The 111,580-nt window shown below is 69.3% G+C and carries 112 protein-coding genes, 3 tRNA genes, 1 other RNA gene and 2 pseudogenes (2 of these 118 only partly in view); 65 read left to right on the plus strand and 53 right to left on the minus strand.

Annotated elements, in window-relative coordinates; all coding sequences use genetic code 11:
- Window positions 1-642, minus strand: the 5' portion of a protein-coding gene (locus RYH79_RS01510) for an MATE family efflux transporter (RefSeq protein ID WP_370895535.1). The gene continues 732 nt to the left of window position 1, outside the view; only the first 642 of its 1,374 coding nucleotides appear in the window; its start codon is at window positions 640-642; the stop codon falls past the left edge of the window.
- 154 nt (window positions 643-796) lie between these two features.
- Here RYH79_RS01510 and RYH79_RS01515 point away from each other — a divergent pair, with 154 nt between their 5' ends.
- Window positions 797-3,082, plus strand: a complete 2,286-nt coding sequence (locus RYH79_RS01515; RefSeq protein WP_370895537.1) for a thermonuclease family protein — start codon at window positions 797-799, stop codon at window positions 3,080-3,082.
- A 251-nt stretch (window positions 3,083-3,333) separates the two neighbouring features.
- On the opposite strand, the gene RYH79_RS01520 is transcribed toward RYH79_RS01515, so the two are convergent.
- Window positions 3,334-5,727: a GAF domain-containing protein gene (locus RYH79_RS01520; RefSeq protein WP_370895539.1), complete on the minus strand. Its 2,394-nt coding sequence runs from the start codon at window positions 5,725-5,727 to the stop codon at window positions 3,334-3,336.
- A 183-nt stretch (window positions 5,728-5,910) separates the two neighbouring features.
- Here RYH79_RS01520 and RYH79_RS01525 point away from each other — a divergent pair, with 183 nt between their 5' ends.
- Together RYH79_RS01525 and RYH79_RS01530 are read left to right on the plus strand one after the other, a co-directional pair.
- On the plus strand, window positions 5,911-7,635 hold the full coding sequence (locus RYH79_RS01525; RefSeq protein ID WP_370895541.1) for a PAS domain-containing sensor histidine kinase: 1,725 nt from the start codon (window positions 5,911-5,913) through the stop codon (window positions 7,633-7,635).
- A 74-nt stretch (window positions 7,636-7,709) separates the two neighbouring features.
- Window positions 7,710-7,783 (plus strand) — tRNA-Ile (locus RYH79_RS01530).
- A gap of 51 nt (window positions 7,784-7,834) precedes the next feature.
- Here the strand turns inward: RYH79_RS01530 and RYH79_RS01535 are convergent.
- Window positions 7,835-8,014: a hypothetical protein gene (locus RYH79_RS01535; protein ID WP_370895543.1), complete on the minus strand. Its 180-nt coding sequence runs from the start codon at window positions 8,012-8,014 to the stop codon at window positions 7,835-7,837.
- Between the two features lie 265 nt (window positions 8,015-8,279).
- Between RYH79_RS01535 and RYH79_RS01540 the strand changes: the two genes are divergently transcribed.
- The 6 genes from RYH79_RS01540 to RYH79_RS01565 all read left to right on the plus strand — a co-directional run bounded on the left by RYH79_RS01540 (window position 8,280) and on the right by RYH79_RS01565 (window position 15,688).
- Entirely contained in the window at window positions 8,280-10,433 is a 2,154-nt protein-coding gene (locus tag RYH79_RS01540; protein WP_370895545.1) for an ATP-binding protein, read from the plus strand.
- 25 nt (window positions 10,434-10,458) lie between these two features.
- Complete coding sequence (locus RYH79_RS01545) at window positions 10,459-10,719, plus strand: DUF7996 family protein (RefSeq protein WP_370895547.1); 261 nt, start codon at window positions 10,459-10,461, stop codon at window positions 10,717-10,719.
- 51 nt (window positions 10,720-10,770) lie between these two features.
- A complete protein-coding gene (locus RYH79_RS01550; RefSeq protein ID WP_370895549.1) occupies window positions 10,771-12,117 on the plus strand; it encodes an alkaline phosphatase family protein in 1,347 nt (448 codons plus the stop codon).
- Window positions 12,118-12,168: 51 nt separating this feature from the next.
- Window positions 12,169-12,420, plus strand: coding sequence for a DUF8006 family protein (locus RYH79_RS01555; protein ID WP_370895551.1), 252 nt, complete (start codon window positions 12,169-12,171; stop codon window positions 12,418-12,420).
- Between the two features lie 55 nt (window positions 12,421-12,475).
- Window positions 12,476-13,351 carry a homoserine kinase gene (locus tag RYH79_RS01560; RefSeq protein ID WP_370895553.1) on the plus strand — a complete coding sequence of 292 codons (876 nt, stop codon included), beginning with the start codon at window positions 12,476-12,478 and terminating at the stop codon, window positions 13,349-13,351.
- Between the two features lie 186 nt (window positions 13,352-13,537).
- Window positions 13,538-15,688, plus strand: coding sequence for a histidine kinase N-terminal 7TM domain-containing protein (locus tag RYH79_RS01565; protein ID WP_370895555.1), 2,151 nt, complete (start codon window positions 13,538-13,540; stop codon window positions 15,686-15,688).
- Here RYH79_RS01565 and RYH79_RS01570 read toward each other — a convergent pair whose 3' ends face one another.
- Window positions 15,689-16,042, minus strand: coding sequence for a DUF8048 family protein (locus RYH79_RS01570; RefSeq protein ID WP_370895557.1), 354 nt, complete (start codon window positions 16,040-16,042; stop codon window positions 15,689-15,691). It abuts the gene before it with no gap.
- Window positions 16,043-16,079: 37 nt separating this feature from the next.
- Window positions 16,080-17,414 (minus strand): glycoside hydrolase family 68 protein, encoded by a 1,335-nt coding sequence (locus RYH79_RS01575; protein WP_370895559.1) that lies wholly within the window; start codon window positions 17,412-17,414, stop codon window positions 16,080-16,082.
- Window positions 17,415-17,593: 179 nt separating this feature from the next.
- Between RYH79_RS01575 and RYH79_RS01580 the strand changes: the two genes are divergently transcribed.
- The 7 genes and pseudogenes from RYH79_RS01580 (at window position 17,594) to RYH79_RS01610 (ending at window position 23,286) form a co-directional block, all read left to right on the plus strand.
- On the plus strand, window positions 17,594-18,514 hold the full coding sequence (locus RYH79_RS01580) for an acyltransferase (RefSeq protein WP_370895561.1): 921 nt from the start codon (window positions 17,594-17,596) through the stop codon (window positions 18,512-18,514).
- A gap of 15 nt (window positions 18,515-18,529) precedes the next feature.
- The gene (gnd, locus tag RYH79_RS01585) at window positions 18,530-19,537 is read left to right on the plus strand and encodes a phosphogluconate dehydrogenase (NAD(+)-dependent, decarboxylating) (RefSeq protein ID WP_370900726.1); all 1,008 of its coding nucleotides are present in this window, start codon (window positions 18,530-18,532) and stop codon (window positions 19,535-19,537) included.
- Window positions 19,538-19,613: 76 nt separating this feature from the next.
- Window positions 19,614-20,198: a 2Fe-2S iron-sulfur cluster-binding protein gene (locus RYH79_RS01590; protein ID WP_370895563.1), complete on the plus strand. Its 585-nt coding sequence runs from the start codon at window positions 19,614-19,616 to the stop codon at window positions 20,196-20,198.
- 242 nt (window positions 20,199-20,440) lie between these two features.
- Complete coding sequence (locus RYH79_RS01595; RefSeq protein ID WP_370895565.1) at window positions 20,441-21,250, plus strand: spondin domain-containing protein; 810 nt, start codon at window positions 20,441-20,443, stop codon at window positions 21,248-21,250.
- A gap of 106 nt (window positions 21,251-21,356) precedes the next feature.
- Window positions 21,357-21,668, plus strand: coding sequence for an ArsR/SmtB family transcription factor (locus tag RYH79_RS01600; protein WP_370895567.1), 312 nt, complete (start codon window positions 21,357-21,359; stop codon window positions 21,666-21,668).
- A 12-nt stretch (window positions 21,669-21,680) separates the two neighbouring features.
- Window positions 21,681-21,971 (plus strand): DUF8036 family membrane protein, encoded by a 291-nt coding sequence (locus tag RYH79_RS01605; protein WP_370895569.1) that lies wholly within the window; start codon window positions 21,681-21,683, stop codon window positions 21,969-21,971.
- Between the two features lie 137 nt (window positions 21,972-22,108).
- Window positions 22,109-23,286: pseudogene (locus RYH79_RS01610) on the plus strand (MATE family efflux transporter).
- A gap of 12 nt (window positions 23,287-23,298) precedes the next feature.
- Here RYH79_RS01610 and RYH79_RS01615 read toward each other — a convergent pair.
- Window positions 23,299-23,796 carry a hypothetical protein gene (locus RYH79_RS01615; protein WP_370895571.1) on the minus strand — a complete coding sequence of 166 codons (498 nt, stop codon included), beginning with the start codon at window positions 23,794-23,796 and terminating at the stop codon, window positions 23,299-23,301.
- Window positions 23,797-23,808: 12 nt separating this feature from the next.
- Window positions 23,809-24,549, minus strand: coding sequence for a hypothetical protein (locus tag RYH79_RS01620; RefSeq protein ID WP_370895573.1), 741 nt, complete (start codon window positions 24,547-24,549; stop codon window positions 23,809-23,811).
- A gap of 180 nt (window positions 24,550-24,729) precedes the next feature.
- Here RYH79_RS01620 and RYH79_RS01625 point away from each other — a divergent pair.
- Together RYH79_RS01625 and RYH79_RS01630 are read left to right on the plus strand one after the other, a co-directional pair.
- A tRNA-Arg gene (locus tag RYH79_RS01625) sits at window positions 24,730-24,802 on the plus strand.
- Between the two features lie 445 nt (window positions 24,803-25,247).
- Window positions 25,248-27,128, plus strand: a complete 1,881-nt coding sequence (locus tag RYH79_RS01630) for a cation:proton antiporter domain-containing protein (RefSeq protein ID WP_370895575.1) — start codon at window positions 25,248-25,250, stop codon at window positions 27,126-27,128.
- Window positions 27,129-27,170: 42 nt separating this feature from the next.
- Here RYH79_RS01630 and ftsZ read toward each other — a convergent pair whose 3' ends face one another.
- The 5 genes and pseudogenes from ftsZ to RYH79_RS01655 form a co-directional block, all read right to left on the minus strand.
- Window positions 27,171-28,352, minus strand: coding sequence for a cell division protein FtsZ (ftsZ, locus tag RYH79_RS01635; RefSeq protein WP_370895577.1), 1,182 nt, complete (start codon window positions 28,350-28,352; stop codon window positions 27,171-27,173).
- Window positions 28,353-28,356: 4 nt separating this feature from the next.
- Window positions 28,357-28,545 carry a transcriptional regulator CdrS gene (cdrS, locus tag RYH79_RS01640; protein ID WP_370900728.1) on the minus strand — a complete coding sequence of 63 codons (189 nt, stop codon included), beginning with the start codon at window positions 28,543-28,545 and terminating at the stop codon, window positions 28,357-28,359.
- Window positions 28,546-28,723: 178 nt separating this feature from the next.
- Complete coding sequence (locus RYH79_RS01645; RefSeq protein ID WP_370895579.1) at window positions 28,724-29,404, minus strand: zinc-ribbon domain-containing protein; 681 nt, start codon at window positions 29,402-29,404, stop codon at window positions 28,724-28,726.
- A gap of 81 nt (window positions 29,405-29,485) precedes the next feature.
- Entirely contained in the window at window positions 29,486-29,710 is a 225-nt protein-coding gene (locus RYH79_RS01650; RefSeq protein ID WP_370895581.1) for a zinc ribbon domain-containing protein, read from the minus strand.
- A gap of 218 nt (window positions 29,711-29,928) precedes the next feature.
- Window positions 29,929-30,630: pseudogene (locus RYH79_RS01655) on the minus strand (DUF1028 domain-containing protein); the annotation flags it as partial.
- Between the two features lie 107 nt (window positions 30,631-30,737).
- Between RYH79_RS01655 and RYH79_RS01660 the strand changes: the two are divergent.
- A complete protein-coding gene (locus tag RYH79_RS01660; protein ID WP_370895583.1) occupies window positions 30,738-31,415 on the plus strand; it encodes a hypothetical protein in 678 nt (225 codons plus the stop codon).
- A 62-nt stretch (window positions 31,416-31,477) separates the two neighbouring features.
- Entirely contained in the window at window positions 31,478-31,771 is a 294-nt protein-coding gene (locus tag RYH79_RS01665) for a hypothetical protein (protein WP_370895585.1), read from the plus strand.
- On the opposite strand, the gene RYH79_RS01670 is transcribed toward RYH79_RS01665, so the two are convergent.
- A complete protein-coding gene (locus tag RYH79_RS01670) occupies window positions 31,768-33,654 on the minus strand; it encodes a PINc/VapC family ATPase (protein WP_370895587.1) in 1,887 nt (628 codons plus the stop codon). The two genes, RYH79_RS01665 and RYH79_RS01670, sit on opposite strands and share 4 nt — an antisense overlap.
- A gap of 88 nt (window positions 33,655-33,742) precedes the next feature.
- On the opposite strand from RYH79_RS01670, the gene RYH79_RS01675 reads away from it, so the two are divergent.
- From RYH79_RS01675 to hemL, 11 genes are all read left to right on the plus strand, one after another.
- Complete coding sequence (locus RYH79_RS01675; RefSeq protein ID WP_370895589.1) at window positions 33,743-34,387, plus strand: bifunctional 4-hydroxy-2-oxoglutarate aldolase/2-dehydro-3-deoxy-phosphogluconate aldolase; 645 nt, start codon at window positions 33,743-33,745, stop codon at window positions 34,385-34,387.
- A gap of 93 nt (window positions 34,388-34,480) precedes the next feature.
- Complete coding sequence (locus tag RYH79_RS01680) at window positions 34,481-35,098, plus strand: riboflavin synthase (RefSeq protein ID WP_370895591.1); 618 nt, start codon at window positions 34,481-34,483, stop codon at window positions 35,096-35,098.
- Window positions 35,099-35,531: 433 nt separating this feature from the next.
- Window positions 35,532-35,708 (plus strand): DUF7838 family putative zinc beta-ribbon protein, encoded by a 177-nt coding sequence (locus RYH79_RS01685; RefSeq protein WP_370895593.1) that lies wholly within the window; start codon window positions 35,532-35,534, stop codon window positions 35,706-35,708.
- Between the two features lie 46 nt (window positions 35,709-35,754).
- Complete coding sequence (locus RYH79_RS01690; RefSeq protein WP_370895595.1) at window positions 35,755-36,156, plus strand: prefoldin subunit beta; 402 nt, start codon at window positions 35,755-35,757, stop codon at window positions 36,154-36,156.
- A gap of 6 nt (window positions 36,157-36,162) precedes the next feature.
- Window positions 36,163-36,411: a DUF3194 domain-containing protein gene (locus RYH79_RS01695; protein ID WP_370895597.1), complete on the plus strand. Its 249-nt coding sequence runs from the start codon at window positions 36,163-36,165 to the stop codon at window positions 36,409-36,411.
- Between the two features lie 126 nt (window positions 36,412-36,537).
- The gene (locus RYH79_RS01700; protein ID WP_370895599.1) at window positions 36,538-37,587 is read left to right on the plus strand and encodes a PAS domain S-box protein; all 1,050 of its coding nucleotides are present in this window, start codon (window positions 36,538-36,540) and stop codon (window positions 37,585-37,587) included.
- Window positions 37,588-37,654: 67 nt separating this feature from the next.
- Complete coding sequence (hemC, locus tag RYH79_RS01705) at window positions 37,655-38,743, plus strand: hydroxymethylbilane synthase (protein WP_370895601.1); 1,089 nt, start codon at window positions 37,655-37,657, stop codon at window positions 38,741-38,743.
- Window positions 38,740-39,573 (plus strand): uroporphyrinogen-III C-methyltransferase, encoded by an 834-nt coding sequence (gene cobA, locus RYH79_RS01710; RefSeq protein WP_370895603.1) that lies wholly within the window; start codon window positions 38,740-38,742, stop codon window positions 39,571-39,573. The genes hemC and cobA overlap by 4 nt, the downstream gene beginning before the upstream one ends.
- Entirely contained in the window at window positions 39,570-40,319 is a 750-nt protein-coding gene (locus RYH79_RS01715) for a uroporphyrinogen-III synthase (protein WP_370895605.1), read from the plus strand. The genes cobA and RYH79_RS01715 overlap by 4 nt, the downstream gene beginning before the upstream one ends.
- A 48-nt stretch (window positions 40,320-40,367) precedes the next feature.
- Window positions 40,368-41,366 (plus strand): hypothetical protein, encoded by a 999-nt coding sequence (locus RYH79_RS01720; protein ID WP_370895607.1) that lies wholly within the window; start codon window positions 40,368-40,370, stop codon window positions 41,364-41,366.
- 53 nt (window positions 41,367-41,419) lie between these two features.
- Complete coding sequence (gene hemL / locus RYH79_RS01725; RefSeq protein ID WP_370895609.1) at window positions 41,420-42,757, plus strand: glutamate-1-semialdehyde 2,1-aminomutase; 1,338 nt, start codon at window positions 41,420-41,422, stop codon at window positions 42,755-42,757.
- Window positions 42,758-42,791: 34 nt separating this feature from the next.
- Here hemL and RYH79_RS01730 read toward each other — a convergent pair whose 3' ends face one another.
- Window positions 42,792-43,004 (minus strand): hypothetical protein, encoded by a 213-nt coding sequence (locus RYH79_RS01730; protein WP_370895611.1) that lies wholly within the window; start codon window positions 43,002-43,004, stop codon window positions 42,792-42,794.
- Window positions 43,005-43,158: 154 nt separating this feature from the next.
- On the opposite strand from RYH79_RS01730, the gene RYH79_RS01735 reads away from it, so the two are divergent.
- A complete protein-coding gene (locus tag RYH79_RS01735; RefSeq protein ID WP_370895613.1) occupies window positions 43,159-43,353 on the plus strand; it encodes a XapX domain-containing protein in 195 nt (64 codons plus the stop codon).
- A 36-nt stretch (window positions 43,354-43,389) separates the two neighbouring features.
- Window positions 43,390-44,349, plus strand: coding sequence for a succinylglutamate desuccinylase/aspartoacylase family protein (locus tag RYH79_RS01740; protein WP_370895615.1), 960 nt, complete (start codon window positions 43,390-43,392; stop codon window positions 44,347-44,349).
- Between the two features lie 37 nt (window positions 44,350-44,386).
- On the opposite strand, the gene RYH79_RS01745 is transcribed toward RYH79_RS01740, so the two are convergent.
- On the minus strand, window positions 44,387-44,917 hold the full coding sequence (locus tag RYH79_RS01745; protein ID WP_370895617.1) for a hypothetical protein: 531 nt from the start codon (window positions 44,915-44,917) through the stop codon (window positions 44,387-44,389).
- Window positions 44,918-45,017: 100 nt separating this feature from the next.
- The gene (locus RYH79_RS01750; RefSeq protein WP_370895619.1) at window positions 45,018-46,109 is read right to left on the minus strand and encodes an anthranilate phosphoribosyltransferase; all 1,092 of its coding nucleotides are present in this window, start codon (window positions 46,107-46,109) and stop codon (window positions 45,018-45,020) included.
- A 182-nt stretch (window positions 46,110-46,291) separates the two neighbouring features.
- Between RYH79_RS01750 and RYH79_RS01755 the strand changes: the two genes are divergently transcribed.
- Entirely contained in the window at window positions 46,292-47,104 is an 813-nt protein-coding gene (locus RYH79_RS01755; RefSeq protein WP_370895621.1) for a halocin C8-like domain-containing protein, read from the plus strand.
- A gap of 34 nt (window positions 47,105-47,138) precedes the next feature.
- The gene (locus RYH79_RS01760; RefSeq protein WP_370895623.1) at window positions 47,139-47,513 is read left to right on the plus strand and encodes a hypothetical protein; all 375 of its coding nucleotides are present in this window, start codon (window positions 47,139-47,141) and stop codon (window positions 47,511-47,513) included.
- A 12-nt stretch (window positions 47,514-47,525) separates the two neighbouring features.
- On the opposite strand, the gene RYH79_RS01765 is transcribed toward RYH79_RS01760, so the two are convergent.
- Complete coding sequence (locus RYH79_RS01765) at window positions 47,526-48,275, minus strand: helix-turn-helix transcriptional regulator (protein WP_370895625.1); 750 nt, start codon at window positions 48,273-48,275, stop codon at window positions 47,526-47,528.
- Window positions 48,276-48,371: 96 nt separating this feature from the next.
- On the opposite strand from RYH79_RS01765, the gene ahbB reads away from it, so the two are divergent.
- The 7 genes from ahbB (at window position 48,372) to RYH79_RS01800 (ending at window position 56,014) form a co-directional block, all read left to right on the plus strand.
- Window positions 48,372-49,409 carry a siroheme decarboxylase subunit beta gene (ahbB, locus tag RYH79_RS01770; protein ID WP_370895627.1) on the plus strand — a complete coding sequence of 346 codons (1,038 nt, stop codon included), beginning with the start codon at window positions 48,372-48,374 and terminating at the stop codon, window positions 49,407-49,409.
- A gap of 96 nt (window positions 49,410-49,505) precedes the next feature.
- Window positions 49,506-49,697: a hypothetical protein gene (locus tag RYH79_RS01775; RefSeq protein ID WP_370895629.1), complete on the plus strand. Its 192-nt coding sequence runs from the start codon at window positions 49,506-49,508 to the stop codon at window positions 49,695-49,697.
- Window positions 49,698-49,771: 74 nt separating this feature from the next.
- Window positions 49,772-50,260, plus strand: coding sequence for an Lrp/AsnC family transcriptional regulator (locus RYH79_RS01780; RefSeq protein WP_370895631.1), 489 nt, complete (start codon window positions 49,772-49,774; stop codon window positions 50,258-50,260).
- Entirely contained in the window at window positions 50,257-51,408 is a 1,152-nt protein-coding gene (locus RYH79_RS01785) for a pyridoxal phosphate-dependent aminotransferase (protein WP_370895633.1), read from the plus strand. Before RYH79_RS01780 ends, RYH79_RS01785 begins: the two co-directional genes overlap by 4 nt.
- A gap of 47 nt (window positions 51,409-51,455) precedes the next feature.
- A complete protein-coding gene (locus RYH79_RS01790; protein ID WP_370895635.1) occupies window positions 51,456-52,595 on the plus strand; it encodes an acyl-CoA dehydrogenase family protein in 1,140 nt (379 codons plus the stop codon).
- Between the two features lie 466 nt (window positions 52,596-53,061).
- The gene (locus tag RYH79_RS01795; protein ID WP_370895637.1) at window positions 53,062-54,795 is read left to right on the plus strand and encodes an excinuclease ABC subunit C; all 1,734 of its coding nucleotides are present in this window, start codon (window positions 53,062-53,064) and stop codon (window positions 54,793-54,795) included.
- Between the two features lie 49 nt (window positions 54,796-54,844).
- On the plus strand, window positions 54,845-56,014 hold the full coding sequence (locus tag RYH79_RS01800; protein WP_370895639.1) for a nicotinate phosphoribosyltransferase: 1,170 nt from the start codon (window positions 54,845-54,847) through the stop codon (window positions 56,012-56,014).
- Here RYH79_RS01800 and RYH79_RS01805 read toward each other — a convergent pair whose 3' ends face one another.
- Complete coding sequence (locus tag RYH79_RS01805; protein ID WP_370895641.1) at window positions 56,015-56,617, minus strand: TIGR00296 family protein; 603 nt, start codon at window positions 56,615-56,617, stop codon at window positions 56,015-56,017.
- 82 nt (window positions 56,618-56,699) lie between these two features.
- On the opposite strand from RYH79_RS01805, the gene rnpB reads away from it, so the two are divergent.
- From rnpB to RYH79_RS01820, 3 genes are all read left to right on the plus strand, one after another.
- Window positions 56,700-57,104: RNase P RNA component (gene rnpB, locus RYH79_RS01810), an RNA gene on the plus strand.
- Between the two features lie 78 nt (window positions 57,105-57,182).
- Window positions 57,183-57,926, plus strand: coding sequence for an AzlC family ABC transporter permease (locus tag RYH79_RS01815; protein WP_370895643.1), 744 nt, complete (start codon window positions 57,183-57,185; stop codon window positions 57,924-57,926).
- A complete protein-coding gene (locus RYH79_RS01820) occupies window positions 57,923-58,237 on the plus strand; it encodes an AzlD domain-containing protein (RefSeq protein ID WP_370895645.1) in 315 nt (104 codons plus the stop codon). Before RYH79_RS01815 ends, RYH79_RS01820 begins: the two co-directional genes overlap by 4 nt.
- A 7-nt stretch (window positions 58,238-58,244) precedes the next feature.
- On the opposite strand, the gene RYH79_RS01825 is transcribed toward RYH79_RS01820, so the two are convergent.
- A complete protein-coding gene (locus tag RYH79_RS01825) occupies window positions 58,245-59,558 on the minus strand; it encodes an NAD(P)/FAD-dependent oxidoreductase (protein ID WP_370895647.1) in 1,314 nt (437 codons plus the stop codon).
- A 49-nt stretch (window positions 59,559-59,607) separates the two neighbouring features.
- Window positions 59,608-59,982, minus strand: coding sequence for an ArsR/SmtB family transcription factor (locus RYH79_RS01830; protein WP_370895649.1), 375 nt, complete (start codon window positions 59,980-59,982; stop codon window positions 59,608-59,610).
- Between the two features lie 134 nt (window positions 59,983-60,116).
- On the opposite strand from RYH79_RS01830, the gene RYH79_RS01835 reads away from it, so the two are divergent.
- The gene (locus tag RYH79_RS01835) at window positions 60,117-61,331 is read left to right on the plus strand and encodes a pyridoxal-phosphate dependent enzyme (RefSeq protein ID WP_370895651.1); all 1,215 of its coding nucleotides are present in this window, start codon (window positions 60,117-60,119) and stop codon (window positions 61,329-61,331) included.
- 7 nt (window positions 61,332-61,338) lie between these two features.
- Here RYH79_RS01835 and RYH79_RS01840 read toward each other — a convergent pair whose 3' ends face one another.
- The 3 genes from RYH79_RS01840 to RYH79_RS01850 all read right to left on the minus strand — a co-directional run bounded on the left by RYH79_RS01840 (window position 61,339) and on the right by RYH79_RS01850 (window position 63,217).
- On the minus strand, window positions 61,339-62,121 hold the full coding sequence (locus RYH79_RS01840) for an SDR family oxidoreductase (protein WP_370895653.1): 783 nt from the start codon (window positions 62,119-62,121) through the stop codon (window positions 61,339-61,341).
- 49 nt (window positions 62,122-62,170) lie between these two features.
- Window positions 62,171-62,653, minus strand: a complete 483-nt coding sequence (locus RYH79_RS01845; protein ID WP_370895655.1) for a Tfx family DNA-binding protein — start codon at window positions 62,651-62,653, stop codon at window positions 62,171-62,173.
- Window positions 62,654-62,761: 108 nt separating this feature from the next.
- A complete protein-coding gene (locus RYH79_RS01850; RefSeq protein ID WP_370895657.1) occupies window positions 62,762-63,217 on the minus strand; it encodes a TRAM domain-containing protein in 456 nt (151 codons plus the stop codon).
- A gap of 180 nt (window positions 63,218-63,397) precedes the next feature.
- On the opposite strand from RYH79_RS01850, the gene RYH79_RS01855 reads away from it, so the two are divergent.
- The 3 genes from RYH79_RS01855 to RYH79_RS01865 are packed head-to-tail and all read left to right on the plus strand — an operon-like array spanning window position 63,398 to window position 65,175.
- Window positions 63,398-63,727: a hypothetical protein gene (locus RYH79_RS01855; protein WP_370895659.1), complete on the plus strand. Its 330-nt coding sequence runs from the start codon at window positions 63,398-63,400 to the stop codon at window positions 63,725-63,727.
- A gap of 60 nt (window positions 63,728-63,787) precedes the next feature.
- The gene (locus RYH79_RS01860; RefSeq protein ID WP_370895661.1) at window positions 63,788-63,949 is read left to right on the plus strand and encodes a DUF7859 family protein; all 162 of its coding nucleotides are present in this window, start codon (window positions 63,788-63,790) and stop codon (window positions 63,947-63,949) included.
- A 47-nt stretch (window positions 63,950-63,996) separates the two neighbouring features.
- Window positions 63,997-65,175 (plus strand): inorganic phosphate transporter, encoded by a 1,179-nt coding sequence (locus tag RYH79_RS01865; protein WP_370895663.1) that lies wholly within the window; start codon window positions 63,997-63,999, stop codon window positions 65,173-65,175.
- Here RYH79_RS01865 and RYH79_RS01870 read toward each other — a convergent pair.
- Window positions 65,172-66,551 carry a hemolysin family protein gene (locus RYH79_RS01870; protein WP_370895665.1) on the minus strand — a complete coding sequence of 460 codons (1,380 nt, stop codon included), beginning with the start codon at window positions 66,549-66,551 and terminating at the stop codon, window positions 65,172-65,174. The genes RYH79_RS01865 and RYH79_RS01870 overlap by 4 nt on opposite strands.
- Window positions 66,552-66,681: 130 nt before the next feature.
- Here RYH79_RS01870 and RYH79_RS01875 point away from each other — a divergent pair, with 130 nt between their 5' ends.
- From RYH79_RS01875 to RYH79_RS01895, 5 genes are all read left to right on the plus strand, one after another.
- Window positions 66,682-66,945, plus strand: a complete 264-nt coding sequence (locus RYH79_RS01875; protein WP_370895667.1) for a glutaredoxin family protein — start codon at window positions 66,682-66,684, stop codon at window positions 66,943-66,945.
- A gap of 2 nt (window positions 66,946-66,947) precedes the next feature.
- Window positions 66,948-67,454: a redoxin domain-containing protein gene (locus tag RYH79_RS01880; RefSeq protein WP_370895669.1), complete on the plus strand. Its 507-nt coding sequence runs from the start codon at window positions 66,948-66,950 to the stop codon at window positions 67,452-67,454.
- Window positions 67,455-67,529: 75 nt separating this feature from the next.
- On the plus strand, window positions 67,530-68,276 hold the full coding sequence (locus RYH79_RS01885; RefSeq protein ID WP_370895671.1) for a peptidoglycan DD-metalloendopeptidase family protein: 747 nt from the start codon (window positions 67,530-67,532) through the stop codon (window positions 68,274-68,276).
- A gap of 54 nt (window positions 68,277-68,330) precedes the next feature.
- Complete coding sequence (locus RYH79_RS01890) at window positions 68,331-68,915, plus strand: L-threonylcarbamoyladenylate synthase (RefSeq protein ID WP_370895673.1); 585 nt, start codon at window positions 68,331-68,333, stop codon at window positions 68,913-68,915.
- A 78-nt stretch (window positions 68,916-68,993) separates the two neighbouring features.
- Entirely contained in the window at window positions 68,994-70,796 is a 1,803-nt protein-coding gene (locus tag RYH79_RS01895; RefSeq protein WP_370895675.1) for a peroxidase family protein, read from the plus strand.
- A gap of 6 nt (window positions 70,797-70,802) precedes the next feature.
- Here the strand turns inward: RYH79_RS01895 and RYH79_RS01900 are convergent, their stop codons facing one another.
- Entirely contained in the window at window positions 70,803-71,564 is a 762-nt protein-coding gene (locus tag RYH79_RS01900; RefSeq protein ID WP_370895677.1) for a hypothetical protein, read from the minus strand.
- A 63-nt stretch (window positions 71,565-71,627) separates the two neighbouring features.
- Between RYH79_RS01900 and RYH79_RS01905 the strand changes: the two genes are divergently transcribed.
- A complete protein-coding gene (locus RYH79_RS01905) occupies window positions 71,628-73,526 on the plus strand; it encodes a DUF2070 family protein (protein ID WP_370895679.1) in 1,899 nt (632 codons plus the stop codon).
- A gap of 49 nt (window positions 73,527-73,575) precedes the next feature.
- Here RYH79_RS01905 and RYH79_RS01910 read toward each other — a convergent pair whose 3' ends face one another.
- Window positions 73,576-74,538 (minus strand): cation diffusion facilitator family transporter, encoded by a 963-nt coding sequence (locus RYH79_RS01910; RefSeq protein ID WP_370895681.1) that lies wholly within the window; start codon window positions 74,536-74,538, stop codon window positions 73,576-73,578.
- Window positions 74,539-74,629: 91 nt separating this feature from the next.
- Here RYH79_RS01910 and RYH79_RS01915 point away from each other — a divergent pair, with 91 nt between their 5' ends.
- Complete coding sequence (locus RYH79_RS01915; protein ID WP_370895683.1) at window positions 74,630-75,142, plus strand: metallophosphoesterase; 513 nt, start codon at window positions 74,630-74,632, stop codon at window positions 75,140-75,142.
- A gap of 106 nt (window positions 75,143-75,248) precedes the next feature.
- Here RYH79_RS01915 and RYH79_RS01920 read toward each other — a convergent pair whose 3' ends face one another.
- From RYH79_RS01920 to RYH79_RS01950, 7 genes are all read right to left on the minus strand, one after another.
- Window positions 75,249-75,890, minus strand: coding sequence for an ArsR/SmtB family transcription factor (locus RYH79_RS01920; RefSeq protein WP_370895685.1), 642 nt, complete (start codon window positions 75,888-75,890; stop codon window positions 75,249-75,251).
- Between the two features lie 57 nt (window positions 75,891-75,947).
- A complete protein-coding gene (locus tag RYH79_RS01925) occupies window positions 75,948-76,328 on the minus strand; it encodes a DUF5811 family protein (protein ID WP_370895687.1) in 381 nt (126 codons plus the stop codon).
- Window positions 76,329-76,387: 59 nt separating this feature from the next.
- Window positions 76,388-76,936, minus strand: a complete 549-nt coding sequence (locus tag RYH79_RS01930) for a pyruvoyl-dependent arginine decarboxylase (protein WP_370895689.1) — start codon at window positions 76,934-76,936, stop codon at window positions 76,388-76,390.
- Between the two features lie 54 nt (window positions 76,937-76,990).
- On the minus strand, window positions 76,991-78,220 hold the full coding sequence (gene pan2, locus RYH79_RS01935) for a proteasome-activating nucleotidase Pan2 (RefSeq protein ID WP_370895691.1): 1,230 nt from the start codon (window positions 78,218-78,220) through the stop codon (window positions 76,991-76,993).
- Between the two features lie 103 nt (window positions 78,221-78,323).
- A complete protein-coding gene (gene pepF, locus RYH79_RS01940) occupies window positions 78,324-80,129 on the minus strand; it encodes an oligoendopeptidase F (RefSeq protein WP_370895693.1) in 1,806 nt (601 codons plus the stop codon).
- 63 nt (window positions 80,130-80,192) lie between these two features.
- Window positions 80,193-80,408: an Lrp/AsnC family transcriptional regulator gene (locus RYH79_RS01945; protein WP_370900730.1), complete on the minus strand. Its 216-nt coding sequence runs from the start codon at window positions 80,406-80,408 to the stop codon at window positions 80,193-80,195.
- Window positions 80,409-80,425: 17 nt separating this feature from the next.
- Entirely contained in the window at window positions 80,426-81,127 is a 702-nt protein-coding gene (locus RYH79_RS01950; protein ID WP_370895695.1) for a potassium channel family protein, read from the minus strand.
- A 107-nt stretch (window positions 81,128-81,234) separates the two neighbouring features.
- Here RYH79_RS01950 and RYH79_RS01955 point away from each other — a divergent pair, with 107 nt between their 5' ends.
- A complete protein-coding gene (locus RYH79_RS01955) occupies window positions 81,235-81,465 on the plus strand; it encodes an Lrp/AsnC family transcriptional regulator (RefSeq protein WP_370895697.1) in 231 nt (76 codons plus the stop codon).
- A 425-nt stretch (window positions 81,466-81,890) separates the two neighbouring features.
- Here RYH79_RS01955 and RYH79_RS01960 read toward each other — a convergent pair whose 3' ends face one another.
- Genes RYH79_RS01960 through RYH79_RS01970 form a run of 3 tightly spaced genes read right to left on the minus strand, consistent with a single transcriptional unit; the run spans window position 81,891 to window position 86,386 of the window.
- Window positions 81,891-82,385, minus strand: a complete 495-nt coding sequence (locus RYH79_RS01960; protein ID WP_370895699.1) for a dihydrofolate reductase — start codon at window positions 82,383-82,385, stop codon at window positions 81,891-81,893.
- 36 nt (window positions 82,386-82,421) lie between these two features.
- Entirely contained in the window at window positions 82,422-83,840 is a 1,419-nt protein-coding gene (locus RYH79_RS01965) for a sulfatase (RefSeq protein WP_370895701.1), read from the minus strand.
- Window positions 83,841-83,866: 26 nt separating this feature from the next.
- Window positions 83,867-86,386: a glycoside hydrolase family 31 protein gene (locus tag RYH79_RS01970; protein WP_370895703.1), complete on the minus strand. Its 2,520-nt coding sequence runs from the start codon at window positions 86,384-86,386 to the stop codon at window positions 83,867-83,869.
- A gap of 450 nt (window positions 86,387-86,836) precedes the next feature.
- Between RYH79_RS01970 and RYH79_RS01975 the strand changes: the two genes are divergently transcribed.
- Both RYH79_RS01975 and RYH79_RS01980 read left to right on the plus strand, forming a co-directional pair.
- Window positions 86,837-87,790, plus strand: a complete 954-nt coding sequence (locus tag RYH79_RS01975; protein ID WP_370895705.1) for a hypothetical protein — start codon at window positions 86,837-86,839, stop codon at window positions 87,788-87,790.
- Window positions 87,791-87,899: 109 nt separating this feature from the next.
- Complete coding sequence (locus RYH79_RS01980; protein WP_370895707.1) at window positions 87,900-88,157, plus strand: hypothetical protein; 258 nt, start codon at window positions 87,900-87,902, stop codon at window positions 88,155-88,157.
- Here RYH79_RS01980 and RYH79_RS01985 read toward each other — a convergent pair.
- Window positions 88,154-88,579, minus strand: coding sequence for a DUF1648 domain-containing protein (locus tag RYH79_RS01985; protein WP_370895709.1), 426 nt, complete (start codon window positions 88,577-88,579; stop codon window positions 88,154-88,156). The two genes, RYH79_RS01980 and RYH79_RS01985, sit on opposite strands and share 4 nt — an antisense overlap.
- 96 nt (window positions 88,580-88,675) lie before the next feature.
- On the opposite strand from RYH79_RS01985, the gene RYH79_RS01990 reads away from it, so the two are divergent.
- On the plus strand, window positions 88,676-89,590 hold the full coding sequence (locus tag RYH79_RS01990) for an alpha/beta fold hydrolase (protein ID WP_370895711.1): 915 nt from the start codon (window positions 88,676-88,678) through the stop codon (window positions 89,588-89,590).
- A gap of 74 nt (window positions 89,591-89,664) precedes the next feature.
- A complete protein-coding gene (locus tag RYH79_RS01995; protein WP_370895713.1) occupies window positions 89,665-92,016 on the plus strand; it encodes a methyl-accepting chemotaxis protein in 2,352 nt (783 codons plus the stop codon).
- Between the two features lie 328 nt (window positions 92,017-92,344).
- On the opposite strand, the gene RYH79_RS02000 is transcribed toward RYH79_RS01995, so the two are convergent.
- The 3 genes from RYH79_RS02000 to RYH79_RS02010 all read right to left on the minus strand — a co-directional run bounded on the left by RYH79_RS02000 (window position 92,345) and on the right by RYH79_RS02010 (window position 95,298).
- A tRNA-Glu gene (locus RYH79_RS02000) sits at window positions 92,345-92,419 on the minus strand.
- Window positions 92,420-92,487: 68 nt separating this feature from the next.
- The gene (locus RYH79_RS02005) at window positions 92,488-94,470 is read right to left on the minus strand and encodes a 3-hydroxyacyl-CoA dehydrogenase/enoyl-CoA hydratase family protein (protein WP_370895715.1); all 1,983 of its coding nucleotides are present in this window, start codon (window positions 94,468-94,470) and stop codon (window positions 92,488-92,490) included.
- A 99-nt stretch (window positions 94,471-94,569) separates the two neighbouring features.
- Window positions 94,570-95,298: a molybdenum cofactor synthesis domain-containing protein gene (locus tag RYH79_RS02010; protein WP_370895717.1), complete on the minus strand. Its 729-nt coding sequence runs from the start codon at window positions 95,296-95,298 to the stop codon at window positions 94,570-94,572.
- 84 nt (window positions 95,299-95,382) lie between these two features.
- Between RYH79_RS02010 and RYH79_RS02015 the strand changes: the two genes are divergently transcribed.
- The gene (locus RYH79_RS02015) at window positions 95,383-96,135 is read left to right on the plus strand and encodes a LysE family transporter (protein WP_370895719.1); all 753 of its coding nucleotides are present in this window, start codon (window positions 95,383-95,385) and stop codon (window positions 96,133-96,135) included.
- A gap of 51 nt (window positions 96,136-96,186) precedes the next feature.
- On the opposite strand, the gene RYH79_RS02020 is transcribed toward RYH79_RS02015, so the two are convergent.
- The 4 genes from RYH79_RS02020 to pdhA form a co-directional block, all read right to left on the minus strand.
- The gene (locus RYH79_RS02020) at window positions 96,187-97,176 is read right to left on the minus strand and encodes an NAD-dependent epimerase/dehydratase family protein (RefSeq protein ID WP_370895721.1); all 990 of its coding nucleotides are present in this window, start codon (window positions 97,174-97,176) and stop codon (window positions 96,187-96,189) included.
- 189 nt (window positions 97,177-97,365) lie between these two features.
- Window positions 97,366-98,961 carry a dihydrolipoamide acetyltransferase family protein gene (locus RYH79_RS02025; protein ID WP_370895723.1) on the minus strand — a complete coding sequence of 532 codons (1,596 nt, stop codon included), beginning with the start codon at window positions 98,959-98,961 and terminating at the stop codon, window positions 97,366-97,368.
- A gap of 1 nt (window position 98,962) precedes the next feature.
- Complete coding sequence (locus RYH79_RS02030; protein ID WP_370895725.1) at window positions 98,963-99,967, minus strand: alpha-ketoacid dehydrogenase subunit beta; 1,005 nt, start codon at window positions 99,965-99,967, stop codon at window positions 98,963-98,965.
- A gap of 2 nt (window positions 99,968-99,969) precedes the next feature.
- Window positions 99,970-101,088 carry a pyruvate dehydrogenase (acetyl-transferring) E1 component subunit alpha gene (gene pdhA, locus RYH79_RS02035; RefSeq protein ID WP_370895727.1) on the minus strand — a complete coding sequence of 373 codons (1,119 nt, stop codon included), beginning with the start codon at window positions 101,086-101,088 and terminating at the stop codon, window positions 99,970-99,972.
- A 266-nt stretch (window positions 101,089-101,354) separates the two neighbouring features.
- On the opposite strand from pdhA, the gene RYH79_RS02040 reads away from it, so the two are divergent.
- Window positions 101,355-101,627, plus strand: coding sequence for a hypothetical protein (locus tag RYH79_RS02040; protein ID WP_370895729.1), 273 nt, complete (start codon window positions 101,355-101,357; stop codon window positions 101,625-101,627).
- 30 nt (window positions 101,628-101,657) lie between these two features.
- On the opposite strand, the gene RYH79_RS02045 is transcribed toward RYH79_RS02040, so the two are convergent.
- From RYH79_RS02045 to RYH79_RS02080, 8 genes are all read right to left on the minus strand, one after another.
- Entirely contained in the window at window positions 101,658-103,787 is a 2,130-nt protein-coding gene (locus RYH79_RS02045; protein ID WP_370895731.1) for a hypothetical protein, read from the minus strand.
- Between the two features lie 102 nt (window positions 103,788-103,889).
- On the minus strand, window positions 103,890-104,831 hold the full coding sequence (lipA, locus tag RYH79_RS02050; protein WP_370895733.1) for a lipoyl synthase: 942 nt from the start codon (window positions 104,829-104,831) through the stop codon (window positions 103,890-103,892).
- A gap of 57 nt (window positions 104,832-104,888) precedes the next feature.
- On the minus strand, window positions 104,889-105,431 hold the full coding sequence (locus tag RYH79_RS02055; RefSeq protein ID WP_370895735.1) for a GTP-dependent dephospho-CoA kinase family protein: 543 nt from the start codon (window positions 105,429-105,431) through the stop codon (window positions 104,889-104,891).
- On the minus strand, window positions 105,428-105,625 hold the full coding sequence (gene spt4 / locus RYH79_RS02060) for a transcription elongation factor subunit Spt4 (RefSeq protein ID WP_370895737.1): 198 nt from the start codon (window positions 105,623-105,625) through the stop codon (window positions 105,428-105,430). Before spt4 ends, RYH79_RS02055 begins: the two co-directional genes overlap by 4 nt.
- Window positions 105,625-106,206 carry a DNA-directed RNA polymerase gene (locus RYH79_RS02065; RefSeq protein WP_370895739.1) on the minus strand — a complete coding sequence of 194 codons (582 nt, stop codon included), beginning with the start codon at window positions 106,204-106,206 and terminating at the stop codon, window positions 105,625-105,627. The genes spt4 and RYH79_RS02065 overlap by 1 nt, the downstream gene beginning before the upstream one ends.
- 123 nt (window positions 106,207-106,329) lie before the next feature.
- The gene (locus tag RYH79_RS02070) at window positions 106,330-106,770 is read right to left on the minus strand and encodes a type II toxin-antitoxin system VapC family toxin (protein ID WP_370895741.1); all 441 of its coding nucleotides are present in this window, start codon (window positions 106,768-106,770) and stop codon (window positions 106,330-106,332) included.
- A gap of 4 nt (window positions 106,771-106,774) precedes the next feature.
- Window positions 106,775-108,001: a translation initiation factor IF-2 subunit gamma gene (locus RYH79_RS02075; protein ID WP_370895743.1), complete on the minus strand. Its 1,227-nt coding sequence runs from the start codon at window positions 107,999-108,001 to the stop codon at window positions 106,775-106,777.
- 203 nt (window positions 108,002-108,204) lie between these two features.
- Window positions 108,205-109,269, minus strand: a complete 1,065-nt coding sequence (locus RYH79_RS02080) for a saccharopine dehydrogenase family protein (RefSeq protein ID WP_370895745.1) — start codon at window positions 109,267-109,269, stop codon at window positions 108,205-108,207.
- Between the two features lie 104 nt (window positions 109,270-109,373).
- Between RYH79_RS02080 and RYH79_RS02085 the strand changes: the two genes are divergently transcribed.
- Both RYH79_RS02085 and RYH79_RS02090 read left to right on the plus strand, forming a co-directional pair.
- On the plus strand, window positions 109,374-110,336 hold the full coding sequence (locus RYH79_RS02085; protein WP_370895747.1) for an NOG1 family protein: 963 nt from the start codon (window positions 109,374-109,376) through the stop codon (window positions 110,334-110,336).
- Window positions 110,337-110,412: 76 nt separating this feature from the next.
- Entirely contained in the window at window positions 110,413-110,730 is a 318-nt protein-coding gene (locus RYH79_RS02090; protein WP_370895749.1) for a DUF8024 family protein, read from the plus strand.
- Between the two features lie 27 nt (window positions 110,731-110,757).
- On the opposite strand, the gene RYH79_RS02095 is transcribed toward RYH79_RS02090, so the two are convergent.
- On the minus strand, window positions 110,758-111,580 hold the 3' portion of the coding sequence (locus RYH79_RS02095) for a 5,10-methylenetetrahydromethanopterin reductase (protein ID WP_370895751.1). Its footprint extends 173 nt past the window's final position; 823 of the gene's 996 nt are visible here — the last part of the coding sequence; the start codon falls outside the window, past its right edge; its stop codon occupies window positions 110,758-110,760.

Consider the following 111,580-nt stretch of genomic DNA (forward strand, 5'->3'; position numbering starts at 1 on the left):
CCACATCGCCGCCAGCAGCGCGCCGGCGGTGAGGAGGTTGCCGGCGGCCGTCGCCAGTCCGACACCGAGAACCCCGAGCTCGGGTGCGCCGAACAGACCGAGTCCGAATACGACGGAGCCGACGATGTTGACGGCGTTCGAGGCGACGTTGACGTACATCGGGGTGCGGGTGTCGCCGGTGCCCTGGAGCGACCGAGCGCCGACGAGCGCGACGTGACGCGCCGGCGCGGTGGCGAAGATGATCGCCAGGTACGTCCCGCCGAGTGTGGCGGTTCGTTCGGCGGCGCCCAAGACGCCGATCAGCTCCCGGCCGAACAGGCCACCGACGAGCACGAACGGCAGACCGGCGACGATCCCCATCAGCAGCGCCTGGGTGACGGCCTCGTCGCGGTTGGCGACGGCGTCGGCACCGGTGTCCTGACTCGACAGGGCGATCGCGCCGCCTCCGAGCCCGAGCCCGATCCGGAGCGGGAACCGGGCGTACAGGTCCGCGAGGCCGATCGCGACGACCGCGGCCGGCGAGAACTGCGCGGTGACGATCACGTCGGTCGTCCGCATCGCCGTCCGGAACGTCTGCTCGGTCATGACGGGCCACGACAGCGACAACACCCGTCGCCAGACACCGAGCAGTCGACTAGCCATACACCCCACTGGAGTGCCCGCCTGTTCACGATGACGGAAGCGGAACGGACGTGTGTGGCGCGTGGCAGCCGACGGCCCGACCCCGACGCCCGCGACGATCGTCGCGTCGGTATCGACCGAACTATGTGTGAAGTCGCTCAGACGATGTTTGTCGATGCAACGCAGACAGTTCCTCTCTGGCGTCGTCGGAACGACGGCGGCCGCGGGGTTCGCGACTGCGACGAACGGTGAGGGGCACCGACCGGCCGAGCAGACGGCCACGATCTCACAACTGTACTTCGACTCGACGTGTAGCCTGCTGAACGCGGACGGAGAGCCGCTGGCGAGCGACGACAGCGTCGTCGTCCGTGCCGCGGAGACGGCAGAGGTGACCGACGAGGACGGCAACGGCGACGCCACTCCGTACGACGGCGTCTCGGCGGCGCCGGCGCTCGCGGCCGTCGCCGACGGGGTCGCCGGGCTCGGCGCGCCGTTCGTGACGGACAGCGCCGACTTCGCGTACGGTAACGACGAGTTCCTGTTGAACCTCTGGGACGAGCTGATCGGCGGGGGGACGGTCCTGTGGGACGAGGGCCACGAGCAGTACTACTACGCAGACCGGTTCGGCACGTTCCTCGACCACGCCGAAGACCAGGGGTACACCGTCGAGTCGACGACGGATATGACGGCGGACCTGGGTGGGGCGGACGCGCTGGTCGTCACGTCCCCGTCGCGGGCGTTCGACGACGCGGAGCTGTCGGCGATCCAGTCGTTCCGGGACGACGGCGGCGCGGTGATCCTCCACAGCCAGTCGGACTACCAGAACTTCGACGAGACGGACAACATGAACGCGCTGGCGGCGGCGCTGTCGCTCCCGTTCCGGTTCGACGACTGCCAGGTGGTGGACGACGAGACGAACGCGGGGAGCTTCTTCCAGCCGGCGACGACGAACTTCGTCGGGCCGGCCGCGTTGTTCGAGTCCCGGGAGGGGGTGCCCACCGGGCCCGAGTTCCAGTTCGACACGGAGTACACCGCCGAGATCACGGACGTGGCCGACGGCGACACGTTCACCGTGTCGTTCCCGGACGCCGAGGGCGGGCCGGAGGAGGTACGCGTCCTGGGCGTGGACACGCCGGAGGTGCCGGCCGCGGCCGACGCCGAGGACCCCCACGAGTGGGAGGGGCTGGGCGACGAGGCCGAAGGCGAGGAGGTCGACGGTGAATACCCGTACCTCTCCTCGTGGGGCGAGAAGGCGTCGTCGTTCGCCAAGTCGGAGCTCGCGGGCGAGACGGTGACACTCACCTTCGACGAGAACGAGGGGATCGAGGACCCGTTCGGCCGGCTGTTGGCGTACGCCCACTACGACCGCGACGGCTCCGGCTCGCGGGACACGCTGTGGTCGCGAGAGGTGTTGTCGGCCGGCTACGCCCGGGTGTACGACTCCGGACTGTCGCGTCACGACGAACTGCTGCAGACGGAGCTGGCGGCCCGCGCGGACGACCGCGGCGTCTGGGGCGAGAGCGATCCGGACGACACCCGGCCGCTGCGCGACGAGCCGGTGTCTCGGCTCGTGTTCCCGCAGGCGGTGTCCGTCGGCCGGTTCGGCGGCGACCTCGCGGACGAGCGCGTGCCCGTGCGGGCCGCGGAGACGGCCTCCCAGCCGGGGGCACCGTTGGTGGCCGTCGACCCGGACAGCCGGCTGGCGGCCGTCGGGGGGACGCTCGTCGGCGACGACTACGTCGAGGAGTTCGACGGCTTCGGGAACGAGCCGTTCGTGGCGAACCTCCTGACGGCGCTGTCGGATCTCGAGGGTGACGTGCTGTGGGACGGCGGCCACGGCCAGTTCTCCGCCGACGCCGGCACCGCTCTGGAGGGTGCGAGCGCGTTCCAACGGTACCTCGAGGGCGTCGACCTGGGAGTCGAGCAGGTCAACGACTACGACACCGGCCTGTTGGTGCGGGGACAGGCGTTGCTGGTGACGCCGCCGGCGAGGAAGTTCGGCTCGGCGGAGCTGTCGGCGATCCGGTCGTTCCGCGACGCCGGCGGCGCGGTGGTGTTGTTCGGCTCTGCCGCCTCGACGGACGCCACAGAGCGGCTGAACGCCGTCGCGGCGGCGCTGGGATCGGACCTCACCCTGGGCACGACCGGCGTGACGGACCCGGAGACGGCCGCCACAGACGAGGCGGACCCGACGACGACCGCGTTCGGCGACGGCAACCTGTTCGGCGCTCACGCCGACACGGAGCCGTCGCTGGCGACGGCGACACCCACCCCGACCACGACCCCGACACCGACGGGGACGACCGAGTCCGCGACTCCGGCAGAGACGACGACCCGAGCCACGACCGAGACGACGGCGCCGGGACTGGGCGTCGTCTCGACGGCCGTCGCCGCCGTCGGTGGTGGGCTGGCGGCGCTGGCCGGACGCCGTCGCGGCGACGACGGAGACGGCGACGACTGAGACGGCGACGACCGAGAGGCCGGCGTAGTAGGTCGGTGACCGCTGGTGACGCCCTGTGACTCGTCGGGCGAGAGGACGGACGGACCGTCGGGGCGGGCGTCGCCGTGGGCTGTTGTCGACGGCGGTAACGGCGTCGCTCCTGCGGGCTGTTGTCGACGGCGGTAACGGCGTCGCTCCTGCGGGCTGTTGTCGACGCCGACACCGTCGCTGCGGGCTGTTGTCGACGACGCCGACACCGTCGCTCCCGTGGCTCACGCCGTCGGGTCGGTGACGAACTCGAAGCGGGCGCCGCCCTCTCTGGACTCGCCGACGGAGATCGTCCAGCCGTGTGCGTCCGCGATCTCCCGGACGATCGACAGTCCGAACCCGGTACCGTCCTCGCTCGTCGTCGTCCCGGGGTCGAAGAGCTCCGTCGGCGACAGCGACGGCAGGCCCGCGCCGTCGTCGGCGACGGCGAACCCGTCGTCGGTGGCGGCCACCCGGACGACGACCGAGCCCTGGTTGTGTTCGAGCGCGTTCCGAAACAGATTCTCCAACAGCTGTCGGAGCCGGCTCTCGTCGGCCCGGACCCGACCGTCCGACTCACACTCCAACGTCCCGGTGGTCTCGGCGTCCGTCTCCGTCCGGGCGGCCGGCCAGGCGGCCTCGGCGACGCGGGCGAGCCCGACCGGAGTGACCTCCGTGACGTGTTCACCCTGACGAGCGAACGTCAGCATGTCCTCGATGAGTTCGTCGGCGCGATCCAGCGCCGTCAGTGCGTCGTCTAGCCGGTCCGGGTCGTCGTCGATCCGGGCCAGCTCCACGTTGCCGCGCACCACCTCCAACGGCGACCGGAGGTCGTGGCTGACGAGACTCGCGAACCGTTCGAGCCGTTCGTTCTGTCGCTCCAACTGCGCCTCGCGGCGACGCAGCGCCCGCTCGCCGACGAGTCTGTCGAGCACGGCCTCGGCGTTGGCGGCGAGCACCCGACCGAGGTGGCTGTCGCGGTCGTCGAACGCCGCCGGGTCCCCGTCGTACAGCGTCAGGACGCCGTGGTCGCCGAGCGGGTACGCCACTGCGGCGGCGACGCCGTCCGGCGTGGCTACCCGCGCCCGCCGGTCGCTGTCGACAGCCGCGTCCTCCGGAACCGCCCCGTCGTCCGTCTCGACAGTGACGTGGACCGGCTCCTGGCGGGCGAACGCGCGGCCGACAGCCCCCTCGCCGGGGTCGCGGGCGAGGACCGCGAGGTCGTCCGTCTGGCTGCGCTCCGAGAGGACACGGAGCCGACCGTCCTCCGGGTCGTGGCGGTGGACGGCACACCCCCCGGGCGACAACAGGTCGACAGCCACGTCGACGACGTACGTCGCGGCCGTCGAGACGGAGCCGGCCTCCATGAACTCCCGGGTGGCGTCGTGGAGATCGGCCAGACGGTGTTGGTACGTCCGAGTGGCCTGTTCGCGGGCCACCCGGTCCAGTGCGGCGGCCGCCCGAGCGCCCAGCGTGTACGCCAGGTCGCGGTCGAACTGCGAGAACCGTTCGGTGGTGTCGGCCACGAAGTGGAGCACCCCCCACCGCCCGACCGGGACGGACACGATCGACCGACCGCCGTCCGTGGCGGTGGCGTCCGGGTGTCGGCGGGCGTCGGCCACCCGGACCGCCTCCCGGTCGCGGTAGCTCCGCCCGGCGACCCCGGCGTCGGCCGGCCGGGGGTCGACCGCCGACAGCTCGGCGCCGGCGACCGCGACCGGCTCCAACACTCCGTCACGCCCGTGGTAGACGACACAACGGTCGAACGACAGCACCGTCTCGGCGGCCGAGACGGTCGCCTCGTGGACGGCCGCGGGCGTCCCGGCGGCCGCGAGCTCCAGCCCGGCGTCGTGGAGCGCGGTCACCCGGTCGCGGTCGGCGACGTGACCGGACACGTCCACGTACACCCCCCAGACGAACGGATCGGACCCCGTGGCCCGGTCGTCGCCGCCGGGGACGACGGCGAGGTGGAACGGGGCCGACTCCCCGTCGCCGGCCACCTCCACGTCGTGGGTCGTCGCCTCGCCGGCCGCGGCCGCCGTCCGGAGTCCCGGCCGAGAGACGGTGGCGGCGTCGACGGCGACGGACTCCGGGAACCCCGGCAGTCGGCCGCCCCGGAGCTGGTCGCGGTCCGTGTCGAACCGCTCGGCGAACGCCGGGTTGGCGTCCAACACCGTCAGCCCGCCGTCCGCGGGGAGCCAGCCGGCGACCACGGGGAACGGTGCGTTGTCCACCAACGCCGCCGAGCCGCCCGACCCCGCGTCCGCGACGGCCCGTCGGATGCGCTCGGCCAACTGCTCGAAGTGGTCGCGTCCCCGCCCCTTCCGGACGTAGTCCGTCGCCTCGAGCGCGGTCACGTCCGCCGCGACCGACTCGTCGCCCTCCCCGGTGTACAACACGAACGGCAGTTCCGGATGTTCGTCCCGCACGGCCTCCAACACGTCCAGCCCGGTCCACCCGGGCATCTCGTGGTCACAGAGAACGAGGTCGACGTCCGTCGCGTCGCCGACCCGTTCCGGCACCGCCGTCGGATCGGGCTCCGGCAGCGTCTCGATATCGGCCACGGTCGACAGCATCTCCGCGGTCAACTCCAGAAACTCCCGGTCGTCGTCGACGTGTAACACCCGTGGCCCCGACATCGGGCGACGGTTCGTGTTCCCCCCACAAACGTCTGACTCACACTGCGAGGCAGGTCACCCAATGTAATTACACGAAAAGAAAATCGAATTTACGCGAGCTGTGGGTGACACGGCGCGTTCGCCAGCAGATTCAAGACGGTGTGGCCACCCTCTCCGACCGTCCGCCGTCGGCGGGGTCAGACGATGCAACCCGATCCACTCGCTTTCTACGTGTTCGTCGTCGCTCCGCTGATCGCGCTGTCCGTCTCCGTCGTCGGCTCCGTCCCGGTCGTCCGCGCGGTCGGCCAGCGGTGGCTGTTGCTCCTCGTCGCGGTCCCGGTCGTGATGATCGGCGCACAGGCTCTCGAACTGCTGGCGGTCGTCGAGACCGGGACGATTCCGGGGACGGCCGGCGGCGAGTTCGTGGAGACGGCCGTCAACGTGCTCACCGCCGGGGCGGTGTACTACGGCCTGACCGTCACCCGCGACCGCGAGGCACTGTCGGACCGGCTCTCCGACCAACGGCAGCGGCACGAACGACTCGTCTCGGAGTCGTTGTCCCCGGTCGTGGTCGTCCGTGACGGCGCCGTCCGGGAGGCGAACCCGGCGGCGGAGGCGTACTTCGAGGCAGAGACACTCGCGGGCGTCGACGCGACGACGCTCGTCGCGGACGGTGAGGTGCGCCGCCTCCAACGTCGCCTCCGGACGGTCGTGGAGACGGGCGAGCCGACCCGGCTCGAGGAACTCGCGTGTCTCACCCGAGACGGGGACGAGCGGCTGGCGGCCGTCGCCGCCGGTCCGGCGGAGTTCGCGGGCGAGGGGGCGGTCCAGCTCGACTTCCACGACCTGACGGAACACCGGGCGATGTCGGCGGAACTAGACCGGGTGCGCGACCAGCTGGAGGAGGCGTTCCGCAACACGAACGACGGAATCCTGTTCTTGGACCGTTCCGGCCGGGAGACGGTGTTGGAGTGCAACCAGACGGCCGCGCGGCTGTTCGGCTACGACCGGGAGACGCTGCGCGGGCTGTCGCCGACGGCCGTCTACGACGAGACGGCGCTGGCGACGTTCGCCGAACGGGTCGTCGCCGAGGACGGCTACGTCGCAGACGAGCTGTCTGCGACTACCGCCGACGGGGAGACGGTGCCGACGGAGGTGTCCGGCTCCCCGACGACGCTGGGGGATCGAGAGGCGTTGCTCGCAATCGTCAGGGACGTGCGGGACCGTCGCCGCCGGGAACGACGCATCCGGGTCGTCAGCCGACTGTTGCGACACAACCTCCGCAACGACATGAACGTCGTGTTGGGGCACCTGGAACGACTGCGTGCGGCCGCGCCGCCGTCGGCCCACGACCACGCCGACCGGATTCGCGCGGTCGTCGACGACCTGTTGGAGCTGTCCGGCGAGGTGGAGATCGCCCAGGAGACGCTGGGTGAGTCGACGGAGACGGTGTTGGACGCTCGGACGCTGCTGACGGAGGCGGTTGCGACCGCCCGGGAGAACAACCCGGACCGGGAGCCGTCGGTGACCGTGACGGCGCCGGCGGAGCTGGCGATCCGGGCCGACCGGTTGTTGGAGGTGGCGCTGGCCCACCTCGTCGACAACGCAGTAGAGCACGCCGACTACGACGAGCCGAGCGTGCGGGTGACGGCGACTCGCGTCGGCGACACCGTCCGGTTCACCGTCGCCGACGACGGCCCGGGGCTCCCCCCGGTCGACCGCCGGGTCGTGACTGGGGGCACGGAGATCGACGACGCCGAACACGTCGACGGCTTCGGGCTGTGGGTGGTGGCGTGGGTGACGGACACGCTCGACGGGGAGGTGACGTTCCGTGACAACGACCCTCGCGGGACGGTCGTGGAGCTGACGGTGCCGGACGCGGTCGTCGACACGCCGGCCGACGCCGAGCCGGACGCGCCAGAGCGGTAACCGCACGACGGCGTCGTCCTGCCGAACGGAAACGCTTAAAGGGTGTCTCCCACTACGGACGGATGCGCTCACCTGGGCCAATAGCTCAGTCAGGTTGAGCGCTCGGCTGATAACCGGGAGGCCTCCGGTTCAAATCCGGATTGGCCCACTCCCATCCGGGAGCGCAGGGCTGCACTCCCCAGCCACCTACTCTGGTCGTTCACCCGCCCAGCGTGTTCTCCACCCCGAACAGCATCAGGACGACCGTCACGACCGCGACCACGATGCCGATCAGCGCCGACACCCCGGGCGGCAACACCGGACGTACGAGAAACGCGGCCAGGAGCAGGCCGAGCATACCGACGATCCCGTCGAGACGGACTCGGAGCGCGTCGTCCATACCCGATTCCACCGACGGCACCGACGAAACCGTTGTGGCTCGCGGCGAAAGCGTCAAGTCCCGACCGGTCGACTCTGCAGGTGTGAACGCGAGTCGTCTCGTGGAGTACGGTGGTCTCGTGGCGCTGTTGCTCGCGGCGCTGGCCGTCGCGATTGCCGCCGGCCTCCAGGTCGTCTGAGCCTCCCTCCGGGGGAAAGTTCATACACCACGCCCCGGTGTGTTCCGATAGACGAACTCGCGGAGTGGTGTCCGCGGACACACACCAATGAGAGACAGACGAACGGTGTTCACCCCTGACGAACCGCTCGATGTCCTCCACGTCGACGACGACGACGGGTTCGCCGAGACACTCGTGGCGTATCTGGAGGACGTGATCGGTGGCTTCGCCGTCACCCGCGTCTCCGACGGGGAGGCCGCCCTGGATCGGCTGTCGGCGACGACGTTCGACTGTGTCGTGAGCGACTACCGGATGCCGGGGATGGACGGACTGGAGCTGTCGGAGGCGGTCGGTGAACGAGAGCCTCGGCTCCCGTTCGTCCTGTTGACGGGCCGAGGGTCGGAGTCGGTCGCCCGCGAGGCGGTAGAGGCGTCCGTCACGAGCTACCTCCCGAAACGGGCCGACGAGGACGGGTTCCGTCGACTGGCCGACCGCGTCCGCGACGCCGTCGACCGGGCACACACGGCGGTGAGCTACCGCGAGGTGTTCGACAAGGCCGGCGTCGGGCTGACCGTCCGCGGGACGGACGCCGGCCGTCTGTTGGCCGTCAACGACGCCTACTGTGAGATGCTGGGGTACGACCGCGAGACGCTGCTGTCGGCGACGGATCCCGTGTTGCCGGCGGACGACCCGGAGACGAGCGACACAGGAACGGGCGACCCGGAGACGAGCGACACAGGAACGGACGACCCGGAGACGAGCGACACAGGAACGGACGACCCGGAGACGAGCGACACAGGAACGGACGACCCGGAGACGAGCGACACAGGAACGGGCGACCCAGAGACGGCGCCGGAGACGGACGGGGGAGCGTCGGCGACGGACGACCCGGGAGTCGTGACCCCGGTCGCGGGCGGCGACGACCGGGCGGCGGCGTTCCGGTCGGCGGTCGCGGACGGCGCCGGCGAGGCGACGTGGGCCGTGAGCGACGCGGACGGCGACCGGCTGTGGCTGGACGTGCACTACGAGATCGCGGCGATCGGCGGCCGCGACCGGGTGCTGGGGAGCGTCCACGACGTGACAGAGCGCCGCGAGCGCCGCCAGGAGTTGGCCGACCGGACGGAGCAGGTGGCGGCACTGCACGACGCCGCCGCCCGCATTCAACGGTGTGAGGCGGGCGACTCCGTCTACGAGGAGGTGGTGCGGGCCGCAGAGGAGATCCTGGAGTTCGACATCTCCGTCGCCGACGCCCGCGAGGGGGACACGCTCGTCCCCCGAGCGGTGTCGGCGGCGATCTCGGAAGACGAGTACTACGAGACGACGCCGGTGGACGCCGACGACAACCTCGCCGCGCTGGCCGTCCGGGAGGGCGAGCCGTCGGTCGTCGACGACGTGACCACGCGGGAGGCGACACCGGCGGACACGGAGTTCCGGTCGGTGTTGACGGTGCCGATCGGGGAGTACGGCGTGTTCCAGGCCGTCTCGCGGTCCGTCGCCGCGTTCGACGAGTCGGACCTGGAGCTGACGGACCTACTCGTCACCCACGCCAGAGACGCGCTCTCGCGGCTGGAGCGGGAACGGGAGCTCCGGGAGCGCACCCGGGAGTTGCGACGCGAGAAGGAACGGTCGGAGGTGTTCGGCAGCGCCGTCTCACACGACATGCGCAACCCGTTGAACGTCGCCTCCGGCCACCTCTCGTTGGCGCGTGAACGGTACGGCGACGACGACAACCTCGCGGCCGTCGCCTCGGCGTTAGACCGGATGGAGGCGATCACGGAGGACGTGCTCACCATCGCCCGCGAGGGAGCGACGGTGGAGGAGACCCAGCGAGTGCAGCTGACGGCGCTGGCGGAGAACTGCTGGAGCAACGTCGACACGGAGGAGGCGACCCTCCGGACGACAGACGAGTCGTTCGAGCTGGCGGCCGACCCGCGACGGCTGCGCCACGTCGTGGAGAACCTGTTCCGGAACGCCGTGGAGCACGCCGGACCGGCAGCGGAGATCGAGGTGGGTGGTCTCCCGGCAGACACGGACGAGACGGCGGGGTTCTACGTCGCCGACGACGGCCCGGGGATCGACCCGGACACCCGCGGCGACGTGTTCGATCCGGGTTACTCCACCGCCAGCGACGGCACCGGATTCGGGCTGGCGATCGTCCGGGAGATGGCAGTGGCCCACGGCTGGGACGTCTCCGTGACGGAGTCGGCGACGGGCGGCGCTCGCTTCGAGTTCGACGGTGTCGAGACGGAACCGAGAGGTTGACGAACACACGGCTCCAACGACACACGTGACCGACGAGAACGACGCCGCTGGCGGCGGAGTGTTCGGGTGGGAGGCGCTACGGCTGGTGGCGGTGTTGGTCGTCGGCGTCGCCGGTACCGGGATCGTCCGTCGACAGTTCGGCGTGTGGGGGTACGACGGGATCGGGCGACTCGTGTACGTCTTCGGCTACGGTGGGACGATTCTCCTCGTCTGGTACGTCTGGCTCCGGCCGTTGGACATCAGCGGCCCCAGCGGCGAGGTGACGTACGGCGACGACGAGGAGTGACACTGGCCGAGAACGGAAGCTACACCTTCGACCCCCCCCCGACCCCCTGGTGTGACGGACACGAGCTTCTTCGACGGCGGGGAGCGTGCGCTCCCGGGCGTGCGCCGGGACGGCTACGTCTGGCCGGCGTACGACGACTACTCCTTCGACCGCGTCCCGGGGACGGCCGCCCGGGCGCTCGGGGTGGACCTCGACCGCGCGCTGCCGCCGGCGACGGTGCCGGACGGCGACTACGAGCGGGTTGTCGTCCTGTTGGTCGACGGCTACGGCTGGGACCGGTTCCAGGCGGGCGAACGGCCGTCGTTGCTGTCGCGGGCGGCCACGGCCGGCGAGACGACGGCGATCACCTCCGTCTACCCCTCGGAGACGGCGGCCGCCATCACGTCGCTCAACACCGGACGGACGCCGGCGGAACACGGACTGTTGGGGTGGAACCTCCGCCTGCCGACGGTCGACCGGACGGTCCAGACGCTGCCGTTCGTCACGCGGCCGGCCGACGACAGGCGGGCGGCGGCTGCCGCCGCGGGCGAGGATCCGACCGTCCCGGAGCTGTCGCCGACGGACGACCCCCGAGACCTGACGGCGGCGACGGACGGCGCGGTCGACGGCGAGGACCTGTTCGACGGCCGGTCCGTGTACGAGCGGCTGGGCGAGGCCGGCGTCGAGAGTCACGCGATCCAACCGTCGCGGATCACGGGCGGGCCCTACGGAGCGCAGGCGTTGGCGGGCGCGACGGTCCACGGGGTCGACAGCGTCGCCGAGTTCGGGCTGTCGATCCGCCGGCGGCTGACCGCCGCGACCCAGCCCACGTACGTGTACGCCTACTGGCCGGCCGTCGACGGGGCGGCCCACGACGCCGGCACGCGGAGCGACGAGTACGCGGCGGAGCTGGCGGCCGTCTGTGGCGCGGTCGAGCGGGAACTGGACCGCCTCCCGGACGCGACGGCCGAGGAGACGCTCCTGCTCGTGACCGCAGACCACGGCCACAGACAGTCGGACCCGTCGGCCGCGGTCGATCTGACGACACTGCCGGACGTGTGGGGGAGTCTGGCGCGTCACGACGACGGGCGACCGGTGTTGCCGACTGGTGGACCGCGGAACCTCCACCTCCACCTCCAGCCCGGGACGGAAGAGACGGTACGGGCGGCGCTGTCGGACGCCGACTTCGAGGCCCGCGTCCTGTCGGGTGAGCGTGCCGTCGAGGCCGGGCTGTTCGGCGACGGCCCGGTGTCGCCGAAGCTCCGGGAACGGGTCGGCGACCTGGTGGTGGTGCCGAAGTCCGTCGGGGTGTGGATCGACGACGAGCGACGGAAACTCGAGTTCGTCGGCCAGCACGGCGGCCAACACCCCGAGGAGATGTCTGTGCCGTTCCTGGCGGCGCCAGTGGGGTCGTGGTGAGGAGAACGGAACGTTAATATCGGGCCGAAGGCGACTTCCGGAACAGAGAACATGCTCCCGTTACAGGTCATCGACTCCTTCCTGCTCGACTACAACGTCGGGCAGGCGCTCCTGCTCGGGTTCATCCTGTCCGTGGCGGGAACGCTCCCGTTGAAGTCTCGGAAGGTGTTGTCGCTGGTCGCGCTGTCGTTCGGCGTGATCTTCATGCTCACGCCGCAGAGCCTGGTCCCGATCCACTACCTGTTCCTCGGGATCGTGTTGGTCGTCGTCGCGCCGTTGTTGTACGTCACCGCCGGGCGCTGACGGAAGTACGGCCGCGTCGGACAGTCTTATCAGTAGTCCGGCGGGTAGCCGGTGCATGGTCACGGTCCGTGCGCCGGCGACGACGGCGAACCTCGGGAGCGGCTACGACACGTTCGGGGCGGCGTTGGAACGCCCGGCCGACGAAGTCACGGTCCAGCGGGCGACGGAGACGACACTCACGGTGACGGGGGCGGGCGCAGAGTACGTGCCGGAGGCGCCGACGGAGAACACGGCCGGAGTGGTAGCGGCGACACTCGACGCGCCGGCGACCATCGAGATCAGGAAGGGGATCAGACCGGCCTCCGGGCTGGGGTCGTCGGCGGCGTCGGCCGCGGCGGCGGCGGTCGCGCTGAACGAACTGTACGACAGGGGGTACAGTCGTGCGGAGCTGGTGTCCGTCGCGGCGGAGGGGGAGGCGGCGGCTTCCGGCGAGGTCCACGCGGACAACGTCGCGCCGGCGTTGCTGGGCGGGTTCACCGTGACCCGGCCGGACGGGACGACGGTCGTGGACGCGGAGCTATCGCTCGTGGTGTGTCTGCCGGCACAGCCCATCTCCACCCGGGAGGCGCGACAGGTGGTGCCGTCGTCGCTGTCGATGGACGACCACGTCGAGACGGTTCGGAACGCGGCGACACTGACCGTCGGGATGTGTCGATCCGACCCGGCGTTGGTCGGGCGCGGCCTGGACGACCCGGTGGTGACGCCGGCGCGGGCGGCGCTGGTGGACGCGTACGACGCGGTTCGAGAGGCGGCCACGCGGGCTGGGGCGACGGGCGTGACGATCAGCGGCTCCGGTCCGGGTGTGCTCGCGGTGACGCGACCGACGGACCAACGCGCGGTCGCGTCGGCGATGGTCGACGGGTTCGAACGGGCCGGGATCGACGCCCGTGCGATCCAGACCGGAGTCGGAGACGGAGCGACCATCAGGTGAGCCGACGCACCGGTCGCTTCGGCCCTTCGGGTGAGCACGCTGCCCGCGTTCACCGTCGCCGGGCGGCTCACCCGCCCGACTGCGAGCGGAACCTTCGACCTCGCCCCGCTCGGGGCAGAACGGTCTGGGGGAAGGGTTTTGTATTCTCGCGGAGAAGAGCGACCGAAAGCGGGTTCGCGTGAACTAATGGCGTACAACGAGTCGTTGTTGACGGTGGCGGCGTTCCTCTCGGGGGGGCTGTCGGGACTGACGGCGCTGATCGCGGTGTCGCGCAGCCGTGGCGGCGCCCGGGTCGCGGGGGACACGCTGGCGGGCGTGGCGCTAGCGGCGGCGCTGTGGGCCGTGACGTTCGGACTGCGGCTGTCGGCGGAAGGCGTGGGGACGGCGTCGTTCTGGCTGCGCGTGAGCAACGTCGTGGCGGCGCCGATCCCGACGCTCCTCCTGGTGTTCTCGCTGTACCAGACGGGCAACGCGAGTCTCGTCGACGAGCGAGTGGCGGCGTTGCTGGCGGTAGAGCCGACGGCGGCGGCGGCGTTGGCGCTGACCAACCCGTTGCACCAGGCGTACGTGATGGGCGTGACGACCGTGGGGGTGCCGGCGGCGACCCCCGGGGTGTTCATGTCGGCGCACCTGGCGTACGGGTTGTTGGTCTGTGGTGTCGCGGCGGTGTCGTTCGGAAACGAGGCGGTCGGAACGACGGGACCGTACAGACGGCGGGCGACGTTACTGCTGACGGCGGTGTCGGTCCCGGTCGTCACGGTGGTCGCGTACGTGACGACGCTGCCGATAGCGCCGCCGTACGACACGACACCGGTGTGGTTCGGGCTGTCGTCGTTGTTGTTCCTGGTCTCCATTCGGTCGTACGGCCTGTTCGACGTGTCGCCGGTGGCACACGAGACGGTGTTCGAGGAGATCGACGACGCCATCGTCGTCGTCGACGACCGAGGGCTGCTCGTCGACGCCAACCCGGCGGCGACGACGGCGTTCGGCGTGGACGACGACGACGTCGGCCGACCGGTGCGGGCGGTGTTGCCGAACCCGGAGGCGATCGACAGCCTGCTCGTCGACGGGGAGACGACGTTCACGGCGGAGGGGCGACACTTCGAGGCGACGCGCACGTCGATCAGCGTGGGGCAGGCCGGGGCCTCGAACGTGTTCGTGTTCCGAGACGTGACGGACCGCGAGCGGGTGGAGCGTCGGTTCCAGACGTACATCGAGCAGTCGAACGACGTGTTAGTGGTGTTGGACGCGGAGACGACGGTGGAGTACGCCAGCCCGGCCACACGACGGGTGTTGGGTCACGACCCAGAGACGCTGACCGGTCGCTCCGTGTTCTCGTTGGTCCACCCGGACGACCAGTCGTCGATCCACCGAGTGTTCCGCTCGGTGACGAACGCACACGAGCGCCACGAGGCGTCGGACGGGGGGGTCACGGACGGCGGGGTGGAGGCGGAGTCGGCGACGGACGAACGGATCGGGGGAGTGCCGGGCGACGACGAACGCACGACGAGCCGCGAGACGACAGAACGCGAGCGGTTCCGTCTCAAACACGGCGACGGCGGCTGGCAGACGGTGGAGGCGGTCGTCACGGCCGGCGTCGGCGCGACGGCGGACCGACTCCTGGTCAACATCCGGGACGTGACGGAGCGCCAGCGGTACGAACAACGGCTCCGGGTGTTGAACCGGGTGTTGCGTCACGACCTCCGGAACGACGCGAACGTGGTGTTGGGGTACGCGGACCTGTTGTTGAAGTCGGACCTGGACCCGGCGGTCCGGGAGCGTGCAGAGGCAGTCCGGCGGAAGGCCAACCGGCTCGTGGAGCTGGGCGAGCAGGCGCGGGAGGTGGACCGCACCCTCCACGCGGAGGGGGGCGAGACACACCGGATCCAGTTGGACGACGTGGTCGACAGCGTGGCCTGGCGCGCACGAGAGACGTACCCGGAGGCGCAGGTGGACACGGAGTGTGAGGGGGAGTGTGCCGCGCTCGGCAACGATCTGGTCGACTCGGCGCTGTGGCACCTCGTCTCCAACGGGATCGAACACAACGACAGCGCGGAGCCGTGGGTTCGGGTGTCCGTGGAGTCGACCGACGACTGGGTTCGCGTGACGGTCACGGACGACGGCCCGGGCATCCCGGAGTCCGAACGGAACGTGTTGGAACACGGGACGGAGACGGCGCTGGAACACGGCAGCGGGCTGGGGCTGTGGCTCGTGAAGTGGATCACGGACAGCGTCGGCGGCGACGTGTCGTTCGCGGAACGCGACCCGCGTGGCTCGATAGTGACGGTAGAGCTGGCGACGCCGGTCGGCGACCCCGGAGAGACCCAGGCGGAGTAGCTACACGAGCACGAGCGGCTCGTGGTCGTCCGGCGGTTCCTCGACGACACGGAAGGCGGCGGCGTGCGCGGCCCGACAGGCCGCAAGCGTCGCGTCGGACAGCGACAGCGTCGCGGCGAACTCCGGCCAGACGCGCTCCGGGACGGCGAGGTAGTGGGTGTCCCCGTGACGGGCGACGAGCGGGTCCGTCTGGAACGCCTGTCGGTAGTCGTACACGAGCGCGGGGACAGTCGGCGCCGCGGCGGCGTCTCGGACGGCCGCGAGCGCGTCCGCCAGGGTCGGCTCGGCGACGCCGTGGTCGGCGGCGACGCGCGCGGTGTCGACGGCGGCGAACGGGTCGGTCGGGTCGGTCACGAACGGCGTACGCGACGGACGGGCAGGAGGGTTCCGGTCACTCGTCGACGACGGTCGGAGCGCCGCCGTAGCCGCCGGCCGACTGTGTTGCCGTCTCCGCGGGCAGCGAGGGGAGCGACTCCGAGCGAGTCGGCAGGTGCCCGTGGTCGAGCGTCCCGAGGATCCGCGTCTCGTCGCCAGAGAGTGCCACCCGGAGCGTCGGCGCGAGCGTGCCGCCGAAGCGGGCGAACTGCTCGTCTCGCGGGAGGTCGGCAACGTCGTCCAGTGACATCCCGCCCAGGTCGTAGTAGTTGAAGAACGACGTGACGAGCAGCTCCTCGGCGTGGGGGTACGCCAGCCAGGAGTACGTCTGGTAGGGGGCGTTGGCGGGGTTCGTGACGACGAGCCCGGTGTCGTTGAGCGGGCGGTAGTCGCCGCGGAGGTCGTCGGCGACGAACCCGTAGAGCGCGTCGAAGCCGTCGAACCCGGGGGCGAACGTGTGACGGTGACTGGAGACGAACAGGTAGTACCGGCCGTCGTGGACGACGACGTGCGGTCGCTCCAGCTCCTGGTTGACACAGACGGAGTGGAGCAACGGGGCCTCGGGCTCGAACGTCGTGGGGCTGCCGTCCGGGCTCGTGGCGACACCGACACAGCCGTTGAACGACTGGGCCGTCGTGTCGCCGCCACAGCGGTCGCTGTCCTCGGAGACGGGGACGTTCGCCTCGAACAGGAGGTGTGTCTCGCCGGTCGCGGGGTCCTCGAAGAACCACGGGTCACGGAACGTGTAGATCATCCCGCGGGACTGGGCCTGTGTCTCGTAGCGGTCGCCGTCCGGGCGCAACACGGTCTCGTGGCGCCAGGAGCGGTCCAGTCGGGCAGTCTCGTCGGTGACGCGCAGCCGGCCGTCCGTGCCGGCCGCGAGCCGTTGGGTGTAGCTCAACTCCGTCTCGTTCGCCTCGCCGGCGGCGGTGTAGTAGAGGGTCACGTCCCCGCGGCTCGGATCGTCCGAGTCCGGCTCGAACAGTGCGCTGCCGGCCCACTGCCGAGAGCCCAGCGGGCCGTCCGGCTCGAACGCCGGCCCGGCGTCGCGCCAGGTCCGACCGTCCGGAGAGTAGAGACACCGGATCTCGGCAGCGTCGTGGCGCTTGCCCGGCAGGAGGTCGTCGGGGGCGGTGAGCGCGAAGATCACCCGCACGCCGCCGGGCGTCGCCACGCTGCCGTCGCGGGTCCGCAACAGCCAGGTGTCCCAGAGGTGGAAGTCGTCGCCGACCCGTTCGTCCGGCGGGTAGACGACGGGAGCGACCGTCTCGGCCGTCCGGACGAGTCCGTCGGCAGCCCCCCCGCTCCACGACGGGATCCCGTCCCACCCCGGTGGGTCGCTGTGTGACATACTCGCGGGGTCGGGGCGGCCGCTCAAGCCTCTGTCGCTCTCCGCTCACCCGCGACATATTCGGACCTTCCACCAAAGAATTATACTCTGACGAACGAAAATGGGGACGTGAGACGGACCGACAGGACGTGTGGCGCACACCAGAACCCATATGCACGCGCCGGAGGTATTGTACAGTCGTGACAAAACGCCACGTCGAACTCCCGGCCGACGCCGAGTCGGGAGTGTCAGCCTTTCTCGAACGGGTCGACGAGCGTCTGGCCTCCGAGGAGGACACCTGTGCGGTCGTACGGGAGACGCTCGTCGACCTGTTCGGCGACCGCGACGCCTACGAGCGCTGGCAGAACGGCGGCGACGTGTCGCCAGCAGAACGGGTTCGGCTCCAGGGGTACGATCCGTGTAACGCGACACTGGAGTCGGAGTACTACGCGGAGAAAGACGAGGAGGCGTTCCAGGAGTCGAAGTACCTCCAGTGGCTCTGGCGGCAGTTCGACGACACCCCGATGGCCGACAACATCGAGTTCGCGCTCCGGTTCCGACGGATGCTCGCCGACCACCTGTTCGCGGACTGTGGCGACGACTGTCGGTTCTTCAAGGGGATCTCGTTCACCTACGGCCACAACATCGAGGTGGGGGACAACGTCGTGATCCACGACGACGTCCACTTGGACGACCGCGGGGAGTTGACCATCGGCGACCGGGTGTCGATTGCCGACTCCGCACACGTCTACTCCCACGACCACGACGTAGTCGACCAGACGGAGGTGTACAACTACCACACCGTCGTGGACGACGACGCGCGAATCGGCTTCGACGCGATGGTGCGAGCGGGCTCTCGTGTCGGCGAGAACGCGATGCTCGGCGCGAAGGCGATCCTCCAGGGGGACGTGCCCGACCACCACGTCGCCGTCGGCACCCCCGCCCGGAGCGTCCGGGTCAAGCCCGGGTGGGAGTCCGTCGCCGCCGACGTGGACGACCGGCTGCCGGACGGGCGGGAAGAACGGAGACTCGAGTACGCGCTGTCGGGTGAGTTCGACGAGTTCGACGAGTTCGGGCGGGAGCTGACCCCGCCCGACGGCGTCGAGGCCGACGACGACTGATCGAGCGAGGCTGTTCTGGCGTGTCTCACCCGTTCGTCAGCGGCCGCCTCGGCCTCGGCGGCTCCCGCGACACCGACCGCAACCGACAACACACACCCGGCCGACTGCCGGAGTGTGAACCTGGGCGTCGTCGGACTCGGACGGATGGGACGGATCGTCACCGAGCGGCTGCTGGCGGCGGACCACGACGTGGTCGCGTACGACGTCGACGCGGAGGCGACGGCTGCCGCCGCGGAGGCGGGCGCGCAGCCGGCCGACTCGCTCGGAGACCTGTGTGAACGGGTCGCGGCCGCCGGCGAGACGGACGCGACGGTCGTCTGGCTGATGGTGCCGGCGGGTGACGCCGTCGACGCCACGCTCGGGGACCTGGAGCCACACCTCTCGGCCGACGACGTGGTCGTCGACGGCGGCAACTCCCACTTCGAGGACTCCGTCCGACGGGGGGAGACGACGGACGCCGCCTACCTCGACTGTGGCACCTCCGGCGGGCCGGCGGGTGCCGAGCTCGGCTTCTCGTTGATGATCGGTGGCCCGGAGGCGGCATACCAGCGGCTGACGCCCGTCTTCGACGCGGTCGCAACCGGACCGGACGGGCACGCCCGGATGGGTCCCAGTGGCGCCGGTCACTACGTGAAGATGGTCCACAACGGCGTGGAGTACGCCCTGATGCAGGCGTACGGCGAGGGGTTCGAACTCCTCCACCGCGGGCGGTACGACCTAGACCTGGAGGCAGTCGCTCGCACCTGGAACAACGGCGCGGTGATTCGGTCGTGGCTGTTGGAGCTGTGCGAGGAGGCCTTCCGCGAGGAGGGGACGGACCTGGGCGACGTGGCCGACCACGTCGCCGGCGGCTCGACGGGCACCTGGACGGTTCAGGAGGCGCTCGAACGGGAGGTCCCGGTGCCGTTGATCCACCAGGCGTTGGCCGAGCGGTTCGGCTCCCGCGAGGACCGGTTCGCCCGGCGACTCGCCAACCGGCTCCGGTACGGCTTCGGGCGTCACGAGGTGCGACGGCAGGAGTAGTCGGGAGACGGCGGCGGCGTCGCCGGGGAGCGGTCTAATCACAACCCTATTGAACCCCCGTGTCCAAGCCGCTCGCATGGTAGACCCCGTGGCACTCGGGACGGGCGCGGCTCTCGTCGTCGTGTTCGTCGTGCTGCACTACGCCCGCGGGACGGGCTGGGAGCCGACCGGCGACATCTCCGACGAGGTGTTAGAACACCGGGCCTCGACGGTCGAGGAGACGGAGTTCCCGGAGCCGGGCAACCGGGCGATCGGCGGCGGCGGCGTCGCCGCCGGCGCGGTCCCGGCCGGCGAGGACGGTGAACTCGCCGAAGGCGGCACGGCGGTCGAGGAGGAGGCCGGTCCCGGCGACATCCCCGACGACGAAGTGGAGTACTACGAGGTGGAGTTCGCCAAGGAGGGCGAGACCATCGAGGTGGCCAACGACGAACCCCTGCTGGATCAGGGTGAAGACGGCGGGATGGACCTCCCGTACGCCTGTCGACAGGGCCAGTGTGTCTCGTGTGCCGGCCAGATCACGGACGGCGGCAACTCCGAGGAGTACGTCGAACACGACGACCAACAGATGCTCGGCGACGCCGAGCTCGACGACGGCTACACCCTGACGTGTGTGGCGTACCCCCGAGACGACTTCACGATCGAGACCGGAGAGGCACCCTGACACGGTCGCCGTCGGCCTGTCGACCGGCCGTCCCGTCGTCGTCTCGTACCCACTACCACGACGATTCTCTCTGCGGTAAGTCACCGACCGACCGCCCGTCGACGAGACACTAGAGCCGCCTGCCGTCTGGCGAATCGGAACGGAGTCGGCCCCGACGTAGTGGTTTCTGGTAAAGAAGTTCGAAAAATAACTTTGTGGTGTCCGTTCGAACGAGAACCTGTGCGTCACACCGCACTGTAACCATGTTCGAGGATACCACTGACACGACGGACGAATCACAGACGACCTCACGGCGGAACGTGCTGGCGGGACTGGGAGCCGGCGCGGTCGGGCTGGCGACGGTCCCCGCGGTCACACGGGCGTTCAACCACGGAACGGCCTACGAGTTCACGGTCACAGTCGAGAACGTCTCCCGGGGGACGACGCTCCAGACGACGGTCGACGGCGAGTCGAGCGAACAGGGGGTACCGCTGTCACCGGGCGCGTACGCCGTTCACTCCCCGGATCGGCCGATCTTCACGACCGGCCGCCGGGAACGGGACAACGGGCTGGAGGAAGTGGCCGAGGACGGATCACCCGGACGACTCGCGGAGTCGCTGGCCGGGCGTGACAGCGTCTTCGACGCGGGGGCGTTCGACACGCCAGTCGGCGCAGACGGGCCCGGTCCGCTCCCGCCCGGTCGGAGCTACGAGTTCACCGCGGAGGCGCTCAGCGGCTCTCCGGAGATGTCGCTCTCGCTCGTGACGATGTTCATCCCGTCGAACGACGCGTTCTACGCGTTGGGCGGCCAGGACGGCCTCTCGTTGTTCGACGGCGACACGCCGAGGACGGGCAACGTGACCAACGCCGTCGGACTGTGGGACGCCGGCACGGAGGTGAACCAGGAGCCGGGTGTCGGCGACCACCAGGCACAACGACAGCGTGCACCGGGTGTCGGCGACGTCGAACGCGAGGCCGTCGCTCCGATGGTACGAGTGAACGGCTACGACTACCCGGACGTGTCGGACGTCGTCGAGGTCTCCACGTCGGCCGAGACGGTGAGTGACCAGTAGCCGTACAGAGCCACAGTCGACGACACGGACGGCGGGTTCGCAGCGTGCACGGACAACCGACCAAGCTTTAGGCTCGCAGTCGGCCTCCAACAAAGAGAGACGACACATGGAGAAAGCGCTCTGGTATCTCCTCACGGCGACACGCGGCGGGGAGAACCGACTGCGGATCATCCGTGCCCTCTCCGAGCAGCCGAAGAACGCGAACGAACTCGCGGACGAACTGGACGTGGGCTACAAGACGGTGCGACACCACCTCGACACGTTGGAGGAACACGGCCTCGTCGAGGCCGGCGAGCAACAGTACGCGCGACTCCACTTTCTCACCGACCAGTTCAGACGACACCGCGGCCAGTTCGAGGAGGTCGCACGACAGGTCGAACACGACGACCGGCCGGACGTTGCACGGGACGGCGGGTGACCCAGAGTGTCGATGAGCGGGACGATCATGGTCGCGGGCGCTCTCTCGGGCGCGAACCTGCTCCTGTTGGGAGCGGTGAGCGGACTGTGGATACAGAACTACCGGAGCGTCGGCACGTCGTTCGTCCTCGGACTGCTCGCGTTCGCTGTCGCACTGTTCGCGGAGAACGCGTTGGCACTGTACTTCTTCGTCACGATGCAGAGTCTCTACGCCGGCGACCCACACGTCCAGCAGGCAGTTCTGTTGTTGCGTGCCGTCCAGTTCGTCGCGGTCGTCGTCCTGACGTACACGACGCTGCGGTGACGGGTCGTCGCCGTGTGAGTCGGTGACGACGCACCGGTGTGTTGATACGTCCCCTCGCCACAGTGGGTGACGGATCAGTCGTGACTGCGACGGAGCCGACGGACGACTCGCTCACCTCCGGAACGCTGGCCCGTCCGATGTTCGAGCTCGCGTGGCCGATCGTCGCCACGCAGTTGCTCCAAGTGGCGTACAACCTCGCCGACACGGTGTGGCTGGGACGCTACTCCACGGACGCGGTCGCGGCGATCAGCCTGGCGTTCCCGCTGATCTTCCTGTTCATCTCCGTCGGCGGTGGGTTCAACGTCGCCGGCTCACGCTCGTCGCCCAGTACACCGGCGCGGACTCCGCGGGGTCTGCGGGGACAGTCGCCGGGCAGACCCTCGGGTTCATCACGGCCATCGCGGTCGCCGTCGGCCTGTTGGGCTACGCGCCGACGAACCCGCTCTTGGCCGTGTTGCCGTCGTCGCCGGCGACGGTCGGCCAGGTGATCCCGTTGGCGGCCGGCTACATGCGGGTGTTCTTCGCCGGACTCCCGTTCCTGTTCGGCTTCTTCGTGTTCTCCTCGCTGATGCGGGGGTACGGCAACACCCGAGCGCCGACGATCGTCATGGCCGTCTCCGTGTTCGTCGACGTCGTGATCGACCCAATCCTGATCTTCGGGGTCGGGCCGGTGCCGGAGTTGGGCGTCATCGGTGCGGCGGTGGCGACCGTCCTCTCGCGGGGGATCGCCACCGTGATCGGGCTGTACGTGTTGCTCGGGACGGCGGCCGGTCCGGACGTGTCGCTCCCGGACTTCCGACCGCGGCTGGAGTACGTCCGGAAGACCGTCCGCGTCGGGGTGCCGTCGGCGGCCGAACAGTCCGCGAGCGCGCTGGGGTTCATCACCCTGACCGCGGTCGTGGTGACGTTCTCGCCGGAGGTAGTGGCCGCCTACGGGCTGGGCAACCGACTCGTCTCGCTGGTGTTCCTCCCGGCGCTGGGGCTCGGCCGCGTCCACATCGTCTACGGCCTCGCGGTCGTCGGCGACTTCGGCCCGGCCGGAATCTGGATCGGGATGGCCGCCGGCCAGATTCTCGGTGCCGTCGCCGCCGGCGCGTGGTTCACCCGCGGCACCTGGAAGTCGACCGTGATCGACGAGGGGGGCGACGAGGCGGGTGACGCCGACGACGCGGTCGGCGACTCCGACGACGCGGCCGACAGTCCGCCGTCCGACGGCTCGCCGGAAGACGACGGAGAGCCCGCCGACGAAGCCGAACTCGACGAGGCGTTCGTCGACACGACATTCCTCGCGGGCGACGAGGAACGGTCGGAGTGAGCAGTCGGGGACTCACCGCCGTGGGTCCGGCTCCGGCAGCTGTTCGACGACGACCCGGTCGGGAACCACTCCGCGTGACTCCCACTTCACCAACTCGTAGCCGAACCGCCGTTGGATCTCGACGCCGCCGTACTTCGGCGCGATTCGGTACTGGAGGCGGAGCGTTCCGTCGGATTCGAGTCTCGCGTCGACGTCGTCCAACCGCTCTCGGTCCTGATCGAGCGGCGCACACGCGACCGTGAGAAACGTCTCCGGCGGGCTGGCGGAGCGGTACGGCTCCTCCTGTGTGTCGTCGAACAGTTCCCAGTGAAGTCCCTCGATTGCTTCGTCTGTCGCCGCGAGTGTCGCGTCGATACCGTCCGCCGACAACGACATTTGACCGCCGAAGAACGGTTCTTCTCTCCTGAAGCTGTACGCCCGAACCGGATTCGGATCGGCGAGACTCGACAGACAGCCAGCCGTAGCTCCGAGGAGCGAAACTCCCGTCGCCAATGCTGTCCGTCGTCTCATCAGTCTGGTTCGTCAGATGTCCGCCTGGAACGCCTCATCCTCCTTTACCCACTGTTCGCTCCCGCCACTGAACACCGGTGCCGGGTACGGACTGAAACTGATCCCGTCGAGGCTGACGGTTCCAGAGGTGTGGTACCAGTCGAAGAAGATTTTCCGTGTGTCCGGACTGCCTTGATCCTTCACCTTGACGTACTCACCGTAGAACCCGGTGATGTCCCCGTCGCTGTCCACTGGTTGATCGTAGTAGCTGTCGTAGTCGCTGTAGCCGAGACAGGAGCCTGTCGGGCCAAAGCAGTTCTTGTTGTCCTGTTTCGCAGTGTACGGCCCGGTGTAGTAGTCGCTGCGGACGAACTCGTCGTTGTTGTACCCGATGCAGACGCGATCTAACGGACGGTAGCCCGGCTCGTACGCATCTAACTGCTTGTTGACGTACGTGAAGTCGATGGTCGGACGGAATGTCGTGTTGTAGTCCGTCGTGAACGTCATCTTGATCTTCGAGTTACCCTTCTCAAACTGAACTCCGACATCGGAAGTCGTCTCCACGTCCTTCTTCTGGAACTCGAAGCGCTTGTCTGCGAGGTGATCGCGCCACTCTTCAGTGGTCCAGTCTAGCCGCTTCCGCAGCTCGATTGTCTTCTCGTACATCTTCTTCGGGTCGGGACGGGCGAGTCCTGGGACGGACGCACCCGCGGACAGTGCGACGATGCTTGCTCCAGTCTTCAACAGCTGCCGTCTGCCAGTGTCACCGAACATCAAGTAGAAGAAACACGGCACAACTAATATACTTTTATGACCAGGGGTAGAATGTCAGATCGGCTAGGTATTTAACGAAGTGAGATTGATTAAACGCCGTCGGAGCCGGCGACGAGGAACGCTCGGAGTGAACGCCGCCCATCGAAGGGTTGAAATTGTCGACCGAGTTAGATAGAGTGAGGGCGGCTAGTTCAGCGGACAGAACACTTGGTTCCGGACCAAGGGGCCGGGGGTTCGAATCCCTCGCCGCCCGTACAGCGAGACCGCGAGCAGTCGAGCGAACCGGCAGCGAGGATTCGAATCGGGGAACGACCACAGGGAGTGACCGAGGTTCGAATCCCTCGCCGCCCGGTAAGCGACCTTTCTCACTCCTTGGGTGCGCGCCTGCGCCGCGCACCCAAGAAAAAGCCCGATCAAAAAGGCGCTCGCTCGGCTGCTTCGGTCCCTCGTCCGCGTCTTGGATCGTAGTGCTCCAACGACCGCGACCGCTCCGCTCCCGAGCTGCCCACACCAGCGACCGCTCTCCACTCTCCGTACGGCCCTCCGACCTCGCTCACCTCTCTCCGTCTGCCCGACACTACCCCGCCCGCACACGGGGCGAGCGCGTCTGACGAACCCACTCGACGGCTCTACCTGCCGAACGGAAGTACGTGCGTTTATCAGTGCGGCGGCCGGAAACGAGGTATGGAGGTGAGTCAATGGCCAGTTCTTCGTTGATCGCAGTCACTGCCACCATCATCGCGGTCGGGGTCGTGGCGAAGCTCCTGGCGGACCGCTTCCAAGTGCCGAGCATCATCTTCCTCGTGACCGCCGGAGTGTTGCTCGGACCGGAGGGGGTCGCCGCCGTGTTCCCGCAGATCGACCCGTTGATCACGCCCGACTCCTTCGGCGACGCACTCCCGTCGATCGTAGGGCTGTCGGTGGCGATCATCGTCTTCGAGGGGGCGTTCCACCTCCAGGCACCGAAGCTCCGGGAGGCACCCAGCGTCACACTCCGACTCGTGACGCTGGGCGCCGGCGTGGCGTTCGCCGGGACGACGATCGCGGTGCGGTTCGCGCTGGGAGCAGACTGGCTGGTCGCGGCGCTGATCGGAGCGCTGCTGGTCGCCACCGGTCCGACGGTCATCACGCCGATCTTGTCCGTCGTTCCGGTGCGGAACCGTGTCCAGGCCGCACTGGAGACGGAGGGGATCGTCAACGACGTGACGGCGGCGATCGTCGCGGTCGTCGTCTTCGAGCTGATCATCAGCGAGGGAGCGACGCTCGCGGAGTTCGTCGTCCTGTTCGTCGAGCGGCTGGGGATCGGCGTGGTCGTCGGCACGCTCACGGCGGGGCTGATCTACGCCATGCTGCAGTACGTCGACCTCTCGCCGGGCAACGCCCCACAGAACGCCCGACTGCTCGTGCTCGCGGGCGCACTCGTCGCCTACGGCGGCGGTGACCTCCTGAAGACGGAGGCGGGCGTCGCCGCCGCCGCGACCGCCGGAATCGTCCTCGGTAACCTCCACGTCCCCTACGAGGAGGAGATCACGGACTTCAAAGGCGACGTGACGCTCGTCGTCCTCTCGTTCGTGTTCATCAACCTCGCGGCGATTCTGGACTTCGACACCCTCCGGGCGCTGGGGGTCGGCGGAATCTTGATCGTGTTGGCTATCGTGTTCGTGATCCGGCCGGCGCTCGTGTTCCTGTCGGCCCGTGGCGACCGGTTCACCCGCGAGGAGAAGCTGTTCGTCTCCTTCGTCGGGCCGCGGGGGATCATTCCCGCCTCGGTCGCCACCTTGTTCGCGGTAGAGTTGGCCGACGCCGGGATGCAGTCGGCCGCCGACACGCTCGTCGGCACAGTGTTCCTAGTCATCCTCGCCACGGTCGTCTTGGAGGGCGGCCTGGCGCGCCGAATCGCCGAAACACTCGACGTCATACCCATGCGAGTTATCATCGTCGGAGGCGGCACCGTCGGCCGTGCGCTGGCGGACCGCCTCGAAGACCGCGGAGAGAACGTCGTCTTAGTGGAGACGGACGACGAACAGGTACAGTACGCCCGCAACGAGGGTCACACGGTCCACATCGGTGACGGGACGAACATGGAGGAGCTCCGGGCGGCCGGCGCGGACAACGCCCGGACCGTCATCGCCGCCACCGGCGACGACGACGCCAACCTCCTGATCGCCCAGCTCGTGGAGTCGACGTTCGACCCAGAGCAGATCCTCACGCGGGTGAACGACCCCAGCAACGTCGACGCCTTCGAAGAGTTGGGCGTCCAGACGGTGTCGACGACGCTGGCGACCGCACAGGAGTTGGACAACTACATCGAACGGCCGGCGATGGCCCGTTGGATGAACGAGCTCGGCCAGATCGGCGACGTGCAGGAGATCAAGGTGACGAACGACGAGATCGTCGGACGATCCGTTCGGGACCTGGGTCCGGAGATGCCGGGGACGAGTCTGATCGCGTTGGTCGCACGCGGCGGCGAGACGAACGTCCCGGACGCCGACACCGTCCTCGAAGAGGGTGACCGAGTGACGATCATCGGCGACCGCGAGGACGTTCGAGAGTCGATGCAGGAGTTCAACCCGAACTGACGGGGACCGACGGAGAACTGCTTCGAGTCCGCGTCGATCCGACTACCGGATCACGTCGAGACCGTCGTCGGTCTGACGGCTCCGCTCGCGGTCACCACCGTCCGACTGGTGTCTGTCGCCGTCTGCGTTCGCTCGGGCGTCGAAGTCGGCCTCCGTGAGGTCGCCTTCGATGCTCGCACGCGACCGGTCGGCCTGTTTCTGCGTGCTCGGACCGAGCACCTGGGCGCTCTGGACTCCGGTCATGATCGCCATCACCCGGACCTTCCCCTTGTACTCCTCCTGGATGCGGGCGCCCCAGATGACGTTCGCCGACGCCTCCAGCCGCTCCGTGATGGAGTCGGCGATCCCCTCGGCCTCCTTCAGCGTGAGGTCGGGGCCGCCGGTGATGTGGACGAGTCCCCCGCTCGCGCCGCGGTAGTCGACGTCCAACAACGGGTGGTTCATCGCGTCGTTGACCACCTCCTGGGTCTTGTTCTTGTCCTGGGTCTCGCCGACCAGCATCACGGCCACGCCACCCTGGTCCATGATGGTCGACATGTCGGCGTAGTCCAGGTTGATGAGACTCGGCTGGGTGATGGTCTCGGAGATCCCCTTCACCGTCTCCGCGATGATCTGGTCCATCACGGAGAAGGCTTTGCCGATCGGGAGGTTCGGGACGTAGTCCAACAACCGGTTGTTGTCCAGCACGATGATGGAGTCGGCCTCCGTGCGGAGGTTCTCCAGCCCCTCCTCGGCTTTCACCGTGCGGGCGCGCTCGACGTTGAACGGGGTCGACACCATCCCGACGACGATGGCGCCCTGTTCTTTGGCGATCTTCGAGATGACGGGCGCGGCGCCCGTCCCGGTGCCGCCGCCCATCCCGGCGGTGACGAACACCAGATCCGCGTCGCCCAGCACCTCCTTGATGGTCCCCTGGGCCATCTCGGTGGCGCGCTCTCCCATGCTGGGGTCGCCGCCCGCACCGAGACCCTGAGTCAGGGACTTGCCGACGAGGATCTTCGTGTCGGCCTCGACCATCTTCAGGTGTTGTTTGTCCGTGTTGATCGCGACCGTCTCTGCGCCGTTGACACCGATGTTGTACAGGCGGTTGATCGTGTTGTTACCGGCCCCGCCCGCGCCGACGATGACGATCCGGGGGTCCCCGAAGTCGTCGCCGTCCGCGTCCGCCATCGAGCGGTCTTCTTCTTCCGCGTTCGCCAGCGCGTCCTGGACGATATCCTGCATCGGCCTACGCCTTCGCCCAGCCGCGCTTGTTGTCGCGGCGGGAGCGATCGCGGTTGTCGTCGTCCTGTTCGTTCAGCATGTCTCGAACCGCGGCCCGAATCGCCTCGCTTCGGTTCGGGTACTCACCGCTCTCGACCATGCGTTCGACCTCGTCGATCTGCTGTTTCGGAATCCGTAGTGTCACACGCTCCATGTTGTGTTCCCCCGGTAAGACGATCCGCCGGTCTCCCCGGTGGATCGTGCCGTCCTGCGGTTCCCCCACCGCGTGACGACCCGTATGACAGACCGTCTTACACACTACACGCAATCGACCCGCGGCTTATAAAATTACCGGCCGTGTCTTACAGTACCACACGGCGGCTGTCTTACGGTCACTGACGCCCGACGCCCTCGGACTCCCCCAACACGTCCGCCGCGGGCGTCCGACGCCCGCAGCCGGGGCAGAACGACCAGTCCGACCGAACCTCGTCACCACACTCGCAGAACAGGCGCTGTACGGCCTTCTCGCCACAGTTCGGACAGTAGACGTGACTGTCAGACAGCTCCGTCCCACACTGACTGCAGGAACGGTCGGTGGAGCCGTCACTCGCGTCAGACGCGCGACGCTCCGGAGCGTCCGATACCCCCCGACCGGAGCCGTCAGACACGGGACCGCCCTCGGTGTCAGACACGCTGTCGTCGAACGTGTCTGACAGCCGGTCTCCCAGGGTCTCCGCGTGGCGCCGTTCCCGACCGTTCGAGACGCCGGCTCGCTCTCGACGGACGTTCACGACGACGCCCGGCTCCCGCCGCTCCCGGGCCGGTGGTCGACGTTCCCGGCCCGTGTCCGTCGACTCTGCCGTCTCCGTCAACAACGCTCGGAGCCGGCGCTCCAGCAGCCGGTCGAACAGCTCCGTCAGCTCCGGGTCGGGGTCCGCCCGTCGCCCGGTGTCACGCCCCGGGTCGTCGAGGTAGGCTCTGAGCGCCTGCCGCATCACCTCGCTCTTGGAGGCGTCGTGAGCCTCCAGCCGCTCGACGAGTTCGTCGTCGGCCCGGAACGTGATCTTGCTCACGAGACACCCGTACGGTAGCCCACGTGTCAAAGTTTTCCCCGTGCGTCTGTCGTCCGTCTGACGCACGCCCGGGTTGCGGCGCTAGACGTACTCCGAGTGACCGCACGCCGCACACTGTACCCGCTTCCAGGAGATTCCCGAGTCCGTCACGAACTCCCCTTCGCCACAGTGTGGGCAGGTGGCCTCGACGGCGTCTAAGTCCGCGTCCGCGGCGAGGTACTGAATCTTGTACTGCTGGTCTTCGACCGTCTCGCGCAGCTCCGCGAGCTCCGCCTCCAGTTCTGCAATTCGCTCGTCGTCCGTCATACACAGACACACGCGCGCACGGCCCTTCTACCCTTCGGGGTTCTCGATCGGCGAGTCGACGCTCACTCCTCTGTCGTCTCGCCGTCGGCCGCCCCCGTCTCCGTCGTCTCACCGTCGGCCGCCCTCGTCTCCGTCGTCTCACCGTCGGCCGACTCGCCGTTCGGTCCGTCGCCCGTCGTGTCTCCGTCCGGGTCGTCCGTCGCTCCGTCGTCGGCGCCCTCGTCGTCACCGCCGCCCTCGTCGCTCTCGTCGTACTGTTCGAGGACGATCTCCTGGCCCCGCTCGGCCGTCTCGTACGTCTCTCGGAGGTCCGCGATCGGTGTCTCTGTCGCGTCCACCCGGAGGTCGTCGTAGTACGGATCGAACTCTCGGTCTTCCGTCGTCTCGACGAGCAACGCCGCCGACTGCACCGGCAGCTCCTCGCGTTTGTCCCCACCCTCCTCGTGGCCGGCCGCGAGCGCGTCGATCAGCCGTTCGGCCAACGGCGCGTCGCCGAACGCCGTCGACTCGTACGTCTCCGCGACGCTCTCGACGACCGACCCCCCCGTCAGGAGGTTGCCCGCGACCGTGTAGTTCTCCCCGACGGTGTGGCCGTACCACCCCTGACACTCCTCGCCGGAGAAGGCGAACGTCCCGTCGGCGTCGACGCCGTGGAGCTGCCGCTGGGCGCTGCCGTCGTCGGCGTTCAGGAGCGACTGGAGCGCGTCGTCCACCGCCAGCCCGTCGTCGAGGTACTCCACGCCCTTCCGCCCGAGTTCGACGTTGACGAGCGACTGTGTCGCCACCGCCCCGTTCTCGGAGGCGAACGGACACAGCGTCCCCACCGCGGGCAGTCGTGTCGTCACCGCGACCCCGAACCGTGTCTGTCTGTCGCCGTCGTCGTCCGTGTACTCCTCGCGGACACAGATGCTGAACGTCACAGACGCTGGTGGTGGGGCGTGGGCAAAAGTCCGCAGGTGTCGGCACGGTGGACGACTCGTGCAGTTCGGATCGAAGTGACTATAATTGGTACTACTGTAGCGACCGTGTGTCGGACAAAGGGAACAGGCCGGATATTGACGATCCGACGGCCAACGAGGAGGGCCTCCCACGCGGTGACGCGGTCCTCACCGAACAGAGGCGAAACTTGGATCGACAGGTCACGACACTCCGAGAGATCGACCAGACGGCCGCACGCGCGGTTCGAATCGCTGCAATTATCGTCGGGTTCGTTACGACTGCCGCGACAGCCGTATCACAGACTGGGAGTTCTCCGACTCCCTCGACCCTACTCTTGACCGGTCTCGGGATCGTCTTCCTCTTGGCGACGATGGTGCTGGGTGTTCTAACTCTCGGTGAGACGGCGTACAAGACCAGACTGACAGACGGAGAGTACATGCGTCTGAGCAAACCGTATCCGCCAGACGGGTCAGAACGGGTCGCTCTCCGGAAGTATCACAGGAGTTGGTCTGCGGAGATATCGGAGGTACTCGACAATAATTCCGAGAGACTAGCCGGTGTACAGCGCTCTCTGATCCTCGGAGTAGTGCTCGTCGCCGCCAGTGGGTTCGCTCAACTGTACGGGCGGACATTAGGGAAACTACTGTTGCAACACCTCGACTACGCAGTAGCGAACAGCGTAGTGTTGACTGGAGTCGTTAGTGCACTCTGTTCGCTCCTCGTAGTTGGCGTTACAACTCTCCTTGCACTCCGGGTTGTCCTGTGAGTGATACGAAAGGCCCCACTACAGTGAGAATCTTCTTGTGCACGTGCGTCAAAACGTCGTTCATGAGCCTCAACAGTGACGCCCGCGAGTACGTCGATACGTTCGAGGCAGACGAGGTCGGGCACGTTGAGGTGTTCTCCGAGGGGGACAGCTACGTCGGCGTCCCAGTAGACGGGGACGAGCAATACTCACTGCGGCTGAAACGAGGACAGAGAGACGTGTTCGTCACACAGTTGGACGGAGGCAGAGAAATCACGCTCCGCCCTGTCGACGACGGGTTCTTCCGGAGCGCTCAACCGGTCCCGCGGTTCGTCCGCCGACTCGCCGGACTGGAGTCGCGTTCCGACCGCGACTAGTTCGGCACGACGCTGATCGTCTGCCGGCGGTCGACGGCGTCCTCCAGCTCCTCGGCGATGGCGCTCCCGCGTGACACCTGGATGTCGCCGCCGCGGCCGACGGTCGCGGTGAACAGGTACTCCCCGTCCGCGCGCACCTCCACCGTCTCGCCGACGTGTTCGTCCATCCGGATCACGACGTGGCGGCTCGTGATCTCCGGCTCGACGACGGTGCCTTGCGGCTGTGGCGTCCCGCCGCTACCGCCACCGGCCGCGACGGCACCCTCACTCCCACCGCCGGTCGGGCCGCTCTCGGGGTTGTCCTCGTGGGTGCGGACGTCGATGCTGATGCCGAGCCGTTCTTCGATCCCCTCGATCCGGCCGCCACCCTTGCCGATCACGTAGCTGATGTCGTCCTCGTCGACGTAGACGACCGCCTCGTCCGTGCCACGGAGTTCGACGTCGACGTGGCCACGGGCGACCGAGCGGATCTCGCGTTCGATCTCCTGGCGGGCGATCCGATCGACACCGGAGTCACGCCCCTCCTCACCCTCGTCGAGTGGGACGGTGACGACCTGACGGTTGAAGGTGTAAATCTCGTACGCCGGGCGGTTCGTCTCGAAGTCGACCACCTGGATCACCGGGCGCGCGAGGTCCTCGGCGGTGAGCCCCTCCGGCACCTTCACCTCCGTCTGTACGTCGTACACGGTGTCGACCTCGCCGGCCTCGATGAACACGACCGTGTCCACGACCTGCGGGATCATCCCCAGTTCCACCCGGCCGACGAGCCGTTGGAGTGCGTCGATGGCCCGTGTGGCGTGAGTGACGCCGACCATCCCGACGCCGGCCAGCCGCATGTCGGAGAACACCTCGAAGTCGTTCGTCTTCCGCACCTCGTCGTAGATGGTGTAGTCCGGCCGGACGAGCAACAGCGAGTCGGCCGTCTTGGCCATGTCGCCGCCCAGCGCGGTGTACTGTGTCACCTCGTCGGACACCTCCAGGTCCCGGGGCTTCTCCATCGTCTTGACCGCGTAGTCGCTGTCGGTGAGGAACTCCGCGACCGCCTGCGCGAACGTCGACTTCCCGGCCCCCGGGGAGCCGGCGATCAGGACCCCGCGCTGGCGCTCCACCAGCCGGTCGCGCAGCTCGTCGGCGTACTCGTAGTCGTCCAACTCCGTCTGGACGATGGGGCGGACGGCGGTGATCTCGATCCCGTCCGCGAACGGCGGCCGGGCGACCGCGATCCGGTAACTACCGTACTGGACGATGTTCATCCCCGGCTCGGACAGTTCGAGGAAGCCGTCGCTGGACGCGCGTGCCGTCTCTACCACGTCGTCGGCCCACTCGGCCATCTGGGCCTCGCTCGTCGGCTCGTCGCCGATCTGCTGGTAGTGCATGTCGCCGACGGAGCCTCGCTTGCCCTTCGGCACCGTCCCCGTCTTCAGGTGGACGGACATCGTCTGCTCGTCGAAGAACTGCTCGACTGCGAGCCCGTCGTCCGTCGTGGAGCGGTCGACCGCCTCGACGTACTCGACTGCGACCCCGGTCGCCTCCGCCGTCTCCGCCTGGACGTAGTCGGAGGTGAGCAGCGTGGCGTCGTACTCGCCGGCCACGTCCCGGACGAGCGCGTCGATGGCACCCTCGTCTGCGCCGTCGACCCGGTGGTCCGCCGGGCGCTCGCCGACGAACGCCGCCTGGACGGCGCCGTCGTCGTCCAGCCGGGCGAGTTCCTGGAGCTCGGTGAGTCCGTCCCAGCCGGTCTCGCGTCCACTGTTCGCCTGTGCTTCCAACTCCGCGACGACCGCCTCGGGGACGTACACGGTCGCGTCCTCGTACGTCCCGTCGGCGACCCGTTCGGACACTCGTCCGTCGACGACGGCGCTCGTGTCCGGAACGACGTTCATACGGACATTTCGCGCGGGAGACTCATAAGCGTGTACACTGCCGCCGTCTACCCACAACTTCATACCCCGGCCGACGGTTCACTCGGACGTGAGTACGGAGACGTTCGCGGCGATTCGCGAGAGCGGCGTCGTCGCAGTGTTGCGGGGTGTCGAGGCGGCGACACTGGTCGAGATCGGCGAGGCGTTGTTGGACGGTGGGGTGACGACCCTGGAGGTGACGGCCGACAACCCGGACGCGCCGGCGTTGATCGACACGCTCCAGACGGAGCTCGGCGACCGCGCGACCGTCGGTGCGGGGACGGTCATCGACGGCGAGACCGCACAGTCCGTGATCGCGGCCGGCGCGGAGTTCGTCGTCTCCCCGTCGAGTCACCGGGACGTGATCGAGACGTGTAATCGTCACGGCGTCCTCGTCGCTCCGGGGATCATGACCCCGACGGAGGCGGTGGAGGCGTACGAGCAGGGAGCGGATCTGGTGAAGGTGTTCCCGGCGAAGACGGTCGGCCCGGACCACGTCGCGGCGATGCGCGGACCCCTGTCACAGATCCCGATGCTGCCGACCGGCGGCGTCACCCCGGACAACGCCGGTGCGTTCCTGGAGGCGGGCGCGGTCGCGGTCGGCGCCGGCTCCGCGCTCGTCCCCGACGAGGCCGTCGAGACGGAGGAGTTCACCGAGATCACTCGCCGAGCAGAGCGGTTCCGCGAGGCCGTCGCGGACACCCGCGGGGAGTGAACGGACGGCGGGCGAGCGACACACGACGGGCGCTCGGGTGTTCTCGCATCACGGAAACGGTACGCTTTCCAGTATCGGAACCCAATCGAACGTGTGTTCACCGGAATCGTCGAGACGACGGGTGAGGTGACCGGACGCGAGGCGACGGCAGACGGGCTGCGGCTGCGGATCGCTGCGACGGGACTGGACGATCTGTCTCACGGGCAGTCGATCGCCGTCAGCGGCGTCTGTCTGACGGTGGAGTCGTTCGGCGACGAGGAGGGCGGCGACCGGCGGTGGTTCGAGGTGTTCCTGGCGGCCGAGACGGTCGCCAAGACGTACTTGGACGACGTGACCGTCGGCGACACGGTCAACGTCGAACGGGCGCTGCCCGCGGACGGCCGCTTCGACGGCCACCTCGTCCAGGGCCACGTCGACGGCACCGCGGAGGTCACGTCGATCGAACGGGTCGGCGAGGACTGGCGCTTCGGCTTCAACCTCCCCGAGCGGTTCGACAGCTACGTCGTGCCGAAAGGCTCCGTCGCCCTAGACGGGATCTCGCTCACTGTCGCCGAGCGCGACGCGGACAGCTTCGAGGTCGCCATCGTCCCGACGACCTACGAGGTGACCAGCCTCTCGGAGAAGTCCGTCGGCGACCCCGTCCACCTGGAGGTGGACGTGGTGGCGAAGTACGTCGAGTCGATGGTGTCGGGGTACACGGAAGAGCTGTAGCGGCACCCACGGTGACTCGTCCCGACGCTCCGAGACCGGCCGCGTAGTTCTGGTGTACTCGATGGCCAATAGATTAATCAGGAGACGAGTACAACCCACGGTCGCTCCTAGCACGGTTCCGACTCGGAGGGGAGACTGTGTGGGGGCGCAGGGCCCACAGCCACACTCGAGAGCGTTCGAAGCCCGGCGGTCGTCGCGGTCGACCCGGCGACGCCCTGCCGAGACCCCGGCTAGCTGCCGGTGGCTGCGTGGTTGCCCTGCCGTGTTCCCTCGGCTGCGCCACGAGGCCACTCTCGGTGTCTCCGTGCCCGTGTACCGTACACACCGAGAGCAGATCGGTCGTCCCGGCACTCTCCGTTCCGAGCCGGGGCCTCGGTTCCTCCCCGAGTCCACATCGGAGTTTTGAAGCCCCACCGCGCCGTCACGCGGAGGTATGAGCCTGGAGATGACCCACGACTGCCCGGAGTGTGGGGAGGAGACGACGTTCTGGCGTGCCGCCAGCACGGAGCTTCACCTCGGCGAGAAGACGAAGTGGCGGTGTACGGAGTGTGAGCACACGCTGATCCTGATCGGCGGCGAGGGCGGCATCGACTCGTCGGCGGGCGCGTGACCCCCGAGTAAACGCCTTTTTCACCCCGAAGCCCGTCGACCCGGGTATGCAGGGCAATCTGCCGCCCGAGGCACAGGAGAAGATTGAGGAACTGCAGGACCTCCAGGAGCAGGCCCAGAATCTGGCCGAGCAGAAGGAGACCACGGAGTCGGCGCTCACGGACGCCCAGACGGCGCTGGAGGCGCTAGACGACATCGACGAGGACGCCCAGATGTACCGCGAGGTCGGCGAACTGCTCGTCGAGGCGGAGTACGACGACGCGCAGTCGGATCTGGAAGACAAGACGGACCGGCTGGAGCGGCGTGCAGACCAGCTCGGCTCGAAGGAGTCACAGGTCCAAGAGCAGTTCGAGAGTCTCCAGGAGGAGCTCCAGCAGCTGCTCCAGGGTGGCGGCGGCGGCGGCGGAATGCCGGGCGGCCCGGGCGGTCCCGGCGCCGGCGGAGCCTGACGGGCGATGGCGGAGTCCGACCCGACGAACGAGACGGTGGTCGAGACGGCGTCTGCGGCGGCCGAAGGGGTCGTCCTCGACCGGTACAAGCAGTCGGCGCTCCGTGACTTCGACGTGACTGTCACGTTCGAAGACGGCGTGCTGGACGTGGACGTGTACGTCAATCCACCCGCCGACCCCGACCACGACGCCGAGGCGGTCGCCGACGAGGCGGCGCGAGCGGCACAGGACGCGGTCGACGACCTGTTCGCGTAGCCCTCCGGTCTAGTTATCGAATCTCGGAACTGGGGGCGAACTATTTTTTAGCCGGGGAGCGCGACCGGTACCAATGTCACGGACTGTCGTCCGTCGCCGGTCGACCGCGGCGCCGGGGTGGCCGCCGTGACGTTCGGACCGGCCGCCTACGAGCGGGCCTTCGAGAGCGCCGGCATTCCGGTACTCCTGATGGACCCGCAAGGGACCATCCGCGACGTGAACGACGCCGGCCTCTCGTTTGCCGGCTACGACCGCGAGGAGCTCGTCGGCACGACCGGAGACACGATTCTCGCACAGCGAGCGACGGTCACGGAGATCACCGAGGCGATGGCCGCCGGGAACACCTGGCAGGGCGACCTGGAGCTGCGGACCGCGGACGGCCGGACGGTGTACGGGCAGGGCTCCGTCGCTCCGATCCGGACGGGCGACGACGAGGCGCCACCGGGCTACGTCGCGGCGTTCGTCGACGCCCGCCAGAAGCGGCAGTACGAGACCGCCGCGGAGGTGTTGAACCGGTTGCTGCGCCACGACCTGAAGAACGACCTGAACGTGGTGTACGGCTACATCCAGCAGGCCCGGAGAGAGACGGACGACCCGGCGGCGCGGACGGCGCTGACCGACGCCCGCGAGACGCTCTCGCGGGTGATCGACAAGAGTGAACGCGCCCGCGACCTCCGGAAGCTGTTGGACCGCGCCTACCAGGAGTCCACCTACCCGGTGCGACTCGACGTGGTGTTGTCCCGGGTCGTCGCGGACGTCTCGGCGACGTACGAGGAGGCGACGTTCGAACTGGGCGACCTGCCGACGGTGTCCGTCGTCGCCGACGACCTCCTGGCGACGGTGTTGGAGGGAGTCGTCGAGAACGCCGTCGAGCACAACGACGGCGACCCACACGTCGGGGTGGACGTCGAGACGAACGACCGGACGGCCGTCGTCCGGGTGGCCGACGACGGACCGGGGATGTCACAGGGGGGAGACGTGGTGTTCGGTCGTGGCGCGACGGACGCGCTCAACCACGGCGACGGCATCAGTCTGTTCTTCGCCGACAGTGTCGTCCGGACGTACGAGGGGCAACTGTGGTTCGAGGAGTGGGAGGCGTCGACGCCGCCGCTGTCGGCCGAGTCGGGCGGCACCGTGTTCAAGCTCGAACTCCTGCTGGCGGGCGGCGGGGAGTGAGTCGCCAGACGCCTCGGGTCGCTAGTAGACCGAGCGGGTTATCCGCCCGTCGGGCGCACCTCCGGGTATGAGCGAGACGTTCACGCTGGCGACCCGGAGCTCCGACCTGGCGCTCCGGCAGGCCGAGCGGGTCCGGTCGGCGCTGTCGACGCGACGGCTCGACGTCGAACTGCTCCACGTCCAGACCCAGGGCGACCAGGTCCGCGACGAACTGATCTCCGAACTGGGGATGACCGGCGCGTTCGTCCGCGCGGTGGACGAACGGGTGATGGACGGAGAGGCGGACGCGGCCGTCCACTCGATGAAGGACATGCCGACCGAGCAGCCTCCGGAGCTGTCTGTCGCGGGCGTGCCCGAGCGAGCCCCCGCCGGCGACGTGCTCGTCACTCCCGAGGAGAACGGGAACGGACTCGACGACCTACTCGTGGGCGCGACCGTCGGCACGGGGTCGCTCCGGCGACAGGCTCAACTGCTGGCGACGCGCCCGGACCTAGAGGTAGCGCCGCTACGGGGCAACGTCGACACCCGGGTCCAGAAGCTGTTGGCGCCGACGCTCCAGGCAGAACACGAACGCCGGACCGAGGCAGAAGACGACGACTCCGACGAGGAGTTCGACCGGACGCCCGACGAGTGGTTCGACGACCTGACCGAACTGGAGCGAGGGGCGCTCGAACGGACGCCGGACACGGAGTACGACGCGATCGTGCTCGCGGAGGCGGGGCTGCGGCGGTTGGACCTGTACGATCACCCCGCGGTCGGCACCCAGCGGCTCCCCCGCTCGGAGTTCGTCCCGGCGCCGGGCCAGGGAGCGCTCGCGGTGACGACCGCGACACCGGAGACGCGCGAGACGGTCCGGAGTGCGTTCGACCACGCGCCGACGCGCGTGACGACGACAGTCGAACGGACGCTGTTGGCGGAGCTTGGCGGCGGCTGTGTCGCTCCGATCGGGGTCCACGCGCTGCTCCAGGGGGAACACGTCTCCGTCCGAGTGCGAGTGCTGTCCACGGACGGCGACGAGGAGATCGCAGAGTCGCGCGACCTCTCGGCGGAGCGACACGCCGAGGCCGCTCGGGAGTTTGCGGCCGACCTCCGAGAGCGTGGTGCGGCGGAGCTGATCGCGGCGGCCCGCGAGGAGACCGGAGGTGACCGGCCGTGACCGAGGCCCTCGGGACGGTGTACCTCGTCGGCTCCGGCCCGGGCGACCCGGAGCTGTTGACGGTGAAGGCCCGGCGACTGTTGGACGAGGCGGACGTGGTGCTCCACGACAAGCTCCCCGGCCCGGAGATCCTGGAGTCGATCCCGGCCGACCGCCGGGAGGACGTTGGCAAGCGCGCCGGCGGCGAGCGGACGAGCCAGGAGTACACGAACGACCGACTCGTCGAACTCGCCCGCAATGGGAAGACGGTCGTCCGGCTGAAGGGCGGCGACCCGTTCGTGTTCGGTCGCGGCGGCGAGGAGGCGGAGGTGCTGGCCGACGCCGGAGTCCCGTTCGAGGTGGTGCCGGGCGTCACCTCGCCGGTGGCCGCGCCGGGCGTCGCCGGTATCCCGGTCACCCACCGCGACCACGCCTCCTCCGTCTCCTTCGTGACGGGCCACGAGGATCCGACGAAACCGGAGTCGGCCGTCGACTGGGCGGCACTCGCCGACACCGGCGGCACGATCGTCGTCCTGATGGGGGTCGGGAAGCTCCCGGAGTACACCGCCGAGCTGCGAGCAGCCGGGATGAGCCCGGAGACGCCGGTCGCGCTCGTGGAGCGTGGCACCTGGCCGGAGATGCGCGTCGCGACCGGCACACTCGACAGCATCGTCGACGCCCGCGACGAGACGGGGATCGAGCCGCCCGCGGTGACGGTGATCGGCGAGGTGGCCGCCCAGCGTGCCGACCTCGTCGAGTTCCTGCGGGGGCGTGGAGACGCGGACGCGACGGCCGCGGCGACCGACACTGGTGGGTCGGACGACGCCGACGACGGAGGTGACCCGGCGTGACGAGCGAGGTGCGCGCGGCCGTGTTCCGTCCGGACGACGAGCGAATCGACGACGCCGCCGAACTGTTGGCGTCGCTGGGGGCGACGCCGGTGCCGGACCCGATGCTCGCCGTCGACGCGACGGGCGCGACCCCCGCTCGGGGAGACTGGACCGTGTTCACCTCGAAGACGGGCGTCGAACTGGCGGCCGAGGCGGGCTGGACGCCGACGGAGACGCGGGTCGCTACGATCGGTCCGGCGACGGCCGACGCCGCCCGCGCTGAGGGGTGGGAAGTGGATCTCGTCCCCGAGGAGTACTCGTCTGCGGGGTTGGTCGACGCGCTCCCGCCGGCCGTCGGCGACGACGCGACCGTGACGGTCGCCCGATCCGACCACGGCTCGGCGGTGTTGCTCGACGGGCTGCGCGAGGTGGGGATCGAGACGACGGAGACGGTGCTGTATCGGCTCGTCCGCCCGGAGGGGGCGGGCGAGTCGACGGAGCTGGCGGCCGACGGGGCGTTGGAGGCTGCCCTGTTCACCTCGTCGCTGACGGTCGAACACTTCCTGGAGGCCGCGGGCGAGCGCGGCGTCCGTCCGGCGACCGTCGACGGGCTCGGTGAGGCCGTCGTGGGCTGTATCGGCGAGCCGACTGCCGCCACCGCCCGCGAGCACGGGATCGACGTGGACGTGGTGCCCGGGGAGGCCACCTTCGAGACGCTGGCGACGACTGTGGTGGAGCGGGCGGCCCCGAGCCACCACGAGGCGTGATCTGTGGCGGCCACTCGTTTGAAGTCGACTCCCCCGCACACACGACCGATGACGACGTTCGATCAGTTCGCGGTGACGGACGGCTCTGTGACGGCCGACCCGGCCGACGGATCGGCGCCGGTGACCTTCGACGCGGCGCTCGTCGACCGACACGACGACGGTACCGCCGGGTGGGAGCCGCTGGTCGCCGACTGGCTCGACGCCGGCGACGGGTCAATCTCGTTCGACGCCGACGGCAGTGCGGCGTTGTCGAGCGACCGCGTGCTGTCGGCCACGGAGGCGTCGTCGGCCGTCGCCGTCGGCGACCGTCGCGGCGCAGAGGCGGTGCTGGCGTACCTCGCTCACGAGGGCGTCGTCGGCGTCGACGACGACTCGGTCACCGTCCTCCGACCGTTCGAGGAGGTCGCCGAGACGCACACGGCGGTGTACAACAACTGGGCGGCGACGGTCGACGTCCTCGTCGACCGGGTGGACGTGCTCTCGAGTCGGATCGAAGCGGTAGAGATGAGCTTTGATGCGCGAGACGACCCGACCGCCATGCTGTCCGTAGACCCCGACAGCCTCTCGATGGCGATGGAACGGTACTCTCTGATCCGGGACACGCTCTTCGACCACATAGGCAACTTCAGACAACTCGCACTCGACCCGACCATCCTCCCGGAGTCGCTCGTAGAGGGCAGCGAACAGTTCGCGGCGTTCGTCGAGTCCTCTCTCGAGGAGCTCCCGACCGTGACGGAACTCGCGACGACCGCCGACCGGACGATATTCGAGATCGTCGAACGGATCGCAGACCAGTACGCCGGCTTCCTCTCGTCGTTCTCGTCTACGTTCTCTCCGTCAGAGAAGATGGCGGATCTGTCTCCAGACGAGTTCATGGACGAGATCACCGAGTCTGAGTCCTCCGATCGGATGAAGATAGAGCCGGTGACTCCCGACGACTCTCTCGAGGAACACGACGACGAGGAGTTCTTCGACTCTCTCGGAGAACACGACGAGGATGTCGGTGGGTCGGACGACTCCGCCGACGACCCGTCCGACGCGAACTGACTCCCCGCCGACAGCCAGAAACGCCTTTCCGGCACGCGGTCGAACCGGACGACATGTCACACGAGCAGTCGCGCGACCTCTACGACCGTGGTCTCTCCGTACTCGCGGGCGGGGTCAACTCCTCCGTCCGGGCGACGAAGCCGTACCCGTTCTTCGTCCAACGCGGCGACGGCGCCCACGTGATCGACGCCGACGGCAACCGCTATCTCGACTACGTGATGGGGTACGGACCGTTGCTGTACGGTCACGACCTCCCGGAGCCGGTGACGGCCGCCGTCCAACGCCACGTCGCCGAAGGACCGATGTACGGCGCCCCGACGGAGATCGAGGTGGAACACGCGGAGTTCGTCGCCAGACACGTCCCGTCGGTGGAGATGCTGCGGTTCGTCAACTCCGGGACGGAGGCGACCGTCTCCGCGGTCCGGCTCGCCCGTGCGATCACCGGCCGCGACAAGATCGTCGTCATGCAGGGCGGCTACCACGGCGCCCAAGAGTCCACGCTCGTCGAGGGAGAGCCGGGCCACCCCAGCCCCTCCTCGCCGGGGATTCCCGAGGACTTCGCCAAACACACCATCCCGGTGCCGTTCAACGACACGGAGACGCTCCGGGAGGTGTTCGACCACCACGGCGACGAGATCGCGGCGGTGTTGACGGAGCCGATTCTCGGCAACCTCGGAATCGTGATGCCCGAGGACGGCTTCCACGACACGATCCGAGAGCTGTGTGACGACCACGGCGCGCTGTTCGTGTTGGACGAGGTCATCACCGGGTTCCGGATCGGCGGGCTCCAGTGTGCCCAGGGCCGGTTCGACATCGACCCGGACCTGACGACGTTCGGGAAGATCATCGGCGGCGGCTTCCCCGTCGGCGCAATCGGCGGCAAGGCGGAGTACGTCGAGCAGTTCACGCCCGGCGGCGAGGTGTTCCAGTCGGGCACCTTCTCCGGCCACCCGGTGACGATGGCCGCCGGCTACGAGAACCTGAAGTTCGCGGCCGAGAACGACGTGTACGACCACGTCAACGAACTGGGCGAACGGCTCCGTGCCGGGATCACGGACATCTGTGAGGACCAGGCCCCGGAGTACACCGTCGTCGGCACGGAGTCGATGTTCAAGACGATCTTCACCCGCGATGCCCCGACCGACTTCGACGACCACTGCGAGGCCGGCTGTGCCCAACGGGAGTCGTGTTCCCGGTACGACCACTGTCCCAAGCAGGGTGACGACGTGCGCGACGCCGCCACCGAGCGGTGGGAACGGGTGTTCTGGCAGGAGATGAAGGATCGCGGGATCTTCCTGACTGCGAACCAGTACGAGTCGCAGTTCGTCTCCTACCGCCACACGGCCGAGGACATCGAGGAGACGCTGGAGGCGTACAAGGAGGCGTTGTAGCGGGCACGGCGGCTCTCGGAGGGAACCCGGAGGGCTACTCGACGGACCAGAGCGCCGACGTCGTCGACACCGTGGAGGAACTGCGTCCAACCGCGTCGACCACCGCCTGCCGCCGCTCGGGGGCGTGGTCCGTCGGCAACCCGTCCGTCTGGTCGTCGCTCGGCGGGAACGGCTCCAGTTCGATCGGGTCGCTCGCGGCAGTCGTCTGCGGCGACTCGAAACCAGGTACAGACTGTTCGGCGGCCACTCCGGCGTCGTCCCGAACCGCACCCCGACCCGGACGTACTGCTCCCCGGTGTCGACGATCTCGTCTCTCGATCACCCGACTCTGTTCGCGCGAGAGCGCCGAGAGCTCTCCGACCCGACGAACTGAAGTGGCTCCTGGCCTCTCGATTCGGAGGATGAACGTCACAGTCTCTCTGCTCGCGCTCCTGACGGGGCTCGTCACGGGCGCGGTGTTCGCGGCACTGGAGGTACCGATCCCGGCGCCGCCGGAACTGCCTGGCATCCTCGGCATCGTCGGGATCTACGCGGGCTACAAGCTGATCCAGTGGGCGGACGTGAGCGTCGACCTCCTGACCGCCCTGGGCGGGTGACCGAGGGTACAAGCCGTCGCCGTCCGACGGGTCGGTATGGCCAGCCACACGGCACGACGACGCACGCTCGCCCGACTCCCGTCGGGCGTCGAGATCGACACGACGGTCCACCACTACGGCGACGGCGACCCGACGGTGTACGTCCAGGCGGCCCAACACGGGAGAGAGATCAACGGGACGGCGGTGTTGCGCCGGCTCCACGAGGAACTGCTGGAGACCCCCCTCTCGGGGACGGTCGTCGCGGTTCCGGTCGCGGACCCGCTGACGTTCGACCGGGTGAGCTACACGACCCCGGAGGGGTTCGACAGCGTCAACCCGAACATGAACCGGTGTTGGCCGGGACGCGAGGACGGCACCCTCCACGAGCGGATGGCGGCGACGCTGTGGGAGGAGGCCGGCGCGGCCGACTACGTCGTCGACCTCCACACCGGGAGCCGCTCGATGGAGACCCACACCGTCTACCTCCAGGGTGACGACGACTGCCGGCGGCTCGCGGAGGCGTTCGGGACGGAGCTGTTGTTGGCGGAGCCGGCCGGCGAAGACGCCGAGGCAGAGTGGGACGCCCGCGACTTCGGCGGGAAGTTCCGCGTCGCCGCCACCCGCGAGGGGATTCCGGCGATCACGCCGGAGCTAGCACACAACAAAGAGCTCGTCGAGGACGCGATCCAGACGGGTGTCGCCGGAGTCCGGCGGGTGCTCCGGGAGGTCGGCGTCCTGACGGACGCTGAGCCGGTGCCGGACTGGGACGGGACGCGCGCCCGGAACCACCTCGGTCGGGTGCAGGCGTCCGCGTCCGGGTTGTTCCAGCCGGCCACGGACCTGACGCTGGGCGACGAGGTGTCCGAGGGTGAGACCGTCGGCGAGGTGTTCGACCCGACGACGTACGAACGGCTCCAGACCGCGACGGTCGACCGAGACGGGCTCGTCTACTCCGTCGCCAGAGAGGCGACGGTGACGGCCGGTCAGACACTCGTCGGCGTTGCCACTCGGCTGTAGCTCGGACTCGAGTCTCCGACCGCTCGGGCGGCCAGTCTCAAGTGCCCAAACTCTCGAAGAAGCCGGTCCCCTCCTCGCTGGTCGTCAGGAGCGGGACGGAGACGAGCCCACAGACGACACCGAGCACGACCGTGTACGCGAGGAACCCGAGGAACCAGTCGACACCGAGGAGACCCGGAGCGCCGGCGAGGATCGTGCCGAGCTTCGCGCCGGCGGCTTGCGTGAGCAACGCGACTAGGAGCCCGGCCATCCACGCCCCGGGGTAGACGCGGGCGATGTCGGCGGCCGACTGGCCGGTGAGGAGCCTGGCGACGCCCGCGCCGACGGCGACGGGGACGAACAGGAACGCGCCGCTCAACAGGACCGCGACCGCTGCGGCGTCCCCGCGGAGCCCCCCGACCGCGCCGACGAGGGTGAATCCGCCGACCAACGCGAGTGTCCCGCCGAGTGCGGCCGCGTGGCCGACCTGGCGACCGACGACGTGGGCCGTCAGCGACAGCAGCACGACCGCTGCGCTGCCCGCGAGGAAGAACAGCTCGTACAGCCCTGCGAGACCGGCGAGTTGCACGCTCGCACGTCAGTTGGTGCCGACCGACCTAAACGTTACCCCCCAGAGTATCGACGAAGATAACGAGACCGAGGGAGGTCGGATCTCCGGGCGTGATCCGTCAGAACGCCCGGAGGTCGTCCAGCACCGCTGCGGCGTCGCCGTCGTCGATGGCCGCGCGGGCACGTTCCAACCCAGTCTCGAGGCTGCCGGCGTCGCCGCGGGCGTAGATCCGGAAGGCGGCGTTGAGCGCGACGGCGTCGGCGAACTGGTCCGTCCGCTCGCCGGTCACGACGGCCTCCGTGATCGCCGCGGAGTCGGCGGCCACGTCGTCGACCTCCAGGTCGGCCTCCTCGAAGTCCATGCCGTACTCCGGGGTCTCGATCTCGTAGTCCGTGAACGACGAGTCGCCGGCGTCCCCGTCGGCGTCCCACTCGGCGACCTTCGTGTAGCCCGGCCGGATGTCGTCGTACCCCTCCATCCCCTGGAACATGATGACTCGATCCAGGTCGTGGAACTGGCTCTCCTCGAACGTCTCGACGACCTTCTTGGCGAACGCGAGGTGGTAGAACGACCCCAGGTGGACGTCCGCGTCCGCGGGGTTCGCCAGCGTCTCGATCGTGTTGACGAACGTGCGGACACCCATCATGTCGCGTCGGTCCCACAGCTCCTGGACGGCCGGATTGAACGCCGGCTGGTAGTAGAACCCGAACCCGGTCTCGTCGACCATCTCCGCGGAGGTCGCCGGCTCGATCTCCGTCCGGACGCCCAGTTCGTCCAGGACGTGCTTGTAGCTCTCCTGTTTCTGGGTGGGGACGCGGTCGCCGGAGTGGGCGACGACCGGCGTGCCGGCGCCCGCGGCGACGACGCCGGCGGCGACGCCGAGAATCGCCGTCTCACCCTTGCCGTCGTAGTTGGCACCACAGTCGACGGGGTCCGCCTCCGGGGCGACGGACGCCACCCGTTCGCTCATCTCGTCGACGTACGCGGCCAACTCCTCTGGATTGTTGCGCTTCCACCGGTTCGCCAGCCAGAACGCGCCCAGGGTCGTGTGGTCCGGCTCACCCGCGAAGATCCGTCGGATCGCCTCCGTCGCCTGCTCGCGGGACATGTCGTCTGCGGATTTCGGCCCGGAGCCACAGACCTCCGTCATCAGCCGCTTCAGCGGCCAGTCGCCGAACGTCTCGCTCGTGGACTCTGTCGCCTTCGCCATACGTCGGGTTGGGCGTGCCGGTCCAAAAGGGGTGTGGTCGACCCTACCGGCCGGGAGAGTGTCAGTGATCTATTCAGTGTTCAACCGCTAAACGACTGTTCACTGAGTGAGATTCTCCTATATCCTGGTAAATATGAATCGTGATTAATGTAATTACCCTCTAGGCCGTCGTACCGAGTGCGATGGAAGACAAAGACACGGACGACGGTGTGCAGCGGCGAGACGTTCTGCGTGGTATCGGTGGAACAACGGCTGCGGCGGCGTTCGGGAGCGGGGTGCTCTCGGACACTGCGGCGGCGAGTGACGGCCTCCCGGACGGGTTCGAGCTGACGGAGCTGACCGGCGAGGCGGCCCGGCGTGCTGTCGACGGGCTCGCACGGACCCGAGAGTTCCGACGCCTCCGGACGGCAGTGCAGGACGCGGGGGCACGTCTGGATCGATCCGCGGCGGTCGTCTACCGGGCGAGCTACGAGGGCCGGAGCCGGACACTGGCGTCGGTCCCGACGGCGACCGACGAGGACCACCGAATGGTCGTCGGCCGAAACGACGACGGTACGGTCGTGATGGGGGCGCTGGAACGCCGTCAGGAGACGGCCGACGGCGCCGAGATCACCTACCGGGAGCTGCCGTCGCTCGCGTCGGAGAGCGAACTGTCGACGGCGGACGCGACGACCGACGACGATGGGCTCGTGAGCCGGACGGTGACGGTCTCCTCGGAGACCGACGGAACGGTGTCGACGGACGTCACCGAAGACGACGTCTCCACCTCGGGAGTCTACTGTTTCAACTGCAAGCTCCTCGTTGCACTCGTCTGTGACGTGGGCTGTGCTGCGGGCACGGCGTTCATCTGTGGACTCGCCGGGACGGTGACGAGCGCGATCGGGATCAGCGCCTGCATCTTCATCACCGGCCGGATCTGTTACGTGATCGCCGCGGCCGGGTGCTTCCTCAACGCCAGCGAGATCTGTTGTCGCGCCGGCAACTGGTGTTGTTAGGGAGACTCAAGTGAACAGAGACGAGAGAACAGCTGTGACAGACGACACGAGCGACGCGACGGTGATCCGAGCGGGAGCGGCGGCGACGCTCTTCGTCGCCGTCGGGACGTTCCTGACCACTCGGCTCGCACCGGGGACCGGACGCCTCCCTCTCGTCGCGGGGGTGCTCACGGTCGCGGCGGCCGGCGTCCTGATCGGGGTCGTGAGCGAACGGACCGGCGTCGGCGCCGGCGTCGCTCTTGCCGGCTCGGCCGTCGCCGTCGTCGCCTGGACTACACCGGTGTCGACGTACCCGACGATGTCGGTCGTGTTGGTGGTGCTCGCCGTCGTAGAGCTGCTCGCCGCGCCGGCACTGGCGCGACTCGGGCGCTTCGGTCGCTCGACCGGTGACTGGCTCCAACGCCGGTGAGCCGACCGCGAGTCACCACGACCGCGCGTCTCCGGCGTAGCGTTCGAACGTCCGTTCCCCCCAGGCGACCGCGTCCTCGTCGTCGGCGAGGAGTAACGCCCGCATGATCCCGTCCTCGTACGCGGCGACGGCGACCCCGTCGGCCGACAGCCCCAGCCCGAACGGCACGGGACCGTCCACGACGGCGACCCGACACCCGTCGGCGGCCGACATGGTCGACGACGCTTCGGGGTGATCCTGTTCCAACCGGTCGGCGTGTGACGCTGCCACGACGAGCTCCACGTCGGCACCGTCGTCTACCTGCTCGGCCACCGCTCGGACGTACGACGGGCCGACTGCGGGAGTGACCGCCCGGAACGTCGAGGCGTCGCCGAGCCAGTCCAGAAACGCCATCACTGGAGCGTGTGGGTCCGTCGACGTCGACGCCGTCACCGTCGCTCCGGACAGCGCCGCGATGTCCAACTCCGACGGGTCGACGTGTTCGAGAAACGGCTCCAGTCGTTCGACCGTCTCCAGGCGCTGTCGAAAGCTGTCGTAGGCGTCGACAACCAGCCGTCCGGTGGCCGTCGCGGTGTACTGGCAGCCGTTCTCTGCCACCCAGCCCCGTTGGACGAGCGTGCGGAGGTTCCGTTGGACGGTGACACGCGAGGCGTCGACCGTGTCTGTCACGTCGCGGACGGTCCGGCGGTCGTCGACGAGCGCGTGGAGGATCTCCCGACGAACTGACGAGCGGCCGAGAAACTCCAGTGGCTCACAAGGCACGAGTGAAATACACGGTGAGAGATAAAAATACACTTCGGTAGCACCAGACAGATCTGACCCGAAAGCGGTAGGTGGCTGCCACCCCATGGACAGACGATGAGTACACCGGACGCAGCGTCGGACTGGCGTGCCGGCTTGGACGAGACGGACGCCGCCCTGATCGACGACTACCAGAGCGACTTCCCGGTGGTCGAAGAACCGTTCCAGGTGCTCGCCGACCACCTCGGGACGACGGAGTCGGACGTACTCGCTCGCGTGGAACGACTCCGGGAGGCGGGCGTGTTCCGCCGGTTCGGCGCGGTGCTCAACCCGCCGGTGATCGGCTCGTCGACGCTGGCGGCCGTGAGCGCCCCGGACGGCCGCTTCGACGAGGTCGCCGAGACGATCAACGACTACCGCCAGGTGAACCACAACTACCGCCGCGACCACGAGTGGAACATGTGGTTCGTCGTCACCGCGGCCTCCCGGGATCGACGCGACGAGATCCTGGCGGAGATCGAGGCTGACACCGGCTGTACCGTCCTGAACCTCCCGATGCTGACGGACTACTACATCGACCTGGAGTTCCCGGTCGTCAACGACGACGCCTTCGCCAGAGAGTCAGTCGCGGAGACGGACGCCTCCGCAACCCGGATCTCCGAGTCCGCGACGGGTGACCTCTCGGCGCTGGAGGGGGAACTGCTCGTCGAGATCCAGGACGGCTTCCCGCTCACCCGGACGCCGTACCGTGACGTGGCCGACGCCGTGGACGCGTCCGTCACGGACGTACTCGCCGCGACCGAGCGGCTGCGCGCCGACGGCTGTGTCAAACGGATCGGCTGTGTCGTCAACCACGTCGTCACCGGCTTCCGGAACAACTGTATGGTCGTCTGGGACGTGCCCGACGACGAACTGGACGCCCGCGGCGAGGCCGTCGGCGAACTGCCGTACGTCACGCTGTGTTACAACCGCCCGCGCCGGCCGGATCTGGACTGGGAGTACAATCTGTTCACGATGGTCCACGGCCGGGAGGCGGACGCCGTCGACGACAAGATCGACGAACTCGCGGCCGACCACCTCCCGTTCGAGCACGAACGGCTCTACTCCACGGAGACGCTGAAACAGACCGGGGCGCGCTACGACGAACTGGTGTAGGGTTAGCAGAGAACAACCGCTGGCAGTTCAGATGTCTGGGGTTCGCAGTACGTGCGCACCCATCGATTTATTCTCTTCCAGACGATATAGTCGGGTGTGTCACAGCGGAGCGCCAGACCACGACTCGAACGCCTGCGTAGCCCAACAGACGTAGTAGACGTATCGGGTTACTTTGGCGAGGAGTCGCTTGACGACACGTTCGTCACTCTGACCGACGACGAAGTAGAGTCACTGACCGCAGCCGTCGGAGACGAGACCCAACGGCTCCGGTCGGTCGGGTCCGACTGACGGTCACTGTTCTTCCGCTCCGTTGCACGGACCGCCAGCGTCTTGTCGGAGGCAGTCACTCACACAGTAGAACCATGACAGACCGCGAGAGCGTGCTGTCGATCCTCCGGGACGACGCACGTGCCAGCACGGCGGACATCGCCAGACAGACTGGGTTAGACGAGGAGACGGTCGCGGACGCCATCGAGTCGTTGGAGGCGGACGGCGTCATCCGGGGCTACCGGGCGGTCGTCGACCCGGACCGCGCGGAGACGGAACGGGTCCGTGCGGTCGTGGAGTTGGACGTTCGACTCGACCGCGAGACGGGGTACGGCGACGTGGCCCGCCGGATCGCGGCGTTCCCCGAGGTCGAGACGCTGCGGCTCGTCTCCGGCGACTACGACCTCCTCCTGGAGGTCGAGGGTGAGTCGATGAACGAGGTGTCGTCGTTCGTCTCCCAGAAGGTGGCGCCGTTGTCGGCGGTGACCAACACCGTGAGCCACTACGTGATGGACACGCACGTCGAGGCCGGAATCGTCTTCGACGACGACGACGAGGACGACCGACGCTCCGTCACCCCATGACGATCGAGCCGTCCGAGCGCGTCGACCGGGTCCCACCCTCGGGGATCAGACGCTTCTTCGAACTGGCGGAGGCCCGCGACGACGTGATCTCGCTGGGCGTCGGCGAACCGGACTTCTCGGCGCCGTGGGCCGCCCGCGAGGCCGCCATCACGGCGCTCGAACGCGGCCGGACCTCCTACACCGCCAACCGCGGCCGGATGGATCTCCGGGAGCTGATCGTCGCCGACAGCGCCGACAGTCGCGGCGTCGAGTGGGACCCGGAGACGGAGGTGCTCGTCACCGCCGGCGCCAGCGAGGGGATCGACCTCGCCTGCCGCGCGCTCGTCGACCCGGGCGACACCGTCGCCGTCGCGGAGCCGACGTACGTCTCGTACGTCCCGGCGGTGCGGTTCGCCGGCGGCGAGGTGTGTTCCGTTCCGACCCGACCGGCGGAGTCGTTCGCCCTCACCTACGACCGGCTGGCGGCCGCCGACGCCGACGAGGCCGACGTGTTGCTGTACTGTGACCCGAACAACCCCACCGGCGCACGGCTCTCCGACGACCAGATTCGGGGTGTCGCCGAGTTCGCCCGCGAGCACGACCTCACCGTGTTGGCCGACGAGATCTACGCCGAGCTCGTCTACGACGGGGACCACACCTCCATCGCGTCGCTGCCGGGGATGCGCGAACGGACGGTCGTGTTCGACGGCTTCTCGAAGGCGTACGCCATGACCGGGATGCGACTGGGGTACGCGCTCGGCCCGCCGACGGCGATCCGGGCGATGAACCGCGTCCACCAGTACACGATGCTGTCGGCCCCGACGACCGCGCAGGCGGCCGCCGTCGAGGCGTTGGAGAACTGCCGCGACGCCGTCGCCGACGCCCGCGAGGAGTACGACCGCCGGCGTAACTTCCTCCTCTCGCGGTTCGCCGACCTCGGAATCGACTGTGTCCGCCCGCGGGGCGCCTTCTACGCGTTCCCCGCGGCGCCGGGCGGCGACGCCGAGGCGTTCGCCGAGGCGTTGTTGGAGGAGGCGGGCGTCGCGGTCGTCCCCGGGGGTGTGTTCGGCGCCGGCGGCGAGGGTCACCTCCGGGTGTCGTACGCCACCGGACTCCCACAGCTCCGAGAGGCGACACGCCGGCTGGAGGCGTTCCTCGCGGACTGGTGACGACCCCGAGCGGGGGGTTTATGCCGCCTTGCTCGCAAGAATTGCGTATGGACTTCGAACTCTCTGCGGAACACCGGATGATCCGCGACCAGGTCCGGGAGTTCGCCGAAGAGGAGATCGAGCCGGTCGCCCAGGAGCTGGAGGACGAACACCGGTTCCCGGCGGAGATCTTCGACCAACTCGGCGAGTTGGACATGATGGGGGTGCCCGTCTCCGAGGAGTACGGCGGCCTCGGCGGCGACCAACTCATGTACGCGCTCGTCACCGAAGAGCTGGGACGGGTCTCCGGCGGTGTGGGCCTCTCGTACGCCGCACACGTCTCCTTGGGTGCCAAGCCGATCGAGCTGTTCGGCACGGACGAACAGAAGGAGCGCTGGCTCCGCCCGCTCGCAGAGGGTGACGAGATGGGGGCGTGGGCGCTCACGGAGCCGGAGTCCGGCTCCGACGCCTCCGACATGGACACGACGGCCGAGAGAGACGGCGACGAGTACGTCCTGAACGGCTCCAAGCAGTTCATCACGAACGCCAGCGAGGCCAACAGCGTCCTAGTGAAGGCCGTCACCGACTCCGACGCCGGCTACGGCGGCATCTCGACGTTCATCGTCGACCCCGAGGACGACGGCTTCGAGGTGACGACCATCTGGGACAAGATGGGCCTCAACTGCTCGCCCACCTGCGAGATCCGACTGGACGACGTGCGCGTCCCCGAGGATCGGCTCCTCGGCGAGGAGGGGGAAGGCTGGGAACAGACCATGAAGACGCTGGACGGCGGCCGGATCTCCATCGCCGCCCTCTCGACCGGGCTCGCACAGGGCGCGTACGACGCCGCCGAGTCGTACGCCGACGACCGCGAGCAGTTCGGCAAGTCGATCACGGAGTTCGACGCCATCCGCGACAAGCTCGTCGACATGCACCGCAAGACGGAGCGCGCCCGGCTGCTCACCCACAAGGCCGCGACGCTGTACGACAACGGGGAGTCCGTGGGCCAGGAGTCGTCGCTGGCGAAGCTGGACGCCTCCGAGGCCGCCCGCGAGGTGGCCGAAGACGCCGTCCAGGTGCTCGGGGGCTACGGCTACACCGAGGACTTCTCTCCGCAGCGCTACTACCGCGACGCCAAGCTCATGGAGATCGGCGAGGGCACCAGCGAGATCCAACACCTGGTGATCGGAAGAGAGCTCGGACTCTAAAACACCGATCTTCTTACCGTTCGGATGCGCGCCTGCGGCGCGCACCGCTCACGGCAAAAACATCGATGCCGCCAGATCCCGGAGGGATCTGGCTGCTAACCGGATCGCTCCGCGATCCGGTGATGAAAAAGGCGCTCGCTCGGGCCTTCGGCCCTCGCTCGCGTCCGGGTTCTAGTGCCGTACCGCGACCGCACCGCGACCGCTCCCCCGCTCGCGTACTGCATCGTAGTGCCGACCGCGGCAACACCGCACCGCAGTCGGGTGATTCTCCCGGCCGACGCTCGGCTCGCACCGCTTCGCACCGCTACCGAGAAATTCCCCTGGCCAGCACTCTGACCGCCCCGGAGAAATTTCCCCGGCCGGCGCTCTGACCGCCCCGCAACCGCACCGCCGCCGCACCGCCCCTGCCGCCCCCGTCGAACGACGCCAGCCTCAAGCCCGTCGCGCCCGGATAGGTACTCTGTCGATGCAGACGGACGAACTCCGCGAGCGTGCCGCCGCCCTCCCGCACGAGCCCGGGGTGTACCAGTTCTTGGAGGGTGAGACTGTCCTGTACGTCGGCAAGGCGGTCGACCTCCGCGACCGTGTCCCGTCGTACACCGACCCCCGCTCGCGGCGTGTCGCCCGGATGGTCGAGCGCGCAGACGACCTCGACTTCGCCGTCACCGACACGGAGACCCAGGCGCTCCTGCTGGAGGCGAACTTGGTCAAGCGTCACAGCCCGCGGTTCAACGTCCGGCTGAAAGACGACAAGTCCTACCCGCTCGTCCAACTCACGGACCACTCGATCCCCCGGATCGAGGTGACGCGCGACCCCGACGAGGGCGCGACCGTGTTCGGCCCGTTCACGAACGTCGGCCGCGTGGAGACAGTCGTCAAGGCGCTCCGGGAGACGTACGGTCTCCGCGGCTGTTCCGACCACAAGTACGACAACCGCGACCGCCCGTGTCTCGACTACGAGGTCGGCCTCTGTTCTGCGCCGTGTGTCGACGAGACGGACGCCGAGAGCTACACCGAAGACGTGACGGCTGTCAGACGGTTCCTCCAGGGCGAGACGGGGGTGCTCGTGGACCCGTTGGAGCGTGCGATGGAGGCCGCCGCCGCCGACGAGGCGTTCGAACGCGCCGCCAACCTCCGGGACCGACTGGCCGTCGTCCGAGCCTTCCACGGCGACGGCGGCGAGGCGATCAGCGGCGACGGCCGCGAGTCCGCCGTCGACGTGCTCGGCGCCACCGTCGAGGGCGACCGCGCCGTCGTCGCCCGACTCCACAGCGAGGACGGCCAGCTCGTCGACCGGTCGCGTCACACCATGGACGCACCGGAGGGTTCCGAGGGTGTCGCGGCCGTCCTGTCGGCGTTCCTCGTCCAGTACTACGCCGAACGGTCGTTCCCCGACGCCGTCCTCCTGTCCGAGCGCCCGGCCGAGCGCGAGGTCCGCGAATGGCTGGAGACGGAGGGGGTCGCCGTCCGCGTGCCCGGCGCCGGCCGCGAGGCGAAGCTGGTGGATCTCGCGCTGAAGAACGCCCGCAGTGGCCCCAGCCGGACGGACGAACTGGGGGCGCTCGCGGACGCACTCGGGACCACCCGCCCGGAACGGATCGAGGGGTTCGACGTGTCACACTCTCAGGGGAAGGCGGCGGTCGGCTCGAACGTCTGTTTCGTGGACGGGAGCGCCGAGAAGGCGGACTACCGCCGGAAGAAGCTGCCCGACCGCAACGACGACTACGACAACATGCGGGCGCTCGTGACCTGGCGGGCCGAACGGGCCGTCGAAGGCCGCGACGACCGTCCGGACCCGGACCTGCTCGTCGTCGACGGCGGCGACGGCCAACTGGGGGCCGCACGCGACGCGCTGGCGGCGACCGGCTGGGACGTGCCCGCCGTCGCGCTCGCCAAAGACGAGGAACTCGTGATCACGCCCGACCGCGTCCACGACTGGGACGACGACGAAGGGAAACTCCACGTCCTCCAGCGCGTCCGCGACGAGGCCCACCGGTTCGCCGTCCAGTACCACCAGACGCTCCGGGACGAGGTGTCGACCGTCCTGGAGGACGTGCCCGGCGTCGGCCCGGAGACCCGTCGCCGACTGCTGCGTCGCTTCGGCTCCGTCGAGAACGTCCGCGACGCCGGCCACGACGACCTCACGGACGTGCCGGGCGTCGGCGACGCCACCGCCGAGACGATCCGGTCGCGGCTGTGATCGCCCCGGGTCTGCTGGGTTTTTGCCCGCCGGCCGACAACCCCGTCGCATGACCGAGGACACGCCCGCCGACGACGGCGGCACGTTCGACACGGTGCCGGACGCGGCGATCGTCGACGGCCGGGCGACGGACGCCTACTTCCGGAACACCCGCGACGCGCTGACGGCCGCGGACCGCAACCCCGAGGTCGTCGCCGAGGTGACCGCAGACCAGTTCCCCACCGGCGAGTTCGAACTCCTCGCGGGCGTCGACAACGCCGTCCGGCTCCTGACCGGCCGCGACGTGGACGTCGAGACACTCCCCCCGGGGACGTCGTTCGACGGTGGCCCGGTGCTCCGGATCGAGGGGTCGTACCTCGGCTTCGCCGAGCTGGAGACGGCACTCCTGGGGTTCCTCTCACACGCGACTGGGGTCGCAACGGCCGCCCTGGAGTGTCGCCGCGCCGCGCCGGAGACGACGCTCCTCTCGTTCGGCGCTCGCCACGTCCACCCGGCGCTCGCGGGCATGGTCGAGAAGAGCGCACTCCAGGCCGGCTTCGATGGCTTCTCGCACGTCGCCGCCGGCGACCAACTCGACCGGGAGCCCTCGGGAACGATGCCCCACGCGCTCGTCATCTCCTTCGGCCGCGAGGACCGCGCGGCCGCCTGGCGCGCGTTCGCCGACACGACCGACGGGCCGACGGTGACGCTGTGTGACACGTACGGCGACGAGGTGGAGGAGGTGTTGGCGGCCGTCGACGAACTCGGCGAGGAGCTGGACGGCGTCAGACTCGACACCACCGGCTCCCGCCGAGGGGACTTCCGGGACATCGCTTGTGAGGTTGCCTGGGAGTTAGACGCCCGCGGCCACGACGACGTGGACGTCTTCCTCTCCGGCGGGCTCGGCCCGGCCGACCTCCGTCACCTCCGGGACGTCGCCGACGGGTTCGGCGTCGGCGGCTACGTCTCCAACGCCGACCCGGTGGACTTCTCGTTGGACCTGGTGACGGTCGACGGCGAGCCGGCGGCGAAACGCGGGAAGCTGTCGGGCGCGAAGTCGGTGTACCGCACCGCAGACGGCGGCCACCACGTCGGACTCAGGAACCGGGCCGGCCCGGGAGACGGGGAGTCGCTGCTGGAACGAGTCGTGACGGACGGAGAACGGACGGCCACGTTCGACGTCGACGAGACGGCCCGACGCGCGCTGGCGGACGCGCAACGGGTCGGGTTCCGGGAGTGACTACAGCTCTTCGACGCTGCCGCCGTCCGGGCGCTCTCGGTACACCTGGCCGTCGATCAGCGTGACGACGGCCTCGTCGTCCTGCCAGGCCAACGGGGAGAGCCCACACTTCCGGCAGGTCCGCGAGAGGAACTGCTGGGCGCTCCAGTCGTTCTTGACCGGGACGGTGGGGTACAGCCAGCCGTGGGTGCTGCCGTAGTTGACGGCGACCCCGTGGCGACCGAGTTCGATGTCGGCGACCGGGTCGTCCGTCAGCATCACGTCCTCGACGACACAGACGGACACCTGGAGAGTGTCGAGTTCACCGCTCTCTACCTCGGAGCCGCCGGAGTCGGACGACGCGGCGCCGATCGCGGCGTCGACGATGGCGTGGCCCAGCTGGTCGTCCGTGCGATACGAGCCCGCACACCCGCGGAGCCGACCACGCCCGCGTGTCGACTTGAGTCGGACGAACGCGCCGGTGCGGTTGTAGAACGCGTCGCGCATACTCCCCGGATCCTCGCGTTGTCCCCGTTCGACGAAAGCGGTCACCGATTCCCGGGCGAGTTCGACCGCGCGAACGCCGTCTTGGTACGAGAGTTCCACGGCCCGAGCCTGAGACATGCCCGCACAGATGTGCCGGGGAGACTTCAACTCTTCCCCACCTGCCGGGAGAGTTATAACCGGCTGTGCCTTACCCGGGGGTGGCAGAGGGAGCCCGACTCCCGTGGCGACACGAGGAAAGTCCCCCCACCGTCCGGACGGGCGACCGGGCGCAAGCCCGGAGTCGGAGACGGCTGGCTCTGGAACAGAGACGACACCGCCCGGGCCGACCGATGAGGCGTGCGAACCGACCCGAGAGGGGGCCGCCGCCGCTCACGCGGCACGGAGCACCGCGCGGACACACCGCGCGGGCCAGGGAGACCCCGCCGAGGGTCGACGCCCGGGAACGGATGGAACGGCGAATCCTCGCCGGTGCAAGCCCGCGCCGACGGCACGGACCACCCGTGCCCGATGGTAGTTCGGACGACGACCGCCCACACGGGCGGGCCCGGTGCGGGCGCTCAGCCGAATGTCGGGCCGAACCGAAGGGGGCTTACTCCCCTCAGCCGCACTCACTCGCCCAGCGGCCGCGCCGCCCCGTCGCCGCAACCGGCAGCTATACTGGCGCGACACCCGTGTCACGAGCGTGTCACCACGCCAGTCGTTTCTCGCCGGCGCCCGCGCGATCGCGCCGGTGTTGCTCGGCGCGATCCCGTTCGGGCTGGTCGCGGGCGCCGCGGCCGTGTCGGCCGATCTCACGGTCGCACAGGCGCTGGGGCTGTCGACGGTCGTGTTCGCCGGCGCCTCACAGTTGGCAGCTATCGAACTGTTGGGTCGGGACGCCGCCTTCCTCGTCGTCGTCGGGACGGCGCTCGTCATCAACGTCCGGCTCGTGATGTACTCCGCGTCCATCGCGCCGTACTTCGAGGGCGTCTCCCGGGCCCGCCGGGCGTTGATCGCGTACCTCCTGACGGACCAGGCGTACGCGCTGTCCATCACCCGGTTCCGCGACCGTGGCCCGTCCGTCTGGTACTACCTCGGGACGGCCGTCCCGCTGTGGGCCGTGTTCGTCGTCGCCACCGCCGTCGGCGCCGTCGGCGGCGCCCAGTTGCCGTCGTCGCTGCCGCTCGGGTTCGCCGTCCCCCTCGTGTTCCTGGCCGTGCTCACGCCGGCCGTCACCGACGACGCCGCCGTCGTCGCCGCCGTCGTCGGCGGCACGGTCGCCGTCGCCGGCGCGTCGCTCCCGCTGAACCTCGGGCTAGTGGCGGGCGCGCTCGCCGGTATCGCCGCCGGGCTCGTCGCCGACGAACTGTCCGGCGAGACCGGAGAGAGCGAGGGCGACGGCGAGCCCGAGCGCGACAACGAAGACGACGGGGGTGAACCGGCGTGATCGCGTGGCCCGCCATCGTCGCCGTCGGCGTCGGGACGTTCCTGCTCCGGGCGTCGTTCCTCTACCTCTACGAACGAATCGACCTGCCCGACCGGGGGGAACGAGCCCTGGAACTCGTGCCCGCGGCCGTACTGTCGGCGCTCGTCGCGCCGTCGTTCCTGGCGCCGGAGGGGGCGGTCGTCGTCCTCGGCAACGACCGGCTGCTCGCGGGCGCCGTCGCGCTCGCGGTCGCCTGGCGGACGGAGAACATCCTGGCGACGCTGGCCGTCGGGTTCGGACTACTGCTTGGGCTCCGACTGTTGCCCTTCTAGTCGCGGGCTACTCCCCGACAGGCTCTGCCGACAACACGGCGCTGGCGGCGGCCTGCCCGCTCTCCATCGCCCCTTGGATCGAGGACCACTCCGTGTAGTCGCCCGCGAGGTAGACGGAGCCCGACGGGGCCGTGACGGACGGCAGGTCGTCGAACACGCCCGGCGGCTGGGCGAACTGGGCGAATCGGAGCCGGTCCGTGTGGATCGGTTCCAACGACTCGAACGACTGTTCCGGGTACCACGCCGACAGCGCCGCCCGGGTGTCGGCCGCCAGCGACTCCTCGTCCCGTTCCAGCGCATCCTCACCCAGGAACGTCGCACACAGCAGTTCCCGGCCGTCCGGGGCGTACTCCGGGGCCACCTCCGACAACGGCACGACCACGTTCGGCGACGCCCCGTCCGTGTGCAACAGGATCTTGTCGCCGGTCTCCACCCGCGCGTGCTCCGGCAGGCTGTAGAACTGCGTGGTCGACGACTTCCCCTCTGTCGGAATCGTGTCGACGCCCGTCAGCTCTCGGGCACTCCGCGGGTCGGCGGCGACGACGACCGCGTCCGCCTCCCGGCTCGCCTCCGTCGTCTCGAACCCGACCGGACCGGCGCCACGAGTCCGGCCGCCGCCCCGGTCGTGCTCGACTGCCGCGACCCCCTCGTTGCGGACGATCTCGACCCCGGCCGCCCGGGCCCGGTCGGCCAACTGCTCGGCGATCGCCCCCATCCCGTCGGCGGGAACGGCGATCCGGCCGCGCGAGAGCGTCCGGAACGTGTACTGGAACACCTGACTCGACGTGGCGAGCGAGCGGTCCAGAGTGATCCCACCGTAGAACGGGGCGACGAACTTCTCGACGTACGACTCCGAGAACCCCCAGTCGTCCAGGTACGCCCGGATCGACTCGTCCGACCCCTGGAAGAACTCCGACTCCTCGCGGCTCCGGAGATCCTGACGCAGGAGGAGCGTCCGGAGCTTGTCGCTCGTCGGCACCTCCAGGTTGAGAACCGACTCCACGAGCGCTCCCGGGTCCCGCAACGGGTCCGACAGCACGGCGCGGGTCCCCTCTGCCGTCGAACACAACACCGCGCCCGGGGAGAAGCCACGCAGATCCAACGCGTCGAGATCCAACTCCGTCCGGACGGCGGGGTAGGCCGTGAACAACACCTGGAAGCCGCGGTCCAGGACGAACCCGTCGCGGTGGCGCGACCGCACACGGCCACCCACGCTGTCGCGTGTCTCGTACACCCGGACGTCGACACCCGCGTCGGCGAGTCGACGCGCGGCGACGAGTCCGGCCAGTCCCGCGCCGACGACGGCAACCTCCTCGCTCATACCCGGCGGTTCGACGCCCGGGAACTAAGGCGTACAGATTCCGTCGGCGTCACTCCGCGGGGGCGCCCGTCTCCACGCCGAACCCGTCGGCCCCGAGCGTGACGGTCACCTCCTCGAACGCCGCGTGGAACTCCCGGCGGTGGTGGCCGTCCGGGTCGAACGACATCGCCGGCTCCACGAGCCCGGCCTCCTCTAGGTCGTCCAACCGGCGGTAGACGGTCGGCCGCGAGACGCCAAGTAGCTCGACCAGCTCACACGCCGGCTTCGCGTCGCCCGTCACCGCCTGGAGGATCTGGCGGGCGTACTCGTCGGTGAGGAGGTCGACGACCTCCTCGGCCGGGGAGTCGATCGCCGGCCCGTCGTCTTCGTCGGTGTATCGCTCTCTCGCGCGCTGTACGGCGGCTGCGTCGGAGGGCGCTGACATCGTACTCGAACGGAGGCGCTACGATACCATATAAAGGTATCCCCGTTTGCTGGTCTCGAAAACCTGCACAACCCGGTCACAGTTCGCCGGGAGCGAGAAGAACCCATATGCCCCTCGCGGTCGGAGGCTCTCGTGTGACAGACGACACTGCGTTCGTGGGGCTGGACTGCGCGGACTGTGGGCGACGCCACGACCCGGGCACGCACGGGCGGTGTGACTGTGGCGGGGTGTTGTCGCCCGCGTACGACCCCTCGCCGGCGACCGTAGCACGCGGCGTGGCCGACGCCGCCGCGGCGCCGTTGCCGTTCTCGCGGGGCGAGCGACTCTCCGCGGCGGAGGGGGACACTCCGCTCGTGACCGCGGTCCCGTTGGCCGACGAGATGGGGGTGGCGTCGTTGGCGGTGAAAGACGAGGGACGGAACCCGACGGGCACCGTCTACGACCGCGGGATGAGCGTGGCCGTGACGGCCGCCCGCGAGGCCGGCACGGAGCCGCTGGCGCTCGCGGCCGCGGGCAACGCCGGCCAGTCGGCGGCGGCGTACGCCGGCCGCGCCGGGCTCCGGTCGTACGCCTTCGTCCCCTCCCGAACCGCCTTCTCCAACAAGGCGATGGTGAACGTCCACGGCGGCGACATGCGAGTCGTCGGCGGCCGGTTCGGCGACGCCGCGGCCGCCGTCGACGACCAACTCGCGGCGGACTACTACTCGCTGTCGGCGTTCGACACGCCGTACCGCCACGACGGCGCCAAGACCCTGGCGTACGAGCTCGTCGCCGACTTCGCCCGCGAGCAGACGGACGACCCGTTGGTCGACGGCCCGGCCGTCGAGGCCGCCGCCCCGCTGGCGACGCCCGACGCCGTCGTCGTCCCGGTCGGGACGGGGGAACTGCTCGTCGGGTTGGAACGCGGGCTCGCGGAACTGGACGACGCCGACCTGTTGGCCTCGCTGCCGACGGTCGTCGCCGCCCAGCCCGCCGGCTGTGCCCCAGTCGCCACCGCCTGGGAGGCCGACGCCGACGCGACCGAGCCGTGGGAGGGGCCCGACACCATCGTCGGCGAACTGGAGATCCCCGACCCCGCCGGCGGCGACCTGGCCCTGTCGGCGCTGTCCGACCTGTCCGGAACGGCCGTCGCCGTCTCCGACGACGACGCGCTGGAGAGCGCCGTCACCGCCGCCCAGACGACCGTCTTGGAGGTCGGCGGCGCCGGCGGCGTCGCGCTCGCGGCCGCCTGGGAGCTGGCCGACGACGGCGACCTCGCGGCCGACGACGACGTAGTCGTCGTCAACCCGGACGCCGGCGTGAAGACGCCGGACGTGCTCCGCAGTCACCTGATGGGCCAGGGGGTCTGACCGACGATCAGCCCCGGAGCCGGCCGCCGTCGACGGGCAGGGCGACCCCGTTGACGAACCCCGCCGGCTCCGACGCCAGGAACGCGACCACCTGGCCGAACGCCGCCGGGTCGCCGATTCGGTCCATCGGCACGTCCGCGGCCCAGTCGGCCAGCCCCTGGTCGTAGCTGTCGAACTCGCCACGCTCGATGCTGTCCTCGATCAACTCCTCGATCCGGGCGGTCTCGTGGGCGCCCGGCAGGACCGCGTTGGCGCGGATCGACGGCGCCCACCCTCTGGCGACGGACTTGACGACCCCGACGACGCCCCGACGGACCGCGTTCGAGAGGATCAGGTTCTCGATCGGCTCGGCGACGCTCGTCGACGTGATCGCCGTCACGGTCCCCTTCGGGCTGTCCTCGAGGTGCTCGCGGGCGGCCCGCAGCGTCCAGACGACGCTCATCACGAGGGTGTCGTAGGCGCCGTACCAGTCGTCGTCGTCTACGTCGGCGAAGGCGCCCGGCGGGACACCCCCGGCGGAGGTGACGACGTGGTCGATCCCGCCGAACCGGTCGGCCGTGGCGTCCACGAGCGCGCGCACCGCCGACGGCTCCGTGAGGTCCGTCTCGACGGCCATCGCCTCTCCCGGCGCGTCCGCGAGTTCCGCCTCTGCCGTCTCCAGTCGTTCGGGCGTCCGGCCACAGATCACCACGTTCGTGCCCGCCTCGGCCAGCGCCGCGGCCGAGGCGAAGCCGAGACCGCTGGAGCTGGCCGTCACCAGTGCCGTATCGCCGTCGACTCCCAGGTCCATGTCCGGGGCGTGGGGCGGCGAGACAAAAGGCAGTCGGGTGGCGGCAGCCTCACCCGGACCGTCGCACCTCGACCCCGCCGTCCTGTCCGACGCTCACGGACAGCGCGACCGTCACCGCTCGTCCCTGGACGGCGTCGCCGGCGGCGTCGGAGACGAGCTTCATCAGGTCCGGCGCGGTGTACGACACCTTCACCCCGGCGTCGTCACAGGCGTCGTACACCCGGTCTGGCACCTCGTACAGGTCCGTCCCGGCGGCGACTTCGACGGTGACGGCGGCCGTCAGCGCCTCCGCGACGGAGACGGTCTCTCTGGCGCGGGCGACGTTGTCACGGGCGCTGGCCTCCACGCTGGAGACGTTCGCACGCGAGGTGCCCAGCCGGTCGGCGATGGTAGACTGCCGGAGCCCCCGCTCGCGCAGCGCCAACACCTCTGCCTGGCGACGCGTCAACACGTTCGCGGCGGCGTCGAAGCCGGCACGCTCCAACAGCTCGTCTGCGTCTGGCACCTCACCGCCCCGTTCGTCGTCGGTCACGGTCGCCAGTGGGAGACACGGAGACAAAAAGCGTCCGTCGTCGGGAGAGCCCGCCGGCGGGCGACGGAGCCTGGACTGTCCGACCGCGGCGCCGGACCCCGAGCGGGGTCACGCGCCCCAGAAGTTCTCCCGAGAGCCGAGCCGGTCGTCGTCGTCGCCCCGCCCACGATCTCGGTCGTCGTCGCCGTCACCGTCGTCGGTCGACGCCGTCGGCTCGTCGTCCGCCTCCGGATCGTGCTCCGCCACGACCTCCTTGGCGCGGGCGTGGTTCTGTTTCACCCGGTCGATCCGGACGGTGACACGGGCCGGCGGGAGCACGCCGTCGACGAGGACGATGAACCCGTCGTCCGTCTTGCCGACGCCGGCACCGCTCTCGTGGATGTCGTCTACGTCGAGGGTCACTTCCTCGCCGGGCTTGAGTGGCTGTGACTTCAGGTCGGAGATGGGCATGTCGTAGCTGGCACACCACTCGGCGCCGCCGCGGTCGCCGTAGTGTGAACACCCCATTCCCTGGATACGCTCGGAGTACCGGGGGCACTCGTCTGCGAGTGGACAGTCCGCCATACCCTACCGTCTCGCGGGAAGCGATTAATCCTTTGCGTCCGACCGCCCGCTGCGGCGACCGCCACCGTGGCACACTGACGAACGAGTCCCGAACTCCTGTCTGCGACGAACTCCTGCGGATACGCGAACCGGAGACGGGAACGAAGTGATTTGAAGCCACGAACACGACGAGTCGAAACGATGGGCGAACCGATCGAGACGAGACCGCTCGACCTGGCGTACGGAGTCGCCGTCTCTGTGGCCGTGTACGCAGACCTGTGGCAGTACGGGACGCCGAGCTACGACCCTCTCACCGGTGGAGTGTACGCGCTCTCCGGTGTCGTAGCCGGGGTCGCCGTCGGGGCGTACCGAGACACCCTCTCTCCGAGAGTGGAACTGATCCTCCTCGGGTCGTTTACAGTCACGGCCCTCCCGTTACTCCACGCCACCTCGTCGGCCGAACTCGGCTTGGCCGTCGTCACTGGGACGTGGACCGCAGTCTTATCTTTCGACCCACGGGTCCTCGGGTAGATCGCCGTCCGGCGCACAGACAGCAGAAACGATATACCGGTCGCTCACGGCGTAGCAGACATGGGACTCGTCGACGACGTGATCGACCTCCTCACCGCCGATCTGTCGCTGACACTGATCCTCGCCGGGTTGTTGCTGTTGGTGTTCGGCGGTTACTTCTTCCTCCGTCGACTGTTCGTGAAGTCCGTCCAAGGCTACCGCGACGGGAAGGGTGGGAGGTAACACGCCGCAGTAGACACGCACTTGTGCCCGGGCGACGAGCGTCGGGTATGGTATCCGCGGAGACGCTGGGACTGTTCGTGATCGCCAGCGTCGCGTCGTTGTTCATGGCCTGGGCCATCGGCGCCGGCTCCTCCGGCTCTACCCCGTTCGCGCCCGCGGTCGGGGCCAACGCAATCGGCGTGATGCGGGCCGGGCTCGTCGTCGGCTTCCTCGGGTTCCTCGGGGCGGTGCTCCAGGGGGCGAACGTCACGGAGGCGGTCGGCACCTCGCTGATCGACGGCGTGACGATCACGGCGACGGCGGCCATCGTCGGGCTGTTGACGGCGGCGATCCTGGTCGCCGTCGGCGTGTTCGCCGGCTACCCCATCGCCACCGCGTTCACCGTCACCGGCGCGGTCGTCGGGGTCGGACTCGCCTTGGGCGGTGCCCCCGCCTGGTCGAAGTACACGGAGATCGCCACGCTGTGGGTGACGGTGCCGTTCGTCGGCGGCTTCGCGGCCTACGCCACCGCCCGGGTGCTCCGCTCGGATCGAGTCCCAGAGACCGTTGCCGTCCCTCTGCTCGGTGCGCTCGTCGGCGCGATTCTGGCGAACGTCGGCTTCACTCCCATCGGCCCGCCGGGTGAGCAGGCGTCCGTCGCAGCCGTCCTCGGGTCCGTGATCGGCGGCGGCGTCGGCAGTCTCCTGGTGACGCTCGTCTCCGCCGCGCTGGCCGGCGGACTACTCCGAGTCGACCTGGCCCGCGACGAGACCGGCGGCCAGCGCCGATTTCTGTTGGCGCTCGGCGGGCTCGTCGCCTTCTCCGCGGGCGGTTCGCAGGTCGGACTCGCGATCGGCCCGCTCGTCCCGTTGCTGGGCGACGGGATCGACCTCCCGGTGATCGCACTCCTGGCCGGCGGCGGCTTCGGGCTGCTCGCCGGCTCCTGGACCGGCGCGCCACGGATGATCAAGGCGCTCGCACAGGACTACTCCAGTCTGGGGCCACGACGGTCCATCGCCGCTCTGATCCCGTCGTTCGCCATCGCACAGACGGCCGTCGCGTTCGGGATTCCGGTGTCGTTCAACGAGATTGTCGTCTCCGCCATCGTCGGCTCCGGCTACGCCGCCGGCGGGAGCGGCGTCTCCCGACGGAAGATGGTGTACACCGTACTGGCGTGGGTGGGATCGCTCGTACTCGCGTTGGGTGTCGGCTACGGCGCGTTCACCGTCGTCGACACGCTCGTCTAGCTCTCGGCCTCGACGCCGGTGTCGTCGTCGACGGCCGTCTCGTCGTAGCCGTCCGTGATCGACACCCGTGCTCGGGTGATCCGGGTGTTGTCGACCCCTTCGATCCGGATGTCCACCCCGTTGAAGCTGATCTCTTCACCCTCCTCCACGAGCCGTCCGGCGCGGTTGAACACGAAGCCGGCCAGGGTCTCGAACTCCTCTCCCTCCGGAAGTTCGATCCCCAACACCTCGTTCACCTCGTCGATGTTCACCTCGCCGCGCACGAGAACGGTGTCGTCGTCGACGAACTCGAACGGCTCGTCTTCGTCACCCTCCAGGATCTCCCCGACGATCTCCTCGGCCATGTCTTCGAGGGTGATGAGCCCCTCCGTCGTCCCGAACTCGTCGATCACGACCACCATCTGGACGCGCGACTCCTGCATCTCCTCCAGGAGGTCGTCGACGTTCTTCGACTCTGGGACGTGGAGCGTCGGCTTCACGACGTCGTCAAGTGCCGGGTTCGCCTCTCCGTAGTAACGCTCCCGGACCAGGTCTCGGATGTTGACGACGCCGATGATGTTGTCCAGTGTGCCCTCGTACACCGGAACCCGTTCGTGGTCCGCCTGGACACACGTCTCGATCGCCTCGTCGACGGTCGCCTCCTTCGAGACGGCGTGGACGTCCAGCCGGGGGGTCATCACTTCCTTGGCGATGGTGCTGTTGAACCGGAAGATCCGTTCCAGCATCTCGCGTTCCTCCTCGTCGATCACACCCTCCCGTTCACCCGTCTGGATCATGTCCTGGATCTCGTCGCGGGTGACGTAGGAGCTCTCGATGGCGGAACGACCGCCGGTGATCTGGTTGACGACCCGCGTGAGGTAGTCGAAGGTGACGATCAACGGGTAGAGGACGTACTCGGACAGCTTCAGCGGCCTGGCGATCCGCAGCGCCCACGACTCCGTGTTCTCCACGGCGTAGCTCTTCGGCGCCGACTCACCGAACAGGAGCACGAGCGCCGTGATCCCGAACGTCGCCGCCAACACCGCCTGCCCCTGGCTCATGAACCGGGCGAACAGGCCGGTGGCGATAGACGACATCGCGATGTTGACGATGTTGTTCCCGACCAGGATCGTCACGAGCAGCCGGTGCGGGTCCTCTTTCAGCTGCTTGACCACGTTGGCGCCGGTCCGACCGTTCTCCACGAGCGCGTCGACGCGGTGGCTCGGGAGCGAGAACATGGCGATCTCCGAGGAGGAGAAGAACGCCGACAGCCCGATCAGGAGCAGGATCGAGAACGCTCCGGCGACGGTGACCGTGGTGTCGTTGATCGGGAGCGTGTCGACTACTCCCCCCAACTGGAGGGTGAACGAGACAGCGAACGCCGACGACAAGTCCATACGACTGTCTGGTTTGCCGTCACCCCGGTTAAGGATTTCCTCTCCTCGACGGCCGTCCCGGCTCCAGGCGGCCGTCTCGCGGCGTGCCGCGGGCGAAGACGTTACGCCTGCGCCCGCCGTACGGAGGGTGATGCCAGCCGACGACCAGATCACCCTGTACCGACTCCAGGCGTGCCCGTTCTGTGAGCGTGTCGTCCGTGCGTTGGACGAACACGGGGTCGCCTACGAGTCGCGGTTCGTCGAACCGATGCACTCCGAGCGCGACGCCGTCGCCCGTCTGACCGGCAAGCGGACCGTCCCGGCGATCGTCGACCCGACGACCGGCGTGACGATGTCGGAGTCCGCCAACATCGTCGACTACGTCGAGGCGACGTACGACGACGGGGGTGCGTGACCGTGGTGGAGTTCGACGTGGTCGACCTCCCGACGACGGACCACCCGACGGTCGGCGACGAGGCGCCCGACTTCACCCGCCCGCTCGTGAACGAAGAGTACTGGGCGGACGCCAGCCTCTCGGAACTGGCCGCCGACGGCCCGGTCGCGCTCGTGTTCTACACCATGGACGGCGCCTTCCCGGCGACGTACATGTGGAACGAGATCCGCGACCGGGAGTGGGGCGACCGCGTCGAGGTGGTCGGCGTCTCCGTCTCCACTCCGTACGCCCACAGCCGACTGATCGAGGAACGCGGGATGGACTACCGACTGTTCTCCGACCCGACCGCCGAGCTCGCGGACACGTACGGCGTCGCCCACGAGCTCGACGGGATGACCGGCGTCACGGAACACCGACCGGCGGTGTTCCTGATCGACGAGGACCGCACCGTCCAGTACGCCTGGGTCGCCGGCGAGTGGCCGGAGTTCCCGGACTACGACGAGGTAGAGGCCGCGGTCGCCGAGCTGTGACCTGTCGGGAGAACGGAAGATGATCCCGGCCTGAGAAAATTTTAAGAACTATCGGGATAGTCCCGTGTCTGGGGAATGAATCTCAGCTCGACACGACGGACGTTCCTGAAGACGGCGGCGACGACGGCGGCCGTCGGCGCGGGAACGGCCGGGGCGGCGACGGCGGCGAAGAGCTACGACTACCTCGACCCGGTGTTCACCACGGCCGACCTCAGCGTCCGCGAGGGCCCGGGGACGAGCTACGCGCGGAAGGCGGTCGCGGACGAGCGGACCGGCGGTCGGGTGTACGAGGGGCCGGAGTCGGCAGACGGCTACAACTGGTGGCGAGTCGACTTCTCCGGCGACGCCGACAACGGCCCGGTGACGGGCTGGGTGGCCGAGAACTGGCTGTCGGCGGCCGACTTCGCGTGCCCGATGACGGGGACGGTGACGGACACCTACTGGGCCTGCCGGCCGTTGGACGGCTGCACCCGCTACCACCGCGCCGTCGACATCGCCAACGGCGGCGGCACTCCGATCACGGCCGCGGCCGGCGGCACCGCCGAACACCGCTACGACGACGGGGGGTACGGCAACTGGCTGCTGATCTACCACGGCAACGGCTGGAAGACCGGCTACGGTCACCTCCAGTCGTTCGCCGTCGCGGACGGCGGGACCGTCTCCCGGGGCGAGACGGTGGCGTACGAGGGGTCGACCGGTTCCGGCTCCGGCCCACACCTGGACTTCCAGGTGTGGGACCCGAACTGGTCGAAACGCCGTTGTTACTACGACGACGGGGAGTCCGTCGTCGAAGGGACCGGCGTCCCGCGGGCGTTCTTCTGAGCCGGGGCACCGTGGCCCGTCACACACTTGTCGCCGGCCCGTCGAGGCCCGGGCGTGAGCCAGATCGACGCGGCCGCGGCCGCCGTCCGCGACGGTGACGCGGTCGTCTACCCGACGGAGACGGTGTACGGGCTGGGTGCCGACGCGACGGACCCCGAGGCGGTCCGCCGCGTGTTCGAACTGAAGGGGCGCGACCGGTCGAAGCCGTTGTCGGCCGCGTTCCCGGACGTCGAGACCGCGCTCGCGGCCGTCGAGGCCGGCGAGCGCGCCCGGGCACTGATGGAGGCGTTCCTCCCCGGACCGGTGACGGTGGTCGTCCGGCGCGGGCCGTCGTTTCCGGACGTGTTGACGGCCGGAAGCGACCGCGTCGGTGTCCGCGTCCCGGCCAACGACGCCGCCCGCGAACTGGCCGCCCGCGCCGGCCGTCCCGTGACGGCGACCAGCGCCAACCGCTCTGGCACCGGGAGCGTCCGAGACCCGGCGGAGCTGGCCCCGGAGCTCCGCGACGCCGTCGCGGTCGTCGCCGACGAGGGACCGACCCCCGGCGGGGAGAGCACCGTCGTCGACCCGGAGCGCCGGGAGGTGCTCCGTGCCGGCGCCGACGCCGACGAGATTCGCGCCTGGCTGTCGGAAGACTGACGCTATAGGTCCCGTAACGACCTCTGTGTGAACCAGTGCCATAGATTCAAGTGTTGCCGCTTCTCGCACTCACACGCCATGGCGAGCCACACACACTTGACGGGGCGTGTCGTCCAGCCGCCGACCGGGCCGGTCGCGGGCGTCACGGTGGAACTGGTCGTCGACAGCGAGACGGTTGCGAGCGACGAGACGGACGACGACGGGGGGTTCACGCTCCACGTCGACGAGGCGCCGACGATGGAGTCGACACTGGTCGTCGACGACAGGATCGAGGAGTCGGTGACGGTCGCGGACGACGGCGGCACGGTGGACCCGGTCGTGCTGCCCCCGGACGGCGACGCGGGGCCGTCTCACCACGGACACCGACCCTCTCCGGGGGCGATGAAGCTGATGACGGCGTCGTACGCGGACGACGTGAGCGGCGGCATCCACGGCAGCGTCGAGCAGCGTGGACTGACGGAGACCCCCCGGCGGCCGGCGGCGTCCGGGCTCGGTCGGTTCGAGCGACTGTTCGACTTCCTGCCGGCGGCGACCCACGACGTAGCGTTCTTGGAGGCGCTGGGCGGTCCGAACGGACCGATGAACCTCGGCGACGAGGAACGGCCGGAGCGACGCGACTTCCCGCCGGCGGGGTACGTGTTCTACGGTCAGTTCATCGACCACGACGTGACCTTGGACACGACCTCCAGTCTCGACCGCCAGGTCGACCCGGCCGCCCTCCGGAACTTCCGGACCCCCGGACTCGACTTGGACAACGTGTACGGCGCCGGCCGCGAGGTCGACCGTCACCTCTACCAGAACGGTGACCCGGGCGCCGCACAGAACGACGAACACAAGCTCCTCGTCGGCCCGGACACGGACGGCACCCTCGCGGACCTCCCGCGCAACGCCCAGGGGGTGGCACTGATCGGCGACCCACGCAACGACGAGAACCAGATCCTCTCACAGCTCCACGTCTCGATGCTGGGCGCTCACAACCGGATCGTCGACCGGCTGGCCGACGAACGTGCCGGCGAGTCGGCGGCGTCGCTGGAGGAGGCCAGCCAACTCCTCCGGTGGCACCACCAGTACCTCGTCGTGAACGACTTCCTCCCGCGGGTGTGCCAGGAGACGGTGCTGGACGACGTGTTGGAGAACGGCCGGGAGTTGTTCACCGTCCCCGACGGGGAGCAGCGGTACGTTCCCGTCGAGTTCGCCGGCGCGGCGTACCGCTACGGCCACAGCCGGATCGAGGAGACGTACCGACTCAACGAGGGGCTCGAGGCCGATCTGTTCCAGGGTGAGCCACACCTCCGTGGGGGCCGCCGACTCCAGGGCGACCGCCGGATCGACTGGTCGTACTTCTTCGACCTGGAGGGGACCCAGTTCGAGGGGGCGGCGGACGACGAGGACCTCCAACGTGTGGCCCCCATCGACCGACGGCTGCCGGAGAGTCTGCTCCGCCTGCCGATGTTCGCCGACGAGGGGGCGGTCGCGTCGCTGGCGACCCGTAACCTCCTGCGGGGTCGTCGGCTGGGGCTCCCGTCCGGCCAGGCGGCCGCGCGGGCGGTGGACGCCGAGGTGTTCACCGCCGACGACCTCGGGTACGACGACGACGTCGCGGCCGTCAGACGGGAGTCCGGCGTCGAGCCGGGCGACCCGGAGACGCCGTTGTGGTACTACGTGCTCGCGGAGGCGGAGGTGGCCAACGGCGGCGCCCGGCTCGGCCCGGTCGGCAGCCGGATCGTCGCCGAGACGCTGCTGGGGCTGGTCGACGAGAGCCGGGCCTCCTACCGCACCGTGCAACCGAACTGGACGCCTGCCCACGTCGACGAGCTCCCGTTCGACGAGGAGATGGGGGTGGGTGAACTGTTGGCGTTCGGCGCGGACGCTCGGTGCTGAGCCGACTCACGGCCGGAGCCGGCTCCAGAGACTCTCGGTCTCGACGCCACACTCCTCGCGGTAGTCACAGGGTCCACACCGTGGGGAGTCGCGGAGCCGCGGCGGCGGGCCGTCGATTCCGCGGGTCGTCCGGAGCGCCCGGCGGTAGGCGGCCGTCCGGCGGACGCTCAGCCTGACGCTCCGGACGACCGCGTGTGCGGGGTACTCCACGAGCGCCAACGGCACCTCCCGTTCGCGCTGCCAGGCCAACGCCTTCGCGGCCGCGACCGCCCGGACGCTCTGTGGCTCCCACACACCCGTCTCGTGTGGCGCCCCCGGAGAGACAATCACCGGGACCGGCGGCGGATCACCGTCGCCGACCCCGGGCAACAGCTTGTGGGCGACCCCGTGACAGTCCTTGCCGGCGAGGTAGACGTCCCGCTCCGGCGGCGCCGACAGCGCCGCCCAGTCCGGTCGCTCCGCGAGACCGGCGAGTCGGTCTCGGTACTCCGCCGGCGGGACGGCGACGGGAGCCGCCGTCAGGTCCGTCTCCGAGTCGCGTAGTTCCGGGTAACGGTACGCCAGTTCCTGGACCGACCGGACGGACGCCGGGACGCTCCGGTCGTCGTCGCGGCGGGCGTAGTAACACTGTCGTGGACAGTAACAGGCGCGGGCGAGATCCGAAAACGGGACCAGGTCGCTGTCGGTCGACTCTGCCCCGGCGGTCGTCGTCTCGTCGGTCGGGTGTGTCGGCGTGTCGGACACGGCTGTGGCCACTGGTCGCTCCATCGCACTTCAACGTCGGGCACGGACCGCGGCGCTTTTTGTAGCCGGCGGATGAGTCGGGTGACGATGACGTCCTCACAGAGCAACCTGGCGGGGCTGTCTCGGTTCGTGTTCCGGGCCCCGTCCTGGTACCGGAGCGTCGCGATAGCGCTCCTGCTGGCGGCAGCCGCGGGGGTCGCGGCCTTCGCCAGCCCGGACGCCGGGCAGGTGTGGCGCGGTGTCCTGTTCGTCGGACGGGACGCGTGGCAGGGGGTGTTCTTCGTCGGCATCCCGACGGTCGTCGCCGGCCTCGGGACGGCCTGGGTCGACAGGGTCGTCGGCGGCCAGCTCACCCGCGACCGGTCGATGCTGTTGGCACTGGCCTGTGAGGTGGTGCTCGTCGCGGTGCTGGCGTTGGCCGGGGTGGCAGTGTACCTCACGCCGCTCCAACAGCAGTTCGTGTTCGACACGCTGGTCGTGGCGCTGGCGTCCGTGTTCGCCCTCCGCCTGCTCGTGATCGCCGCCGTCTCCCGGTCGTCGCTGACGCTGTCGGCCGTCCCGGCGAGCATCCAGACGCTGGCCTCTGCGGTCCTGTTGTTCGTCTACAGCGGAACACTCCGGGCGATCGAACTGGGCGTGCCGCTCCAACGAGCGTACGTCACGACGTACCTCTCGCGGGCCGACGAGGCACCCCCGGAGCTGTCGGTGATCTCGCCGGAGCACTTCCTCCTGTTGGGGGTGACGTGTGTGCTGTACGCCGGCGCGGTGTACGGCTTCCTCTACGTCGTCGACCGGCCCTGGCGGGAGTCGCTCGGCGTGTCCGTCCTGGACTTCATCCAGGGGTTCGTCGGCCACATCGCGGACGGCAGCCGCGAACTGGAGACGTTCTTCGAGCAGATGGGCGAGGAAGCGGTCGTCCCGGTGACGGTGTTGTCCGTCCGGCGACCGGACGGGACGGAGACCGCCCGGTGGGTGTTGCCGATGATCCACCCCGGACCGATGGGGGAGATCGGCGGCGGCAACCTCCCCGTCCGGGTGGCCGAGGAGACGGACGGACTGGGGTTCCCGCCACACGCCACCGCCGGCCACGACTTCAACCTCGTCACGGAACGCGAGGTGGATCGACTGTTGGACGCCGCCGAGCGGGCCGGGCGCAAACTGGAGTTCACCGACCGCGCCACCCCGAGCGTCCGGACGGCCGCCGGCGAGGCGTCGATCCTCGGCCAGGCGTTCGGCGACGACGCGCTCATGACCGCCACGTTCGCCCCGGGGTTCGCCGACGACGTGGAGTACGCCGTCGGACTGTCGGCCGCCGCCGAGGCCCGCACGAACGGGTTGGACGACGTGATGCTCGCGGACGCCCACAACTCCAACAACGGGCTGGAGGGACCGGACCTGGGTCACGTCACCCCGGGGTCCACCCGGTCGTTCGACATGATGGCCGCCGCCGGCGACGCCGGCGACCGACTGGCGACGGCGCCGCGGTCGGAGTTGGCCGTCGGCGTCGGGCACGTCGAGACGGAGTGGGAGCCGGAGCAGGGTGTCGGTCCGTTGGGCGTCCGCACGATGGTGACGGAGGTGAGCGACCAACGGACGGCGTACGTCCTCGTCGACGGCAACAACATGGAGCCGGGCCTGCGCGGCGAGATCGTCGACGCCCTCGACGACTTCGACGAGGTGGAGGTGTTGACGACGGACACCCACGTCGTCAACACCGTAGAGGCGGAGAATCAGGTGGGCGACGTCCTGCCGTGGGCGGACGTGATCGAGGCGGTCCGACGGGCCACGGACGACGCCGTCGCGGACCTGGCCCCGGCCGAGGTCGGGATAGCGACGGAACACGCGGAGGTGACCGTGTTCGGCAACGACCGCACGGAGACGCTGGCGAGCCACGCCAACGCCGCCGTCCAGATGGGCGGCGCCCTGGCGGCGGTCGTCGTCTTGGCGTCGCTCGCGGTGTCTGCGCTGTTGTTCTTCCTGGCGTGAGTCACACCGACGTGGCCGCGACTCTCGTCGCCGTCGACGCGAGTCACGCTCACGTCTCGGCTTCGATGTAGACGGTCGACACCCGGTCGTCGACACCCTTCAGGTCCGCCTCCATCGCCTCGATCCGGGCGTCGATCTCGTCGGCGTCCAGCGTCGGGTCGAAGCTCACGTCGGCGGCGACGAGCGCCGTCGCCGGCCCGACGAACATCGACCGGAGGCCGTCGACGCCGACGACGCCGTCGTGGTCGGTCGCGACCGCTCGGAGCCGGTCCTCGTCGCTGCTCGACAGCGACTCCCCCAACAGGAGCCGTTTGTTCTCCCAGGCCAGCGCCAGTGCGAACGTCATCAGCAGGGCACCGATCAGGAGCGCCGTGACGGCGTCGTAGATCTCGTTGCCGGTGTAGTGGGAGGCGATCACCCCGACGAGCGCGATGGCGGCCCCGCCCAGCGCGACCGCGTCTTCCGTGTACGCCGTGAGCGTCGTCACGTCGCTCGTCTCCCGGAACGCCTCCCGGATCCCGCTCCAGCCGTACTCGTCGATCTGGCTGCGCAGTTCCCCGCTCGCCTTCCGGAAGGCGTACGACTCGAACGCGATTGCGGCGACCAACACCCCGACGCTCAGCTGGAACGTCGACAACGGCACGAGCGCGGTGAAGTCCACGCCGGCGATCACGACGTCGCTGGCGCCGCCGCCGTGGCCCTCGGCGGTGACCGCCTCGTAGCCGTGTTTCAGCGACTCCCACCCGGCGATGCCGAACAGGAGCACGGACACCAGGAACGAGTAGAAGAACTGTGCCTTCCCGTAGCCGAACGGGTGTGACCGGGTCGCCGACCGCTCGGAGTACCGAATCCCGATCAGGAGGAACACTTGGTTGCCCGTGTCCGACACGGAGTGGTACGCCTCTGACAGCATCGAAGGGCTCCCCGACGCGAGAAACGCGAAGAACTTCAGCACCGCGATAGCGCCGTTCGCAACGAGTGCCGCGATCACGACGGATCTGCTTCCGGCCATCGTGCCGCCCGACGGCGCCCCCAGTGATAAAAGTAGGCGCCGACGGGTGGGGACCGTCGGATTCACGTCGCTGCCGACACGACTCCCGGTCGTGTTAGTCGCGGTCTCGGACACGCACGGGCGGGCGGAGCACAGACTGGCCGGTCGCACCCGCGAGGCGGTCGCGGCCGCAGACGCCGTGATCCACGCCGGCGACTTCTACACCGGCGACGTGCTCGCCGCCTTCGAGTCCGCCGCCGACCGGCTGTACGGCGTCGTCGGCAACAACGACGACGCGACCGTCCGGAACCGCCTCCCGGAGAGTCGGGTCGTCGGCTACGAGGGCGTGACCTTCGCCGTCCGCCACCGCGCCCGCTCGTCGACCGCGCTGTCGTTGTTCGGCCGCGAGCACGACGCCGACGCCGTCGTCTACGGTCACAGCCACGACCCCGGAGTGGAGACGACCGACGACCTCGTCTTGGTCAACCCCGGCAGCCACGCCCAGCCCCGCGGCAACCGACAGTCACACGCGGAGTTCGAGCCCCGACCCGGAGGCGGGCTGGACGGCCGACTCGTCACTGTCGAGGGAGAGACGTTCGCGGAGTTCACGATCGAGAACGACTGAGACCGGGGGAACGGGGGCGTGACGCTTGGAGGGCCGTGCCCCGGGGACCGTAACGTCCCGTACGTGTCACCGACACAAGTAGCCACGGAAGACTCAAACGACCGTTTCAGCGTCGCCGCCGCGCCAACGCCGCGACGCTCGTCGCCGCGACGAGCGCCACCACGCCGCCGAGGAACAACAACACCCCGGGGGAGCTGCTTAGGCTGTCGAGCAGCGTCGGCCCGGCGTCGACGGCACCGTCGGCCGCCTCCGTCGAGGCCGCAGAGATGGCGTAATCCCCGGCGTCGCCCGTCCCCGCCAGGTCCGGCGCGAACGGGCCGTCGAGCAGCCACTCGGCGGCAGCCGCCACGACCGCCAACGGCGCGAGCCCGCCCAGCAGTCGCTTCAGTGCGCCCCGGAGCCCGCTCGTCTCCTCCTCGCGGCCGGCGACGACCACCAACGCCCGGTCGGCCGGGCCGTACACCGTCATCTCGCGGCCCTTCTCCGAGTACACCGTGTCGGCCTCGTGGACGAGCCCGGCGTCGTCTAAGCTGTCGAGGTGGTACTGGACGTTCTGGAGCGTGGTGTCGACCCGGTCGGCGAGTTCACTCGCAGTCGCGGGCTCTTCGTGGAGAGCGGTGAGGATGCTGCGGGCCGTGTCGGCCGACAGCGCCGACAACACCGCGTCGGCGTCGTCGCCGTCCACGCCGACCACGCGCGGCTCCTCGGGTGCGTCGTGGTCGCGCCGTTCGGGAAACAGGTCGGCCATCGCCGACACGTCCCGGCGCGGGCGTCGTAAGTCTTCAGGTACGTCTCGGGGCGTGCGTCACCGACCCGTCGGCTCGATCTCGTCGCCGACGGCGTTCATCACCTGGACGGCCGCGCTCGCGGCGAGCCCCCGCGCGACCTCCTCGCGGTCCTCGTCGTCCAGCCCGGCGGTCAGCTCCTCGATGCTCGGCGAGAAGCCGGCGCTGACGGCGCGACCCACCGGCGGGCGGACGGCGACGGTCGCCTGCGGACCGTCGTGGCCGTAGCCGAGCTCCGACCCGACCGTGTAGCCGTCCGGGAGGTACGACTCCGTTCGAGTGACGATGTTGGCGACCGCCTCCCGGAGGGCGTTCTTCTGGTCGGTCGTGAGCTCTACTTCCTCCAGCTGTCCGGCGTCGACGACGCCTGGCTGCCCCGCGTAGGGGTTGTTGCCGTTCATCGAGAGTCGTCTCCGTTACGAGAGGCCCGCAGTTAAGAGCGTCGCCCCCTGCGAACGGATCACACGCTTCGGTCGCCGCCGCCACGGGGCGGTCCGCCGATGCGCTCGGTGGTCCCGTAGGCGGCGACGACGACTGCTGCGACGTGGGCGTCGGCCGCGCGCGCCGCGGGTGCCAGCAGCGTCTCCCGGTCCGGCAGCGTCCAGTCGCGCAGCCCAGCACCGGCGTCCAGCCCACGACGGAGCCGTTCGCGGACGGCCGCCGTCGTCTCCCCGGTCGCCTCGTAGAACAGCCCCGGCCCCGGCCCGGTCGCCCACCCCAGCCCGGCGACGAGGTCGGGGTCGTCAGCCGGCGCGACCGGACGCGCGGCCGCTCCGTCGGCGGTCCCCGTCGGCGGCGCCGCCGTCTCCGCGAGCACGGTCGTCAGCCGGCCGCCTGCAGGCCCCAGGTCCGGGACGCTGTCGACGACCCGGACGTGGCTGTCGGCCGGCAGGACGGACGACACCGTCACGAGGTTGTAGTCGGCGACGCCGGCGCCGGCGAGCGCGGCGTCGAACGCCGAGAGTTCGGTCGGTCCGCGGCCGAGGCCGGCCGCGACGTTGACCTCCATACACGGAGGCGACCGCAGAGAGGAAAGTGGCTGTCGGTCGGAGCGCGTCCCGCCTCAGTACTGGTACGGTCGCAGCTGGTCCGCCAGCGCCCCCTCCTCGTCGTCTTCCACCTTGTCGCGGGCGTCCTCGAAGTCCTGGCGACGCACCTCCGAACGACTGTCGCGGATGGCGAACATCCCCGCCTCCGTCGTGAGCGCGTTGAGGTCCGCCCCGGAGTAGTCGTCCAGCTCGGCCGCGATGTCCGCGAACCCGACGTCGTCCGCGACGCTCATGTCGCGGGTGTGGATCTCCAGGATCTTCTCGCGACCCTCGGGGCCCGGCTTGGGCACCTCGATGAGCCGGTCGAACCGACCCGGCCGGAGAATCGCCTCGTCCAACATGTCGAACCGGTTGGTGGCGGCGATGATCCGCACCTCGCCGCGGTCCTCGAACCCGTCCATCTCCGACAGCAGCTGCATCATCGTCCGTTGGACCTCGGCGTCGCCGGAGGTCTTCGAGTCCGTCCGCTTGGCGGCGACGGCGTCGATCTCGTCGATGAAGATGACTGCCGGCTCGCGTTCGGCGGCGAGTTCGAACAGGTCACGCACGAGCCGTGCGCCCTCGCCGATGAACTTCCGGACGAGCTCGGAGCCGGCCATCTTGATGAACGTGGCGTCCGTCTCGTTGGCGACCGCCTTGGCCAGCATCGTCTTCCCCGTCCCCGGCGGGCCGTGGAGGAGCACACCGCTCGGCGGCTCCACGCCCACTTCGCGGAACTGGTCGGCGTTGACCAACGGGTCCTCGACGGCCTCGCGCACCTCGCGGACCTGCTCGTCGATCCCGCCGATATCGTCGTACACCACTTCGGGAGAGCCGTCGACTTCCATCGCCTGAGCACGAGCGTCCGTCTCGTCGTCCAGCACCGTCTGGATAGAGAAGGAGTCGTTGATGGCGACGCGGTCGCCGGCCTCGAGGTTGTCGGCCCGCTCTGCCGACACTTCCGTCAGCACCTCCTGGTTGTTGCCGTGTTGTTTGATGACGACACCGTCGTCCGTCAGCTCCTCGACCGTGGCGACGTACAACGACGAGGTCTTCAGCGCCTCGTTGCGACGCTTCAGTTCGTCTACCTCCTCGCGGAGGCCGTTCCGCCGAGACTCTGCGTCCTCCAGACGGTCGTCCAGTTCCTCGTTCACCTGGACGATCCGAGCGAAGTGCTTCTGCATCGCGTCGAGCCGTTCCTGGTCGCTCATCTCCGGATCCAGATCCAGACGAGGGCGCTCCGGGAGAGAAGGGCTCCGTGACATTGTGATACACCCCTACTTCGGTGCCGTTCTTAATGGGGCTTTGGGTCTCGTGACCTTTTTCTTTCTCGACCCCGTCACGGAACACTCTCGGCTCGACCGACCGTCACTCCAGGCCGAGGAGCGCGGCCGCCCGGTCGAGGAAGTCGTCGTAGACGCCGATCGCCGACTCCACCGGCTCCGCGGTCGTCAGGTCGACGCCGGCCGTCTGGAGAATCTCCAACGGGTACGCGCTGCCGCCGGCCTCCAGGGCCCGCCGGTAGTCGGCCGCGGCCGACTCCCCGTCTTCCCGGATCGACTCCACGATGGCCGCCGCGGCGGAGATCCCGGTCGCGTACTGGTAGACGTAGAAGTCGTAGTAGAAGTGCGGGATCCGCATCCACTCCCGCCGGATCAGGTCGTCGACGTTCACCGCGTCCGTCGCGTAGAACGTCTCTTTCACCTCGCCGTACAGTTCGTCGAACGCGTCCGGCGTCAACGGCCGGCCCGCCTCCGCGTGTTCGTGGATCCGTTGCTCGAAGTCCGCGAACATCGTCTGCCTGAACAACGTCGACCGGAACCGTTCGAGGTACTGGTCGATGGCGTGTGCTCGCAGTTCGTCGTCGTCGACGTTCTCCAACAGGTGGTGGGTCAGCAACGTCTCGTTGACCGTCGAGGCCACCTCCGCGACGAAGATCTCGTAGTTGGCGTCGTGCCACGGCTGGGCGTCGTTGGCCAGCTCCGAGTGCATCGAGTGACCCAGTTCGTGTGCCAGCGTGTACAGCGAGGACACGTCGTCCTGGTAGTTCATCATGATGAACGGCTGGCTGTCGTACGTCCCCGCGGAGTAGGCGCCGGAGCGCTTCCCACGGTTCTCGTACACGTCCACCCACCGCGACTCCAGCCCCTCCGCCATCCGCGACTGGTACGCCTCACCCAGCGGCGCGACGGCGTCGACGACGAGTTCCTTCGCGCGGTCGTACGGAATCTCCGGGCTCTCGTCGCCCGTCAGCGACATGTACACGTCCCAGCTCTCGACGGTGTCGACGCCCAGGGCCTCCCGTTTCAGCTCCGCGTGCCGGCCGAGCGTGTCTGCGTTTTCTGTCACCGTGTCGACGAGCGTGTCGTACACCTCGACGGGGACGTTCGGCCCGTCCAGCGCCGCCGCCCGCGCGGAGTCGTACCCCCGGGCGTCGGCGGTCTTCACGTGGGTCTTGACCGCCTTCGACAGCGTCGTCCCGACGGTGTTGCGGACCGTCCCCCACTCCTCGTAGAACGACTCGTGGACGTCCTGGCGGAACGCACGGTCGGGCTTCTGGAGCAGCGTCGTGAAGTTGCTCTGTGAGATCTCGACGGGCTCGCCGTCCGGCCCGTCGACGGTCGGGAACTCCATGTCCGCGTTCGTCAGCATCTGGTACGTCTCGCTCGCGGCGTCCAACACCTCGCTCAGCTCCGACAGCAGCTCCTCTACCTCCGTCGAGCGAGTGTGTTCTCGTTGTCGCCGCACGTCGTCGAAGTAGTGTTCGTACTCCGCCAGCGCCGGCTCCTCGTCGACGAACGCCGCCAGCGTGTCGTCGGCCATCGCCTGCAGCTCCGGCTCCAGGAAGCTGACCGTGCTCGACAGCTCCGCCCTCATCGACTGGGCCTTCGCCGTCATCGCCTGGTACTCCTGGTTGCGGGTGTCCTCGTTGGACCGCAGCTGGGCGTACTGGGCGACACGGGCGGCGTCCCGCGAGACGGACTCGTACGTCTGTAGCAGCTCTCGCAGCGTCGCGGCGCTCTCGTCGACTCGCCCCTCGTAGGCGGCGAGATCGTTGAACCGCTCCTGGACGGACGCCAGCGTCTCCTCCCAGACCTCGTCGTCTTCGAACAACGACTCGATACTCCACTTGAACTCCTCGTCGATCTCCGAGCGTTCGGGGACGCTACTCATACACGCCGGGAGGGGAGCGGTCAGGGTAAAACTTCGCGTCTCCGACGGCCGAACCGGTTCCCGTCAGTCGTCCATCGCGATGTACGTCTGCGTCCGTTCGACCCCCTCCAGCGAACGGACGTCGCCGGCGACGACCCGTTTCACGTCGCCCGGGCTGTCCGTCGTCACCTTCACGACGAAGTCGACGTCGCCGGCGACGATGTGTGCCTCGACGACGTCGTCCGTGTCGGCCAGTGCGGACTTCACCCGGTCCGCCTCGCCGGTGTTGGCCTTCACCATGACGTAGGCGGTGACAGTCACGCGGACTCACCTCCGGCAGCGGCCGCGGCCGCCTCCTCGTCGGACCGGCCCAAGAGGAGCTGACGCACGTCTCCCAACACGTCGAAGTCCGCCAGCACCGCGATCCGGTCGCCCGTCTCCAGAGAGTCGTCCGGCAACGGGATCCCCATCGGGCCGTCGGCCTTGCCGAACGCCAACACTCGAGCCTGCGAGGGGAGCGTCACCTCCGAGAGGTTGTACCCCTTCATCGGGGAGTCGTCCGTGACGGTGAACAACACCACCTGGAGGTTCTCCGCCACGTCCGCGATGGCCTGGAGGTTCCCGCCCAGCAGGGCGTTCTTGGCGCCGATGGCACCCAGTCGCTCCGGGTAGACGATCTCGTCTACCTCCTCGGCGTACTTCTGGTAGATCCCCTCGCGGTAGTCCTCGTCGATCCGCATCACCGTCCGGCAGTCGTGGTGTTTGCCGATCAGGCACGCGGCGAAGTTGGTGTTGAGATCACCCGTCAGCGCACCCAGCGCGTCCGCGTCGGCGACCCCCGCCTCCACGAGCAGCTCCTCGTGGGAGCCGTCGCCCTCGAGACACTCGAACCCGTCCGTGCGTGCCCGAGCCGCACAGTCCGTGTCCGACTCGACGAGGGTCACCTCGTGACCCTCCTCACGCAACACGCGGGCCGTCCGCAGTCCAACCCGACCGGCACCGACGATGAGGAATCGCATACTCCGGCGGTACGACAGGTCTCCGTAAAAGGATTGTCCCACAGCCGCCGGCTGGAGCGGCTGTGTCGCCGGAAACGCTTATCTGTCGAGACGTGGCATCGTATCACATGGTTCGGGCGTACGTGATGGTCCGGGCGGGAACTGGGGCGGTGGAGACGGTGGCCGACGCGGTTCGGGCGACCCCGCACGTCGCGGAGGCACACGTTGTCGCCGGCGACTACGACGTAATCGCGGAAGTCGAGACCGGGGAGATGTACGACGTGATGGAGATCGTCGCCAACGAACTCCACGAGGTCGCGGGCGTCGAGACGACGAAGACGTACGTCTGTATCGAGTGAACGACCCCACCCGACTCTCCCGGCGCTGCGTGCTCCGGTCCTCGGGGGCAGGACTCTGACGTGGACTCCCGGCAACCAGCCACCGACAGCGGACCGGCGACTCTCGCCGTTCGGCGTCCCACCACTCACACGCACGTCCACTCGTGGACAGCAGGTCGAACGGCCGCTGGGATCAGGTTCGCGGCGTGATCGGTCTCGTCGCGGAGGCAGTCGTAGAGCGCGTCCGTGTGGCCGTACCGGTCGTGACACACTCGGTGTGACGGCAGTCGGACCGACGGAACTCGGCGGCACGGTTGGCGCAGTGGAGGCACTGCCGGGCGGACTCCTGAAGGTCGTCGCGTCGCTCGTCGAGAGGGTTCTCCGTGACCGACTCGCCGACTTCGTTCACTCCGTGAGGTCGGAGACCCCACCTCGAGACTGCCGGCCTACAGCTCTCGCCGCGGGGCCGGCGTGGTGTTCTCGTACTCGACGAGCCGGAAACGGTCGTACTCCCGTTCGTTCACGACCTCCCAGCCGGCGCCGAGGTACGGGAACACGGCGTCGCCCTCGAGCTGCTCTGGCAGTTCGGAGACGAACGCTCGGTCGGTGAACGGGAGGAACGTCCGGTAGACGGCGCCGCCGCCGATGACCGACAGCACGCTCCCCCCGGCTGCCTCGGCGGCCGCGACGGCGGCCGCTCGCGAGGTGACGAACGCCACGTCGTCGCGTTCGCTCGTCCGGTCCTCGTCGCGGGTCAACACCAGGTTCGTCGACTCCGGAATCGGCTCCATCTCCTCGAACGTCTGTCGGCCGACGACCACCGGGTCACCTCGAACCCGGTCGCGGTACTGGTCGAAGTCCTCCGGGTACGACCACGGCACCCCACTGTCCACGCCGACCCCGCCCGTCCGCGACACCGCGACGACTGCCTGAATCTCCATACGACCGACAGGCTCCGGAGGAGAAAACACCCTGCGTTAGCGGTAGCCGATGTTGGCGAGGTGTTCTAACACCTCCTCGGGGAGTTCCTCCTCGCCGTCCGCCCGCGGGCTCGCCGACGACGGCTCGGCCCGGTCGGCGGCGATCCGGTCGACCACGACGGACGGCTCCCCCGGCCCGGTTCCGAGCCGACCCTGGGCGTCGTGGGCGTGGACCCGCGCCGCCTCGCCGTCCCAGTAGGCCACCTTCTCGACGCCCGGTCCGGCCAGGTCACGGTACAGCGCCGCCGACTCACTCACGTACTGCTCGTGGTCGTCGCCACAGAACTCTCGGGCGGTCTGGAGCTTCGGCCCGTCGATGGGCCGCCGGTACACCAGCGTCTCGCCGCCGGGCGCCGCGAAGACGCCGTCGTCGACCGCCGTGCGAGCGGGTTCGTCGCTCCCGTCCCCCTCGCCGCCACTGTCGTCCCTCTCGCCGCCACCGTCGTCGCCGTCGAACCCCGTCACGGGCTCGACCCACCGTTGTACGGCCGCGGGGAACCGCGCAATCGTCGCCAGATCGTCGATCCGGCGGGCGGTCGCCTGGCCGGGCGCCCGAACCACGAGCGGGACGTGTGTCAGGTGTTCGTGGGTGCCGAGGGTGTGGGCGATCGACGCCGGACCGTCCGCCAACGGCGACAGCTCCCCCAGACCGTCGCCGTGGTCGGCGGTGACGACGACGAGTGTGTCGTCCAACAGTCCGCGGTCGGCCAGCCCGCCGACGACGCGCTCGGCGACGGCGTCGGCCTGTCGAATCCCCCCGTCGTACAGCGGGGCCAGCGCGTCCAGGTACCACAGCGGGTGCCGGCCGCCGTAGAACTTCCAGACGAACTGGCCGCGGCCGATCTCCGACTGGAGCCGCCGGGCCTCCTCGTCGCCCCACTCGTCGTACGCCGGCAGGGGGAGGTACGGCCGGTGACCGTCCATCACGTTGACACACGCCCCCCACGCCCCGTCCCGGTCGTCGACCCACTCCAGGAACTGGTCGGCGTACCAGAACCCAGTGGGTGCCTCCATCTCGAAGTCCCCCGGCTGTTCGTGGTCCGTCGGCACCTCGCTGGGCACACCACGGACGGTGTCGAACGGCCCACCCAGCCCGACCGGGTGGTCCGTGATGTACACGTTCGAGGAGAACACGCCGGTGTCGTAGCCGGCCTCGCTCAGCGCGTCCCAGACGCTGTCGCCGCCGTCGGCGGTCGTCGTGATCTCGATTCCGTGGCTCGGCACGCTCCGCCCGGTCCAGACACTGGCGTGCGAGGGGAGACTCCAGGTGCTCGGGGCGCGGGCCTGGCCGTAGACGGTCGACTCGGCCGCGAACGACTCCAGGAACGGGGTCGTCGCCCGTCGGTGGCCGTGTAGCGAGGTGTTGGCCGCCCGCACGGAGTCCAACACGACTAACAGTACGTTCGGTTCGGTCACTGCTGTCGCTGGGTCGGCCGCCGATTTCAGCGTTCCGTCCCGTCGACGCGGACCACGACGGCCGTCTCCAGAATACGGTCGTCGGCTGCTGCCTCGTGGACAGAGTCGTCGGCTGCCGTCTCGTGAACTGCGTCCGCGTCGACCTCCGTCCCCCCGCGCACGACCCGGACCGCCGGCACCGTCTCGACACCCTCCAAGAGCACTCGGTACGTCCGGTCGGTCCCCGCGGGCAGCCGGACGACGGTCTCGCCGTCGGCGACGGTCACCTCGGCCGTCTGTCGTCGGCCGTCGACGACCCACGCACCCGACGCCGCCCCGTCGTCGTCCGGGAACGCCCGGAGCGTGAGCGGGTCGGCGTCGCAGGCCCCGACGTGCGGACCGGGTGTCTGCTCGGCGACGAGCGAGCCGACGGCCCACAACACCGGCAGTTCGCTCCGCGGGGACGACAGCCGGCAGCGCGTCGGTCCGTCGACCCGTTCGCCCGTCCAGTGGTCGACCCAGACGCCGTCCGGGAGGTGGACCGTCAGCGGCTCTCCGGGTGCGGTGTCCGGCCGGACGAACAGACTGTCGCCCACGAGGTGGCCCAGCGACTCCACGGGCACGTCCGCGTCCGGGCGGGCGACGTGTGTCGGCCGCAACAGCGGGAGCCCGGTCTCGCTCGCCAGCCGGGCGTGGTGTGTCAGATACGGCAGCAGTCGGTAGCGCAGCCGGGCGTACTCCCGGACGGTCGCCGCGATGTCGTCGCCGAACGCCCACGGCTCCCGCGGGCTCTTCCCGTGGAACCGTGGGTGTGACAGCGCCAGCAGCCCCCACTGCGCCCACCGGCGGTAGAGGTCCGGCGACGGGGTCGGCTTGTAGCCGCCGATGTCGCAGCTCCAGAACGGCACGCCGGAGGCGGCCAGGCTCAGCCCCCCGCGGACGCTGGCGACGAACCCGGCCTCCGTCGCGGTCGCGTCCCCGCCCCAGTGGACGGGGTACTCCTGTGCGCCGGCCCAGCCGGACCGCGACCACAGCAACGGTGTCTGCTCGCCCTCGCTGCCGTCGCCAGTGTCGCTGCCGTCGCCAGTGTCGCTGCCGTCGCCAGTGTCGCTGCCGTCGCCAGTGTCACTGCTGTCGCCAGTGTCACTGCTGTCGCCAGTGTCACTGCTGTCGTCGCCCTCGTCGAACGCCCCCGCGACGGCCCGTTGGTACGCCACCGGGTAGTCGTTGTGCGCCGCCCGTCCGGTCCGGCCGTCACTCACGACGGCCTCCGGCGGGAGGTACTCTCCGAAGTCGGTCTTGAACACGTCGACACCCTGGGCCAGCAGCCGACGGTGACGCTCCCGCCACCACTCGACGGCGTCCGGGTCGGTGAAGTCCACCACGCCCGCTCGGGTGTCCGACCGACTCGGTCGCCGGACGACCAACGGTCGACCGTTGCCGTCCTCGGCCAGGTAGCCCTCGTCGTGCGCCTCGGCGAACGTCTCCGTCCCGACCTTCGGGTAGGGGTACTCCCAGACGGAGACGTGGAAGCCGTCGTCCGCGAGGTCCGCGAGGAGCCCCTCCGGGTCCGGGAACGCCTCGCGGTCCCACGTCAGGTCCATCGCGTCCGTGTCCATCCACCCCGGGTCGAGGTGGAGCAGGTCCGCGGGGGTCCCGGTGTCGCGCAGTCGGTCGGCGACCGCCCGCACCTCCGCGGCCGACTCGTAGCTGTTGCGCGACCACCAGACCCCGAGCGACCACTCCGGCACCCGCGGCGGGCGACCGGTGAGCGCGGTGTACCGCTCCAGCACCGTCTCCGGGTCACCCCGGAACACGACCGCGGTGAGGCTGCTGTCGGCGACCGCCAGCCGGGTCGTCCCCGGAGCGGTCGCGCCGAAGTCGAAGGTCGCGTCGGCGGTCGTGTCGAGGAACACCCCGTAGCCACGGTCCGAGAGGTACATCGGTACCGGGAAGTACGTCTCCCGGCTGCCGGTGCCGTTGGGCTGAGACACCCGGGCCTCGATCCGGTCGCCGCGGTGGCAGACGCCGCCGAACTGCTCGCCCAGCCCGAACGGGCGCTCGTCGGGCGGCAGCCGCACGGACAGCCCGGTCTCCGTCACCGTCAGCGGCCAGCCCCCCCGCTCGGACTCGGTGAACCCCGTCGGCGGCACGACCGGCCGCTCGCGGCTGTCCGTCTGACTCCCGGTCGACAGCAGCGTCGTGTCGCGCGTCTCGTCACGGACGGTCAGGCTCGCGGCCTCGCAATCGAGGGTCACGCCGAGCCCGTCCGTCCGGGCCCGGACCGCGCCGTCGGTCTCGTCGACCCGGAGGCTCGTCGGCTCGCGGAGCGTGTCGTACGACAGTCCGAGCGGAGAGTCGCCGGCCGGCACCGCCTCCGGGTCCGGCGACAGCTGGACGCGGACGGCGTCTTCGGACAGGAACTCGACGGCCAGTCGCGGACGACGGCCGTCCGACAGCTCCGCGGGCGGACCGGCGCCGGAGACGCCCCGGGTGGTCGTCCGACAGTCGACGGTGTCGCCGTCGCGGTCCCACTCCGTCACCGCCGCGAGTCCGACGTGTGTCACGCCCGGCCGTCGGGCCGACGGGGAGATAAGTCCCGCGTCGCCGTCGGCGAAGTCGTCTCACCCGGTGACGGTCGAGCCCCGCGCGTTCGGCGACAGCCAGGTGAGGCCGACGGCGACGATATCTAGGTCGCCGCCCCTACCAGTGTCCAAGCTTCAATTTCTAGAACAAATAAAGTAATCGATGTCTGAAATTCGAACGTTGGGGATCTTCACCGGGAAGACGATCCATTCCGAAAAGAACTTATTAGCTACTGGCTGACGTAGGTTTACCCCAGATAAAAATATCCAGCGATGAAAAAAGACAGAGTTCTGTCGAAACGCCGTCGTTTCATCCGTGCTGTCGGGGGAACAGCAGCAGTCGCTTCGATGCCGGCTAACGTGGCTGGGAGAGTAGCGTCCAGCGGCCCGCCGAGCGTGACGGTGAGCATCCGGAGAAGTCGAGAGAACCCGATGTCGTTGAGACAGGCGAACGCGCGTCTGAAGGCGGCAGTCTCCCGGTTCCGCGACGAGGCGGGCTTCGAGAGAGGAATCGGGTACTCTCAGGAGGACACCTCCGAGGCGAGAGACGTGTACGCACTGACCGTCCACGTCGACGAGGAGGGTCGTCCTGCATCGTACGTCGGATCTGTCCACAGTGGACCGGAGGCGACAGCGGGTGACGACCCCGAGGTGATCGAGCGGCTCCACCGGAGAGCCGACGAGTTCGAGGCTCGTGTGACGGACTCGATCACGAACGTCAGTCGGCTTGCAGGTGGCGACTCGGGCCCGATCGCCACCGCGTCTCCGAGCCCCGAGTGGCGAGTGTTCGAGTCACCACAGAGGGATACGGTATCAGACTGGGGGGTGCTCCAGACGAACACGGACATCGGGAGCTACGTCTACAACGACGACGACGAAGCGAAAACCTACCACTTCGGGACGTTCACCTCTCACCTCAACAGCCCGGGAGTCCAGGAGTACGGCAACAACTACCACCAGAACGAGGGGAGAGTCGAACACGACTACGACACTGGACTCTCTGTCGATCTCAGCCGCTACGCCCCGAGTTCGAACAAGACGAGCGACTACTCCTACAGCGGGTCGATTTCGGCCGGCGTCTCTGGGGCAGATCTGACGGTCGGGGCGTCGTACGATCCAACTAACGTGTCCCGCTTCGACGAGTCCAAGCTCACCGAAGACCGCGCTGTCTGGGACTGGGAGTACAACAACAAACTACTGTGGGACGGTGCGACAGAAGAAGCGGACACGTTCGGGCCGTCGTCACTGGGCTACACCACAACCACGCCGGAACAGAACGACCTGATCGTCACTATCGACCGGTCGGCAGACTGGTTCGACCCGAGGCGGGGAGAACGCAGTCCGAACCTGTCTTCGGTCACGCTCGTCAGGTACGACACGCCCTGACGACAGGCGCAGGCTGCCAAACAACGACACAACCGCATCGGCACTCCTCCTGTACGCCGGGTGGACGACAGCCGATGCAGTCAACCCCGCGGGCGCCCCACCCTCGGGCGTGCTCGCACTCGACATCGAGAACTTCCTCGTGGAGATCGACGACGGCAGCGTGAAGAACGTCGGCCCGCAGACGAAGTCGGCGACTGCGAAGCTGTTCCACCCGGAGACCGTAGACGCCCGGGCGTTCGGCGACAGCCAGGTGAAGCTGACGGCGACGGACGACGACGGCAACGAGGTTCAGATCGCCGTCTCCCCGGCGCAGGCGGCGGCGCTCGCCGAGCAACTGCGGGACCTGGAAGCGACTGCCTACGACTAACCCCGGACGAATCGCGGGATACCACGGTACTGGACGTAGACGAGGGCCCCGGCGACGACGACGATCGGCCCGACCGCAGCCGTCACGTCCACCTGAACCCCGAGGTTCCACAGCAGGACGATCCCGTGGACGTACGTCAGCGTCACGCCGGTGAACAGGATCCCGAGCGACGTGACAGTCGGGTCCGCGGGGTTCCGTTCGAAGAGCCAGACGAAGCCGATCACCGCGAGCCCGAGCGCAGGCACCAACAGGACGCCTCGGAGTTTCGAGACGAACTGGTCCGGGCCAGCCGGGCCGAAGTGGATCGCCATCTCTGCCGGCAGCGCCGGCCAGGCGACGAGCCCCGCCAGCCCGCCGACGAGGACGAGTCCGCCCGCCAGGAGACTGGCCGTGCGGACGGTGAGGGTGTCGAGGAGCCTCATACGAGACCGGACGCGGGTTCGACTGTTCAACGTTTCGGCGGCTCTCTGCGCCCGAGACCGACGGGCTCTTGCGGTCGACACGTCTCGTATCCGGCGATGGAGACAGCCACACAGCGGGACCCTCCGACGGACGCGGAGCTGCTGTCCGTGCCGGCGTCGTCCGAGCGGATCGCCGGCGACGGCGTCGACCTCCACGTCGTCACCGCGGGCGACCCGGAGGACCCGCCGGTCGTCCTGTTGCACGGCTTCCCGGACTTCTGGTACGGCTGGCGCGAACAGGTACCGGCGCTCGTGGACGCGGGCTACCGCGTGGTCGCCCCGGACCAGCGCGGCTACAACCTGAGTGACGCGCCCGAGGCCGTCCGCGACTACCGGATCGACCGACTCGTCGCCGACGCTGCGGCGGTGGTCCGGTCCACCGGCCGTGAGTCGGCGCACGTCGTCGGTCACGACTGGGGGGCGATGGTCGCCTGGAGTCTGGCGCTGCGGCGGCCGTCGCTCGTCGATCGATTGGGGATCGTCAACGTCCCACACCCGACCGTGTTCGGCCGGACGCTGCGGTCGAACCCCCGGCAGATCCTCCGGTCGACGTACGCCTTCGGGATGCAGCTCCCCCGGCTGCCGGAGTGGGCGCTGTCGCGCAACGACGGTGACCTCCTGGCGAGCACACTGGAGTCGACCGCCCGGCCGGGGACGTTCTCGGCGGCGGAGCTCCGGCGCTACCGCGCCGCCTGGGACCACCCGGGTGTCGTCCGCGGGATGGTCAACTGGTACCGAGCCGCCGGCCGCTACGGCATCAGACCGCCGGTCGACCGGGTCGAACCCTCGACGCTCGTCGTCTGGGGCGAGGAAGACGACGCGCTCGTGCCGGAGATGGCCGGCGAGAGCGTCGAGTTCTGTGTCGACGGCCGACTCGAACGGTTCCCGAACGCTTCACACTGGGTCCACCTGGAACGCCCGGACACGGTCTCCGACCTGCTGGTCGACCACCTCGACGCCGCGGGCGACTGACGGGAGCCGAGCATAAATTCAAAGACGATTATCACGTTCGAGTATCACGACGACAGCCTCTTTCCCGGGATCCCGTGACTGCGTCACAGGTACTCATGGAGTTGGATCCACGTGACAGCTACGGGGGGAAGGTGGTCGTCGGTTTCCTGTTGATAGTTCTCGTCGGCGGTGGGGTCGGGGGTGTGCTCGTGACGGACATCCAGTCGGAGATCAGAGGCGACAAGCTCGCGGCGCTGACGGCGGAGTCGGACCTCCAGGAGGACACCGTCTCGACGCTGCTGGGGAACCTCCGCGAACGGACGCTGTCGTTGTCCGGCACGGTCGTCTCCGTGAGACGGCAGGCGACAGACGAGACGGCCGTGGAGGGGACGCTCCGGCGGGAGTTCGAACGGCGCGTGGAGCGGTCGAACGCGACGAGCGTGGTCGCTCTCGCGGACGGCGACACCGGTGAGATCCTCGTCTCCTCGGAGTCGGACTTGGAGGGGGTGTCGGCGGCGATCGTGGGGTACGACGTCCCAGAGAACCTCACCGCCGGTGAGACGGTTCTCCGGGTGTCGATCGACGGCGGCACGGAGTCGTGGATCGTCTACACCCGAACGAGCGACGGCGACGTGTTGCTCCACGTCACGCCGTTGTCGTTCGCGGAGGCGGAGCTGGAGGGGGTGCTGGACGCCAGTCGGACGCGGATCGTGGACGACCGTGGCCGAGTCGTGTACGACTCCGTCGACGAGGAGCTCGTCGGCACGCAACACGTCGCCGGCGAGGGAGTCGACTCCCCGGCGGTCGCCGCGGGGCTGGCACGGGGGAGCGAGACCGGGACCCGCACCGTCGACGGCGACCGGACCCCGTTGAACGGGACCGCCGTCGCGGCGTACGACGGCGTCGCCGGCGTCGACTGGACGGTCGTCTCCTACACCCAACCGGGGGCGTTGTTCTCCACCGTCCAGTTGCTGTGGCGTGACCTGTTGATCCTGTTGACCGTCGTCGGCGTGTTGCTCGCCGGCTACGGCCTCACCGTCGAACGACCGACCGCCCGTCGGATGACGGAGCTCCGGGGAGTCGTGGAGCGACTCCGAGACGGCGAGCTGGACGAGCCGGTCGAACGGACCCGTCGTGACGAACTGGGTGACCTCGCGGCCGGGCTCGACACGATGCGGGAGAACCTCGCGGCCGAGATCGACCGCGCCCGGACGGCCCGCACGGAGGCGGAGACCGCCCGCGAGGAGGCGGAGGCGTTGTCCGACCGCCTCGCCCGGACGGCAGACGACTACGCCGCGTCGCTGTCGCGGCTCGCGGACGGCGACCTCACGGTCAGGGTCGACGCAGACCGGGACCACGACGGGATGGCGACCGTCGGCGAGACGCTCAACGAGACGGTCGCACAGTTGGAGACGACAGTCGCGGCCGTCCAGGCGTTCGCCGACGACGTGGCCGACTCGATGGAGACGCTGTCCGGTCGCGCCGACCGGATCGAGACGGCCGCCGACGGCGTCGACGACTCCGTCCGCGACATCGCGGCCGACGCGGACGACCAACGCGACCGGCTCCGCGAGGTGGCCGCGGAGACGGACGACCTCTCTGCGACGGTGGAGGAGGTGGCGGCGACGATGGGTCAGGTCGCAGACAGCGCCGACCGGGCGGGCGACCTCCGGCGGGAGGGGCGCGAGGCGGCCGAGGACGCCGCCGACGCCTTAGACGAGATCCAGGCGGAGACGGACGCGGCCGTCGACGCCGTCGAGGCGTTGCTCGACCAGATCGGCGAGATCGGTGCGTTCGCGGACGTGATCGCCGACGTCGCCGACCAGACGGACATGCTCGCGTTGAACGCCAACGTCGAGGCCGCCCGGACGAACGGAGACGGCGAGGGGTTCGCCGTCGTCGCCGACGAGATCAAGTCGTTGGCCGAGGAGGCCGGGGACCGTGCCGACGACATCGAACGCCTGATCGCGGACGTGGAGACACAGAGCCAGACCACCGCAGCCCGGATGCGCGCCGCCAGCGACCGACTGGCCGACAGCAGCGCCACTGTCGAGCGCGCCATCGAGACGTTCTACGACATCGACGAGGTGGTGGCCGACGTGAACGACGGCATCCAGGACGTGACCCGGGCGACGGAAGACCAGGCGGCCTCGGCGGAGGCGGTCGGCACTACCGTCGACAGTGTCGCCGAGATCGCCGAGCGCACCGCCGTCGAGGCGAACGCCGCAGCCGACGCCACCGACGACCAGACGGACGCCACCCGCGAGGTGGCCGCCACTGCCGAGAGCCTCGCGGCCGACGCCGCCGACCTCTCTGCCGTCGCCGCACAGTTCGACACCGACGCCGACGCGACGGACGTGGACCTGATAGACACCGACGCGGCGGCTCTCGACGGGGCGGATCTCGACGCGACGGACGCCCCGTCGCCCCACGGCGACGACGACTGACTGCCGCCGAGGAGTCGCCGACTGCCGACGCTCCCGCACCCACCGGGATCGACATGGAGCGATCGAGTGAGTTCGGTCGGGCACCGCCCTCTCTGATCGAGTTCACTCTCGTCTGCGGCGACACTGCCCAGGGAACGAGAGGCTGTAGCGGAGCAGTCGCGGGACGGTGCGGTTGCGGAGCGAGGCGGTCGCGGAGCGGGAGCGGCGAGGCACTAGCTCTCGGACGCGAGCGAGGCCGGTAGGGCCGAGCGAGCGCCTCTTCGGTCGACATCTCTGCCCCGAGTGGTGCGCGCCTGCGGCGCGCATCCGAGGCGAAAAGGTCGTGTAGTGCTCGGTCAGGGATTCGAACCCTGGTCGTCGGCTCGAAAGGCCAACATGATTGGCCGGACTACACCAACCGAGCGTACGAGTCACTGCGGCAGCCGCACACTTAACGCCGTCGGATCGACCGAACCGCCCGCCCGCAGTCGTCTACTTCCCCTCGAACTCCGGCTCCTCGTCGCCCATGAACGCCATCACACCCTCCATCAGGTCGTCCGTGTTCATGAGCTGGCCGAACGCCTGCGCCTCGACCGCCAGCCCGGCGTCGGTGTCGTCGCGGCCGGCCAGCATCGCTCGCTTCGTGTACCGCTGTGCCACCGGCGGCCCGGCGGCGAGGTCACGCGCGAGCTCCCAGGCGCGCTCGTCCAGTTCGTCGGGCGCGTGGACCTCGTTCAGGAAGCCGTAGTCGGCCATCGTCTCGGCGTCGTACCGCTCTGCCGTGAAGATAATCTCCTTCGCGCGCCCCTCGCCGACGATGTGCTTCAGCCGTTGGGTGCCACCCCACCCCGGGAGCAGCCCGAGGTCGTGTTCCGGCTGGCCCAACTGCGACCGGTCGGACGCGACCCGCATGTCCGCACAGGTCGCCAACTCCATGCCGCCGCCGAGACAGTAGCCGTCGATGGCGGCGAGCACCGGCATGTCCGCGGCCTCCAGCTTCCCGAACGTCTCCTGTCCCTGCCGGGACAGCTCCGTCCCCTCTAGCGGGTCGCCGCCGCCGGCGGCCATGCTCTGCACGTCCGCGCCGGCCGAGAACGCTCGGTCGCCCGCGCCAGTCAACAGGATCGCCCGCACGTCGTCGTCTGCCTCCAGTGTGTCGACCGCGTCGGCGAGGTCGTCCAACAGCTCGTCGCTGATCGTGTTCATCCGGTGGGGTCGGTCGAGCTCGACGTGACCGACCCGGCCGTCGACGCTCACCGCCAGCGTGTCGAACTCGTAGCCGTCCGTCGTCTCGTCGGTCTCGCCGTCCCCGTGGAACGTCTCGCCGTCCTCGGCCAGGTCACGCAGGAACGCCGTCGCCTCGTAGCGGGCCGCGCCCGTCGCCTCGGCGGCGTCGTCCAGCGTCGCCACCAGATCCGCGACTCCACGGTCGTCCGCCAGCTTCGCCGGGCCGTCCGGGAACCCGGCGCCCAGCTTCACCGCACGGTCGACGTCTGCGGCGTCGGCCACGTCGTCGCCGATCAGCCCCGCGACCTCGTTGGCCATCAGCGCGAGCAGTCGGTCGTGTACGTCCTCGCGGCCGGCGTCGGCCGGAATCTCCGCGCCGTCGCCGTCCTCGTACTCGTAGAAGCCGCTGCCGGTCTTCTTGCCGAGCTCCTCCGCCTCCACCTTCTCCGCCAGGAGCGGACACGGCTCGTAGGCGTCACCCAACTCCGCGTGCATGTACTCCAAGACGTGGTAGCCGACGTCGATTCCCACCTGGTCTGCCAGCTCGAAGCTCCCCATCGGCAGCCCCAGGTCGAACTTCGTCGTGGCGTCCACCTCGGCGACGGTCGCTTCGCCCTCGTGGACGAGCCACGCGGCCTCGTTCATCAACGGGACCAGCACGCGGTTGACGACGAACCCCGGGGAGTCCTTCCGGACCCGAACGGGCGTCTTGTCCATCTCCTCGGCGACCCCTTCGACGGCCGAGAGCGTCTCCTCGCTCGTGTGCGCACCGGAGATCACCTCGACCAGGTCCATCCGCACCGGCGGGTTGAAGAAGTGCATCCCACAGAACTGCTCCGGGCGGTCGGTCTGCTCCGAGAGGTCCGTGATCGAGATGCTGGAGGTGTTCGAGGCGAACAAGGCTCCCTCGGGGGCGTGTTCCTCGACTTCACCCCACACGTCCGCCTTGATCTCCATCTTCTCGGGCACGGCCTCCACCACGAGGTCGGCGTCGCTCACGGCGTCTTCCACCGGCACGACCGCCTCGACGCGCTCCAGCGCCGCGTCGGCGGTCTCCTGGTCGATTCGGTCGCGCTCGGCCAGTTTGTTCAGCGACCACTCGATGCTGTCGTAGCCGTCCTGCACTAGCTCCTCGTCGATGTCCCGCAGCGCGACATCGTAGCCCGCCAGGGCCGCCACCTCGGCGATCCCGTGTCCCATGTTGCCGGCACCCAGCACTGCGACCGTGTTCACGTCTGCCGCGTCCATGCCTGCACGGTCACGTCGCTGGGGATTCAACGTTTCCCTCCGCCGTGACGGGAACGTACGACTCGTTTGTGGGTGTTTCACGGCCGCGGCCGCGAGGGGTTACGCCGGCCCGTCTCCGCCGCCGTCCGCGTCGCCCTCGCTGTCACCGCCCGTGTCGCCCTCGCTGTCACCGCCCGTGTCGCCCTCGCTGTCACCGCCCGTGTCGTCCGCGGCGAGTCCGGCCAGGTGTGGCGCTTCGTGGACGATTATCTCCGCCGCCCCCAGCCGCGCGGCGTTCTCCGACCCCGGGAGACAGAACACGGGGACCCCGCCGGCGACGCCCGCGGTCGCTCGCGTGGCGATCACCGCCGTCCCCACCTCCTCGCGGGAGTACTGTCTGAACAGCTCCCCGAACCCCGGGAGCTCCGTGTCGAGCAGCGACTCGACGGCCTCGACGGTCACGTCGTCCGGTGTCACCCCCGTCCCGCCGGTCGTCACGACACAGTCCACGTCGTCGCGGCCGACCAACGTGTCGACCGTCGACTGGACCGTGTCGAACCCGTCCGGCACGAGTTCTCGGTGAACCACCGCCTCGCCCGCCGCCTCGACGGCCGCCGCGATGGCGTCGCCCGCCGCGTCGTCGTCCAACGTCCGCGAACTCGAGACCGTCACCACGGCGTAGCCCACCGTCTCCAGGTCTCCCGCGTGGTGGTCGTGATCGTGGCCGTCGTGACCCTCGTGATCGTGCCCATCGTCGTGGCCGTGCCCGTCGTGATCCGCGTGACTGTGACCCTCGTGATCGTCGTCCACGTCGTGCCCGCCGTGATCTGCGTGTTCGTGGTCGCTCACACCGACGGCTCCGGCGCGCGGGGGCAAAGAGCCGGCGCTCCGGCGTCGGGTGGACTTTTCACCTCGGGCGACACACTGACGACAGTGACCGAAGCACCGCTCGTGACGCTCCTGGCCGGCGCGTCGTTCGGGCTGGCGCTGGCGGCGCCCCCGGGACCGATGAACGCCGTCATCGCGGAAGAGAGCGTCCTCCGGGGGTGGACCGCCGGCTTCCGCGCCGGGCTGGGCGCCGCCGCCGCCGACGGCGTGTTCCTCCTCCTGGCGGCGCTGGGCGTCGTCGGCTTCGTCGACCGCCTCCCGCTCGTCCGGGGCGGGATGGTCGCGGTCGGCGGCCTGTTGATGTTGTACTTCGCGTACGGCGCCGCCGCCGACAGCGGCGTGTTCGCCGTCCTCCGGGGCGCCGGCGGGCTCTCTGCCGGCTTCTTCGACGACCCCGACGACCCAGACGACCCAGACGACCCTGCGGTCGTCGCCACCGGGTTCCGGAAGGCGTTCGTCCTCGCGTTGACCAACCCCTACCAGGTGTTGTTCTGGCTGACGGTCGGCGTCGGACTGCTCGACCCGGGGGAGATCGACGTGTTCGCAGCCGCCGGCGTGTCGGCGCTCGCCGGCAGCCTCGTCGTCGAGACCGGGAGCCCGGCGTTGCTCGTCGGCTTCTTCGCCGGTATCGGCGTCTGGATCACCGGGTTCCCCGGCGCGCTCGTCGGTGCCCGCCGCCGAGTCGCGTCGCTGGCGCCCGCCGTCGCCGTCGGCTCCGCGCTGCTGTTGGCCGGCTTCGGCGTCGCCTTCCTCGCCGACGCCGCCGGCACGCTCGCGGCCGCGTTGGAACTCCGGTGACCCCGCGGCAGATCGCGTCGCCGACGGGCTCCCGAGCGGTCCGGAGCCAGTTCAGACCGTGTCCAACACGTCCAAGACGGCGTCCCGTTCCTCGCGCCCGGGGTCGTGTTCGCTCCCGTCGCGGTCGCTCTCGCGGTGGGCGGTGACGCTCCGGGCCATCGCCTCCCGTACCGGCGTCGACTCCCAGCCCAGCGACGCCAGCCGGTCCGTCGCGAGAACGTGGGGGTAGTCCCGGTAGAGGACGAAGTCGTCCGTCGACAGCCCCGCGGCCGACAGCTCTCGCTCGCCCGCGGCCACCACCTCCACGTCCGTGTCCGCCACGTCCGCGATCAGTTCCACCATCTCACGGAGCGTGACGAGCCGCCGGTCGCCGACGTTGTACGCCGCCCCCGGCTCGCCGGACGCCGCGACGATCCGCATCGCCGACGCCACGTCCTCCACGTACGCCCGGTGCCAGACGTTGTCGCCGTCGCCCGGCACGATCACCCGATCCTCGGTCGACACTCGCTCGATCCAGTAGTCCAGCCGCTCCGTGTAGTCGTGTGGGCCGTAGACGATACACGGCCGCACGGAGTAGGCGTTCACCCCCGACTCCGCGGCCTCGGCGACCACGCGGTCACCCTCGGCCTTCCGATTCCCGTACGTCTCCGGGCTGTCGTCCGTCGCCTGCTCGTCCGTGCAGTCACACAGCTCCGTCACCCCTTCGCGTCTGGGGATCTCCGCGGCACCGTACGCCGCCCCCGAGGAGACGTACACGTAGCCGTCGACGTCGTCGAACACCTCCGTCGCGGTCGCCACGTCACCCGGCTGGTACGCCACCATGTCGAACACGTACGTCGGCTCGACCGCCAGCTTCGCCGCCTCCAGGTCCCGACGCTCCGTCCGGTCCGTCTCGACGTGATCGACCTCGTCCGTCTCCGCGAACGGATTGTCGTGGTTGCCCCGGTTACAGATCGTCACGTCGTGGCCGTGTGCGAGCAGTTCCTCGACGAGGTGTCTGCCGATGAAACGCGTACCGCCGATCACGAGACTCCTGGTCACGGTCGGGAGTCACGCGGCCGACGTGTGAGCGTTGTGATCCGACGGCGTCGGGAGCGTGCCGTCGGACACCGGAGGTCTGCCGACGGCGTCGGAAGCGTGTCGTCGGACACCGGAGGTCTGCCGGCGGACGCCAACGGAAGGGTGCCGCCCGGCGCGCCGTCGGAGCCCGTCACGGAACGTCCCGTCGGCCTACAGCAACAACAGTTCCGGCGACTCCAGCCGCTCCATCACGGTGTTCGTGAACTGTGCGGCCTCGGCGCCGTCGACCACGCGGTGGTCGATGGAGACGGACAACGGCATCGTCGGCGCCGCGCGCACCTCGCCGTCCTCGGCGACGGCGCGCTCGTCCAACTCACCCACCCCGAGGATGGCCGTCTCGGGGTAGTTGATGATCGGCGTGGCGTACTCCCCGCCGAACACGCCGAAGTTGGAGATGGTGAACGTGCTCCCGCGGAGTTCCTCCGGCGACAGCTCCCGGTTCCGTGCCCGGGTCGCCAGGTCGCTGATCTCCGCCGACAGCTCGACGAGCCCCTTCTCGTCGGCGTCCTCCACGACCGGCACCATCAGCCCGGCGTCCGTCGCCACCGCGATGCCGATGTGGTAGTCGTCCCGGATCACGATCTGTTCGTCCTCCTCGTCCAGCCGGGAGTTGAGGATCGGGAACTCACGGAGCGCGTCCACGACCGCCTTCACCACGAACGGCATGTAGGTGAGCGACACGTCCCGTCGTTCCGCCCGCGGGGCGAGCCGCTCGCGGGTGTCGACGAGGTCGTCCACCGTCGCCGTGTCGTGGTGGGTGACGTGCGGGGCGGTGTACTTCGACTCCGCCATCTTCTCGCCGATACTGCGCCGGACGCCGCGGTAGGCGACCGTGTCGGCGACGCCGTCGTCCGACTCTGCCGTCGTGCCGTTCGTCTCTGCTGCCGCCGGTTCCGTGTCGGCGGTCGCCGTCGCGGCACCGGTCTCGGTCGCCGTGGTCGCCGCGGCGTCGGCCGCCTGCGCCGCCTGCTGTGCCTCGGCGTACGCCTGCACCTGCTCGGCGGTGACGAACGCCTCCCCGTCGCGGGTCTCGTCCGTGGGGACGGCGTCCAGATCCACGTCCTCCTCGTCCGCGACGCGGCGGGTCGCCGGCGCCGCGAGCGTCTGGTCGCGGTCGGCCGTCTCCACTGCCGTCGCCGCGGCGTCGGCCGTCCCGGCGGCGCCGTTGTCGTCGCCGGAGACGACCGACTTGGCGCTGTCTATGTCCACCGACTTCGGGCCGTCCGGCTCTTCACTCGTCGACTCGGCGTGATCGCGCACGTCGGCCACGGTGATTCGGCCGCTCGGGCCAGTTCCCTCTACGGCCGTGATGTCGACGCTACGCTCGCGTGCCTCCCGACGAGCCGACGGCGGGGCGAACACCCGTTCGTCGGAGACGCTCACCTCGCCGTTCTCGGCGTCGCCGGCCGCCGCCGGGGCCGCGTCCGCGTCGACCGTCGTCTCCGCGGGCTCGCTCGACTCGGCCGCGTCCCCAGCCGGGGTCTCGGCCGGCTCGTCGCCGCCCTCGTCCGTCTCGAACACGACGATCACGTCGCCGACGGGCACCATCTCACCCTCCTCGGCGCGGAGTTCGGCGACGGTGCCGTCGAACGGCGACGGCACGTCCACCACCGCCTTGTCCGTCTCCACCTCGGCAACGGGCTGGTCTTCGGTGACGGTGTCGCCGGCCGAGACGAGCCAGCTGACCAGTTCGCCCTCTGCGATCCCCTCGCCCACGTCCGGGAGCTCGAACTCTTCGCGTGCCATGTCAGAACTCCACTGCGTCGCGGATGCCTTCGGCGACGCGCGCTTCGTTGGGCATGTAGTAGTCCTCCAGCGAGTACAGCGGGTACGGCACGTCGTAGCCCGTCACGCGCTGGATCGGTGCCTCCTGGTACAGCAACGCCTCCTCCTGGAGGATCGCGGTGATCTCGCCCGCGAGCCCGCCCGTCTTGGGCGCCTCGTGGACGACACACGCGCGACCGGTCTCCTGGAACGACTCCACGATCGTCTCGCGGTCCAACGGCGACACGGACCGCAGGTCGACCACCTCGGCGTCGATCCCGTCGTCGGCCAGCTCCTCGGCCGCCTCCAGCGTCGGGCGGGTCATCGCGCCGTACGTGAACACGGACACGTCCGACCCCTCCCGGCGGACCGCCGCCTCGCCCAACGGCACCTCGTACGACTCCTCGGGTACGTCACCGCGGAACGCCCGGTAGATCAGCTTCGGCTCCAGGAACACCACCGGGTCCGGGTCGCGGATCGCGGCGATCAACATCCCCTTCGTGTCGTGTGGCGTCGACGGGATCGCTACCTTCAGGCCGGCCTCGTGGGCGTAGAACGCCTCTTTCGACTCCGAGTGGTGTTCCGGCGCCCGAATACCGCCGCCGTACGGCGCACGCAACACCATCGGACAGGTGTACCGTCCCCGCGACCGGGTGCGGAGCCGTGGCATGTGTGAGACGATCTGGTCGAATCCGGGGTACATGAACCCGGAGAACTGGCACTCCGCGACCGGCTTCATCCCCATCGCGGCCATCCCGACCGCAGTGCCGACGATCCCGGACTCCGCCAACGGCGTGTCGATCACGCGGTCGTCGCCGAACTCCTCGTACAGTCCCTCCGTGGCGCGGAAGACGCCGCCGTTCGCGCCGACGTCTTCCCCCATCACCACGACGTTCTCGTCGCGTTCCATCTCCGTCGCCAGCCCGTCTCGAACCGCCTGGACGAGCGTGAGACTCTGTGTCGCCGTCGTCTGCTCTTGTGTACTCATGGTCACTCCTCCGTGAACGCGTCGTCACCGTACTGCTCGCGGATCTGTGCGAACCGCTCGGCCTGGTCGCCCAGCGCCGGGGTCTGTTCCGCGTAGACGTGCTCGAACATGGACTGTGGGTCCGGGTCCGCCGTCGCCTCCGCCTCGTCGATCGCGGTGGCGACTTCGTCTTCGACGGACGACTGGATCGCGGCGACGCGGTCGTCGTCCAGGACACCCTGACTCTGCAGGTACGCCTCCAGCCGCGGGATCGGATCTTTCTCGCGCCAGCGTTCTTCCTCCTCCTCCTCGCGGTAGACGGAGGGGTCGTCGGCGGTCGTGTGAGCGCCGAACCGGTACTGGACGGCCTCGATCATCGTGGGACGGAGCTGTCCCTCCTCGGGGTCCTTGGCCTTCTGAAGCGCCTCGCGTGTGACACTGTAGACGGCCAACGGGTCCATTCCGTCCACCTGGACACCCTCGAAGCCGTACGCCTCCGCCTTCTGTGCCAGCGTCTCGCTGGCGGTCTGGCGCTCCCGTGGGACGGAGATCGCCCACTGGTTGTTGTTACAGAAGAAGACGTTCGGCGTGTCGAACACGCCCGCGAAGTTCAGCCCCTCGTGGAAGTCACCCTCGCTCGTGGCGCCGTCGCCGAAGTAACAGAGGAACGCCCGCCCCGGGTCGTCGTCGTCCGACTGGAGCTTGTCCGCCCACGCCATCCCGGTCGCGTGCGGTATCTGAGAGGCGATGGGCACTGCGACGGTGAACACGTTCGTGTCCTCGTCCGGACTGTTGCCCCGTTCGTCACCCATCCAGTAGCGCAGCGTCTCTTTCAGTTCGAGCCCACGGACGACCGAGGCCGCGTGTTCCCGATAGGAGGGGATCATCCAGTCGTCTTCGGCCATCGCCATCGCCGAGGCGACCTGTGCCGCCTCCTGCCCGGACAGCGGCGGATACGTCCCCATCCGCCCCTGGCGGTTGAGCGACACCGCCCGTTCGTCGAAGTGGCGGGCGAGCTTCATCTGCCGGTACATCGAGACGAGTTCGTCGTCGTCCAGGTCGGGCACGTCACCGACGACACCGCCGTCCTCGTCGAGTACCCGTACCATACCGTCCGCCGGATCACGTTCGAGCGTACTCACGGTACCCACCTTTGCATACTTGCTTCTCCCGCTCTCGCGGCATAGTGTTTTCGTAAGTATTGCCACGCCCTCCGCGCGCGCCGTCGGCACGCTCGTCCGCGACTCGCACGCAACACCACTACAGACTAATACTGGCAACGGCTGCCGGGATTACTGACGTTCCTTTTAAGTACTCCAGTTATCAGGCTGGAGTTGTGTTGTGTAACGCAGGGATTTTAAGCTCGATTATAGAAAACTATAACTTGTACCGGTTACTCCGTACTAGTATGGCTCGCAACGAGTCGACACGGCAGTCGCGAGCGCTCGGCCGCCTCCGTGCGGGCGCGCGGCTCGTGATCACCCTGGCACTCGTCGTCGGGCTGCTCACCGCCCAAGTCGGGTCGGTGGCGGCGACCGGCGGCGAGGCCGACGCAACGACCTCCGAGACTGATGTCGACGTCGAGTGTGGCTTCTGGAGTGCTCTCCTCGATTGGCTCGGCCTCGTGGACAACGGCTGTGCCAGTGCCCTCGAGAACGGGATGATCGGCATCGGCCCGTAGTCGCCCCGACACCACCCCCCAGTTTTCGGCTCACCGACGCTCGTCTAGCTCCTGCTGGAGGTCGTCGGGCCACCACAGCTGTTGTTCGAACACGATGGGCGACTGCGCGATGTTGAGGTACTCCTCCAGCTTCGACCGGGAGACGGAGTACACCCGCTCACGCCCCAGGAGGTACCGTCTGTTCGGGTCCTCCATCAGGGTCGCACGGGCGTAGCCACCGTGTGCCCACGTCTCTAGGTTCTCCGTCAGGATCCGGAACTCGTCGTCGTCGACGCGGAACAGCCACCGCTTCGGCGGGGCCAGCGCGTCGTTCTGTGCGACGACGTGTGAGCCGTCGCCGACGACGGCGTAGTCTTTCGGCATCAGGAGCTGCCGTCGGGCGTAGTCCAGCCCCCGCTTGACCGAGAACCCCAGCACCATCAGTCGGGCGAACGTGGTCCCCACCCGGGCGGCCTCGCTGTCGAGCACGCTCTCGAAGGTGACACCGCCCGCGATAGACCCCTTCCGGATCAACGCCTCCCCCTCCGGGTACGACCCGCAGGCGTTGAGGAAGAACGTCCGTGCGTTCGACTCCGAGAGACTCTCCGTCGAGAGGTAGCCGTCCGCACACTCCAACCCCTCCCGTTCTCGGTGGCCGATGAAGTGGACCAGGTCGTGACCCGCCTCGAACGTCCGGGCCAGCTCCGCGACGGAGATGTTCTCTCGGACGGTGATGTCGAGGTTCAGCTCGTCGGCCCGCGTCTCGTAGTGTTCGATGGCGCGGTCGTGTTCCGCTCGCATGTCCACGTTGTTCAACACGGCAGCCACGGTGAGCCCGCTCCCCTCGCTGTCGAGGTACTTCCGCCGGTTCTCGTACGCCTCGGGGAACGTCTTGAACACCTCGATCGGCACGTCGTCGGCGAGCCAGCCGTGTTCTTGACCCGGACCCAGCTCCGGCTGCACCAGGTCGACGTTCGACACCTCCCGCGTGACACGCCGGAAGGCGTCCGGCTCCCGGTCCGGCAGGTCGCGGGCGAACGTGTCGTTCGAGGACAGCTCCACCCACTCGTCTTCGGTCAGGTCGTGTGACTCCGGGAGAAAGAAGTGCGGCAGCTTCTGGAGCAGGTGCGACAGCGTCGGGACGTGGTCGAACGTCGGCGCGACGTACATCGAGAGGTGCCACTCCGGAAACCGGTCACGCACCGCGTCGAACTCCGTGTCGAGGTACGTCCGCAGCCGTTCTGCCAACGGGGCGTCGTACAGCCGCTCCGGATCCAACTCCAGTTCGTCGAACGTGTCCGCCACCGTCAGCCGCTCCCCGTGTGGCCCGGCGCTGCGGGCGACACAGTCCAGGTAGAAACACCGAGCCAGCGTCTCCGCAGTCCGTCGCTGGAACGTCGGCAGCTCCCCCAACGGCTCCACTCGGCCGGCGCCACGCAACGCCGGCTCCGCGTCCGGCTCCACCCGTACCTCCGCTCCGAGGTAGTGGATCAGCGACGCCCCGGTGAACAGGTACGCCACGTCCGGCGGCACCACGAGTTCGATCCCGGTGTCCGGCCGGTCGTCCGTCACCGTCTCCGGCACCTCCGTCCGGTCGCCGAACTCGATCCGAGGCGGCTCGTTCCGGAGCGTCGGCCAGGTGCGGTCCGGCGACGTGGTCTCGTTGGCGCTCCCCATCGTCGTCAGCGCCGTCGCGACACCCTCGACCGTCTTCGGGACCGTGACGGTCGCCTCCACGATGTCCACCTGGCTCTCGAAGGCGACCGCGACCGGCGTCTGCTCCCGAAACTGGAGCACGTACCGTTCGCTGCCCCCCTCGGTCGCCTCGAACTGCACTGTCGCCGGCCCGTCACACCGGATGAACAGTCGCACGTTGGCGTCCACCCGCAGGAGGTACGGCTCCCTCCCGAGCCGTTCGGTCTCGTCCGGCGCCGCCTGCCGAACCTTCCCGGTGTCCAACTGGATCAGCTCCGTCACCACCGGCGGGAGTTGGAGGCGTCTGACGACGCCCGACACGGTGTGTTGCGGGTCGTCCGGACCCGTCTCCACCGTCGACAACGCGTCCGCGACCGACGGCCCCTCGGCTGCCGACGACCACCCCTCCGTGCCGACCACGACGGTGTTCTTCGCCGCGTCGGTTACCCGGATGCCGTCGTCCAGCCAGGTCGTTTCCATCGACACCTAGACGGTCCGTCCCCCCCGTCCATTTTGCTTTCGTTTCTACTCAAAATTAATTGTCGTGTATCAATCTTTGTTGCGGCAGAAAAGAACGCGATGGGGTCGTCAGTCCCCGGCGCGGGCGGTCGTGCGGGCCGTCTCGACGGACTTCCCTTCGCGGACGAGTGCTTCGACGAAGAACTCTCCGGCCTTGTACGACGACCGGACCATCGGCCCGGAGGCACAGTAGAGGAACCCGAGCTCCTCTTCTGCGACCCGTTGCCAGGTGTCGAAGACGTCCGGGTGGACGTAGTCGAACACGTCCAGGTGTGACCGCGACGGCTGGAGGTACTGGCCCAGGGTGACGATGTCCACGCCGACGTTCCGGAGGTCACGCAGCGTCCGGTACACCTCGTGGTCGTACTCCCCGAGTCCGAGCATGATGCTCGTCTTCGTGTGGATGTCCGACTCCCTGTCCACCTGTTGGAGCACGTCCAAGGTCTGCTCGTAGCCCGCACGGCGGTCCCGGACGGGCCACTGGAGCCGTTCGACCGTCTCGACGTTGTGGGCGATCACGTCCGGCCCGGCGTCGACGATCCGACGGACCGCCGCCGGATCACCGCCGAAGTCCGGGATCAACACTTCCACGAGGATTTCCGGATCCCGGCGTTTGATCTCTCGAATCGTCTCCGCGAAGTGTCTGGAGCCGCCGTCTGCCAGGTCGTCCCGGTCGACGGAGGTCAACACGACGTAGTCCAAGCCGATCTCCGCGACCGCCGCCGCCACGTTCGCCGGCTCGTCTGGGTCCAACGGCTCCATCCCGCCGGTCTCCACGTCACAGAAGTTACACCCACGGGAACACCGGTCGCCCATCAGCATGAACGTCGCCGTCCCGCCGTCGCCGCCACCCCCCTCGCCGCTCCAACACTCGCCCAGGTTCGGGCAGTTCGCCTCCTCACACACCGTGTGGAGGTCACGCTCTCTGAGAGTCTCCTTGATGTCCGTGAACTCCCGTCCGGAAGGGGGTTGCGTCTTCAGCCAGTCCGGCTTCCGCCGCCGACTGCTCATACTCACTACGTGGACGGGGAGTGGCAAAAGGGTGGGGTTCTGTGTCGTCGCGCCGGGTCACTCCGTCAGCAGCCCGAGCGCCGCCTCCGGGTCGCCGTCCATCCGTCCCAACAGCTCCCGTGCCTCCGCTCGGGCGTCGCCGTCGACGGTCACACGCACCATCCCCTCGCCGGGCTGGCCGTAGACGACCCGCCAGCCGTCCGGCACGCAGACGAGCGCCGGCAGCGTCGCCAGGTCCTCCTCGCCGTCGACGTGGAGGACGGTCGACTCCTCCGCCGCGACGGCCTCGCGCAGCCGGACGAGCAGGTCCCGCGTCAGCGTCGCGGCGGGGTTGTCCACCCGAACACGCGACTCCTCGTCCGGCAGCGCCGCGGCGGTCGCGTCGCTCACCCGTTCTCGCTCCGTCTTGCCGTCGACCACCGCGACGCGGGGGGTGTGACCCGCCCGCAGGAGGTGTGCCGTCACCACGTCGCCGACGGCGACGACGGGAGTGTCCGCGCCCGCGAGCAGGGTGTCGGCGTCCTCGAACACCGACCCCAACGGCTCTTTGAACGCGTCCCGCAGCGAGGCCGGCAGCGTGACGACGGCGTCGTCGCTCATCTGACCTTCAGCGCGTAGCTGCCCGGCTCGTCGACGTTCATCTCCTCGCCGATGTCGGAGTCTTCCGGGTGGTTGACGATCACGTAGCCCGCCCAGTCCTCCGTCAGCGACGAGGACCCACAGTTGTCACACGTCTGGCTGTCCGGCCCGTTGACGTAGTGACACTCCCGACAGGCGAGACGGTCCTCCGCCATCAGGCGTCACCCGCCGTGGCGCCCTCGTTCTCTCGGCGGCGCCGGTCGGACTCCAGCCACTCGTGTTTGCCCAGCCCCGGCTGCTTGGCCGTCAGCCCGATCTTCGAGTCTCGGGGGTCGCGCTCGTCGATGCTCTTGGTGACGATCCGGACCCGCACGTCGTCGCCGACGCCCAGCGTCCGGTTCGACTCCGTCGAGGCGAGCTGTTGGTTCTCCCCGTCGTACGCGAGGTACTCGTCGGAGATCTGCGAGACGTGGAGCAGCCCGTCGACCGGCCCGATCCCGACGAACGCGCCGAACTCCACCACCTCGACGACGCTCCCGTCGACCACCTCCTGCATCTCCGGGTCGAAGGTGAGAGCGTCGAACTCCGCCTCGTAGTAGACGCCGGGGCGACTCGGCAACACCGACCCCTGGCCGATGTCGTGGACCTCGACGACGCTGACGACGCTGCCGGCGTCCTCGTCGAGTCGGCCCTCCAGTTTGTCCTGCAACAGCTCCTTCACCCGCTGTGGGGTCACGTCCGCCAGGTGTTCCGGCGGCACCTCGACCGTGTCCTTGAGTCGTACCCGTTTGTACATTGTCGTGTATCGTGTTGGTCGCCGTCCCCTCGCTCGGGGCGACGGCCCGCTCGTTCGCTCGTTGGTCGTCCGCCCGGTCCGTCTGCCCGCCCCGCCTCCGTGCGGCCGGGGTGCGGTCCGCCGTTACGGCTCTGTTACGGCCAGTGTGTTCGCCCCCCTTAAACCGATTACGCGAACGTCCCGCGAGAGCAACCGGTCTCGCAGGCCGCGGTCGTTCGTCGCGGCGTACCGCGGCGACGACAGGGCGACCGTCTCCCCGTCCGCCACCGGGCCGGTCGTGTCCGCCGGCACCGACCCGGTCGCCAGCTCCACCACCGCGTCGTCGGCGTACTCTGCCCGCGCGTCCACGACCCGACACCGGTCGACGAGGTCCCGGCCGACGGACGCCGCCCGCGCCGGCTCTCCGTCGTCGGCCAACGACTCCAGTTCGTCGACCACCGGTGCCGGAACGACCCGGTCGCCCGGCGCGACCCGGTCGAGCTCCTCGAACAGCCGGACGCCCGCCTGAACCGGTGCCGTCAGCACGCTCGTGTCGAGCACGACTGTCGCGGTGGACGGGGCCACTGGCTCACTCCAGCAGCGTTCCGACGCCGATCAGTCGCCAGCGCGCGCCCATCCGGCGGTTGATGGCGATCTTCGACGACGGATCCGCACACACCGGTCGTTTCAGCTGCACCTCACACTCGCCGCCGCGGGCGCTCGTGACGGAGCCGACCGTCGTGCTCGTCCCGACGGTGAGCATCAACGGCTCCCCGGTGGAGATCTCGTCGACGGCACCCTCGCCGACGACCCGGTCCAACAGCTCCACTTCCATCTCGAAGGCGTCCACCGTCGGCGGCAGACTCCCGGGCTCGCCGGCGATCTGCCCCGCCAACGCGTCACCCTTCGTCAGCGACGGGTCCAGCCCGGTGCCGACGCCGAGCAGTCCACCCGGACCGACCTGGTCGACGGGCTCGTTGCCCGCCTGGAGCGACCGCACGGTCGTCTGAATCGGCTCGTAGCCCGTCTCGCCGCCCTCCTCGACCTCGCGGCCGGGGCGGAGCTCCAGTTCGTCGTCCGCCTCTAACGTGCCCTGTGCGAGCGAGCCGCCGACGACGCCCCCGAGGAGGTCCTCGTGGGTCGTCCCCGGTCGATTGATGTCGAACGATCGAGCGACGAGCATCCGCGGCGACAGCGTCTCGTCGCGTTCCGGCGTCGGAATCTCCGACTCCAGGGTCTGGATCAACAGGTCCGTGTTGATCTCCTGTTGGGCGGAGATGGGGACGATGGGAGCGTCCTCGGCGATGGTGCCGGCGACGAACTCCTTGATCTGCTCGTAGTTGTCCCGCGCCTGTTCCGCGTCGACCAGATCCACCTTGTTCTGGGCGATGACGACGTTGTCGATGCCGATGATGTCCAACGCCATCAGGTGTTCTTCCGTCTGTGCCTGGGGCACGTCCTCCGTCGCCGAGACGACGAGCACCGCGCCGTCCATGATCGACGCGCCCGCGAGCATCGTCGCCATCAGCGTCTCGTGACCCGGGGCGTCGACGAACGAGACGGTTCGGAGGTGTTCCGTCGGTTCGCCGTGTTCCGGACACTCCTCGGCGACCGTGTAACACTCGGGAGCCTCGCAGTCGGGGCACTGCCGCAGCGTCGCGTCGGCGTACCCGAGTCTGATCGAGATCCCGCGTTTCATCTCCTCGCTGTGCTGGTCCGTCCACGACCCGGACAGCGCCTGCACCAGCGTCGTCTTCCCGTGGTCGACGTGGCCGACGAGTCCGATGTTCACCTCCGGTTGTGTGTTGTCCGTCATGAGCCTCCAGAGAGAGTCTTACTCCCTGTTCGCTCGGTACGACTGATAAAACTGCTGTTCTACCGACGGTACGACGGTGACCAGCCGGCACACCCCGCTGCCGTCTGCCGAACTGATCCCGAGAAGAGCCCCACCACGCCCCGACAGGGGGTGATCCACGAGCCGACAGGGTCACCGCGAACGCACAGCTGTCACGCGCGCCGTCACCGTTCGACCCACTCCACGCCCGCCACGGTCGACACCACCTCCGGTCCGAACGCGCCGGCGGGAGTCTGGAACCCCGCCGGGGCGCCGTCGGCCACCCGGTCCGCGAGCGCGACGGCGCTGTGGGCGGTGAAACGGTACGTCTCCGGCGTCCGGAGCCGCGCGGTCTCCGTCCTCTCGCCGTCCGTCACGCGGCCCCAGACGTACGTCTCGCCCGCCTCGCGGTCCCGTTCGTCCGGGCCGTCGACGACCCGGTCGACGAGCCCGTGGAGCAACGACTGGACCGGCGCCGCTCCGGCGAGGGGAGCCAGCCGGCTCCCCGCCCGCAGCAGTCGGCTCACCGCCCCCGGCTGGGCGGCGTACACGGTGACGTTCTCGATCCCGGTCGTGTGGTAAGCGGTCGACACGTCGCCCCACGGGATCGCCGCCGCACGGGTCTCCCCGCGGCCGAAGTCGATCCACCGGACGTCGTGCGCCAACGGCACGGACTGGAGGTGGCCGTCGCGTCGGACTGCCCCGCCGGCAGACAACGAGTCCACGACCGTGTGGGCGGTGCCCGGGGAGACGCTGCCCAGCCCCTGGAACCCCAGCGACAGCCGTGTCGCCGACGGCAGTCGGTCCGCGAGGTGGGCCGCCAGCGCGTCCGTCGGCACCACGTCGAACCCGACGCCCGGCAACACCGTCACCCCGGCCTCGCGGGCGGCGTCGTCGTAGCCCGCCAACGTCTCGAACACGCCGATCTCGCCGGTCACGTCGCAGTAGTCGGTCCCGGTCGACAGACACGCCTCGACGAGCGGCTCGGCCGTGTGGACGAACGGCCCGGCGCAGTTGCAGACCACTGCTACGTCCGCGACCGCGTCGGCGACCGTCTCCCGGTCGTCCAGCGCGAACACGCGCGCGTCCACCCCGTGGTCGTCGGCGACGGCCGTCGTCGGCTCCCGTCGCCGCCCGGCGACGACCGGCGAGAGCCCACACGCTCGGGCCCGCTCGACGACGAGCCGCCCGGTGTAGCCGTACGCCCCGTACACGAGGAGCCGCCCGTCGTCTCCCGTCTGGTCGGTCATCGTTCGTCCGTCCGCGCCGGAGCCCCGAGTGGGGTTCGGTCGGGCCCGAACGGACGCGTTTATCAGGCCGACACGCCTCAGTAGAGGTAACGAGCCACGAGCCGATGATTTTCGAAGATCTCCCCACCACACCGACGGCCGAGGAGTTGGTCGACAAGGCCTTCTCCCGTGCCACTCGCGCCGGCCGCGCCAAGGACGGCCGCGAGGCCCAGGAGTCGATGCTGCGGACCGCCGGCAACGTCCTCTCGGACAACCTGGAGAACGTCGTCACCGCCTGGCCGGACTTCGCCTACGAGGTGTCTCCGTTCTACTACGAACTCGCGGACGCGTTGGTCGACGTCGACGAGGTCCGCCAGTCGCTCAACGAGGTCGGCTGGGCCGGCGACCAGATCGAGAGCCTCCGGGACGACTACACCGGGAAGCTCCGCACCGCCGACCGCGAGACCGCACGCAAGACCCGGAAACAGGCGTTCGCTCGCTTCGCCGACATCACGGAGGAGGTGGCCGACGACCTCCGCCGTCTCAACGACGCCCGCAACGAACTGCGCGACCTCCCGGACATCGACCCGGAGGCACCCGTGATCGCCGTCGCGGGCTACCCCAACGTCGGCAAGTCCGCGTTCGTCAACAGCGTCACGCGCGCCAGCAACGAGACCGCCGAGTACCCGTTCACCACCACCGGGATCCAGGTCGGGCACTTCGACCGCGACCGTGTCACCTACCAGATTATCGACACGCCGGGGCTGCTCGACCGCCCGGCCGACGAGCGCAACGACGTGGAACAACAGGCCGTCTCCGCGCTCGCGCACGCCGCCGACGCCGTCCTGTTCCTCGTCGACGCCTCCGCACGGTGTGGCTACCCACTGAACGTGCAGTTGGACCTCCGGGAGGCCGTCGACGCAACCTTCGACGTGCCCGTCCTCACCGTCTGCAACAAGAGCGACGTGTCGAGAGACGTGGACGCCGAGGCGTACATGAGCGTCACCGAAGACGAGAACGTCGACGACGTGTTAGAGCGGGCGGCGGTGGCGGTGGGGTACGACCCGGGGCTGCCGTCGCGGGAGTGAGTCGTGGAACGACGACGTCGTCACGGCCGGCAGCGCGACCCTCAACACTCAAACCCGTCGAGACCAAGCCGGTAACATGGTCACAGTCACGGACTTCGTCGTCAGGCTCCTGACGAGCGCCGTCGAGATGGCGGCCAGGATCGGCGGCCAGGTCGCGCTCAAGGACCCGTTGTCGTTCGTCTCCGTGTTGTTCGGCACCGTCTTCGTCACCGGCGCGGTCGCGGTGCTGGGCTACCTCGCGGTCGGGGCGTTGTTCAACGAACTCGGGATCACGACGCCGACGCTCGGGCGCGGACAGCGCGAGGCCGACGGCCGCATCCCGACCGCGCGGCCGAACCCCGAGGCACAGCGGGAGGCGAAGGGCGCGGCGCGGGCGAAGCAGGACGAACGGTAGACGAACGGAGACGACTGGAGACGGCTACTACTCCTCGCGGATCTCGTCGGGCGCGGCCTCGGCGGCCAGTTCGACGGCGGCGTCCAGGTCCGGCCCCAGCGGCGACCCGACGACCAACGAGTCGGCGTGCTCCAGCACGGCGTCGATCCGGTCGGCGACCGTCTCGGGCGTGCCGGCGATACAGAACGCGTCGATCATCCCGGGCGTGACGGCGTCGAACGCCTCCGAGAACGACCCTTCGGCGATCAGGTCGCCGATCTCCTCGGCGACGCCGTGGTCGACGCCGTGGCGGTCGAGCACGGGCGGCGGGGAGCCGGCGGCGACGAACGCCACCGGCGGCCGGGCGGCCTCGCGGGCGGCGTCGCCGTCCTCGCCGACGCTGACGCTGGCGTACGCCGCCAGATCGAAGTCGTCGGCGGTCTTCCCGTCGGCCTCGCCGATCCCCTCGGCGACGCGGTCACGCGCCCACGAGAGGTCCGCCGGGTGCGAGCCGTTGAACAACAGGCCGTCGGCGCGCTTGCCGGCCATCCGGCACATGTGTGGCCCCTCGCCGCCGACGTAGACGGGGATCGACGCCCCCTGTGGCGGCTCGTAGTTGAGGCCGGCGTCGTCGGCGTCGAACGTCCCCCCGCCGTCCACCCGTTCGCCCGCCCAGAGGTCGCGGGCGGTCTCGAACGCCTCCAGCACGGGCCGGAGCCCGCGGTCGTCCGCCATCCCGAGGTTCCGCAGCGTGGAGGGGTCGCCCGGGCCGAGTCCGAACACCGCGCGGCCGTCCGTGAGCTCGTCCAGCGTCGCCACCTCGCTGGCGAGCGTCACCGGGTGGCTCTCGAACGGGTTGGCGACGCCCGGA

Origin of the sequence: Halobaculum sp. MBLA0143, from assembly GCF_041361465.1 — an archaeon.
In the GTDB taxonomy this organism is placed as follows: Archaea; Halobacteriota; Halobacteria; order Halobacteriales; family Haloferacaceae; genus JAHENP01.

Excerpts from the sequence above, each read along its gene's own strand:
- RYH79_RS01515 (WP_370895537.1), top strand. The coding sequence starts at position 797 with ATGCAACGCAGACAGTTCCTCTCTGGCGTCGTCGGAACGACGGCGGCC.
- RYH79_RS01520 (WP_370895539.1), bottom strand. The coding sequence starts at position 5,727 with ATGTCGGGGCCACGGGTGTTACACGTCGACGACGACCGGGAGTTTCTG.
- RYH79_RS01525 (WP_370895541.1), top strand. The coding sequence starts at position 5,911 with ATGCAACCCGATCCACTCGCTTTCTACGTGTTCGTCGTCGCTCCGCTG.
- RYH79_RS01535 (WP_370895543.1), bottom strand. The coding sequence starts at position 8,014 with ATGGACGACGCGCTCCGAGTCCGTCTCGACGGGATCGTCGGTATGCTC.
- RYH79_RS01540 (WP_370895545.1), top strand. The coding sequence starts at position 8,280 with ATGAGAGACAGACGAACGGTGTTCACCCCTGACGAACCGCTCGATGTC.
- RYH79_RS01555 (WP_370895551.1), top strand. The coding sequence starts at position 12,169 with ATGCTCCCGTTACAGGTCATCGACTCCTTCCTGCTCGACTACAACGTC.
- RYH79_RS01560 (WP_370895553.1), top strand. The coding sequence starts at position 12,476 with ATGGTCACGGTCCGTGCGCCGGCGACGACGGCGAACCTCGGGAGCGGC.
- RYH79_RS01565 (WP_370895555.1), top strand. The coding sequence starts at position 13,538 with ATGGCGTACAACGAGTCGTTGTTGACGGTGGCGGCGTTCCTCTCGGGG.
- RYH79_RS01575 (WP_370895559.1), bottom strand. The coding sequence starts at position 17,414 with ATGTCACACAGCGACCCACCGGGGTGGGACGGGATCCCGTCGTGGAGC.
- RYH79_RS01590 (WP_370895563.1), top strand. The coding sequence starts at position 19,614 with ATGGTAGACCCCGTGGCACTCGGGACGGGCGCGGCTCTCGTCGTCGTG.
- RYH79_RS01595 (WP_370895565.1), top strand. The coding sequence starts at position 20,441 with ATGTTCGAGGATACCACTGACACGACGGACGAATCACAGACGACCTCA.
- RYH79_RS01600 (WP_370895567.1), top strand. The coding sequence starts at position 21,357 with ATGGAGAAAGCGCTCTGGTATCTCCTCACGGCGACACGCGGCGGGGAG.
- RYH79_RS01605 (WP_370895569.1), top strand. The coding sequence starts at position 21,681 with ATGAGCGGGACGATCATGGTCGCGGGCGCTCTCTCGGGCGCGAACCTG.
- RYH79_RS01615 (WP_370895571.1), bottom strand. The coding sequence starts at position 23,796 with ATGAGACGACGGACAGCATTGGCGACGGGAGTTTCGCTCCTCGGAGCT.
- RYH79_RS01620 (WP_370895573.1), bottom strand. The coding sequence starts at position 24,549 with ATGTTCGGTGACACTGGCAGACGGCAGCTGTTGAAGACTGGAGCAAGC.
- RYH79_RS01630 (WP_370895575.1), top strand. The coding sequence starts at position 25,248 with ATGGCCAGTTCTTCGTTGATCGCAGTCACTGCCACCATCATCGCGGTC.
- ftsZ (WP_370895577.1), bottom strand. The coding sequence starts at position 28,352 with ATGCAGGATATCGTCCAGGACGCGCTGGCGAACGCGGAAGAAGAAGAC.
- cdrS (WP_370900728.1), bottom strand. The coding sequence starts at position 28,545 with ATGGAGCGTGTGACACTACGGATTCCGAAACAGCAGATCGACGAGGTC.
- RYH79_RS01650 (WP_370895581.1), bottom strand. The coding sequence starts at position 29,710 with ATGACGGACGACGAGCGAATTGCAGAACTGGAGGCGGAGCTCGCGGAG.
- RYH79_RS01665 (WP_370895585.1), top strand. The coding sequence starts at position 31,478 with ATGAGCCTCAACAGTGACGCCCGCGAGTACGTCGATACGTTCGAGGCA.
- RYH79_RS01670 (WP_370895587.1), bottom strand. The coding sequence starts at position 33,654 with ATGAACGTCGTTCCGGACACGAGCGCCGTCGTCGACGGACGAGTGTCC.
- RYH79_RS01685 (WP_370895593.1), top strand. The coding sequence starts at position 35,532 with ATGAGCCTGGAGATGACCCACGACTGCCCGGAGTGTGGGGAGGAGACG.
- RYH79_RS01690 (WP_370895595.1), top strand. The coding sequence starts at position 35,755 with ATGCAGGGCAATCTGCCGCCCGAGGCACAGGAGAAGATTGAGGAACTG.
- RYH79_RS01695 (WP_370895597.1), top strand. The coding sequence starts at position 36,163 with ATGGCGGAGTCCGACCCGACGAACGAGACGGTGGTCGAGACGGCGTCT.
- hemC (WP_370895601.1), top strand. The coding sequence starts at position 37,655 with ATGAGCGAGACGTTCACGCTGGCGACCCGGAGCTCCGACCTGGCGCTC.
- RYH79_RS01720 (WP_370895607.1), top strand. The coding sequence starts at position 40,368 with ATGACGACGTTCGATCAGTTCGCGGTGACGGACGGCTCTGTGACGGCC.
- hemL (WP_370895609.1), top strand. The coding sequence starts at position 41,420 with ATGTCACACGAGCAGTCGCGCGACCTCTACGACCGTGGTCTCTCCGTA.
- RYH79_RS01735 (WP_370895613.1), top strand. The coding sequence starts at position 43,159 with ATGAACGTCACAGTCTCTCTGCTCGCGCTCCTGACGGGGCTCGTCACG.
- RYH79_RS01740 (WP_370895615.1), top strand. The coding sequence starts at position 43,390 with ATGGCCAGCCACACGGCACGACGACGCACGCTCGCCCGACTCCCGTCG.
- RYH79_RS01750 (WP_370895619.1), bottom strand. The coding sequence starts at position 46,109 with ATGGCGAAGGCGACAGAGTCCACGAGCGAGACGTTCGGCGACTGGCCG.
- RYH79_RS01755 (WP_370895621.1), top strand. The coding sequence starts at position 46,292 with ATGGAAGACAAAGACACGGACGACGGTGTGCAGCGGCGAGACGTTCTG.
- ahbB (WP_370895627.1), top strand. The coding sequence starts at position 48,372 with ATGAGTACACCGGACGCAGCGTCGGACTGGCGTGCCGGCTTGGACGAG.
- RYH79_RS01780 (WP_370895631.1), top strand. The coding sequence starts at position 49,772 with ATGACAGACCGCGAGAGCGTGCTGTCGATCCTCCGGGACGACGCACGT.
- RYH79_RS01785 (WP_370895633.1), top strand. The coding sequence starts at position 50,257 with ATGACGATCGAGCCGTCCGAGCGCGTCGACCGGGTCCCACCCTCGGGG.
- RYH79_RS01790 (WP_370895635.1), top strand. The coding sequence starts at position 51,456 with ATGGACTTCGAACTCTCTGCGGAACACCGGATGATCCGCGACCAGGTC.
- RYH79_RS01795 (WP_370895637.1), top strand. The coding sequence starts at position 53,062 with ATGCAGACGGACGAACTCCGCGAGCGTGCCGCCGCCCTCCCGCACGAG.
- RYH79_RS01800 (WP_370895639.1), top strand. The coding sequence starts at position 54,845 with ATGACCGAGGACACGCCCGCCGACGACGGCGGCACGTTCGACACGGTG.
- RYH79_RS01805 (WP_370895641.1), bottom strand. The coding sequence starts at position 56,617 with ATGTCTCAGGCTCGGGCCGTGGAACTCTCGTACCAAGACGGCGTTCGC.
- RYH79_RS01825 (WP_370895647.1), bottom strand. The coding sequence starts at position 59,558 with ATGAGCGAGGAGGTTGCCGTCGTCGGCGCGGGACTGGCCGGACTCGTC.
- RYH79_RS01830 (WP_370895649.1), bottom strand. The coding sequence starts at position 59,982 with ATGTCAGCGCCCTCCGACGCAGCCGCCGTACAGCGCGCGAGAGAGCGA.
- RYH79_RS01840 (WP_370895653.1), bottom strand. The coding sequence starts at position 62,121 with ATGGACCTGGGAGTCGACGGCGATACGGCACTGGTGACGGCCAGCTCC.
- RYH79_RS01850 (WP_370895657.1), bottom strand. The coding sequence starts at position 63,217 with ATGGCGGACTGTCCACTCGCAGACGAGTGCCCCCGGTACTCCGAGCGT.
- RYH79_RS01855 (WP_370895659.1), top strand. The coding sequence starts at position 63,398 with ATGGGCGAACCGATCGAGACGAGACCGCTCGACCTGGCGTACGGAGTC.
- RYH79_RS01860 (WP_370895661.1), top strand. The coding sequence starts at position 63,788 with ATGGGACTCGTCGACGACGTGATCGACCTCCTCACCGCCGATCTGTCG.
- RYH79_RS01865 (WP_370895663.1), top strand. The coding sequence starts at position 63,997 with ATGGTATCCGCGGAGACGCTGGGACTGTTCGTGATCGCCAGCGTCGCG.
- RYH79_RS01870 (WP_370895665.1), bottom strand. The coding sequence starts at position 66,551 with ATGGACTTGTCGTCGGCGTTCGCTGTCTCGTTCACCCTCCAGTTGGGG.
- RYH79_RS01875 (WP_370895667.1), top strand. The coding sequence starts at position 66,682 with ATGCCAGCCGACGACCAGATCACCCTGTACCGACTCCAGGCGTGCCCG.
- RYH79_RS01885 (WP_370895671.1), top strand. The coding sequence starts at position 67,530 with ATGAATCTCAGCTCGACACGACGGACGTTCCTGAAGACGGCGGCGACG.
- RYH79_RS01895 (WP_370895675.1), top strand. The coding sequence starts at position 68,994 with ATGGCGAGCCACACACACTTGACGGGGCGTGTCGTCCAGCCGCCGACC.
- RYH79_RS01900 (WP_370895677.1), bottom strand. The coding sequence starts at position 71,564 with ATGGAGCGACCAGTGGCCACAGCCGTGTCCGACACGCCGACACACCCG.
- RYH79_RS01905 (WP_370895679.1), top strand. The coding sequence starts at position 71,628 with ATGACGTCCTCACAGAGCAACCTGGCGGGGCTGTCTCGGTTCGTGTTC.
- RYH79_RS01910 (WP_370895681.1), bottom strand. The coding sequence starts at position 74,538 with ATGGCCGGAAGCAGATCCGTCGTGATCGCGGCACTCGTTGCGAACGGC.
- RYH79_RS01920 (WP_370895685.1), bottom strand. The coding sequence starts at position 75,890 with ATGGCCGACCTGTTTCCCGAACGGCGCGACCACGACGCACCCGAGGAG.
- RYH79_RS01925 (WP_370895687.1), bottom strand. The coding sequence starts at position 76,328 with ATGAACGGCAACAACCCCTACGCGGGGCAGCCAGGCGTCGTCGACGCC.
- RYH79_RS01930 (WP_370895689.1), bottom strand. The coding sequence starts at position 76,936 with ATGGAGGTCAACGTCGCGGCCGGCCTCGGCCGCGGACCGACCGAACTC.
- pan2 (WP_370895691.1), bottom strand. The coding sequence starts at position 78,220 with ATGTCACGGAGCCCTTCTCTCCCGGAGCGCCCTCGTCTGGATCTGGAT.
- pepF (WP_370895693.1), bottom strand. The coding sequence starts at position 80,129 with ATGAGTAGCGTCCCCGAACGCTCGGAGATCGACGAGGAGTTCAAGTGG.
- RYH79_RS01945 (WP_370900730.1), bottom strand. The coding sequence starts at position 80,408 with ATGGTGAAGGCCAACACCGGCGAGGCGGACCGGGTGAAGTCCGCACTG.
- RYH79_RS01950 (WP_370895695.1), bottom strand. The coding sequence starts at position 81,127 with ATGCGATTCCTCATCGTCGGTGCCGGTCGGGTTGGACTGCGGACGGCC.
- RYH79_RS01955 (WP_370895697.1), top strand. The coding sequence starts at position 81,235 with ATGGTTCGGGCGTACGTGATGGTCCGGGCGGGAACTGGGGCGGTGGAG.
- RYH79_RS01960 (WP_370895699.1), bottom strand. The coding sequence starts at position 82,385 with ATGGAGATTCAGGCAGTCGTCGCGGTGTCGCGGACGGGCGGGGTCGGC.
- RYH79_RS01975 (WP_370895705.1), top strand. The coding sequence starts at position 86,837 with ATGTCGTTGAGACAGGCGAACGCGCGTCTGAAGGCGGCAGTCTCCCGG.
- RYH79_RS01985 (WP_370895709.1), bottom strand. The coding sequence starts at position 88,579 with ATGAGGCTCCTCGACACCCTCACCGTCCGCACGGCCAGTCTCCTGGCG.
- RYH79_RS01990 (WP_370895711.1), top strand. The coding sequence starts at position 88,676 with ATGGAGACAGCCACACAGCGGGACCCTCCGACGGACGCGGAGCTGCTG.
- RYH79_RS02005 (WP_370895715.1), bottom strand. The coding sequence starts at position 94,470 with ATGGACGCGGCAGACGTGAACACGGTCGCAGTGCTGGGTGCCGGCAAC.
- RYH79_RS02025 (WP_370895723.1), bottom strand. The coding sequence starts at position 98,961 with ATGGCACGCGAAGAGTTCGAGCTCCCGGACGTGGGCGAGGGGATCGCA.
- RYH79_RS02030 (WP_370895725.1), bottom strand. The coding sequence starts at position 99,967 with ATGAGTACACAAGAGCAGACGACGGCGACACAGAGTCTCACGCTCGTC.
- RYH79_RS02040 (WP_370895729.1), top strand. The coding sequence starts at position 101,355 with ATGGCTCGCAACGAGTCGACACGGCAGTCGCGAGCGCTCGGCCGCCTC.
- lipA (WP_370895733.1), bottom strand. The coding sequence starts at position 104,831 with ATGAGCAGTCGGCGGCGGAAGCCGGACTGGCTGAAGACGCAACCCCCT.
- RYH79_RS02055 (WP_370895735.1), bottom strand. The coding sequence starts at position 105,431 with ATGAGCGACGACGCCGTCGTCACGCTGCCGGCCTCGCTGCGGGACGCG.
- spt4 (WP_370895737.1), bottom strand. The coding sequence starts at position 105,625 with ATGGCGGAGGACCGTCTCGCCTGTCGGGAGTGTCACTACGTCAACGGG.
- RYH79_RS02065 (WP_370895739.1), bottom strand. The coding sequence starts at position 106,206 with ATGTACAAACGGGTACGACTCAAGGACACGGTCGAGGTGCCGCCGGAA.
- RYH79_RS02075 (WP_370895743.1), bottom strand. The coding sequence starts at position 108,001 with ATGACGGACAACACACAACCGGAGGTGAACATCGGACTCGTCGGCCAC.
- RYH79_RS02080 (WP_370895745.1), bottom strand. The coding sequence starts at position 109,269 with ATGACCGACCAGACGGGAGACGACGGGCGGCTCCTCGTGTACGGGGCG.
- RYH79_RS02085 (WP_370895747.1), top strand. The coding sequence starts at position 109,374 with ATGATTTTCGAAGATCTCCCCACCACACCGACGGCCGAGGAGTTGGTC.
- RYH79_RS02090 (WP_370895749.1), top strand. The coding sequence starts at position 110,413 with ATGGTCACAGTCACGGACTTCGTCGTCAGGCTCCTGACGAGCGCCGTC.